Origin of the sequence: Lysinibacillus sp. NPDC093712 (assembly GCF_050280025.1) — a bacterium.
In the GTDB taxonomy this organism is placed as follows: domain Bacteria; phylum Bacillota; class Bacilli; order Bacillales_A; family Planococcaceae; genus Lysinibacillus.
Map to the genome: position 1 here is coordinate 278,537 of NZ_JBNNUU010000003.1, position 115,343 is coordinate 393,879.

Sequence of the window (115,343 nt, forward strand, 5' to 3'; positions counted from 1 at the left end):
ATCCAATTGTACGGGAATTACACGCAGAAATTATGGGTCGTCATAGTAACCTGCTATTAATTGATAAGGAACAAAATAAAATAATCGATAGTTTAAAACATTTATCACCATCGATGAATAGTTTCCGCACAATATTACCTGGACAGCCTTATATTGCACCACCCGCACAAAATAAATGGCAACCCCTATCAGTCACAGATGAGCAGTTATCAGCATTTTTCACTGAGCCGAAAACAGCAAAAGAAGTTGTTTCGCAATTTGTCGGCTTTTCTCCATTACATGCCGAGGAATTATTATTCCGCTTAACAACTGCGGCTAATAAAGTAGTATGTTTCAGAGACTTTATGGCAGCCTTTTGTGATGGCGGCACAGAACCAATGTATGTATTTTCAAATAAAAAAACCTATTTCTCTCCTATCGCTTTAACCCATTTACAAGGAGAAAAAACCGTTTATCCAAATGTACATGAACTCCTTGACCGCGTATTTTTTGCACGTGCTGAGCGAGATCGTGTGAAACAACAAGCCGGAGATTTAGAACGCTGGCTACAAAACGAAATCGATAAATTGTCATTAAAAATAAAAAAACTAACGAAAGACTATGAGCGTGCTTCCAAACTAGATCAATTCCAATTGTTTGGGGAACTACTTATGGCCAATATATACGCTTTCGAAAAAGGTGTGAAGGAAGTTACAGTAACTAACTATTATAGTGAGTCCGCTGAAGAAATTACGATTCCTGTAAGCGAACGTAAAACACCTATTGAAAATGCGCAAAGTTATTACACAAAATACACAAAGGCTAAAAATGCCCTTATTATGGTTCAAGCGCAACTTGAAAAAACAAAAGAAGAAATAACTTATTTTGAGATGCTAGCTCAACAGGTTCAACAAGCATCTCCAGGTGATATAGAAGAAATACGTGAAGAATTAGCGGAACAAGGCTATTTAAAACTACGTCACGCTAAGAAAAAGAAAAAACAACTAAAACCTGAACCAGAACATTATATATCATCTACAGGGACACCTATTTCTGTAGGCAAAAACAATAAACAAAATGATATGCTAACATTTAAAATTGCTAAACGTACAGATATATGGCTACATACAAAGGACATACCGGGTTCACATGTAGTCATTCACGCTACTGAGCCAGATGATACGACATTGCGAGAAGCAGCGACACTTGCCGCTTATTTCTCAAAAGCGCGCGACTCTTCCTCTGTTCCAGTAGATTATACAGAAATACGTCAAGTCAAAAAGCCAAATGGTGCTAAACCAGGATTTGTTATCTATTTCGAACAAAAAACATTGTTTATCGATCCAGATGAAACTGTCATTTTACAGTTAAAAAAACAGTCTTAAAGATCGGAAAGGCTGGGACAGTACTTTAAAATTTTAGAAATCGAGACAAAGGTGTTCGTAAATTTCCACTGTTTATGATGAAGAAGATTTGCCATAGATTAAATTCAACAGAGAGTACTAGTTGAAGGTAGCGGAGGCGGTGACTCCTGCTCAGAACGCACACAGCGTAAGGCACGAGCAATCCATACGTTAGCGAGGGTTGTGGCTTACGCATGTGCCCGCGGAAAGCATCCGCCGTAGCTCGTCAACAGCATAAAAAAGTGTTAGATTGATTGCAGTCAATCTAACACTTTTTCTCTTTTGTCCTAGTCTCTTTTCATTTCCAAAGTTCATTCTCCGCAATGTGTACTATATATAGATTTAAATCAATGACTTTTGTGATTTTCACAGGCTATGTTCCCTATTACGATATTTTAAGACCTTCACAATGAATATTCTGAACTGTTTCTACCTTCTGTTATTGACTTCTAGCCTCCACGATGTCTTAATTTAACTATAAAAATCTTTATCATTTCAGAAAGGGCGTATTCACTATGTCTGTTGGCAAAAAGTTAAGCTTCGGTTTTTTCTCGATCATCTTTACCCTATTCATTTCTTTACTTATTTTATTTATACAATTTTCTAAAATTGAAAGTAAAGTTGAAGATGCATTAGAAAATCGCGTCTCCTTAGTTGAACTATCGGATAATATTAAAATTGAATTAGCAATGCAAGGTCTTTTTATTCGCGCAATATTTATTGAAGATACTCCATATAATAAGGAGAGTTTTGGAAAATATTCATTAATGCTTGATGAGCATGTTGAGGAAATTACAGAAAAAGCAGATTCACCTGAAATGATTGAATACGCTAAAGAGCTTAATACATATAACAATGCTTTTAACAAAGCAGCTGATACTGTTTTAGCTTTACAGGATAAAGGTAATATAGAAGAAGCTTTACAAAAAGTAAATGGTGAAGCCCAACAAGCAAACAGAGAACTATCCGAAGTCTCTGATAAAATTATAGACTATCAAAAGAATCAACTAGAAATTATTACGAAGGAATCTAAACAGGCAGTAAAAAACGCTCAAATTATTTCTGTTATAGCGCTAATTATTGGTGTAACACTTGGCTTGTTCCTTATGTTCTATGTACAACGAAAAATTACTCGCCCTTTAAAATCTATTGTAGCTGCTGCTAACAATATTGCGAATGGTGAATTATATCATCAAGATATTGCAAATCAATCTAAAGATGAAATTGGCCAGCTAGCAGTATCCTTTAACACGATGAAAAGTAACGTCCGTAGTTTAATGACACATATACAAGATAACTCTGAACATTTAACAGGCTCAGCCGAGGAGTTAACTGCCTCTACCGAAGAAGTTTCTGCTACAACAGACGAGGTAACATTACGTATTAATGAAACTGCTGCGTCAGCCGTGGCAGCAACAGTTGCTGCCAAGGAAAGCGCTGCTGCTATGGATGAAACTGCAACAGGGGTACAACGTATTGCCGAAGCAACACAACAGCTTCACCATAGTGCTATTGCTACATCTGAAACAGCCAACAGTGGTAACAGCATTATAGAAGAAGCACAGCAACAAATGAACGTCATCAATGATTCAACTCAACTGATTAACACGCTCGTTCAAAAACTTAGTAAACAATCAGTAGAAATTAGCAATATTACAGAAGTTATAACAACAATTACAGATCAAACAAATTTACTTGCACTTAATGCCGCAATCGAAGCCGCACGTGCTGGTGAACACGGTAAAGGCTTCGCTGTAGTAGCAGATGAGGTACGCAAGCTAGCGGAAGAATCAAAACAATCTGCCAATCAAATTGTTGCTTTAACGCAAGACATACAACAAGATACAAAAAATGTAGAAAAGGCAGTATTTGATGGCCTTCATTCTGTAACAGATGGTGTTAAAATGATAGGAAATGCAGGCATTGCTTTTGAATCTATCGTTAAAGCAATTAATACAATGTCAGATCAAATTGAAGATATTTCTGCAACTTCTGAAGAAATATCTGCCAGTGCTGAGCAAGTAGCAGCATCTGTTGCTGAAATTGCTTATGGGGCTTCAGCAAGTGCTGACAATACGAAAATTATCGCCGAGGCAATGAAAGAACAAGCAGCAACAATCCAACAAGTAAACTTAGTTGCGACAGATTTAAGTGAAAAGTCTTTAGATTTACAAAATCAGATACATCAATTTAAGTTATAAACCTCAAAAAACACTCTAGGTAAACGACACATCGTGTTTGCCTAGAGTGTTGTTCTATGCAATACATTTATCAAAAATCGGATGAATTGACGAACTTCACATAAATTTTTAATAAGAAATCATTTTTATACAAAATACATATCACCATGTAGAAATATGCCGAAAAAGAGAAAACGAAACTTCGAATTTTTATCTAAAAGTTAATAAATATTGCTTTTTGATATATTAAACCGCTTTCCGAAGCGTCAATGTATTATTTCAAAAAAATATTAGACTACTATTTTCTGCTTAAATGGTGCTATTCTATCTATTAAACCGCATGCTGTTTCATACAAATTTCTCTCCTTTTCCCTTTTTTTCTCTCTTAATGCTAAATACTAGATAAATACAAAACAAAATTTTTATATATCATTTATAGATAGTATTATTCATATTTTTAGATTAGAACTTACAGGAAATTACCTTATTAAAAATCATATTCACTTAGTTTTACGATGATTTTCTACAAAACTATGTAAATTTCTTAAGGTATAACAACCGTGACTTTTGAATCATTTTTCATTGCGACATAATATTATCAAAAAAATATGAATTTTCGGTATAGTAAATCATTATTTCGATTTTGTTTTATTTTTGATATTTTTAGCTGTTTTAAATCAAATTTTCATTATTTAAATACTTTTATACACTAAAGTGATAGACCGAAGAAAATTATTATTCTTGTAAATGTCAGATAATACTATATAAATTTGAATCTTTTTTATTTTGTGCACAATGATTTTTTTGGTATATTAAATAGGAGCTTCACAAAAGGCTTAAAAATTGTATAAGGGGGATTCACATGAATAAGAACAAAAAGTTTTTATTACTAACAGTCCTTGCAGTATTTTCACTAGTACTTGCTGCATGTGGCTTCGGTGGAGATTCGTCTGATAAAGCAAAAGACGATAAAAAAGATTCTGGTTCATCAGAAACAGCTTCTTCTAAAGAGTTGAACGTAGTTGTAGCTTCTGAGCCGCCATCTTTACATCCACAACTTGCAACAGATACAACTTCTGGAGCAATTCTTCAAAACGTATTTGAAGGTTTAATGGTTTTAGACCTTGATGGAAAACCAGCTCCTGGTATGGCTGAAAGCTATACAGAGAGTGAAGATTTATTAACTTACACTTTCAAATTACGTGATGCAAAATGGTCAAACGGAGATCCAGTAGTTGCTGGCGACTTCGAATATGCTTGGAAATGGGCTTTAAATCCTGAAAACTTATCAGAGTACGCATCTTTACTTTACCCAATTAAAGGCGCTGAAGCTTATAACTTAGGCGAAGGTTCTGCTGACGATGTTGGTGTTAAAGCTGAAGATGACAAAACTTTAGTTGTAACTTTACAACAACCAACAGCTTACTTCTTAGAGTTAGTTGCATTTAAAACATATGCTCCTTTAAATCAAAAAGTAGTTGAAGGCAATGATAACTGGTACACTGATGCTGGTGAAAACTTCGTAACGAACGGACCATTCACATTAGATACTTGGAAACACAATGATTCAGTTGTATTAAAGAAAAACCCTGAGTATTGGGATGCTTCTAGTGTAGCTCTAGATACTGTAAACATCGGTATGGTTGAAAATGAAGCAACTGCTTCAACAATGTTCAAATCAGGTGAAATCGATTATTTAGGTTCTCCTTATCAAACAGTTTCACTTGATGAAATTGATGGCTTTAAAGCAGACGGTTCATTACAAATCGCTGACTACGCAGGTGTTTACTGGTACAAATTCAATACAACAGACAAAATTACTGGAAACGCTAACATTCGTAAAGCGTTAACTTTAGCAATCGATCGTCAAGGCTTAATTGACAACATTACTAAAGGTGAACAAAAACCTGCTTTAGGTATGGTTCCAGCTGCGATTAATGGTTTTGAAGAAGACCGCGGTTACTTCAAAGATAACGATATCGAAGGTGCTAAAGCAGCACTTAAAGCTGGTATGGAAGAACTAGGTATTAAAGATCCTAAAGATCTTAAAATTAACGTTTCATTCAACACAAGTGAAGGACATGCTTCTATTGCTCAATATATCCAAGAAGGATGGAGCAAAAACCTTGGTATTACTGTAGGTCTTGAAAACTCTGAATGGCAAGTGTATTTAGAAAAACTTAACGTTCTTGACTACCAAGTAGGACGTATGGGTTGGATCGCTGACTACAACGATGCTTATTCATTCCTTGAAATGTATGATACAGCAGCAAATGGTAACAACGATACAGGCTGGGAAAATCCTAAATACAAAGAATTGTTAAAACAATCTATTGCTGAAGGTGACTCTGCTAAACGTTTAGATCTATTAAAACAAGCGGAATCTATCGCTGTTTCAGAATTCCCTGTTGCGCCAATCTACTACTATACAAACCTTTCAGTAGTTGATAAAAAAGTTAAAAACATGGTTCCAGATATTTTAGGTAACATTAAACTTAAATATGTTGATGTGGAATAATTTTCACTACTGAATCTTTTATCTTTTAAGCTCTACAACGAAGAGCTGCCTCGTGGCCACTTCGGCGCGAGTCAGCTCTTTTTAAAATACGAAGGCATTTATTTGTCAGAAAATTGACAAATAGAAGGAGGAGTTTTATGTGATTAAATATATTTTGAAAAGGCTGATGTATATACTTCTCGCGCTTTTCGTCATCGTAACGGCTACGTTTTTCTTAATGCGTCTTGCTCCAGGTAGTCCTTTTGCAAGTGAGCGTAATTTCCCTCCTCAAATTGAGGAAAAGTTAAACGAAACGTATGGATTAAATAACCCTTGGTATATTCAATATAAAGATTATTTAATCGATACGGCCTCATTTAATTTCGGTGAGTCTATGAAGTATAAAGCGCGTTCTACAAATGATATGATTAATGAGAGCTTCCCAGTTTCGTTAACACTTGGGATTGAAGCTATGCTACTGGCGATTGGATTCGGTGTATTAATAGGCGTAGTTTCAGCGCTTTATCATAATAAATGGCCGGATTATTTGGCAACGACCTTTGCGGTGCTCGGTATTTCTGTACCATCATTTATTTTGGCAGGATTAATGCAGTATTTCTTAGCCTTTAAATTAGGATGGTTCCCTGTAAGTGGATGGAAAGGCTTCAGCTATAGTATCTTACCTGCCCTTGCTATCGCATTCTCGCACATGGGCTTTATCGCAAAATTAACACGTTCAAGTATGCTTGAACAAAATAGCAGTGATTATGTAAAAATGGCACGTGCTAAAGGAATTGGCAAATGGACAATCGTTTTCCGCCATACGTTACGTAACTCCTTACTGCCAGTTCTTACTTACCTTGGACCATTAACAGCTGGTGTTGTAACAGGTAGTTTCATCGTTGAAAATATATTTGCAATTCCTGGTCTAGGTAAACACTTTGTACAAAGTATTACAAACCGTGACTACACAGTTATCATGGGAACGACAGTGTTCTATTCAATCATCCTTTTATTTGCGGTATTAATTGTCGATATTCTATATAGCATTGTTGATCCGCGAATTAAGTTGAAGGGAGCGAAAAAGTAATGACTCAGCAACCGATTAACAAAGATATGTTTAAAATTGTCGGTGGAAATCATGAAGCAACAGATAAATTAGCTGATAAATCCGTTTCCTTCTGGAAGGAAGTATTTATTCGTTTTTCACATAATAAAATGGCAATATTCGGTTTAATCACATTGATAATAATTATTCTGATGGCAATTTTTGCACCAATGCTTTCACAATATAAATATAGCGATCAACTCGGTGTCTACAACAGTCCCCCATCTGCTGATTTTTGGTTTGGGACAGATGATTTAGGGCGTGATATTTTCGTTCGTATTTGGGCAGGTGCTCGTATTTCCCTATTTATCGGGATTACAGCGGCTATTATTGACTTAGTGATTGGTGTTCTTTGGGGAAGTATTTCAGGTTTAGCAGGTGGTCGTGTTGATAATATTATGATGCGTATTGCCGACGTATTAACAGCTGTGCCTTACCTTTTAGTTGTAATCGTTTTATTAGTAGTTTTACAACCAGGTTTATTCCCTATGATTATCGCCCTTTCGATTACAGGCTGGATTAGCATGGCTCGTATCGTTCGTGGTGAGGTATTATCCATTAAAAATCAAGAATATGTACTTGCTGCACGTACTTTAGGTGCTAGTACAATGCATTTAATCTTAAAACATTTAATTCCAAATGCACTTGGTGCGATTTTAGTAACAATGACTTTAACAATTCCGTCTGCTATTTTCACTGAGTCATTCTTAAGTTATTTAGGACTTGGTGTTCCTGCTCCGCACGCTTCATGGGGTACAATGGCATCTGAAGGGAATAAAGCAATTACAAATGCCCCTTGGCGTTTAATTTTCCCAGCAGTATTTATCTCACTAACAATCTTTGCGTTTAACGCAGTTGGTGACGGCTTACGTGATGCATTAGATCCAAAACTACGTAAATAAGGAGGTGGCCGAAATGAGTAAAACAATTTTAGAAGTAAAAGATTTAAAAATTAACTTTAAAACATATGCAGGACTTGTCCATGCTGTGCGTGGTGTAAACTTTGATTTAAAAGAAGGTGAAACACTAGCGATTGTTGGTGAATCTGGTTCTGGTAAGAGTGTTACGAGTAACGCCTTAATGAAATTAATTCCACAGCCACCTGGTATTTATGAGTCAGGACAAATTTTATTTAACGGCCGTGATTTAATTCCACTTACTGATAAAGAAATGTCAAAAGTACGCGGAAATGAAATTGCTATGATCTTCCAGGATCCAATGACAAGTTTGAATCCAACTATGAAGGTCGGACGTCAAATAACTGAAGTAATTTTACAACATAAGAAAGTTTCCAAGGCTGATGCTAAAAAACGCGCAATTGAACTTTTAACGCAAGTAGGTATCCCCTTCCCTGAAAAACGTTACAATCAATATCCACATGAATTTTCAGGCGGGATGCGTCAACGTGTTGTAATCGCTATTGCACTTGCTGCTGATCCTAAGCTGTTAATTGCCGATGAGCCGACAACAGCATTGGACGTAACGATCCAAGCGCAAATTTTAGAATTAATGAAAGAAATCCAAAAAAGTTCTAAAACTTCTATCATTTTCATTACGCATGATTTAGGCGTTGTAGCTAACGTGGCAGACCGCGTAGCGGTTATGTATGCTGGTCAAATCGTCGAGTATGGTACAGTAAGTGATATTTTCTATAATCCAAAACATCCTTATACATGGGGATTACTTGGTTCTATGCCTGATTTAGATAGTAATGAGGACGAGCTATTACGTACGATTCCTGGTTCACCTCCAGATCTTACTAACCCTCCAAAGGGAGATGCTTTTGCTGCTCGTAATGAATTTGCAATGGCGATTGACTATGAGCAAGAGCCGCCAATGTTCCAAGTAAGCGACACTCACTTTGCAAAAACTTGGTTGTTACATCCTGATGCGCCAAAAATCCCACTTCCAGATGCGGTTGCTAAACGTATTGAGGGCTTTTTAGCGAAGGAGGCAGAATTCAATGACTAAAACAGGTGCAAAAAAAATTCTTGAAATTAAAAACTTAAAGCAACACTTCGGTTCATCAAACAACCCTATTAAAGCTGTTGATGGTATTAGCTTTGATGTTTATGAAGGTGAAACACTTGGACTTGTTGGAGAATCAGGCTGTGGTAAATCGACGACTGGTCGCTCAATCATTCGCCTATATGATATTACAGATGGCGAAATTATTTTCGATGGTCAAAACGTACATGGGAAAAAATCAAAAAGCGATTTAAAGACTTTTAATCGTCAAATGCAAATGATTTTCCAAGATCCATATGCTTCGTTAAACCCTCGTATGACAGCTGGGGAAATCATTGCAGAAGCTTTCGATATTCATGGTTTGCATAAAGACAAAAAAGAGCGCCGCGAAAAAATCACGCAATTGCTTGAAGCTGTAGGTTTAAACAAAGAGCACGCAAATCGTTACGCACATGAATTCTCAGGTGGTCAACGTCAACGTATCGGTATCGCACGTGCCCTTAGCTTAGATCCTAAATTCATCATTGCCGATGAACCAATCTCGGCACTTGACGTATCGATTCAAGCGCAAGTTGTTAACTTATTAAAACAACTACAAAAAGAACGTGGCTTAACATACCTGTTCATTGCCCATGACCTTTCAATGGTAAAATACATCAGTGACCGTATCGCTGTTATGTATCGTGGAAAAATAATGGAAATTGGTAAAGCCGATGATATTTATAATCATCCTGTTCATCCTTATACAAAATCATTATTATCAGCAATCCCGCTTCCAGACCCAATGTCAGAAAAGCGTCGTCAACGTATTCCTTACAAACATACAGAAGTTGACGAAAGCGCAACATACCATGAAGTTGGCGAACAACATTATGTATATGGTACTGCTGACCTTGTAAAAACATGGGTTGCCACTAAATAATATATGATCCATCCATTGAACTTATGCAATGGATGGATCTTTTTTTATGATAATTCGATTATTCATCTATTCTATAAATTGTAAAAAATACTATATTTACCATTATACACTTATTTTATCGGTGCATCAGCTATAAGTTCAAGATCTTGAATCTCCGTACCTGTTTCACGATCGATATTATAGCTTTTTATACGTTTATTGACTGCTATTGTTGACGTGCGGAAATACATTGGAATTATCATTGCCTTGTCACTCATATATTCTTGCCATGAACGGAATGCCTGTGCTCGATATGTTGCATCCAATGCCTCTTCTGAGTCAATATCATTTAATAGCTTTGTTAAGTCATCAGAAACGTAGCGACTAAAGTTAAATGCAGCTCCTTTGCTGTACAACCCTGCTGGTGATGGGTTCGTGCCAGTACTCCAAGCAGCCATATACATATCAATTTCAGGATCATCTGCTTCTACTTTATCGTAGAAGTTATTGAATTCAATTAAACGCCCTGTCGTTAATTGCACATCTAAGCCTACCTCTTTCCAGTTTTGACGATAGTACTCGACGATCGCTTCATCCGTATCAGAACCTGACATCGCCGCTAAACGAATGGTAAACTTTTTGCCCTCTTTATCTTCACGAATACCGTCACCATCTATATCTTTATAGCCCGCTGCATCTAATAATTCTTTCGCTTTTTCAGTATTGTAATGATAGCCCTCAAGCGCTCCATCATAGTATGTTTTAAATGCTGGTGGAATTAATGAATTGGCACGCACACGTAACCCTTGATAAAATCTATCTGTTACAGTTTCGATATCCATTGCATAGGCAATCGCTTTACGTAAATCAATATCATTCATTTTTGCCTTTTCATCATAAATATTTTCACCTTTTTCTCTGTCATATTTCCCTAATTTAAAGCCTAAATAGGTGTATGATAATTCAGGACGCCCTAATATCGAAATATTCGATAAATTTTTTATAGTATCATATTGAGTAGCAGGGACTGAAGCGATATCAAATCGCCCTGCTTTCAATGCTTCACCAACAGTTGAAGTGGAAACGACTTGTACAATAAGCTTTTCAATTTTCGGTTTGCCTTTAAAATAGTGTTCATTTGCTACAAACTGCACGGACTCTCCATTCACAATTTGCTCAAACTTAAATGGTCCAAGTGTGATTGGATTTTTTCTTACAGCATCAGATGAAATTAAATCTTTTATAGCAATGGATTCTAGTTGATGCTTAGGTGCTGCATAGCCCCATAAACCATCACCACCAGAATAAATAGCAGGTGATATTTTCTTTAAAGAAATTTCAATCGTTTTATCATCAATCTTTTTAATACCAGAAATTGTTGTAGCTTTGCCATCATGGTATTCTTCTGCGCCTACAATATTTTTGAAGTTGTCATCATAACGTACGCCTTCATAATCGGGATGACCGATTATTTCATATGGATAGATTAAATCCTCTGCCGTTAATGGCTTTCCATCCGACCATTTTACATCACTTTGAATAGTGATTGTCGCTTTTTTATTGTCAGTATCAACTTCTAACTTGGCTATTCCTTCGTCCGTTATTAGAAAGTCTCCATCGACCTCAAATAGACCATTTGAAGCATAGCCTGTAATAGAACTATCTGTGGCGTCCACAGAAAGCTCAGCTAAGAAAATGCCTTTGAATGGTGAATCTGAAACAAGCCCTACATGTAATGTGCCTCCTTGAATGGCTTCACCCTCATTTATTACTTCAGTCGGTAGTAAACTTGTATCTATTTTGTTATCCTCTGTTTGTACTGGTTTATCATTACTGCCTTCAGACTCGTTTGCCTGCTCTTTATCGGTACGATTGCAGGCAGCTAATAGCAAAAGGAATGCTAACATTACGGATAGTATTGACCACTCTTTTCTCATCGGTAATTCCTCCCCATTTCTTCCAATGAAACTCACTCCTCTTTCATTAGTTACATCATAAACATTGCCCTATTTAATTGCTGTGTCTGCTATAAATTCAACATTTTGTAGCTCTGTAACATTTCCGTATTTAATAGTGTAGTTTTTTATGCGTTTATTGACAGGAATAATTTCAGTACGGAAATACATTGGTATAATCGTTGCCTTTTCATGCATATATTCTTGCCATGCACGGAAAGCCTGTGCACGATAATCTGCATCTAGCGCTTCCTCAGAATCAATATTATTTAATAATTTTGTCAACTCTTCCGAAACATAGCGACTGAAGTTAAATGCTGCGCCTTTACCATATAATCCTGCTGGCGATGGGTTTGTTCCAGTTCCCCAAGCACCCATATACATATCAATTTCAGGATCATCTGCTTCTACTTTATCGTAGAAGTTATTGAATTCAAGAAGACGCCCTGTCGTTAATTGCACATCTAAACCAACATCTTTCCAATTTTGACGATAGTACTCAACGATCGCTTCATCCGTATCAGATCCAGCTATCGCCGCTAAACGAATAGCAAATTTATTGCCGTTTTTATCTTCACGAATACCATCACCATCTGTATCTTTATAGCCTGCTGCATCTAGTATTTCTTTCGCTTTTTCAGGATTGTAGTGATATCCCTCTAGCGTTTCATCGTAGTATGATTTAAAAGCTGGCGGGATTAGAGAATTGGCACGCACACGTAACCCTTGATAAAACTTATCTGTTACACTTTCAATATCCATTGCATAGGCAATCGCTTTACGTAAATCAATATCATTCATTTTTACCTTTTCATCATAAATATTTTCGCCTTTTTCTTTGTCATATTTCCCTAACTTAAAGCCGAGATAGCTGTATGATAATTCAGGACGCCCTAATATCGAAATATTCGATAAATCTTTTATACTATCATATTGATTGGCTCTAAATTCTGATGTTATATCAAATTTTCCTGTTTTCAGCGCTTCCCCAACGGAAGTTGCTGGTACAACTTGCACAACCACTTTATCAATTTTTGGTTTGCCTTTATAGTAGTGTTCATTTGCTACAAACTGTACGGACTCACCATTGACTATATTGTCAAATTTAAATGGCCCTAGTGTAATCGGATTTTTGCGAACGACATCAGATGAAATTAAATCTTTTACGGCAATGGATGCAAGTTGATGTTTCGGTGCTGCATAGCCCCATAAACCATCTCCACCTGAATAAATCGCAGGTGATATTTTCTTAAATGTAATTTCAATCGTTTTATCATCTATTTTTTTAATACCAGAAATCGTTTCTGCTTTGCCATCATGGTATTCTTCTGCCCCTACAATATTTTTGAAGTCATCATCGTAGCGTACACCTTCATAATCGGGATGACCAATTATTTCATAAGGATAGATTAGATCCTCCGCAGTTAATGGCATTCCATCCGACCACTTCACATCTCCTTGAATCGTAATCATTACTTTTTTATTATTTGCATCGACTTCTAACTTAGCGATGCCTTTATCAGTTATTAAAAAGTCTTCATCTACGACAAATAAACTATTTGTTGCGTAGCCCATAATTTCTGCGTCATAAACATCTGCATAAAGCTCCCAGGAGAAAACTCCTTTGAAAGGCGAATCTGTCACAAGTCCTACATGTAATGTACCCCCTTCAATAGCTTCCCCTTCATTTGTTACTTCCATCGGTAGCAAACTAGTATCTACTTTGTTATCTTCTGTTTCGGCTGGTTTATCATTGCTATCTTCCGTTTTGCTTGCTTGCTCTTTATCTGAGCTTTTACAGGCAGCTAATAGCAATAAGATTGCCAACGAAACGATAGTCATCAACCACTTTTTCCTCATTGTTATAGCCTCCTCTGTTATCCCAATCTTTGTTTTGCATCAGCAGCACGACGAAGTGCTTGACCGATATAATTTATCCCAAGAATCAACAGTAAAATTAATAGAGATGCGGGTAACCAAACCCACCATTTGTCTGCTAGGACGAGTGGATTTCTAGCATAGCTTACTAAAGTTCCTAAACTTGGAGTCGAAGGGGGTAGCCCAAATCCTAAAAATGATAGCCCTGTTTCAATTCCAATATTGCCCGCAAGACTTAATGTAAACTCTACAATTAAAATTGAACTTAAATTCGGTAATACCCCTTTAAACATAATAGCGATATCACTTGTCCCCATAGTTTTGGATGCACTGACATAATCCCGTCGTCCTTCTGTTAATGCTTTACTTCGTATTAACCGTGCAATTCCTATCCATTGAAATGCACTAATAATCATTACGAGCTCAAAAACGCCGTATTCGGGAAGGATGGACACTAGCACTATAAAAATCATTAATGTCGGTAATGTAATAATAAAATCAATAATTCGCATCATGACATTATCTACAATACCGCTGTAATAGCCCATAATAATTCCCATAGCTATCCCTATAATATTGGCTATCACCGTCACCCAAATAGCAATTAAAAGAGAATTTTTTGCCCCAATAATTAGCTGACCTAGCACATCACGTCCTGCTTCATCTGCTCCAAGAATGTAACCATTAACACCAGGTTTGGTATAGCGCTCTAGCAAATTAATTTTCAATACTTCTTCTTGATTGAGCATCCATGCTGCAATAAAAATCGTTAACATAATAATCGTGACACCAAAAAAGGAAAACATCGCTATCTTATCGTTCTTAAACTCTCGTAAAACGACTTGTATACCTGTCGGTGGCAAACTTTCCATCATTACTGTTTCATTGTTTTGTTGTGTCATGTCAATTCACCTCTTCTTCAACATTATGTTTCGTCGTTAGTCTATACGGATACGCGGATCCACGATGGTCATAATGATGTCCGACAACAGACTACCTAATAATGCTAAGAAACCATAGAGCATGATGAGTGCAGTAATGACACTATAATCGCGACTCGTTATCGAACTAATAAACAATTCCCCCATACCTGGGTAGCCATAAATGGTTTCGATAAAAATAGAGCCACCTAATAATCCTGTTATTGAAAACCCTAAAAACGCTGCAATTGGAAGTACTGAATTGCGGAAAATATGTCGCGCATATATCCTACGTATTGGAATACCTTTACTTCTAGCTGTTTTTACATAATCTTGTGTTTTAGCATCAATAATTTCAGAGCGTAAATATTGGATAATCCCTGTAGTACCTAAAATAGCTGCCGTCATAGCAGGTAATAGCAAGTGATAAAATTTATTGCAAAAATAGGCCATCGTTCCTGATTCAAGTCCAACATCAACGGTTCCACTCGTTGGGAACCACATAAGGCGGTAACCAAAAAAGAATAAAAAAACGAGAGATAATACAAAAGTGGGAATTGCGAAGCTAATAAAACTGTATAGGATAATCGATTTGTCTAAAAATGTATCTTGCTTACGCCCTGCAAGCATTCCCAATGGGATAGCAAGCAAGTAGACAAGAATAACACTAAGTAATGAAAGCCAAAATGTATTGAGTGCACGCTCACCAATAAGAGTGGACACCGCAATTTTATATGTATAGCTTTGTCCATAATCTCCTTGAAAGGCATTTGTAATCCAGCGATAATATTGAACATACCAAGGATCATAGAAGCCTGCTTGTATTCGTAGCTCCTCAATCCTTGAAGGATCTGTCTCTGGTGTAATTAACCCTGTAAAAGGGTCACCTGGCATTTGCTTTGCCAATATAAAAATTATTAAACTCAATATAAACATTTGGGGAATCATTACAATAATGCGTCTAATAACAGTTTTCCACATTTTACAATCCCTCCTGCTCAATTTCAGACATCGCTACTTTATGGGTCTCTGAAATGGATTTTAAAGGGTATACTTTGCCATTCTCATCATAATAGTGATGATGATCTTTGCGATATTTCTCTTCGACTTTTTGCCGAGCTGCTTTACGCGCCATCCTCGTTTCAGGTTCAATATGTGGGATAGCTGACAATAGGCGATTTGTGTAAATATGCTGTGGATTTATGTAAATATCCTGACGGGTACCCGTTTCAACAAAGCGCCCCTTGTACATGATTGCAATGTAATCACACATATGTTTTACGACCCCGAGGTCATGAGATATAAATAAGTAACTTAGCCCATATTCTTGCTGAATATCTTTCATAAAATTGAGTACTTGTGCTTGAACCGATAAATCAAGTGAGGATACAGGCTCATCTGCAATAATCAATTTTGGATTACAAGCAACTGCCCGCGCGATACCAAGACGTTGCTTTTGTCCTCCTGAAAATTCATGGGGATACTTTAACAAGACGTCCTCTGACATACCAACAATGGCAAGTAGCGCTTTAATACGCTTGCGTTCCTCCTGATCACTGAGCTTCAAAAAATTGCGCATTGGCTCTGCTAGAATATCCAGTACACGCTTTCTTGGATTCATACTTGAGTGTGCGTCTTGGAAAATCATTTGAATATCTCTGTTATACGCAGAATTACGCTTACGTCGTTTATTAGTAACATCGTGCCCTTCATAAATGATTTGGCCAGACGTTACCTTTTCGAGGCCAATGATTGCTTTACCTGTTGTTGATTTACCAGAACCCGATTCACCGACTAAACCATATGTTTTTCCTTTTTCAAACGCCATCGTAACGCCATCAACCGCGTACACTTTATCAATTACGGTATTAAAAAAGCCACCTCGTATTGAATAATGGACGTTTAAATCTTTAATTAGCATAAATGTCATACTGTCCACCTCCTAGCTCCCCTTCAAAGCAAAAGTGTTTCCAGCAGGTGCAGCGAACAAAATGCCCAGGTGCAATTTCATGTAATTGTGGGTCACTTTCATGTGCTGATACATCAATCCACGGTATGCGTGCAGAGAAACGACAGCCTTCACGTGGCAAATTCATGAGCGAAGGCACCATACCACGTATTACCTCTAGCCGCTCGTTTTCCTCATGTGTTTGCGGAATTGAATTTAATAAGGAACGTGTATATGGATGTTTGGCATTATTAAACAGTTCTTGAACGGGTGCCTCTTCAATAACTTGTCCTGCATACATAACGGCTACACGGTCTGCAATTTCTGCAACAACACCTAAGTCATGGGTAATTAAAATAATGCCCGCTTGTGTCTCATCTTGAAGCGACTTTAAAAGGTCTAAAATCTGTGCTTGAATGGTTACATCTAATGCTGTAGTCGGTTCATCTGCAATAATGATGGCAGGTTTGCTTGATAGCGCAATGGCAATCATAACGCGTTGGCGCATACCACCTGATAATTGATGCGGGAATTGTCTTGCAACCCGTTTAGGATGAGCAATCCCTACTTGCTCAAGCAATTCTAAGACACGCTCTTCTCGTTGCTGTTTTGTGAGTGTCGTGTGGTAAATGAGCCCTTCGGCAATTTGTTCATGAATACGCATTAACGGATTTAATGCTGAGAGAGGATCTTGAAATATAAAGCCAATATCATTCCCTCTTAATTGATTGAATTGCTCTTCGCTTAACGTTGCTAAATTTTGATGATTGTAAAGTATTTCTCCAGTCACTTTTGTATTCCAATCATTATGTAAGCCAACAATTGTTGTGGCTAACGTACTCTTCCCACAGCCTGACTCTCCAACTATAGCTAAAATCTCATTTTTTCTTAGTGAAAGTGAGACATCTTCTATTGCTGCATGATATGTGTCTTTAATACGAAAACTCGTTGTTAAATTGTTAATTGTTAATAAGTCATTTGTACACAAACAATCTCCCTCCAACATTCAGTTTTCTGACAAATACATTTATCTTTATTTTAAAATTATAATTTCCCTAAATTAACGCCTCCCTATTTTATTATTTTCGCCAAAGACAAGCACTAATAGCTTGTTAATCACAAGTAAAGCAACCTGTCTTTATATAGATAGAATTATCTGATAATTAATTATAATGCTATTTTATCTAGTATTTATAAGCAAAATCAAGCGTTTTTTTCAAATTATTATCATAAAAAAGAGTATTACCACCTACTATTTATCTAGATGAAATTCATTTTCCATCTATCAATTTTTATTATTTGTTATATAAATAAAACAAATAAGCATACGCTCATGAAATATTTTAAAATAATAAAATAGAGTGGAGTTTAACTTCATAAATCAACTTTTTTCAATAATCAATAAAAAAATTTACTAATAAATAAATTTTATTTAAATGCTTTTATTCAAGTGCGTTATGTTTTTTAGCGCTTTGTTTTATGAATTCTTTATTACATTAAAAAAATTTTGTTTCTACCATAAATTTATAATTATTTTTTTATTTTCCACACAAAAATCGAATTTTAATTTAGCAACCTTTTACATAAAAATAGTTAGTTTCTACGCTTCATAGCCGGCTTCCATGTACAATTTTGATATTCCCTTCTACATATTGCTACTAGAGCGGGATTAGGTCCCTGCTTCGAGGGACTACTGCCTCGCTCCGCGGAATTACTCTCTAGCTTCGCGGAATTACTCCCTCGCTCCGCGGAATTACTCTCTCGCTCCGCGGAATTACTCTCTCGCTCTGCGGAATTACCTCCTCGCTCCGCGGAATTCTCTCCTCGCTTCGCGGAATTCTCTCCTCGCTTCGCGGAATCACCTCCTCACTATGCTAGCAGAATCACCCCTCGCTCCACACCAACAGCAAATGGCACCTATCAAAGTAAACTTTACTTTGATAGGTGCCATTTATTTACCAACATTATCTTCTTGATTTTGGATTCATCGCATCTTTTAGTCCTTCACCGATAAAATTAATCGATAAAATGACTAATGTGATTGCTGTTGCTGGTGGAATCCATATCCAAATTTTTTCTCTTAACACATCTGAGTTTCTAGCCTCTGCTAGCATATTTCCCCAACTTGGCGTATCTGCTGGCACACCGAAGTTTAAGAAGCTTAACGCCGACTCTATGACAATTGTTACCGCCATTAATAATGTAGCTTGTACAATGATTGTTGAAGCGACGTTCGGTAATAAATGTTTCATAATGATTTTCGATGATTTACAGCCGATTGACTGTGCAGCTAAAATGTACTCATTTTCTTTTTCTGCAAGAATTCGACTTCGCACAACGCGGGCAACACTACCCCAGCTTAATACGGAAATGACAATGATTAACGTCCATAAGCCCGAAACTTTACCAACTAAAATCGTATTTAGCACGATAACAAAAACTAATAATGGGAACATTAATACAAAGTCAGTGAAACGCATTAACATTTGATCGATTTTGCCACCAAAATAACCTGAAATAGACCCTATAGTTGTCCCAATTAAAACAATGAAAAACATACAACCTACACCAACCGTTAAAGAAGATTTACCCGCATAAAGCATTCGTGTAAATACATCACGGCCATTTGTATCGGTTCCAAGCCAATTCTCACTTGAAGGTGGTTGACTAATTTTCATAAAGTCTACACGCACTATATCTTTTGTCGTAATATATGGCGCTAAAAACGATAGAATAATAACGATTAGTAAAAAAATAAGGCTTATCATAGCTAATTTATTTTTAACGAACTTTCTTCTCGCTATCACCCATGGAGAGGGGCTTTTATTCAGTGTTTTTGATGCAGACGCTTCTTGTTTTGTTATAATCTCCACATTTTTCCCCTCCCTAATCTAGTCTAATTCGCGGATCTACTATACCATACAATAAATCGGCTACTAAATTCCCAAAAAGTGTTAAGAACGAAAGTAACATAGTTATCGACATCATGACCGCATAATCTCTTCTACCAACGGAATCTAAGAACAGTGCGCCTATTCCGGGATAAGTAAAGATGGTTTCTGTTATTACTGCACCACTAATTAATGTAGCGATGTCAAAACCAAGAAAAGTAATAATCGGAATAATCGAATTTCTTAAAATATGCTTGTTGTAAATTTTTGATTCCTTTGTTCCTTTTGCTCTCGCTGTACGGACGAAATCTTTTCTGCTGTTTTCAATAATATCGTTTCGTAAAAATTGCGTATAGGAAGCCGTTCCCATTAATCCTAATACAAGTGAAGGCAATAACACATGATGAACCCTACTTAGGTAATAAGCAAACGTTCCTTCTTGAAGTCCTACGCCAACTGAGCCATTGAATGGGAACCACCCTAGTTGGAAAGAGAAAACATAAATGGCTACAATACCAGCGACAAATGATGGAATCGCTAAAGCCAAATAATTGTACGAAGCTATTAAATTATCGCCTAATGTATATGGTTTTCTCCCAGCATACATACCCATGAAAAAAGCAAAAATGTACGTCAAAATTAAAGATGTTACTGCTAAAAATAATGTATTCGGAATTCGTTGTACAATTACTTCTACTGCAGGTTTTTTATAAACTGTTGATTTACCAAAATCCCCTTGTACAAAATTAGACATCCATCTTCCATATTGCACGATAATTGGATCATTATAGCCTAACTTCTCTCTCATTTCCTCGATGTATTGTGGGTTTGTATTTGATGGATCAATTTCTCCCGCAAATGGATCTCCTGGCATCATTTTTGCTAAGAAGAACACAACTAACGAAATAAGGAGTAACAATGGAATCATGCCGAGTAATCTTCGAAGTGTGTATTGAAGCATGTGACGTCCCCTTATCAATTATAATTTACTACTACCAGGCTCCTAAAAGAGCCCGATAGTAGTAGGTTTCTCAGCCTTTTTTAGGCATTAAACTTACTCGACAATATGCCATTTATAAACGTCTGTTTGGAAACCAACAGCGTTAATATGAACACCTTGTAGTCGGTTGTTAATACCATATAGATCTAGGTTTTCCCATAAAGGAAGTGCTGGTAATTCTTCGTTGAAGTATTTTTGCCAATCAACATACACTTTTTTACGGTAGTCTTTATCAAATGCAGCTTCACTTAACGCTTCTTTTAATAATTTGTCGTTTTGCTCATCTACATAACGACCGTAGTTCCATTCTGCATCATTTGCCCATAGGCCAGATGGATCTGGATCAGAGCCCATACTCCAAGAACCGAAGAATGCCTCTAATGCTGCGTCATCATTATCTTTCATTTCATTGTACAAGTTAAACTCTACTAAGCTACCTGTTGCTAATTCAGTTTTTACACCAATATCATTCCAAGATTGGATGATTGCTTGTGAACGACCTTCAAATGCCGCTGGTCCTGCATAATGTCCAAATGAAATTTTAAATGGTTGGCCTTGTGGATCTTCAACAAATCCATCGCCATCTTTATCAACATAGCCTGCTGTTTTTAACAGTTCTTTCGCTTTATCTACATTAAAGTCATATGCATTTAAATCTGAAGCATCTGCAGCAGTCCAGAAAGTAACTGGAATAACTGTATTCGCAACTTCAGCTTTTCCTTCTAAGAAAGCATCGATCATTGCTGGACGGTTAAGAGCATATAATAGTGCCTGACGTAATTCTTTTGAATTGAATTTATCAAAATCTGCTACATTTTTAAGTGTAGCTTTATCACGATGACCAAAACGAAGCCCGATATAAGAATAGCCTACACCAGTCGTTTCTTCGATACGTACATTGCTTAATGCTGAAAGCTCTTTCACAGATTGTGGTCTAATATCCATGATGTCGATTTCTCCGTTTTGGAACGCACCCGCAGCTAATGATGGGTCAATTACTTTTACAATAACGCCATCAAGCGTTGGTTTCCCTTTCCAGTAATCATCAAAACGCTCTAATTCAGAATATTCGCCGTCAACAACTTTTTTCACCTTAAACGGTCCATTGCCTACAGGCGTTTCACGCACTTGCTTCGATTCACTTAAATCTTTTACTGCAATGCCTTCATAATGTTTTTTCGGCATTGGGAATTGCCAAATACTTTCTAGATTATTAATTTTTACTTCTTTAAATGTAACTTTAATTGTGTAAGGGTCAACAACTTCAATTCCTGAAATTTTATCTGCTTTACCTGCTTTTTTATCTTCTGCCCCTTTTACACCTTCAACATAATTAAAACGAGGACCATCATAATCAGGATCTGCTAAAGTTTCTAAAGCAAACACCCAGTCTTCACCTGTTAATTCCTCACCATTATGCCATTTCACACCTTTTTCAAAGTTGAATGTATACGTTAATTTATCTTCACTAATATCCCATTTTGCAAGATTTGGTATATATTCTAACTCATCATTTACTTCATAAATACCATCCATCATGAAGCCTTGGATATAGCTATCTACAATACTTCCTGCAAAGGCAGGGTCAAATACGCCCTCTGGCGCTTGGTCTGTACCGAATGTTACAACGCCACCTGCTTTAGCATCCGTAGTTGTAGCTACTGGTTTTTCCTTATCCTTTTCTGCATCTTTGTCAGTTGTCGATGAATCATTATTACATGCTGCTAGGAACAATGCCATGACGAGCATTAGTAAAAGTGACCATAATGTTTTAGTCTTTTTCATTTTTTTCCCCCCGTTAATTTTTTATTTTGAAAAGCATTTTTTCCTTTTTTTTCTTGCCATTTTAATATAAGTGGCAAGCAACTTTATGATCTGGCTTCACCTCCTTTAATACTGGTTTAGTTAAGGAACATTCCATCATAGCCTTCGGGCATCTTGGATGGAATGGGCATCCCTGCGGAGGATTAGCTGGGCTCGGTACATCGCCTTGTAAAACAATGCGATTGCTTTTTTTTCGAGGATCCGGCACAGGTATTGCTGAAATGAGCGCTTGTGTATATGGATGCAATGGCTCATCATATATGCTTACCTTGTTTGCAATTTCAACAATATTGCCTAAATACATAACGCCAATACGGTCACTCATATGTTTAACAACGCTTAAGTCGTGCGCAATAAATAAAAAGGTTAAATCAAACTCATCCTGCAATTCTTTTAGTAGATTTAAAACTTGAGATTGCACGGAAACATCTAAGGCAGAAACTGGTTCATCGGCAATTATTAGCTTTGGTTTAAGGGCTAGCGCTCTTGCAATACCAATTCGTTGACGTTGACCACCTGAAAATTCATGCGCATATTTATAATATGCGTCCTTAGGTAACCCTACTTTTCTTAATAATTCAATGACTTCTTCTTTTAAAGAATTCAGTGTTTTGTTATGAAAATTCATAATAGGCTCAGCTACGATACTGCCTACCATCTGCATTGGATTTAATGATGCATAAGGATCTTGGAAAACCATCTGGATATCTTTTCTTATTTCTCTTAATGATTTGCCTTGTATTTTCGTAATATCCTGTCCATCAAACACGATTTGTCCTTCTGTAGAATCCAACAATCTAATAATCGTACGGCCGGTTGTTGATTTTCCGCATCCTGACTCACCAACTAAGCCCAATGTTTCACCATTTTTAATAGAAAATGAAATATTATCTACAGCTTTCACATGTCCGACTGTTTTTTTAAGAAATCCACCTTTAATAGGGTAATAGGTTTTTAAGTTGTTCACTTCGAGCAAAGTTTCTTTATGTTGTTTGATTGTCGTATCAGTCATGTTGTTACCTCACACCTTCTCTAGGATAGAACCTTCATATAGTAAGCACGAAACCTCATGGCCCTCGCCGATTTGGACAAGCTGAGGAGTTACCGTACTACACTCCGGTTTCACCGACGGGCATCTATCTACAAATCGACAGCCGACTGTCGGCATATTTTTTAAAGATGGCACAATGCCTTGAATTGTCGTTAGCTCACTAACTTCGATATCAATGCGTGGAATGGATGCCATTAATAGCTTTGTATAAGGATGCTTTGGATTATAGAATAGATTGTCCACACTTGTGCGCTCTACAATTTTCCCAGCATACATAATGATGACTTCATCACACATTTCTGCCACTACACCTAAATCATGCGTAATCAATATAATGGACATATCATTTTCCGCTTGAATTTTTCTTAGCAATTCAAGTATTTGTGCTTGTACAGTTACATCTAGTGCAGTAGTAGGTTCATCAGCAATTAATAGCTTTGGATGACAAGCGATGGCAATCGCAATCATGACCCTTTGTCGCATCCCCCCTGATAGTTGATGTGGATATTCGTCGACAATTTTATCTGGTCTTGGTATGCCTACACTTTTTAATAATTCAATTGACTGCTGTCTTGCGTCAGTTTTCGAGATTGGTAGATGGTTTAATAAAATCTCTTCAATCTGATTGCCTATTGTAAATACAGGGTTTAAAGATGTCATAGGCTCTTGAAAGATCATACTAATATCTTTTCCTCGTATTTTATTCATCTCATCACTTTTGTAGCCTTCAATATTTTTGCCTTGGAACTTTATTTCTCCGCCAGTAACTTTACCAATCCCTTGAGGAAGTAGTTGCATGATTGACAGTGACATAACACTTTTTCCACAACCAGATTCCCCTACAATACCTACAATTTGGCCGGGCTTAACGGAAAACGAAACGTTATCCACCGCGTGATATATATCTCCGTCTATATCAAAACCAGTTTTAAGGTTTTTCACTTCGAGCATTAAATTCATTGCAATCATCACACCTTTTTGTATTTTTTCTAAATAGAAATATGTAGTAAAAACTTACGATGACAATCTTTTCTGATTCAATATTCAGAAAAAAGGATTCAAAATTGATTAAACTTATTTCAATATCATTTCTACTCAAATATTTATTAGTTTTTATACAGTTCTATTTAACAACATATTAATAAAATTTTTACAGTAGAAACAAAAAAATCTTCTAACTATATACTTATGGAATTATCTGAAAATTATTCATATTGCTATTTTATATAGAAATAACGCATTTAATCAAGAGTTTTTTTACAACTCTCATAATGTTATATACATAATAAACCATACAACTATTACAAAAAATTATATAATTTTTCTAATCTTTTTAAACATATATTAGCTCACCTTCTTATTTTTCCTATTGTCCATCATTTTTTTATTATTTAAATATACTAATAATCTATACTGTATTTCATGTTGTTCTCTCTTAATTCATTCTTTTATTTGGTAAACTTGAAGATTATAGGAACAATTAAATATTTCTGTTTATTTTAAATATTCAATAATTATTTTTATATAATTTTTCGGTTTAAAGTATTAACAACAAAAAGCACTTTTTGCTACAGTAAAAAACTATTTTTTTATTAATTTTTCAAAACATACATCTTCATAAAAAAAAACGATCACTGGTTAATTTAACCGTGATCGTTTTTATGAGTTCTTCTTATTTATTAACCTTATAGTGCTCCAGCTTTAAGTTTTGCATGCCAGTCTTTTAAAAATGGAATATCTTCTTCTTTAATAGCACCTGATTCGTTTGCTGCTTCAATTAGAAAATCAAAGTTAGTTAAAGATACATATTGAATGCCTGCTTCTTCAAACGCTTGCTCAGCGCGTGGCAAATTATAAGTGTAGACACAAACAACACCTAGTACCTCACACCCCGCTGCACGCAAAGCCTCTACTGCTGTAATCGAAGAACCACCTGTTGACACAATATCTTCTACTACAACGACTTTTTGCCCTGCTGCGTATTTTCCTTCAATTTGATTTCCACGACCATGCTCTTTTGCTTTTGAACGTACGTACACCATTGGTAAGTCTAAAATATCGCTTACCCAAGCAGCATGTGGAATACCTGCTGTAGCAGTACCAGCTACAATTTCTGTACCTTCAAAATTTTCCTTAATAATTTTTGCTAAGCCGTTTGCCAATTGCTTACGGATCACTGGATCTGAAATAGTTAAGCGTGTATCACAGTATATCGGTGATTGAATGCCCGATGCCCATGTGAAAAGATCTGTTGGATTTAATTCGACTGCTCCAACCTTTAGCATAGCGTGTGCGATTTCGTTTTGTAATGTCATTTTGTTGCCTCCCATAATTCACTTACGATTTTATATGCTGCTACTGGATATTGGGCACCTGTTACGGCACGCCCTACTACGATTAATGAAGACCCATCGCGTTTTGCACCATCTGGCGTAGCGATGCGTTTTTGATCGTGTGTATCACCACCAGCTAAACGGATACCTGGTGTGACACGTAAGAAGTTCTCACCGCACACTTCGGCAATTGCCTGTGCTTCATGAACTGAGCAGACAACACCATTTAAGCCTGCTCGTTTTGTTAAGCTAGCATAATGTAACACTGATTCTTGTAATGTTAACGCAATTTTTTGCTCTGCTTGCATTTGTGCTTCAGTAGTAGATGTTAGTTGTGTCACAGCAATCAACGCTGCACGCTCTCGCCCCGCTGGTGTACCTGCTTCTAGGCCTTCAAGTGCAGCTTCCATCATAGGGCGCCCGCCTGCTGCATGTACATTGACTAAATCTACTCCTAATTTTGCTAAGCCCTTCATCGCTGAGCCAACAGTATTTGGAATATCATGTAGCTTTAAATCTAGGAAAATATCGTGACCTAAATCCTTCACTTTACGTACAATATCAGGACCTTCCTGCATATAAAGCTCCATACCAATTTTTACGAAAAGAGGCTCTTGAAAATGTGCTAAAAACTTGAAAACTTCCGCTTCACCAGAGAAATCAAGTGCTAGTATTGGTTTTGTATTCATTAACGATGGCTCCTTCCGATTATGTCCTTAATATGCTCTACGCCTAATGCATCAAGCTTTGCTGGTAACTCCTCAATGATGTTCGGACAAATGAAATGGTCTACAAAATTGGCTGTCCCAACTGCGACTGCTGATGCACCTGCTGACATAAAGTCTATGACATCCTGTACTTCACTTACGCCACCCATTCCAATAATCGGAATATTGACGGCTTTATATACCTCATATACCATACGAATGGCAACTGGTTTTACTGCAGGGCCAGATAACCCCCCTGTACCATTTGCAATTACCGGTTTACCTGTACGTTCATGCAAACGCATGCCAATTAATGTGTTAATCATCGTAATTCCGTCCGCTCCACCAGCTTCAACTGCTTGAGCGATTTCTACGATATTCGTTACATTTGGTGATAATTTCACGTAAACAGGGACTTCAGAAACAGCTTTTACTGCTGCAACGAGCTGTCGTGCTGTTGCTGGGTCTGTACCGAATTGAATGCCCCCACATTTGACGTTCGGACAAGAAATATTCAGTTCTAGCGCTTTTACATTTGGTGCTGCAGAGATGCGACGTGCCACTTCCACGTAATCTGCAGTTTCAGTACCAGCTACATTGGCGATAATTGGCACATCATAGCCTTCTAAAAACTTTAATTCTTCATTCATTACTTTTTCAATACCAGGATTTTGTAAGCCAATGGCATTTAGCATCCCTGCTGCTGTTTCCGCTACACGTGGTGTTGGATTGCCGGGTCTTGTTTCCACTGTTGTTGCTTTAATCATAATAGCGCCAAGCTTCGATAAATCGTACAGCTGAGCATATTCACGACCAAAGCCGAAGCAGCCTGAAGCTGGCATAATTGGATTTTTTAAATTTAAGCCAGGTATTTGGATATTTAAACGACTCATAATGCCACCGTACCTTTCGGGAATACTGGACCGTCAGAGCATACTTTGACATAGTCTTTTTCGATTTGATCGGTTGTCTTGCACACACATGCAAAGCAAGCTCCAATACCACAGCCCATGCGCTCTTCAAACGATAAATAACCTTCTTTTTCTGGGTAGAAGCCTTCTAACGCTTTTAGCATCGGTAAAGGGCCACAAGAATAGAACACATCAAACTCGGGCGCACGCGTTTCTAACACGTTTGTTACAAAGCCCTTCGTTCCTTTCGATCCATCTACAGTTACGTAATGTGTTTCACCAAGTGCATTAAACTCTTCCTCATAGAAGCAAACATCTTCTGTTTGGAAGCCTAATACATGGATTGTTTTCACCCCACGAGCATTAAGCTGTTTTGATAGTTCATGTAAAGGTGGTACACCGATGCCGCCACCAACTAACAATGCCGTCCCACCCGTCTTTACAGCATCGACTGGGAAGCCATTACCAATTGGGCCGAGGACATTGACTAACTGTCCTTCACGATTTGTCGCTAACACTTGCGTTCCTCGACCTTCCGCACGGTAAATCATTGTAAATTCACTATTGTCTTTATCTATGTTTGCAATACTAATAGGTCGACGTAAAAGCGGCTCCAATGAATCCGACACCTTTACATGGACAAACTGGCCAGGAGTCATATCCTGAACCAGTTCACCATGAAGTGTCAATTCGAAAATGTTTGTCGCAATTTGCTTTTGAGAGACGACCGTCATTTTCTCTTGACGAATCATATTAATGTACTACCTCCGCTTTCGGCATTTGTTCTGCTGTAAATGTCATTGATTCAATTACACGCAGCATTGCTTCTGCTGTATCTAATGATGTTAAGCAAGGTACGCCATTTTCTACAGACTCACGACGAATTCGGAATCCATCACGAGCTGGTTGCTTGCCTTTTGTTAACGTGTTAACTACTAACTGCGCTTCACCATTTTGAATTAGGTCTAGTAACGTTTGTCCTTTTGCACCGATTTTACCTACTACATCTGTACGAACGCCAGCTGCTTCAAACGCTTGGGCTGTACCTTCTGTCGCTACAATGCGGTAGCCAACTGTTGAAAAACGTTTTGCAAGAGCAATTGCCTCTTCTTTATCCTTATCAGATACAGTGAATAATACTGTGCCTTCTGTACGAATTTCCATGCCAGCAGCAACTAAGCCTTTGTAAAGGGCTTTTTCTAATGTTGCATCTTTACCCATTACTTCCCCTGTTGATTTCATTTCAGGTCCTAATGTGATGTCCACACGGCGTAATTTTGCGAATGAGAATACTGGTACTTTAACAAACACACCTTTTTGCTCTGCCGCTAAGCCAGTTGGATAGCCTTGCTCTACGATTGATTTACCAAGAATCGCTTTCGTTGCAATATTTGCCATTGGAATGTTTGTAATTTTACTTAAGAACGGTACTGTACGAGATGAGCGAGGGTTTACCTCAATGACATACACTTCACCTTGTGAAATTACATATTGGATGTTCATTAAGCCGATGATGCCAAGACCTTTTGCTAGACGAGTTGTGTAATCAACTAAAGTATCTTTTTGCGTTTGTGTTAATTTTTGTGGTGGATATACAGAAATCGAGTCACCAGAGTGCACCCCTGCACGTTCGATATGTTCCATAATCCCTGGGATTAATACATTTTCACCGTCACAAATCGCATCTACCTCAATTTCTTGACCCGTTAAGTAACGGTCTACTAAAACTGGGTGGTCAGGTGAAGCCTCAACAGCATTCTCCATATAATGTTGTAATTCTTCTTCGTTATAAACAATTTCCATTGCACGTCCACCTAGTACATATGAAGGGCGTACTAGCACTGGGAAGCCTAAGCGTTCACCAATCACAAGTGCTTCTTCTGTTGATACCGCCGTTTCACCTGGAGGCTGTGGAATGTCTAATGCATGTAACGCTTGTTCAAATTTATCGCGGTTTTCTGCACGATCGATGTCTTCTAGCGATGTACCTAAAATTTTCACACCATTTGCAGCTAATTTATCAGCTAAGTTAATAGCTGTTTGACCACCGAATTGCACAACTACGCCAATTGGTTGCTCTAAGTCGATAATGTGCATGACGTCTTCAATCGTTAATGGCTCGAAGTATAACTTATCTGAAACCGAGAAGTCTGTTGATACTGTTTCTGGGTTTGAGTTAATAATGATTGCTTCATAGCCTGCTTCTTGGATAGCCCAAACTGAGTGCACTGTAGCGTAATCAAACTCTACCCCTTGACCGATACGGATTGGACCTGAGCCTAATACGATAACAGATGGTTTTTCAGACTTGATTGATTCATTTTCTTCCTCATAAGTACCGTAGAAATAAGGTGTTTCTGATTCGAACTCCGCAGCACATGTGTCCACCATTTTATAGACAGGGATAATGCCGTTTTCTTTACGGTATGCATAGATTGCTTCTTGTGTTGTATCCCAAAGCTCAGCAACTTTTTTATCCGCAAAGCCTAGACGTTTAGCAGTACGTAACACTTCTTTATCGTTTTTATGGTCAGCAAGTGTTTGCTCCATATCTACAATGTTTTTGAATTTATTTAAGAAGAATAAGTCGATTGCAGACCATTCATGAATTTGTTCAATTGTTACACCACGGCGCAATGCTTCTCCGATGAAGAACAAACGCTCATCGCCCGCTTTACGGATACGTTTTTCAATCCAAGAGTCAGAGTTATTTTCAGCATGTTTCAGCTCTAAATGAACTTGACCTGTTTCAAGAGAACGGACAGCTTTTAGCATTGCTTCCTCGAACGTACGACCAAGCGCCATTACTTCCCCAGTTGCTTTCATTTGTGTGCCTAGGTTACGTTTTGCTGATTCGAATTTATCGAATGGCCAGCGTGGAATTTTTGCTACGATATAGTCTAGTGCTGGCTCGAAGCAAGCATACGTTGAACCTGTCACTGGATTTTTAATTTCATCTAAAGTTAAGCCTACTGCAATTTTTGCTGCCAGCTTGGCAATTGGGTAACCCGTTGCTTTTGATGCTAATGCAGATGAGCGTGATACACGTGGGTTTACTTCGATTACATAGTAGTTGAAGCTATATGGATCAAGGGCTAACTGTACGTTACAGCCACCTTCAATTTTTAGTGCGCGAATAATATCTAATGAGATATTTCGTAACATTTGGTTTTCACGGTCAGAAAGTGTTTGTGTTGGTGCTAACACGATTGAGTCACCTGTATGAATACCTACTGGATCAACATTTTCCATGTTACAAACAACGATCGCATTGTCAGCTGCATCACGCATTACTTCATATTCAATCTCTTTCAAGCCAGCGATTGATTTTTCAAGTAAGCATTGTGTAACTGGCGAATATTTTAAACCGGATGTTACGATTTCTTCTAGGTCTTGATCGTTATAGCAAATACCGCCACCTGTACCTCCAAGTGTAAATGCAGGTCGTACGATTACTGGATAACCTATTTTTGCGACAAAGTTTTTCGCTTCATCTAAGTTATGGATAATGTCTGATTCAGGTACTGGTGCACCTAGTTCGTACATTAAGTTACGGAATAAATCACGGTCTTCTGCTTTATGGATCGCATCTAGTTTCGTACCAAGAATTTCGATATTTAGTTCATTTAAAATACCTGAGTTGTCTAACTCAATTGCCATATTTAAACCTGTTTGACCACCTAGTGTTGGTAGGATTGCATCTGGACGTTCTTTACGTAAAATGCGTGATACAAATTCTAGTGTGATTGGCTCGATGTAAACTTTGTCTGCAATTTCAGTATCAGTCATAATTGTTGCAGGGTTTGAGTTTATTAAAATAACGCGGTAGCCTTCTTCTTTTAATGAAAGACAAGCTTGTGTCCCTGCATAGTCAAATTCTGCAGCTTGTCCGATGACGATTGGGCCAGACCCGATTACTAAAATAGTTTCTATATCTGTACGTTTAGGCATGTTGTTTCCCCTTCCCTGCTTCTACTTCCATCATTTCAATGAATTCATCAAATAAGTGGTTTGAATCTTCTGGTCCTGGTGATGCTTCTGGGTGATATTGTACTGTGAAAATCGGATATTTCTTATGACGTACACCTTCACAAGTACCATCATTTAATGCGACATGTGTTAATTCTAAATCTGTATCTTTTAAAGACTCAATATCGATGGCATAGCCATGGTTTTGAGATGTTATGTCTGTACGACCTGTGCGTAAATCTTTTACCGGGTGGTTACCTCCGCGGTGACCGAATGGTAATTTAAATGACTTCGCGCCACTCGCTAACGAGAAGATTTGGTGACCTAAGCAAATACCGAACATTGGCACTTTTCCGATTAAATTGCGTACCGTTTCGATACCTTCTGCAACGTCTTCAGGATTCCCTGGACCGTTTGACAGCATAATACCATCTGGATGCCATGCTAAAATTTCTGCTGCTGGTGTGTTGTAAGGTACAACTAATACATCACAATCACGTTTATTTAATTCACGAAGAATACCATGCTTCATACCGTAGTCAATTAATACTACTCGTTTGCCACGGCCTGGTGATGGATAAGCAGCCTTTGGCGTTACTTCGCGAACATGATGCGTAATCGCTGGTGTCGCTTGTAGTTTTGCGACGATTTCTTCTACATTCACTTCTTCGTCAGCCGCAGTTAAAATCGCTTTCACAGATCCTTTGCTACGAATAATGCGTGTTAATTTACGTGTATCAATGCCTTCAATCCCTGGGATATCCTTTGATGTTAAATATTCATCAACTGTTAAATCACATCTGAAGTTTGATGGTGTTTTTGCTAGTTCGCGGACTACAAATCCACGAATTGCTGGTGTGATTGATTCAAAATCATCACGGTTAATACCGTAGTTACCGATAAGTGGGTATGTTAACGTTACGATTTGTCCGTAGAATGAAGGATCTGAAATCGTTTCTTGATATCCTGTCATCCCTGTTGTGAATACGACCTCACCTTGTGAAGCTCGCTCGCTACCGAACGCTGTGCCTGTAAATACTGTGCCATCTTCTAAAATAAGTAAACGTTTTTTCATTACTCTGCCTCCTGGTATACGATATTACCTTCAAAAATTGTTATTACTGGCCAACCTTTTGCGACCCAACCATTGAAAGGTGTATTGCGACCTTTTGATACAAAACCTTCTGCATCAATAGTTTGTTCTTTCTTTACATCAATTAAAACCATGTCCGCTGATGCACCAACTTGTAACGTTCCATATGGTAAGTCGAAAATTTGTGCTGCTTTCACAGTCATCCAATCTATCAATTGCTTTAAAGTCCATTTCCCCGTCTCAACAAATTGTGTATACAACAGTGGGAATGCTGTTTCAAAGCCGACGATGCCGAACGGTGCGCCAACCATACCACAACATTTTTCTTCTATTGTATGTGGCGCATGATCTGTTGCGATGCAGTCGATTGTGCCATCAAGTAGTGCTGCGTGTAGAGAATCTTTATCGTCTGCAGCGCGTAATGGTGGGTTCATTTTCCAGTTAGCATCATCCGATGGAATATCCATCTCTTCAAGTAATAAGTGGTGTGGACAAACTTCTGATGTAACGCGAATACCTGCAGCTTTTGCGTCACGTACTGCACGCACAGATTCTTTTGTTGATACGTGGCACACATGATAGCGTGCGACCGCAGCTTCTGCAAGAAGAACATCGCGCGCAATTTGAACAGATTCACAAATGGATGGAATACCCGGTAGTCCTAGTTCTTTATTGCGCTTGCCTTCATGCATGACACCATCATAAATTAATGAATTATCTTCACAGTGTGCTACAACAACCACGTTATGCTTTGCCGCATCCTGCATTTGTTCATACATTGTTGATGCTAATTGGATTCCTACACCATCGTCTGAGAATGCTACAGCACCATGTGCTTTTAATTCCGCGATATCCGTACGAACTTCACCTGAAATGTCTTGCGTTAATGAGCCATATGGCAGTACGCGAATCACTGCGCTTTCTTGAATAAGACCGTTAATTAGTTGCATGTTTTCTACAGTGTCAGGCACTGGTTTCGTATTCGGCATTGCACAAATCGTTGTAAAACCACCTTTTGCTGCAGATGCAGAGCCTGTGGCAATTGTTTCTTTATGTTCAAAACCTGGCTCACGCAAATGTGTGTGCACATCTACAAAGCCTGGAGCAACAACTAAACCGTTTCCTTCGATAATTTCCGCACCAGCTACATTGACCTCTTGTCCAATGGCAGTAATTTTGCCATCTACCATGGCGATATTCACTGTATGCAGTTCACCTTGTTCATTTAACATTTGCACATTTTGAAGTACTTTTGTCATGTTATTCTCTCCCTTGTAAAATCGTTTCAATAATTGCCATGCGCGTATATACACCATTGCGAACTTGCTCAAAAATTCGAGAACGTTCGCTTTCGACTAGCTCTGAAGCAATTTCTACATCACGGTTAACTGGCGCTGGATGCATAATAATTGCCTTTGCCTTCATTTTCTTCTCACGTTCCACTGTCAATCCGTACTCTTCATGATAGCTTTCTTTTGAGAAGCTTTTATTTACTTTATGACGTTCATGTTGTACACGAAGTAACATAATGACATCGCTTATTTCGATTAAATCGTCCCAAGAATGATGTGCTTTAAAATCCCCTGCCCAATCTTCTGGGCAAAGAAAATGCACATTTGCTCCTAGTCGTTGTAACGCCGAAGCATTTGATTTCGCAACACGACTATGAGATATATCCCCAGCGATTGTGATATTTAACCCTTCAAAAGAACCAAACTCTTTTTTTATCGTGTACAAATCCAGCAATGATTGTGATGGATGTTGACCAGCGCCATCTCCTGCGTTGATAACTGCAACATGAATGCCTTCTAGTAGCTCGTTATAATATTCATCTTCTTGTGCTCGGATAACGACCGCATCTATGCCAATCATTTCTAATGTTTTGACTGTATCGTACATCGTTTCGCCCTTTGTCACACTTGAAAAGCTTGCGTCAAACGGGATTACTGTACAGCCAACTTTCCGCTCTGCCATCTCAAAACTTGTTTTCGTTCGAGTACTCGGTTCAAAAAATAAGTTTGCAACGTTGTAAGCACGAGATAACGATGATGTTTCGCCATTTTCAAAAGCCTGCGCACGATGTAAAATGCTGCTAATCTCTTCAGTTGTTAAATGTTCCATTGATAATAAGTTCTTCATCATGTACCTCCATTAGATTGTGTGTCATGAACGTCTATGTATGACGTTCTTCATTATTTTAAGTGTCTAAATAATGTAAAAGCCCCGCTGATGTCATCAGCGAGGCATAAGGAGGCGTGACAAATTATAGTAAGCTCTGTGCCTACTTATCGTTTGTCCACTACTTCCCTTTTTTTGCCTCTCTGGACAATTCATTAAAAGGTACTACTATGAATTATTATTTTGATTGTAAGGTACTGGTATATCGGCTTCTTTTTTACCTGGTAAAACCGCATTTAGCACAACTCCGATAATCGCTGCTAACGCCATACCTTCTAAACTTAGTGATTCTGTGACGATAAATTTCGCACCGCCGATACCTATTACTAGAATAACAGAGGCAATGACTAGATTGCGGCTGTTACCAAAGTCGACATGATTGTCTACTAGCATACGGAGACCACTTGAAGCGATAATACCGAACAGCAGAATGGAAACTCCGCCAAGAACAGCTGTTGGAATTGTTGCGATCACTGCCATTGCTTTCCCGAAGAATGACAGGAAAATCGCCACTACTGCCGCTCCTGCTATTACATACACACTGTAAACACGTGTGATAGCAAGAACACCGATGTTTTCACCGTACGTTGTTTTTGGTGGTCCACCAATAAATGCACTAACTAATGTCCCAAAGCCATCACCAAGTAATGAACGATGTAAGCCTGGTTCTTTAATATAATCTCGATTCACTACTTTACCTAGCACGAGCTGGTGACCGATATGCTCTGAAATTGTCACAATAACAATCGGTACCATCGCTAGTAAAATCGTTGATGTAATCGTAAAGTCATAATCTACACCAGGAATAATGAAATGTGGTAGAGCAAACATCTTGGCTTCTTTAATCGGTTCAAAGTTGACGATACCGATAAAAATGGAGTACACATAGCCAACGATTAGGCCGATTAATATCGGCATTGTACTTAAAATCCCCTTAAAGAAGATTGTAAAAATAATTGCCGTAAATAGTGTGACAAGTGCTGCTGAGAAATGCAGTAAGTTATATTCTCCATCAACATTCATCGCCATGCCTACTGCTGTTCCTGATAAGCCAAGGCCGATAACCATAATAACAGGGCCTACTACGATAGGCGGAAGGATTTTCATAATCCATTTATAGCCGCTCTTCCAAATGATGAGTGACACAATGCCGTAGGTTACACCGACGGCCATAGCCCCTATCATGGCGTTACCTGGGTTGACACTTAAACCATTGTCATCTAAACCGCCTGCGGCAAGTAAAATTGGTGCGATAAAGGCAAACGATGAGCCTAAATATGCTGGCACTTGAAACTTCGTAATTAATAGGAAGAACAATGTTGCAATCCCGCTTGTTAGAAGGGCGATTGCTGGGCTAAGGCCTACTAGCTGTGGTACTAAAATCGTTGACCCGAACATGGCAAACATATGTTGAAAACTTAATGTCACCAATTGGACTGGAGTCGGTTTATCATTTATATCTAACACTGCCTTTGACATAACGTTTCCTCACTTTATAGTTAGTCTTCTTTATAAATAATGACGCAATCTTCACCATCGACTTCAGTTAAATTGACAACGATGCGCTCTGTGCCAGATGTCGGAACATTTTTTCCAACATAGTCAGCTCGAATTGGTAGCTCTCGGTGTCCTCGATCAATCAACACTGCCAGTTGAATTTGTGCTGGTCGTCCTAAGTCCATTATGGCATCTAATGCAGCACGGACAGTTCGGCCTGTATATAGTACATCATCGACTAAAATAATTTTTTGGTTGGCAACGACATAATTGATATCCACTTGCTCGACATGAGCTTGCTCATTTTCATGCTTTGTCGATAAATCATCTCGGTAAAGCGTAATGTCTAACTCCCCTGTACGAATGGCTTTACCTTCTATTTTTTCGATACGCTCCGCTAAGCGTCTCGCTAGAAAGGCACCGCGTGTTTTTATACCAACTAAAATACATTCATCAATGCCTTTATTACGTTCAATAATTTCATGTGCAATACGTGTTAATGCTCTTGTCATTGATGGCCCATCTAATAGCTCATTTTTTGACATCTTTTGTCCTCCTCTCTTGAATCTATTTTCAGTGTTGTCCATTATGCGCAACTTTTATTAGAGTATTGCCTCTGAAAAGTTGTTTAGCACAATCGAATTGTTACGGGATGCTTCCTAAGTGGTAAAGCACCATTACAACGGCATAAAAAAACCTCTCGAGGCGAATAGCCTGAGAGGGTTGAGTACGTGTTTAAATAGCATGTCGAAAAAATTTGCAGCACAAATTTTTGCAACACGTTCACATGTACCTTCTCAGCCTCTCTGGACTGCCATTAAAGGTGAATATTAAGTTAAAGTCGTTCATTCACTTTCGTTAGTATAGACCTTCTTTAAATATTCGTCAATCCTTATTTCGTAATTCCTCTAATAATTGTACATAATCGACAGGAAGTGGTGTTTCAAACTCCATATATTCGCCAGTTGTAGGATGATCGAACCCTAAAACTCCTGCATGTAATACTTGTCCACCAAAATCAATCGTTTTTCTCGGTCCGTATTTTGGATCACCAACAAGAGGGAATCCAATATAATTCATATGCACACGAATTTGGTGTGTACGTCCTGTTTCAAGACGGCACTCTACTAGTGTGTACTCACCTAAGCGTTCAATAACTTGGAAGTGCGTTACTGCATGTTTCCCTTTATCGACAACTGCTTGTTTTTGACGATCCTTTTGGTCACGGCCAATTGGTGCGTCAATTGTTCCTTTATCATGTGCAATATGTCCATGGACAAGCGCTGTATATTTACGCGTTACCGTTTTTTTAACAAGTTGATCGACTAATGATTCATGCGCTACATCATTTTTCGCAACCATTAGTAAACCTGATGTATCTTTATCGATACGGTGTACAATACCAGGACGCAAAATACCATTAATGCCCGATAAATCATTGCAATGATACATTAACCCATTTACAAGTGTACCTGTCATATGACCAGGTGCAGGATGGACAACCATGCCCTTTGGTTTGTTGACAACGAGAACATCCGCGTCCTCATAAACAATTTCAATGTCTAAGTTTTCAGCAATTACATCTAAAGGTTCTGCTTCTGGCACGATGATTTCTACAACATCGCCTGCTTTTACTTTATATTTCGCTTTAACTGTCTCACTATTTACTTTGACAATTCCTTCTGTAATCCAATTGCTAATTTGTGTACGAGACCACTCTGTCTGTATACTTGAAATCGCTTTGTCAATGCGCTCTCCTTGCTGTTGTTCTTCGATTGTATATGATACTTGCGTCATTGTTTCACCTGTTTCTTTCCTTTTTTATCTTCGGCGATTAAACCAATCATTAATACGACAACGGCAATCGTTAATGCTGCATCCGCAATATTAAAAATCGGGAAATCGTAATTCATAATAGGGATTAATACGTCGACAAAATCTACTACTTCTCCTCTAAATAAACGGTCAATAAAGTTACCAATGGCGCCACCCAATAAAAGCATTAAGCCTACTTGAAAAAGAGGCTTGCCCTTTGCTTCTTTGTGATAAAAGTAAATAATGGCACAAATAACGCCTATTGTTACAATAGAAAATAACCACATTTGTCCTTCAAGCATTCCCCATGCTGCACCTCTATTACGATGAGATAAAATGCCAAACCATGGGTCCCATACGGAAATGCGCTCACCAAACTCCATATTTTTCACAATTAGCCATTTTGTCCATTGATCTAAAATAATCACAAAAGCGGCCAATCCATAATATTTATACACAGCTATTCCTCCGTTCACTCAACATCTAACCTATTCTACCATAAGAGCTTATATAGCAATAACTAATATAACATGAAAATATGACGGAAACACAAGGCTGCGGCCCAAAAGTAAAAATCATAGCGCTTCGCCTATTGTACTGTCAATAAAATCACATAAACGCCCTGCCTTGTCCGTTCAAAACCAAGATTTCCAAATCGATGCCTCCACGAAAAATAAGAAGCCGTTGATTTCCATTCCAGGCGCTCCCTTTCCGCAGGCACGGCTCCAACTAATTTTTGTGGCGGTGCCACAAAAATGGATTTTCCGCTCGTGCTGTTCCTGCCGGAGTGTCGCGCCCTCCACTCCAATCAACTAGTATCCACTACTAATAAATTATACCGCTTCTAAAGAACACATGTTGATGATATTCTTTTACGCTTTCTCACAAAAGTGCCCATGTGAGTTTGTCTCGTACTAAAGTGTCAACCACCACCTTAGTAGTTTACAAACCCATTTCTCTAAAAGAAAGACAATAGACCAGCCCAAATTTCTTTGAGTTGGTCTACCGCCTATGTTTTCAATACTCTGTAAGTTACAGCCTGAAAGTATCAGGGCCTATGCAGTTTCAGATTCTTTCGAGTGTACGCGCTTCATAAAATCATTTACATCAGCAGGTACTTTACGATCTAACAATGACACAATAATGACAGAAAGGAAACCTACTGGTACAGTTATAATACCTGGGATTTTAAATTGTAGGAAACTCGGCAGTGTTCCTGGTAAGAAAATCATCCACATGGACACAACAAGGCCAATCACCAATCCAGCAATAGCTCCTTTTTCTGTCATACCTCTCCACCAAATACCTAAGATAAAAATCGGTGTAAATGTACTTGCAGCAACCGTAAATGCTAAAGCAACTAAATGACCGATCGATGCATCCTTAACGAGTAAACCTAGTCCACCATAAAGAATACCTAAAATAACAATAGCTACTTTTCCGGCAACTACTCGTTGTTTTTGCGTAATATCTTTTTTCATAAAGCTAGCGTATAAATCATGTGCTAATGCGCCCGAGCTGGTAATGAATAGTCCTGATAAATTAGAGAAGATTGCAGCGAATGCCCCTGCAATAACAAGGCCAAGAAGCCAATCGCCTCCTAAGGCAAGCGCAGTTGTTGGAATAACCATGTTATTGCCACCAAGTACTAAATCTCTCATCACTTCTTCACTTGCACTACCTGAGATGAAAATAGCACGGCCCACAACGCCTAAAAAAACAGCTAACAAGAAGAACGTACTGGCAATTCCAATGGCCATTAAAGCAGATTTACGGGCAGCCTTAGCACTTGGATTCGTATAAAAACGCAATAAAATATGCGGTAATCCAATAGTACCTAGCGCTAAACCGATTGTCATACTTATCGTTTGCCAAAACGTTGGGAAATAAAAGCCTGTCCCAGTCCATGCCCCACCATCAAAGTTAATATCACTACCATCCAAGGCATACGGTGATGTACCTGTAATAGGGCCATTAAAGGAATTAATGGCTGCTAAAATTTTGTCGTAATGCAAGCCCCCATACATTGCTGCAATAAGCATGACAATGAACGCTCCTAGACGAATCCAAAGCTCTAATGCTTGGTTGATTGTCGTCCCCTTCATTCCACCTATTCCTACGTAGAAAATCATTACTATACATGTAAAGATAATACCGAATTCATAAGATGTACCAAAAAACATACTTAATATTTGTGCTGCTCCTAACAGCTGCGGCGCCGCGTAGAAGCCTGAAATCGCTAAAACAACAATTACTGCGGCTAAACGAGCTCGTCTACTATGAAAGCGATAAGCTAAAAAGTCTGCTACAGTAAATGCTCCAAAACGTCTTAATGGCCCAGCAACAAAAATAGCTAGTAGCGTCAAGCCAATTGAGAAGCAAAATGCATAATAGGCACCATCATAGCCTAGCTGAAATGTTAAACCCGCAATCCCTAAGAATGTAGCTGCACTTAAGTAGTCTCCCCCAATAGCTGATCCATTCGTAAACCATCCAAAGCTCCGTCCCCCAACGAAGAAATCAGATGCCGTTGTATTTTTTTTCGTTAAATACGTAATGTACACAATGGTTCCCATGAGTACAATTGTCAACAACATTTTTGGTTCTAAAATCGTCTCAATCATTCAACCTACCCCCTTTAGTGAACTACTTATTTGACATTTTCATATTTTTTCAAGCGCTTTTCATACAAAGCCGTATGGACATATGCAATAACAAAGGCCATCACCATCATGACAATTGTCGTGACAAACCACGTTACAGTCATGCCTCCCCATACTTTCTTAAATGCAATTTCAGGAGCAAACCAATTCATTACCGGGATACTAAAAATTAAAATAAAATAAAATACCGTTAAGCTAAAGCCTGTAGTAAACTCATCCTTCATAATTTTATGCGTCGTCGGATCTAACGGTGGCAAATCTCTGACATCCACAGTTCCAGCTTCCACATACTCATAATCATGACTCCCCGCCATATTACTAACCCCCTTTTGTCTAGGTGAATAATTATCTGAAATTTCAAATTATTATTCACTACAACTATTCTATTCTATTTTTCTAATAATATAGGTACAATATTTTGCTGTATTAGTACAAAATATTGCTATTTTAAGTTAAAATACTTTTATCAATCTTCTTTTTGTTTTTTGATTTTAGAAAGGGGCTGTTTAGCATTTTAAGCGTCGTATGGTACGTTGAGAATTCAATTGAAAAACAGCAAATGATAGGATGGCTAGAAGAATTTCTCCCGCATACATTTATTGAATGTACACGACCGAGCGCACAAGAGGTGGCAATTTTCGTCTATGAAATTAACCATTTATTTGATTGGGTAAAGGTCAAACGATTAAAGAAAAATTATCCTAATAGTATTATTGTCCCTATTGTTGCAGTACACTTAACCTATTCAACAGGTATTGCCATTGAATTAAATTTACTAGCACTTCTTATTAAACCTTTGCAAAAACAAAAATTTTTACGAATTGTAAAAAAACTTTATACATCCTATAAAGATCAACAAGCAAGTACCGTTACAATGCTTGAGCTATCACAACAAATCCCACACAATCATACGTCACCATTTCGCGAAGCTTTTTTGAGACGACTCATACGGGGTGAAATTAATAACGAACAGGAAATTGTTCAAGCTTCTTCGTTTTTATCAACTGACTGTATTCCAAATATCGTTTTTTTAATCCAAGGCTATGTAGATGCTCAGCAAAACCGACCGATACTGTACGATGCAAGTAGTGTTATTACCAATGTCTTTCGTCAGCATTTTTCGGACAAAGCACCCCTGTCCTTTTTAAATTTCGAGCGTTACTTATTATTGCTGATGCGGATTCCTCATACGTATACATCATTTAAACGTTGGACAGATGGTGTCACCACTTTACTGACCGTTATCGAGCTTTTGAAAAGAGATTATAATATCCACCTTTTTATAGGAATTGGTGGTGTGTTTTTGCAATCTATGCAAGTTAAAGAATCCTACAGTCAGGCTAGAAAAGCACGTAGAAAGCCACCTGTAGATAATATTCATATACGATTTTATGAGGACTTAACGGAGCATGAACAACTACAAAAGGCTATTCAATATATCGAGGAGCATTATGATGAGCAACTAATTATTAGTGATGTCGCCAAATCAATTAATTTTAGTCCTACTCACTTTAGCCGCTTATTTAAAAAAGAAACTGGTCGTAATTTTGTTGATTATGTAGCGTATACTCGCATAATTAAAACACTCCCGTATTTACGGAAATTTGACTACACCATTGAAAAAATTTCAACAAGTTCTGGCTTTAATACACCCAATTATTACAGTCTTACATTTAAAAAATATGTAGGAATTTCTCCAACTGACTACCGCAATACAATCGAAATATTGTTTAAGTAAATATACTGAATGCTCAGTTCTCAAAACAACTTCGTACAGACACCCTCGCTTACTTCCTATTCAACGTTACTTTCCACTATCGTACTTAACTTTAGATCGGTATGTTCACAGCTATCCATTCATATAAAAAATGAGCAGTCGATTTCATCATCGCCTGCTCATTTTTATTTCATAAAATTTTATACGTAATACTTTTCAACAACTTCTGCACAACGAGCACATACTGTTGGTTGCGCTTCATTTGTTCCAACTGTTTCAGAAATTGACCAACAACGCTCACATTTCTCACCTGTTGCTTTTTCAACAACAATTGATGCATGTTCTAAAGCTAGCGCTTCAGCAGGAGCTGATTCAATTGGTGCTACCTCAAACGCAGAAACGATTGATAGCTGAGCAAAATCAATGTTAGCATCATTCAATAATGCTAATACTTCTGGTTTTGCATAAACTGTTACTTTCGCTTCAAGAGACTTACCGATTGTTTTAGCATTTCGAGCTTCTTCTAATGCTTTTAAAATAGCATCACGTACATCGATAATTGTTTCCCATTTTTCACGTAACTCATCGAAGTTTGCTTGCTCAACTACTGATGGGAAATCCGTTAATTGAACTGATACCTCTTCTACAACACCTTGTGCGTGTAAATAAGACCAAACTTCATCTGTTGTATGTGGGATGATTGGTGTCATGATTTTTACTAATGTCATTAATGTATCGTAAATAACCGTTTGCATTGCACGTCGATCGTGATTGTCATGACCTTCAATATAAACAACGTCTTTTGCGATGTCTAAGTAGAATGAAGATAGTTCTACAGCAACAAAGTTATTAACCGCATGGTAAACAGCAGCAAAATCATAACGATCATAAGCGCTACGCACTGTTTTTAATACATCTTGTAGACGCATGTAAATGTATTGATCCATTTCACGTAAATCCGAATATGGTACACGGTCTTTCAATGGATTGAAATCAGCTACATTGCCGTGTAAGAAACGGAATGTATTACGGATTTTACGGTAAACTTCAGAAACTTGCTTTAACATATCCATTGAAATACGAACATCGGCAGTATAATCTACAGAAGCTACCCATAGGCGTAAAATATCAGCACCGTATTGATCCATTACCTTTTGTGGGATAATTACATTTCCTAGTGATTTACTCATTTTGCGACCATCGCCATCTAGAACGAAACCATGCGTTAAGAGACCTTTATATGGTGCATAGCCATTAATCGCCACAGACGTAATTAACGACGAGTTAAACCAACCACGGTGTTGGTCAGACCCTTCTAAGTAAAGATCAGCTGGATATTTCATACCACGTTCAACTAGCACACCTTGGTGAGATGATCCTGAGTCAAACCAAACGTCCATAATATCGTTTTCTTTCGTGAATTCACCATTTGGACTTCCTGGATGCGTAAAGCCTTCTGGCAATAATTCTTTAGCCGTCATTTGGAACCAAATATTTGAACCATGCTCACGGAATAGTGTAGAAATACGTGCAATTGTTTCTGGCGTAATAATCGGCTCACCGTTTTCAGCATAGAAAATTGGAATCGGTACACCCCATGCACGTTGACGAGAAATAACCCAGTCTCCACGGTCACGAATCATATTATAAAGACGTGTCTCGCCCCAAGCAGGTGTAAATGCTGTCGATTTAACCGCATCTAATAATTCATCACGGAAAGCATCGATTGACGCAAACCATTGTGGTGTAGCACGATAAATTACTGGTTTTTTCGTACGCCAGTCATGTGGATAAGAGTGCGTAAAGAAGTTTAGTTTTTCTAATGCGCCAACTTCTTCTAATTTAGCAGTAACCATTTTGTTTGCATCATTGTAGAAAACACCTTCAAAGCCTGGTGCTTCATCAGTATAACAACCACTGTTATCCACTGGACTTAAAATTGGTAAACCATATAACTTACCAATTTGATAGTCATCTTCACCGTGTCCTGTAGCAGTATGAACACAACCAGTACCTGCCTCAGCAGTAACGTGCTCACCAACCATTACAAGCGATTCACGGTCGTAGAACGGATGTTGTGCTACGATGCGATCTAAAGCTTCCCCTTTTACCTCTTGAATAACTTCATAAGATTCCCAATCAAGTTCTTTTGCAACTGTTTCAAGCAATTCTTTCGCAATAATGAACTTTTTATCCGCTACTGCCACAACAACATAGATGAATTCTGGATTTAGAGAAATCCCTAAATTCGCTGGTAATGTCCAAGGTGTAGTAGTCCAAATAATAAATTTCGCATCAGCTGGTACAACACCTTTTGCATCTTTAATCGCAAAGCTTACATAAATAGAAGCTGATTTTACATCTTTATATTCAATTTCAGCCTCTGCTAATGCAGATTCTGAAGATGGTGACCAATACACTGGTTTTAAGCCTTTATAAATATAGCCTTTTTCAGCCATTTTACCGAATACTTCAATTTGTCGAGCTTCAAATTCTGGTTTTAACGTAATATATGGGTTTTCCCAATCACCACGGATACCTAAACGTCGGAATTGCTCACGCTGATTATCGATTTGTTCATATGCATATTTTTCGCAAAGCTCGCGGAATTCAGCAATAGACATTTCTTTACGTTTTACACCTTTGTTCGTTAAAGCTTGCTCGATTGGTAAACCATGTGTATCCCATCCAGGAATATAGTTAACATGGAAACCTGTCATTGAACGATGACGTGTGATCATATCTTTCAGCACTTTATTTAAGGCGTGACCAATATGGATATCACCATTTGCATAGGGAGGGCCATCATGTAGAACATATTCAGGGCGACCTGCTGTACGCTCCATTTGTAGTTTATTGATGTCCATTTCATTCCATTTTTCTTGCATTTTTGGTTCATTCGCTGGTAAATTTCCGCGCATTGGAAAATCTGTTTTCGGCATTAGTAACGTTTCTTTATATTCAACCATTTGTTAATTCCTCCTTTATTTTTTGCAAACAGAGAACAATTGCTAAGCATTTAATTACATTCGACAGATTTTGTAAGTCCCAAGCAAAGGTAAAGAGGACACAACTTGTGCCAATCATTTAAATTACACCTTTTTGCTATACTTTCCTAGTGACACGCAAAACAATCCATTAACAACAAAAAAAGCCCCTCAATCCCTGTAAGGGACGAGAAGCTTGAACTCGCGGTACCACCCTAGTTGTAGTACATAATTGTACTACCGCTTGAAAGCACGTTAACGTTGTGCGCTCCGAAATAACTTACTAAACGTTCAGTTATTTAGCTCAGAAGTGATTTTCTTTGTTATTTGCTTGTCTGGGCTCACACTATCCCCAAATCGCTTTACTACACCTAACAAATACTGTCTTCGTCTCTGCCTATATGCATATCTGTTCTTATTTAATTACTATTACAATAGTATATGGAAATCCATGTATGGCGTCAAGTCATATTCATTACATGACTACGTCACTTTTTCAATGGACTATTTAGATTTCTTCTGATTCTTGGGCATCCCCAACAGAAGACTGAATTTCTGTTAAATCAATATCATATTGCAATAAATGATCCCAATCGTCTGCATTAAGTAAATCTAACTGTGCTTCAACAAGCATTTTAAATCGATTGCGGAAAACTTTTGACTGCTTTTTCAGCTCATCTATTTCTATTGTTACTTTACGTGCTTTCGTTAATGCCTCATTCACAATGCGATCTGCATTTTTTTCGGCTTCTTTCACAATAAGCTTTGCTTCTTTTTGTGAGTTTCTTCGTACCTCATCTGCTGCCTCTTGCGCGACAACAATTGATTTTTGTAATGTTTCCTCTAAAGAATTAAAATGTCTCGCTTGCTCTAAAGCCATTTCCAGTTGCTTATCGACATCTTTTTTTTCACGGAGTAGTTTTTCATAATCTTTAATAATTTGATCTAAAAATTCATTTACTTCATCTTCAGCATATCCCCTGAAAGATTTTGTAAACTCCTTATTATGTATATCAATAGGTGATAATGGCATACGATCCTTCTCTCCTTTACATGTACATTCGTAATTTCTATTATACAATTGTTCTAACAACTTAGCAGTAAAAATAAATAGAAATTACATGTTTTTTACCCTTTTTGGGTCAAACGACCGATTTGTAAACGAATTTTATCTTTCTTTGTTCGGCCTTCTGTCATTAATATTTTCATGCGACCACTACCTCGTACTGATAAAATATCACCTTCTTGACATTCAAAAGCAACACTATCTCGTTCAGTCCAGTTTACACGCACTTTTTTTCCAGTAATAAGTGCTTGTGCTTTTTGACGAGACACTTTTAATACCGTTGCAATAATGACATCCAAACGCATAGAAGTAACGGTATAAGATTCTTCCTGCCAGTCATCTTCATTTTCAATAAGCGCTTGTGACTCTTTAATTGATTCTACATGCACTTTAACCTTCCCAATTCCTGTTAAATGAAGGCGTACATAATCTGCTATCTCTTCAGCGACAACAAACTGCACTTGCTGCTCATTCACCCGAATATCTCCGAATTTAGCTCTGTCTAAGCCTAAAGATAATAGGGCACCGAGCACATCTGGATGGCGCAATTGGACAAATCTTGCAGGATAGTGAATTGTAAATACTGTAAGCTGATAATCTTCCTCTTGCGGTTCGAAATACGTTGGGAAAATAAGCATACGTTGACGTTCTGCTTCATGAAACAAGCCATCGCTTGTCGTTTGAAGCATATTATTTTGCGCAATGATAGACATTACGATAAAACGCTGCCTTGGATCTAAAAAATCTGTAAGTTTCGGAACATAGCGGTCTTCCACCTCACGTTGCCAACTTACTACCTGCTCAATAAAAGGTTGCTCGTCCTTCCTAAAATGTTGTATTAAATGCTCCATCTATCGTTCACCCCATCTACCTCATCCATTTGAAACTACTAGTATATGTAAGTCTAGTATTCCCTTTTTACACAAAAAATCCCCACTAATTGTGAGGATTTTGACTAAAACATAAAGAATATTTTTTGAATCACAATAAAAAGCCCATTTTTAATAAAATTCAACATGAATATTGCCACAATCGGAGAAATATCAATCATGCCAATAGGAGGAATGATTTTTCTAAAAAGCCCTAAGTATGGATCACACATTCTTTCAAGAAAACGGCCAATTGCTGAACTTTGAGCAGCTGGTACCCAAGACATTAAAACATATGCTACTAGCATAAATGAGTACACAGTAAACGCTAAATCCAAATAATGCAAAATTATATAAAAAGTCATATAAACTACAATCCTCGCTATTAATTATCGTCTAAAATAAAATTTGAAATTTCGCCAGACACTTCTACATTATCTGGTGTGCATAAGAATATATCTTTGCCTATACGTTGAATGTCCCCACCTAGCGCATAGACTGTACCGCTTAAAAAATCGATAATTCGTATACCTTGCTCTCGTTCAATACGTTGCAGATTAACAATTGTTGCTCTTTTGTTTTTTAAGTTTTCTGCGATATCCTGAGCCTCTGCATAAACTCTCGGTTCTACCAATACAACCTTTGCACCTTTTGTATTCATAGCTGCTTGTAAACTAACAATATTATTATTGGCATTTGTACTTTGCGGTACAATTTCATGAATTTGTGCCTTACGTTCTTTGATGACCTTTTTAGATGGTTTAGCTGCATGAATCGGTTGTTGTTGCACGGGTTGTTGCTGTTGAATAGGAGCTTGCGTGATTTCTTCTTCTAGGTCTTCTTCAAGATAAAAGAAGTTTTTAATTTTATTTTTCATGCTCATCCTGTTCCCCTCTTTCATTTCCAACAAGAGCCGTTCCGACTCGAACGAATGTAGCTCCTTCCTCTACCGCTATTTCAAAGTCATTAGACATGCCCATTGATAACTCGGTACAAGGTGCGTGTGCGAATCCTCGTTCGGCTATTTGCTGTTGACATTGTTTTAATTGCTTAAAAACAGAGCGAATAATTGTTTCGTCCTCTGTATTTGGTGCCATTGTCATTAAACCTACAACTTGAATTTTCGTGAAGTCTTGTAAAGATTCAATAAAAGTTACTGCGTCTTCTGCTGTTAAACCATGTTTTGATTCTTCACCTGACACATTAACTTGTACAAAACATTTTACCGTTTTTGTTGCTCTTTTTTCAATTTCTTCTGCTAAGCTTAAACGATCCAAGGAATGTAAGTAATCAATTTCGTTAATAACTTGTTTTACTTTTCGAGTTTGTAATGATCCAATATAATGCCAGTGTACATTTGCTTGAATGGCTTCAATTTTTTGTATTAAGCCTTCAGGACGATTTTCACCTAAATGTATAAGCCCTGCATCAATTGCTTCTTGTGTTCTCTCAACGGAAACCTCTTTCGTAACAGCAATAATTTGAACATTAGTTGCCTCACGATTTGAACGCTGTTGTGCTGCTTGTATTTGATTATTAATTTTGTCTAAATTTGTTAAGATTTTCGTCACTGTTTTTCCCAACTTTACAACTTAGTTTCCTTTATTGTAACAAGCAACTCTTCATTTATCAATGAATAGCCTGACCTATAAAAATGCTGATCCATTTACGCTGCTCACACGAAATGAGAGGCTACAGTCTTACTGTTCGAAAAATATGAGCGAGCAGCACAAATGCTAAGATTCTACGATAATGCCTTTACTAGAATGACATCCTTTCCGACTACAAGAACATCTTTCATATACACTTTTCTTATTGATTCTTCTCCTCTAAAAAACCCTAGATATTTTCGTGGCTCTGCAATCATAAATGCCGTTACATAGCCCGTTTCTTTTGATACTTCTGCATCTACAACAAAGCCTAAAAAACGTCCATTCCCTGCTTCTATTACTTCTTTTTGCTGTAACATCGAGAAACGCATCTGTATCCCTCCTACTAAATCAATTACCATTGTGTTTTATGTTGAGCTAAAACATTTACAATGCTTATTGATTAGTTGCTGTATTGCTAATAAAAATCTATGACCGCTATCTTCATGTTCGCACTAACGCAATGAAGATAAAATGCGCACCGAAGTTTCGGGTGCGCATTGTCTACTTACTTATAATCTTTCTGCATTGTTTCAATGGCATTTTTTTCTAGACGTGAAATTTGCGCTTGGGAAATCCCTAATTCTTTTGCAATTTCAGTTTGTGTCTCACCATAATAAAAACGCTTAGCTACAATCATCTGCTGACGTACATCTAACTTTTGTAAGCTTTCCTTCACTGACACGTAGGCAACCCATTGATCTTCTGATACATCATCATCACGTAATTGGTCCATCATATAAACAGCGTCTCCACCGTCTGCATAAATGGGCTCTTGTAATGAAACTGGGTCTTGAATGGCATCTAAAGCAAATAATACATCTTCCTTTTTCATGTCAATCATTTCTGCGATTTCTTCAATCGTTGGTTCTCGCAAATTATCGGTTATCCATTGCTCTTTTGCCTGCATCGCCTTATACGCAATATCTCTAAGAGAACGAGAAACACGTAGTGCATGATGATCACGCAGATGGCGACGAATTTCACCAATGATCATTGGTACAGCATATGTTGAAAATCGTACATTATGCTTCAAATCGAAATGATCAATGGCTTTCATGAGGCCAATACAGCCTACTTGAAATAAATCATCTGCCTGTTCACCCCTGTAGGCAAATCGTCCGACAATACTTAGCACTAACCTTAAATTACACATTACAAGCTCTTCCCGAATCTCTGTTTCCCCTGCTTGTAATCGAATGAAGAGTTCCTTCATTTCTTCGTGCTTTAAAATTGGCAAAGTCGATGTATCTAAGCCGCAAAGATCTACTTTTGTTCGCATATTCGATTCCTCCGGATGTTATTCTCTGACTAAACCGTTACATCAGTTTGTCCGACAGAATCGAGAATATGCAGAAAAAATGTGACCAATTTTAGGTAGGATAAATTTCCCTATCTAAGATATTGGCTGATTCAAATTTTCTCGTAAATCTTGTATAATTTTCTTTTCTAACCTTGAAATATATGATTGCGAAATTCCTAAATGATCTGCTACTTCTTTTTGCGTCATTTCAATTTTACCGTTTAATCCGAAACGACATTCCATAATATATCGTTCACGTGCTCCTAATAAATTAATGGCATGGAACATATGCTGACGTTCGATTTTCTTTTCAACATTATCTAAAATAATATGTTCCTCTGTCCCTAAAATATCAGACAATAGTAACTCATTTCCATCTGCATCAGAATTTAGTGGTTCATCTAGTGAAACTTCACCCTTCATGCGACTTGTTTTACGTAAATGCATCAAAATTTCATTTTCAATACAACGTGATGCATACGTTGCAAGTTTAATATTTTTATCGGTATTGAACGTTTCAATCGCCTTTATTAAGCCAATTGAACCAATACTAATTAAATCTTCAATCGGCGTACCCGTATTATCAAAACGTCTAGCAATATAAACAACAAGACGTAAATTACGTTCAATAAGTGTATCTCTAGCTCGTAAATCTCCGTTCATAAAGGATGCAATGACTGTGACTTCTTCTTCTCGACTTAGTGGCACTGGCAATGAATCATTTCCCCCTATATAGTACGTTTCACGACTCCGAAACTTACCCCATAATTTTTTCAAGCTAGCAAGTAGCCTAAGAAGCAATAGTTCTCCCCCTCTATGAGTTATTTGAAAGCGCTGAAAAATGTAAAATTGCTGCTGTGCTATGCGGAAAATTTTTAGCTTTTTTTGTTAAAACGATATATTCATTTGTTTTTACTTGTGATGACTCTCCTTTAATATGCAATTCATCAAAGCGAAAGCCTAAGACAACAGTTTGTTGTTGCACAGTATTGACATGAATAAATCGAATAAGACGCTGATAATCTACTGAAAACATTGATACATCGTAAGGATCTGTTTCTTGCCATTGCGATAGTGCATCTCGAATTGTTGCTGGTAAATAAGGTCGTAGTGCTGAATACGAAACGAAATGGACAGGTTTTCCCGACAGTGGCTCAATACATTGATTCCCTGTATCTACAAATGCCGAAAGTGGGATAACTTCATCAAAAACCTTTAAGGTCGTTTGAAATACAAACTGTCCACTGACACGCTCCAGCTTGACAAATCCCCATTGCTTATAAAATATAAGGAGATTACCAAATGCCAGCAATAAGCAAAGTACAATAAAGTGAATGACAGAAAGATTCTTTAAATACGGTTGTAATGCTGTTAACAGTCCGCCAATAACAATCGTTGCGGTCAGTACAATAGGACCTTGCTTTTGAAAGCTTCGAAGTTTAAAGCGAAAAGCTAGACCAATCAGTACAATAAAACTTAGCACAATCGTAAGCAGCATTTGACCACCGATTACAGCTATTAAACTACTAATAATTGAACTCATTAATAATCTCGTATTCTTTACATAAACGCCTGTAACTTTTGCTGTAAACGTCAATATTGCTAGATTATAAAGCGTATTAATGAGCACCAGCCATTCTCCATACATAACAGCCGCCTCCTACTTACAAAGTTAGCACGCCAGCGCCACAAATATTGTCAAACAATCGCATGATTTCCTTAAAATGTTTTGACAAAAAACTTCGTTTCCTTACACAAAAAGTGCCTGACACGCAAACAATTCAGAATTGTTTGCGTGTCAGGCACCTAAAAAAACTCGTATTTTACAGATGTAAAATACGAGTTTTTATTATCCGCGATTTTTACGGTTACGTAAAAATGCAGGTACTTCTAACATATCATCTTGTCCATAATTTTGCTGACTTTGACGCTGTGGTTGTTCTTGCTGAACATGTACCTCTTGGCGCTGCTCACGAATAGGTGCTTGTTGTTGAGGAGCAGCTTGTCGATTATTAATGCTGTTAATGCCTGGACGCGTATTTCCTCGGTGTTGTTGTAGCGTCTCTTCTGAGAAACCAGTTGCAATAACGGTTACAATGATTTCATCTTTTAAATTTTCGTTAATAACAGAACCGAAAATCATGTTAACTTCTTCATCCGAAGCCGATGCAACGATATCTGCAGCTTCTTGTACTTCAAATAAGCTTAGGTTTGAGCCACCTGTAATGTTCATCAAGACACCTTTAGCACCATCAATTGATGATTCCAGTAATGGGCTTGAAATTGCTTTTTTAGCGGCTTCTGCTGCACGATTTTCACCTGTCGCAATACCGATACCCATTAACGCAGAACCTTTGTTAGACATAATTGTTTTTACGTCAGCAAAGTCTAGGTTAATCAGACCTGGTGTTGCAATTAAATCTGAAATACCTTGTACACCTTGACGTAAAACGTTATCCGCTTCACGGAAAGCTTCTAGCATCGGAGTCGATTTGTCGACAATTTGTAATAGCTTGTCGTTCGGAATGACGATTAATGTATCGACAGCTTCTTTCATGCCACCAATACCACCAATTGCCTGTGTTTGTCGCTTTCGCCCTTCAAAAGTAAAAGGTCGTGTTACAACACCAACTGTTAGTGAGCCTAAATCACGTGCAATTTGGGCAATAACCGGTGCAGCACCAGTACCTGTGCCTCCACCCATTCCAGCTGTTACGAATACCATATCCGCACCGCGTAATACTTCTTCTAATTGTTCACGACTTTCTTCAGCCGCTTTTTTCCCTACTTCTGGATTAGCTCCTGCTCCTAAACCACGCGTAAGTTTTGTACCGATTTGTAGCTTAATTTCTGCTTTCGATAAATTCAAAGCCTGTGAATCTGTGTTTACTGCGATAAAATCAACACCTTGTACACCATGCTCTATCATTCGGTTAACAGCGTTGTTACCGCCACCACCCACACCAATGACTTTTATAACTGCAAGTTGATCAACACTTGTATCAAATTCTAACATTCTTTTTTCCTCCCACGGTAACTCGACTCTGTATCATTCATTACGCATTCAAGTTAATCAAAAAATTTATCAAATAATTTTTTTGCTCTACCGATTACGCTTCCTTTTGATTCTGAAGGTGTAGCATATTCTTGCTTTTTAGATGCTGGTGCTTGAGCACCGACAACCGCATACTCAATAGGCTGCGTATTCGTACCTTTTCCATAAAAATCATCTTCTAGATAGGCGTAACGAATCAGTCCAACTGCCGTCGTAAATGAAGGCTCTCTAACGCCAATATAATCTGGAGTATATATTCTAACACGCGTTTGCAGTATCTGGCGTGCTAATTGAGCTATACCATCTAGCTTTGCAACTCCACCTGTTAAAACAACACCACCTGGCAAATCTCGAACGCCTAGACGTGCTAACTCATCGATTACTAGTTCAAATAATTCTTCTAATCTAGCACCAATAATTTCTGAAATAAAGCGTTGGCTGTACTGATCCCTTGAATCTGTACCTACAACTGGCACTTCAAAAAGTTCCTCGTCTGAAGCATCATCGTAAAAGGCATGTCCAAATTGGTGTTTAATTTGCTCCGCTTGATCTGTCGGTGTTTTTAAAACAATTGAAATGTCTTTTGTAATATGATCCCCACCTACCGGAATGACACCAGTATGTGTAAGTAGCCCCTCTTCAAATACCGAGATAGTTGTTGAGCCGCCACCTAATTCAATAAAGGCTGTACCTTGGTTTTTTTCATCTTCTGTTAATGCAAAATAACCAGCCGCTAGTGGTTGTAAATAAATCTCTCTAATGCTTAATCCCGCTTTCTCTACGCAACGAAGTACATTGTGTAACAACGTTTTAGAGGTCGTAATCATTGTCGCATCCATTTCGAGACGAATACCAATCATACCTCGTGGGTCTTTAATTTCGTCTAAATTATCTACTATAAACTGTCTTGGAATGATGTTGACTAATTCACGTTCAGGAGGTATTGACATGACTTGTGCAGATTCTACCACTCTGTCTAAATCATCATCTGTAATTTCTCTATTTTCACTATTTACAGCGACAACACCTTTAACTAGTTGTAACATCGTCTGATTAGCTGGAACGCCTAAAACGACTTCATCGATTTGATAACCTGTCATTCGTTCTGCTTGTTCTACTGCTTTTCGAATAGATTGAACTGTTGCATCGATATCAACAATTGCACCTTTTCGAACCCCATTCGATTTTACATTACCGACCCCAATTACATGTAATTGTCCGTCGCTCATTTCACCTATTAATACTTTGATAGAGGAAGATCCTATATCGAGTGATATATATAATTCTTGATGATTCAAATTCGCTGCACCTCCTTGAAAATGCTCTTAATTTCATTCTATTGTAAATCTTGCCTAATGTCTAAGCAAATCGAGTATTTTGGTCAATTTTTCTCTCATTCTATGGAAGTTTTTTTCTTATTGTGACGTTTTTCATCTAACCGAGTTAGTAAAATACGCCTAATTATTGCTATATTTTGGAACAAACGCACTCCAAAGGCGAAAATGGCAGCTAAATACAAGTCCACCCCTAAATTCACACCTATGAACGCCAATCCCGCCGCAAGAACTATATTAAAAAAGAAACCTGATACAAATACTTTATCGTCGTATACTTGTTGTAATTGAGCTCGAATACCTCCAAATAACGTATCTAATGCAGCCAGCACTGCTATTGACAAATAATTTTCATAGATAGAGGGAATTTGGATATTTGTTAACAAGCCAAGCGCTAGTCCAAATACCAAACCTAAAAATGGTAGCCACATATATTAATCTCCTTTTTTGACCTCTGTTAAATAATCATTCGTCAATGGTTGATCGAATGCCGGTATGGTTAACTGTGCAGTAGGCTCCTCTATCACTAATTTAAAATTATCTAAATAAAATGAATCGATAAATGTTGAAGCTTGAATAGAATTATACATTTTTTGTGCTGCCTTATATGTGCTTGTCCCAACATAGATTTTGAAAGGTGGTGATGAAAGTGCTACACTATTCACCGTCGTTTTCCCATTTATGTCTCTGATGGCTGATGTATGAACAATACGATTGCCATCAATGGCAACACTAGCAGCATCATATTTAAATAATTCATTCAGTAATTGGGTAAGTAAATCCGGAGAAATCTCTTTCATTTCATACCCCATTGCAACTAATTCCGGCGCTGGCTCCACTCGGAGTACTACCCCTGGACCTGTAGTATCCGTTAAGCCTGCCTGTTGTTTTAATTGATTGACTGTGTCATTTAAAACAGCTTGTAAATTAGCTTTTTCAGATTGCTCATAGCGACCCATTACCTCATTAAGTGAGCGAATATCTGCTAATAATGTGGAATGCCTTTGCTTTTCTTCTGCTAATTCCTCTCGTATGGCCCAAATATCTCGTGTATCTCGCTCAGCTGGTTTTTGAATGGTATTGTATTGTACCGCTATCATCAAACCGATAATAAATAGCACGATCGTTATTCGGGTGTACATATTTTTTTTCAAAATAGCCCCTCCTAGACGTATCGCAAACAATTACTCCTTGATATCGTTAAATTTAGATGAATTGTAATATGAACAATTTTTATCTAGGACATCCGTGGGAGGCTTAACCTAATTTTTACCCCATGTTTATTCATGGAATAACAGTCGTTAACTTTCTACTTTTACATTTGGCATTGTTAACTTTTGATTTTCTTCTAATGACACTACAATATTGTCATTTAACAACTGATCTACTACGCCACCACTTAAGTTCAGTGAAGCACGGAGTGTTGCAGAATCCCCTATCGCCTCAATTACAAAGGGGGCAGGATGTTGCTTGCCGTCAATTGTAATAACAGGTCCATTACATCTTATATAGGAATTAGCCAAGACCCGTTGCCCATTAATGGCAATTGCCTGTGCTCCAGAAATTTTTAATTCATTCAATAATTTAAACACATGGCTTTCGTGGACGATATAATCATTAGGGTTTACAGATTTAGGATCGTAATCGCCATCTTGAAGCGTTATACGTATACCCTTTCCTTCTGAACTTAAATCACCTAATAGTAAACGTAAGTCTTCTGCTTCTTGAACTAATTGTTTAGAATCCTTTTCATTGGAAGCGAATTCTTTTTCGTAGTTCCGAATCTTTTCTTGTAACTTGTTCGCTTCTTCTGTGAGTTCTTTATTGCGCTCCTGCTGTTCAATCAACTCCTCACGATACGTATCTTCTTGTTCAAATAGCTCAGAATTATTGGAGCTTGTTTGTCGATTGTCCTTTGCTTGGTTGTAAGAATAGCCGATGATAAACCCAGTAGTTATACAAACGATGAGGAGCTCGAATTGTTTCCTCGTAAAGAAATTCCCTTTGCTATTCTGTTTCTTGTTGTTCATCTTCATTCACTTCCTGGTTGGCGGCATTTTCATCAGGGTTGTCCGCTTTTTCATCATGGTTGTCTGTCATATCAATGCTGACTTTATTGTACTCATCATTAAAAGGGCGGTAATATGAGCCAACCTCGATGTCGATAACACCCTTTTCTAAATTTGCTATTTGCGCAACAATTGAAGGATAATAATTTAGCTTATCAGCTAATGTTGGAATAACTGCACGTACTTCATAGCCATCATTCATATAAAGCTTGACCGCATTAGGATTAGCCTCATTACTGTTAGTATTGACTTGGGAGATTAAAGCTAATACTTCTGGTTTTAAACGTGCTAATTGCTCTACAAGCTTGTTAATTGTTTTTTCCCCTGTAATGCCAATAAAAACAGGTGCATCGATAGGGATATTGTCGCCCGCTTGTTCAAACTTCTTACCGTTCTCCAACAATGGGTAGTAAGTTCCGTCACCAGCTAAATACGCAACTTTTTTCCATTCCTTAATATCAATCGTTACGCCCCGCAGCCATTTGCGCTGGACATGTGCCTCTTGTACCCATTTGTCCTTTAGCAATGCCTGCTCTACATCTTTTACCGTAAAACCCCACATCGACTTTCCTGGTGCAAGCGTACTAGCCTCTAAATAATATTGTTCGTCAGCTAGTTTGGCACCATTAACCGTAATGCTTTTAATATCACTGTAAGGAGATTGAAAATAAAGGAGTACAGCTAGCACTAAAAAGAAAAGTAATATTAGGACAATGAATTTACGATTTGTACGCTTTTTTCGTCGCTGTTTAAGCGTAGGGATGCGATCTTCTATATCAATTACTTTCTCCATAAAAAGTACTCCTCCTTTATATTTATTTCGCTAATTGATAAATAATACCTATTATCAACCACATTGTTACTAAAGATGTTCCACCATAGCTAATAAATGGTAATGTGACACCGGTTACAGGAACCAAACCGATAACTACAGCTATATTTAAAAACGCCTGTACAGTTAACATTGTCACAAGTCCAATAATCGCATAATAGGATGTTCGTGTTTTAGCCTGTACTGCAAATTTATAACCAGCGTATATTGTCAGTATAAATAGTGCTAAAATAACGAGCCCACCCACCAAACCAATTTCTTCTAAAATAATCGCGTAAATAAAATCATTTTGCGGTTCAGGTAAATATAGAAATTTTTGTCTACTTTGACCAAAGCCATGTCCAAAGATCCCAGCTGGGCCAATTGCCATTAAAGATTGAACCGCTTGGAATCCACTTACCAATGGGTCTGCCCAAGGGTCGAGAAACGCTTCAATACGTTTAAGTCGATATGGTGCTGTGACAATTAAGCCTACTAATCCAGCAGCCCCCGCTACCATTATCATCACATAAAGCTTTAACGGATACCCTGCCACAAATAACAATAAAAAAACAGACACTACAAGTATAAACACAGATCCAAAATCAGGCTGAAGCATAATTAACACAACGGGTAACACCACGATAACAGCATGTCGCCAATTAACGATTGGCGTACCAGTTTTGTGCTGCGCTAATATATGACTGATATACACAAGCACAGTAATTTTCGTTATCTCAGCAGGTTGTATCGTTAATGGTCCTACACCAATCCAGCTTTGAGACCCATTTCGTTCAAGTCCAATACCAGGTATCAGTACAAGGACTAGTAAAACCAACGAAAATATATAAGCCATCTTCCAAAAGGATTGTTCTTTTAATATGTTTAATCGAATGGTAATTAAAAACACTACAATGCCTACCACAAAATACAAACTTTGTTTCATATAAAACGGCATTTTTCCACTATAATGAACGGCACTCCAATAGGTACCTGCAGAATAGACGAAAATAATGCCGATTATTGATAGCATCAAAGTTGTGACGAGCAATAAATAGCTTTCTTTCCCTCTCAGTAATGCCATCCTTCCACATCAAGTATATTCTAAAATAGTTACAGGCTCATTACAGCTTCATTACAGCATCAATAAAAACGTCACCACGAATTTCAAAGCTGTCATATTGATCCCAACTTGCACAAGCTGGTGATAGTAGTATAATATCTCCTTCTGCAGACATCGGTGCGGCATAATGAACAGCATCCTCTACATTTTGAGCAATAACTGTTTGCGATACACCACAAGACTTAGCAAATTCTACAAAACGTAAGCCCGTTTCACCGAACGCCACAACGCCTTTCACATGCCCCATACAAGGTCGTAATTCTTCAAAAGAATGCCCGCGGTCTAAACCACCCGCAAGCAAAATAACAGGTGCCTGGAATGCATCTAATGCACTTTTTGTTGCTAAGCAATTGGTTGCTTTAGAGTCATTATAAATTTTTCGGCCATTCCACTCACGGACAAATTGTGTACGGTGACGGACGCCTCCGAATTCAGCTAATACCTCTTCCATTTTAGCTTTGTCACAGCCAATCAATAGACAAGCTGCTACAGCGGCTAGAATATTTTCTAGATTGTGTCTACCAGGCAGAGCAATATTCGCTCTGTCCATAAACGGCTCACCTTGCCAATAGATTGTCGTATCATCAGCGCTAATTCCCTGTTCAGTACGTCCTTTAGAAGAAAAAGGTACTTTTTTTGCATTTGATTTTGCAGCATAGCCAACAACAATTGGCTGATCTGCGTTGTAAATGAAATAATCATTTTCATCCTGATTGCGTGTTACACCAAACTTTGCCTCAGCGTAGTTATCAAACGTACCATGATAATCAAGATGTGCATCATAAAGATTTGTTAAAATAGAAATTTTTGGTTTAAATGTTTTGATACCCATAAGCTGGAACGATGAAAGCTCCGTTACTATGACGTTATCCTCTTGTGCCTCTCTTGCTACACCGCATGCAACTGTGCCGATATTCCCTGCAATTAACGGTTTTTCCGCACCATTTTCCAACATCTCAAAAATTAATGTCGTCGTTGTCGTTTTACCATTAGAGCCTGTAATACCAATAAATGGCGCATCACTAATTAAATAAGCTAGCTCTATTTCTGTCCATACAGGTATATCACGACTAATTGCATCTGCTACAATTTTATTGCTATACGGGATACCAGGATTTTTTACAACTAGCTCAAATCCTTCATCAAGTAAATCCTCTGGATGACGACCACAAATAACTGTGATGCCTTTTTGCAGTAGACCTTGCGCATCTGGACTTTCATCAAACGGCTTTGAATCATTGACTGTTACAAAGGCGCCAAGCTCATGTAAAATCTCCGCTGCTGCCACACCACTTTTAGCTAGGCCTAAAACAAGGACTTTTTTATGTTGTAAATCTGTATATTCTCTCATAAGAACGCCTCCGATAAGACTGCAATCAATGCTACTGCTAAAGCAGTTGACCAAAATACAAGTACAACTTTCCATTCTGACCAACCTGATAATTCAAAATGATGGTGGATAGGACTCATTTTAAATATTCGTTTTTTACGAATTTTAAAGCTACCCACCTGTAAAATAACAGATAGTGTTTCAATAACAAACACTAATCCAACTAATAAAAGTAAAAACTCTTCTTTAACTAGTACCGATACCATAGCTAGTGCACCACCTAGTGCAAGTGAGCCTGTATCTCCCATAAATACCTTTGCAGGGTTTGCATTGAATAGTAAAAATCCTAATAATGCTCCTGTTACCGCAAATGTAAATAACGCGATATCTGCTTGGCTTTGGAATAGTGCAATAACACCAAATGCCGCAAATGCAATCGATGCAGTACCTGCAACAAGACCGTCAAGACCATCTGTTAGGTTGACAGCATTAGAAAACCCAACTAACCAGAAAATCATAAAGGCTACATAAAACACACCAAAATCAATTGTCCAGTCTGTAAATGGAATGGCTAATGATGTATCAAAAGAACTAACGTGCAATAGGAAGTATGCAAGAATCGCAATAACGATTTGCCCTATTAACTTTTGAATCGATGTTAACCCTAAATTACGTTTGAAAATGACCTTTAAGCCATCATCTAAAAAGCCAATTAATCCGAAACCTGCTAGTACAAGTAAAAGGACCACAGTTTGTGTTGTTAATAAATCTAAAAAGCTGCCAATTGCTACCGTTGTAATGATGATGGCCATTAAAAAGATAATGCCTCCCATTGTCGGTGTGCCTGCTTTTTTCATGTGTGATTTCGGTCCTTCTTCACGAATACTTTGCCCAAACTTCAATCGACGAAGAAGCGGAATACTAATTGGTGCCAAGATAACTGTTACTATAAAAGCAATAGCTAAAATGGTAAGCGTTGTTGCGAGTTTCATTGAAAAATCTCCTTTAAATCTTGTTTCACTTTCTTCTTCACGAAAAAAGCACAAACTCTCATATATTTATTACTACCCTTCATAATAATAGTGGTTCTTTCCCTTTTTTTAAAGGTAAAGTTACGTTAGTTCACTAAATATAAATGAATGGTGCCATCTTGTTTGATAACACTATCCACTTCAGGTAATTGACTACCAATTTTAGTACCTTCTCCATGCCATTCAATGCGGAATGGATAATGTTGCTTGGCAATATCATCCTTCGTTTGCCCTATGAAACTTGGTACTTTCACAGTAAGTGGGTCACCCCAACGATAATCTTTTTCAAGCTGTTCCTTCGATTTTTCAATGCCAACAAATGGAGCTGCATCTTCAATAATTTGGCCAACAATCGGAGCTGCTACAACACCACCAAATTGTGTTGTTTTCTTTGGATTATCCACCGCTACATAGACAACGATTTGTGGATTATCAGCAGGTGCAAATCCTATAAAAGATACGATATATTCGCCATCTTTATACCGTCCATTTTCAACTTTTTGTGCTGTACCTGTTTTGCCTCCAATACGTAGGCCATCTCGATATGCTTGTCGACCTGAACCTTTCGCAACAACCGACTCTAATGCCTCACGTACTTTTGCAGACGTTTCCTCACGAATTACTTGCCTTTTAATAACTGGTTCTGTTTCATTAATGGTTTCGCCAGTATCTGGATTAAAAATCTTTTTCACAACATATGGCGTATAGAGCTTGCCCCCATTGACGGCAGCAGCTACTGCTTGCACTTGTTGAATTGGTGTAACTGCAACACCTTGACCAAATGAGGTTGTCGCTTGCTCTACAGGACCAAATGCTTCTTTAGAAAATAATATCCCCGAAGCTTCACCAGCAATATTGGAGCCTGTTTTTTCTCCAAAACCAAAGTCTTTAATATACTGTAATAACTTTTCACCGCCCAAGCGTTGACCTAATTCAATAAAGCCTGGGTTACAAGAATTTTGTACTACTTCTAAAAACGTTTCATGTCCATGACCTTCACGCTTCCAACAGCGCAATCTAGCACCTGCAACCATCGTAAAACCTTGATCGTAAAAAGTATCATTTTCTAAATCTACTAAGTTCTCTTCTAAAGCGGCACTGAGGGTAATAATTTTGAAAGTTGAACCTGGCTCATATGTCATCCAAACCGGTAAATTTCGATTATAAATAACTGGCTCGACTAATTGATATTCGGCTGGATGAAAGGTTGGATATGAGGCTAAAGCTAGTATTTCTCCGGTATTTGGATTCATAGCAATCGCCATTGCTTGGTCAGCTTCATAGCGTTCCATTGCCTGCGATAGCTCTCGCTCAACGACTTGCTGTACATCTACATCAATTGTTAGCTCTATCGTTGCGCCATCTTCTCCAGCTTTCCATGCACTAGCGACATTCGGTAAGTTATTACCTTTCGCATCTGTAAAAAGCCTTATGGCAGAAGAATTAGCTTGTAATAGCTTGTCGTATTCATATTCTATCCCCGCTAGCCCTTGCGCATCATATCCTGTAAAACCTAAAAAGCGAGATAGTAGCGTACCATAAGGATATTCCCTTGAGTAATCTACACCACTATATAGTCCTTCAATTTGCATTCCTTGTAACTCAACAGCCTTCTCATAGGAAATATTTTTCGCTTCAGGTGCAAGCTTTACTAAGTACGCTTTTTTCTGCATCTTTTCTAACAGTTTTTGTTCATCTACTTCAAGCACCTGTGCAATTTTCGCTGCTGCTCCTGGAATATCTTTGCTTTGTGACGGCATGAAATATAATGTAGGAGCTAGCTTGTTCGTCACAATACTGTTACCATCTCGGTCCGTAATATGCCCGCGTTCATTTGCAAATGGAATTTCACGATCCCAGTTCTCTTCTGCTTTTTGCGTCAATTCTTTCTGGTCAAACACTTGCAAAACAAATAACCGAATGACAATTGCAACTGCTACACACATAAACAAAACATATAAAATACGTAAACGCTTTTTGGAATGGATAGAAATCCACTTCATTCGACATCACACCTTGTTTTTTACAACGTATGAAATAAAGTGGACTTCTATTCAGTGACTATTCATCATCTACTTGTTCAACTTCTCCTTCAGATGGTGCTTCCACGTCTTGCACAAAGCTTTCAGCAGGCGTTTTCAATTTCACTACAATTGGTGCATTATCTGAAATCACTGTACCTGCAGATACACTTTGGCTCACTGCAAAGCCCTCTCCAACAACTTCAATTTGAAGACCTGACATTGATTTGAAAACTAATAGATTACGCAACGACCAATCAGTAAAGTTTGGCAGTGCGATATCACCTGCTGTTTTTAAAAATACAAAATTGCCTTTTACAAGCGTTTGTCCACCTTTTGGATATTGCTCTATAATTTTCCCGCCAGCCCCAACAATAATAGGATTCAACCCATCATTTGCTAGCTCTACCTGTATAGCTTCTGCATTTTGACCAGTATAATCATTTAAATCTACATGATCTACATGCTGAACATCGTCTGGACTAATATTTAAATGTTTTAAACTATTGAGCATGACAGGCTTAAATATTTTTGACACGGGTACCGAGCCCAGTTCACCTTTAAGCTTTGGCTTTTCAACTGAAACATACATAATTAGTTGTGGATCATCGTATGGAGCCATTCCTAGGAATGAATACAGGAACTCATTAGCCCCCCATGAATAGGTACCGTTTGCCTTTGGAATTTGGGCAGTACCCGTTTTACCTGCTACTTGGTATTCATCAAGTACAAAGTCCTTCGCTGTCCCGTATTCTGATGTTAATGTAGAAGCAAGTATTTCTCGTACTTGTTTCGCTGTATCCGCTGAAATTGGCTGACCCTTTTCAACAGGCTCATGCTGTTGAATCGTTTTTTCAGTTACTGAATCTACAATCTTATCAATCACATATGGCTGCATCATCTTACCGTCGTTGGCAATCGCAGTCATCGCTTGTATAAGCTGGACCGGTGTCACTGTTGAACCTTGACCATACGTCGTTGTTACTCGTTGAATTGGATACTTCGATAAAATCGTACCCGTTGCTTCATTCGGCAAATCAATGCCCGTTTTCTTGCCAAAACCAAATCTATCTAGGTAATCAACAAATACATCATCACCAATACTTTTCAATAAATTGGCCATCGCTGTATTTGATGAACGTTGGAAACCTTCTAAATACGAAATTTTCCCCCAACCTACTTGGTTATGATCTCGAATTGTTCGATCCAGTATCGTGTATTGCCCTGACATATACTTATCAGACGGCGCCCATTTATCAGTATCGATAGCAGAAGCAAGTGTGAACGTCTTCATCGTTGACCCTGGTTCCATCGTTTCTTCTGTTACGGCATTGAGCCATTTCATATTCGTACTATCCCGCGTATCGGGGTTGAAAGTCGGACGCTGTGACATTGCTAATATTTTCCCAGTTTTCGGTTCAGCTACTACTACTATCATAGATTCAGGATTATACTCCTTCTCTACTTGCGTCATCGCATCCTCTACGAAACTTTGAATTGTTTTATCAATCGTTAAATAGATATTATCGCCGTCTTTAGCAGGTGTAACCATTTTTTCACTGTTCGGTAATAAATAACTAAAAGCGTCCGTTTGATATTTAACTTTGCCGTTAACACCCGTTAGTTCTTTGTCATACGTAAGCTCTAATCCCATTTTCCCTTTCGTTGTGACAGTTCCATCCTCATTGTCCTCTTTCAAAGCAAAACCAATTAAATGAGAAGCAAATATACCATTTGGATAATAGCGTTTTAAATCGCTGACAAACAAAATTCCAGGCAATTTTAAGTCCTTAATTTTGCTCATTACTTCATGGTTAATGCCCCTGCCTGCAACGCCAAACTCCACCTGGTACGGCAGTGTCCCATCACTACGCAGCTTCGTTAGCCGCTTATAAATATCATCTTTTTCCATTGGTATATATTCTGCTAAAACTTCCGCAGTTTTTTCAGGGTCTACAACGTGATGTGGATTCTTTTCATCTGTAGTAGCCTTGTCACTAACTACCGCAATTAATCGATAACTTAGTGTATCTTCTGCAATGACTTGTCCATTTCTATCTAATATTTTTCCTCGGTTTGCTGTTATTGCACTTTCCTTGTTATATTTAGCTGCTGCCTTTGCAGCAAGCGCTTGTCCTTCTGCTTCACCTGTCGCCTGCAACGTAATCATTCTCGTGAATAATAGAAAAAAGAGCCCTCCATAAAAAACTAGTAATAGAAAGGCTCCCCATTGGAATCGAAATCTCTTTTTTTTCATTCTCCCGGCACTACCTTTACATTTTTCTCATTTTGAGTTAAACCGAGTTCTTTTGCTTTTTTCCATATATTTTCGTATGTAGAAAGTTCACTTACACGAACTGTCAAGTCAACATTCTGTTTTGCAATCTCATCTGCTTCTGCTTGGATTTTTTGAATGTCCATGCTTGTCGTTTGAATTGCTGCTTGGTTGTTCAACACTAATACTGACAATACAGCAATAATGCTTACTAGAGCTAGTAGCATCATCTTTTCAAACTTCTGGTTCGTTTTTTTACGACGTATGATAGTGGGTTGTGGACTAGGTGGTGTTAACGGTTGTTGCACATGTTGCTGTTGGTGCTGCCTTACACGAACTGCTGCCATTTACTCACGCCCTTTGTCGTTAATTTTCTCCACCACTCTAAGCTTTGCTGAACGAGCTCGATTGTTAACTGCTAATTCTTCCTCAGAAGGTAGAATCGGCTTTCTAGATACAAGCTTTAAAGTCGGCTTCATGTCATCTGGAATTACCGGTAAATTTGGTGGTAATTCAGGTAAAGATGACGCTTCCTTAAAAATTGTCTTGCATAGGCGGTCTTCCAAAGAATGGAATGTAATAACACTAATGCGTCCACCTACGTTAATCATATCAATCGCATCGACTAATGAATCCTCTGCCGCGCCTAGCTCATCATTGACAGCAATACGAATTGCTTGGAAGATGCGCTTTGCAGGATGTCCACCTTTACGGCGAGCCGCTGCTGGTATACCCTCTTTAATTAGTTCCACAAGTTGTCCCGTTGTTTCAATCGGTGCCGTTTTACGAGCCTCTTCGATTTTTCGAGCAACTTGCTTAGAAAATTTTTCTTCTCCATAACGGAAGAAAATACGGACTAAATCTCCGTATGCCCAGTCATTAACGACATGATACGCCGTAAGCGCTGCCGTCTGGTCCATACGCATATCAAGTGGAGCATCATGATGATAGCTAAAACCACGTTCTGGTGTATCTAATTGTGGCGAAGAAACGCCTAAATCATATAAAATGCCATCTACCTCTTGGATACCAATAGCTAGTAGTTCTTCTTTTAAATAGCGGAAATTCGAATGCACAAATGTTACTCGCTCTATATAAGGAGCTAATCGAACTTTCGCATTTTCAATAGCCGTTGTGTCTTGATCAAAACAAATTAGACGGCCTTTATCTGATAATTGTTGTACTAAATATTCACTGTGTCCTGCTCCACCTAGCGTACAGTCCACATATACACCATCAGGATCGATGTTCAATCCGTCAACAGTTTCTTTTAATAACACGGTTGTATGATCGAACATACCAATCGCTCCCCTCAGGCCTTTACTTTTTCAACTGACGTTTTTACGTCTACTACAAAGTTAAAAATCAAAGCCAATCATATTTTCTGCAATTTCATTAAAAGATTGTTCAGACTCTGTGAAATAAGTTTCCCAAGCATCTTTTGCCCATATCTCAATTCGATTCGAGACACCTAGTACAACACATTCTTTTACTAAATGTGCGTGTTGCACTAAAGTCGAAGGAATATTAATACGACCTTGCTTGTCTATTTCTACTTCTGTCGCACCTGAAAAGAAGAACCTTGCAAAAGCACGTGTATCTTTCTTTGTCATCGGTAAACCTTTTAATTTTTCTTCGAGTTTTCGCCATTCATCCATAGGATAGCCAAATAAACAATTATCAAGTCCGCGTGTCACAACAAAGGTTTCACCTAAGGCTTCACGAAATTTTGCGGGCACGATTAATCGTCCTTTCGCGTCAACAGAGTGTTGATATTCTCCCATGAACATGCTAGTCACCCCACTTTATTAAATAATGTACCACATCCCCCCACTTTCCTCCACTTTTTTTAAAAAAAACTTGACATTTTAACCTTTTATGTGTGTTTAGACCTTTAAGCCAAATTTTATTTTGTGCTAAAGGGCATAAAAAAAGAACTACCCTTAGTAGGATAGCTCTCTATTTTCCTGTTAAACCGACAAATTTCTTCAAATCTATATTTACATCATACCTTTAATAGTTCCAAAGATACATTTTAATTTTTTTATAAATAAAGTAAATAGTGGTGATTTCCAACGCTATATTTTTTCTTGAGCATTTCATCGATTAACGCAGGTCCAAACTCATTGATATATTGATATGGATTATAAGAACGTTCTTGGAACCCATCATTTGGATATAGCTCATTTTGCAGCGTCATAAATTTACGGATAGTAGTCTCATGCTTACTTAGCACCGTTTGTTCTACCTTTTGTTGCAAATACTCAAACTGCCTCACATGATTTTCTTTATTTTTTTCAAGTATTTTATCTAGCGACATATGTTGTTGTGCAAAATATTGCTCAAGAGTAGCGTATTTATCTAAAACGAGTTGTTGCATCTCAAGAATTTGACGCTTTGCCTCATCATCTTGAACTTCGGCAATAAATTGCTCCTTCAATGCCATCGCTTTGCCCTCCAATACATCCGTCACTGTTAAATGATATTCACGCAGTAGTTGTTCTACATGTCGTGTAATAATCGTAATATTGAGACGTGGTGCAAAAATCGGCATTTGTAAACCTAACACTGAAAAGGCATCCTTTAATGTTGCCCAATAAGCAAGCTCACCAGGTCCACCAACAAACGCTAATACCGGCATCGTCATTTCCTGCATTAACGGACGTGTTACAACATTATTACTTAAATCTTCAGGATTTTTTTCTGCAATTGTTAATAGCTCTTCACGTGAAAGTTTGATATTTGCTGCTAAATTGACAAATTGATTGTGTCGTCTTTCTAGTAAAAAGCGTTCTCCCTCTTTTACATAGAACAGGTTAGCTGCATCGTCGGTTGCTAAAATCGGCTTCCCGTATCCAGCACTTTCCAACGCCGCTTCCTTTTCCGTTACTAATTTTGCAATTTCCTCACTATGGTTTATAAGCCGTGCAAAATTGTTACGTTCGTATTGACGGAAGTTCATATCTGCCGCATCAATCATGAGCAGCCCTTCTTCTTTAAACAACTCGTTCATTAGTCGCGCAAAGAAATCTGTAAATGTTTCACTATTGTTCAACGCATCTAAAAGTTGGTTGAACAACTTTTCAGTGTGGGCTGTTTCTCCAAAATCCTTAATGATAGTGTTAACTAATTGAACCATCGCTTCTTTATTTAAGCTTGTTGTCGATGCCATTGTTTTTCTCCGCGAACGTTCACCATACGCACGTTTTTTTATATCCATATCATGCATTGTAAATGTATGGTTAATTTCCTCTAAGTCATGATCTTCTCCAGCTATCCAAAAAATAGGTACAACCGGTCGTTGAAGCTTTTCACTTTGTTCTTTCGCTAATGATATTACCGAAATGGCTTTATGAACCGAGTAAAGAGGGCCAGTTAATACACCCGCTTGTTGCCCACCGACAACCGCAACAGCTCCTTGCTCTAGTTGTTGCAAATGCTCATTCGCTTTTTCAGATAAGCCAAGCGGCTCCATAAACTGACGAATTATTGCTGTTAATTCTTTTTGGTCACACGCTCGTTGCTCCAAATATTTTGCTCGCTTTTCAAACGATTCATCACTATATTCATATTCAAAAAACTCATGAATGGCAGTATTTGGCGACCAATAATCTGCTAGCACACGATTTTTCACGGGTACTTGGATTGACTCCAGTTTCATTTAACACAAACTCCTCTACTCACTAAATCATCGTATTCCTTGTAAACATTTTAATGCTATTATTTTAACGCTTCTGTCTCCAACATGAAAAGAAAATGCTTATACAGCGTGTAAATATTCTACAACAGATTGAATCATGCCGACTATACAAATTAAAATATACGCTGCACTAAGTACTAAAAATAAAAAACGCCAAATTTTCCGTAATAGCGGCTTTACTTCAATTTCTCTTTTTGTACGCCAGTCTACATATGTAAAAATGATTGCCAGTATTATTGCTAGCATTACTAAAAATGCCCCTACATTTACTCCCCACAGCACACCAATTGCCAACGGTACCGAGAAAAACAAGCAGAACGTCGTCACATCAGACGCGGCTCCAAATGCATGCGTACCACGAATATTAACCTTTCGACTAATAGCATAGACAATGACGAATAAAAGAATTGGACAAAAAATAATGACGCTGATGACTATATGTAAAAAATCTTTCAAGATTGCCCACCGCTCTCTTCAATCGCTAAAACTTGGTGATATAAAGTTCGCAAAGTAGGTAATGGATAACCGTTCGCTGAAGCCTTTTGTAAAACTACCCCAACAATCGTTTCAACCTCACTTTTTCTACCTTGCATGCGATCAGCTAGCATAGATGATGTATTCGCCGCTGTTTTTTTACACAAAGCTATTACAGCAGAAAACGGAATGATACTTTCAATATCTTTAAAAGCCTCTGTTAACTCCTGATATATGGTATGCATTAACAAGTATGCTTGCTTATTTGTTAATAAATCACCATTTTTAATTTGCAAAATTGCCGTTAATGGATTTATCATGCAATTGAATATAGCTTTTTCAAAAAGCATTTGTTCGGCGTTTTCAACCAACTCTATTGGGAATAAAGGATTTTCTAAGTGTAACAACTTTTCAAATACAATACTGTCTCCACGCGCTATTCCTATTTTGCATAGACCAACACCTCTATGTTGAACAGTTGTAAAATCAATTGTTTGAGCACCGAACGAAACTGAGCAAAAAGCAATCGTATTTTGTGGTAAACGTAAAGCCTCATCAAAATGTGCTAAACCATTTTGCACAAACAACAATGGTATTTCCTTAGGTAAAGCTAATAATTGTTTATAAATATTTTGCAAATGACCATATTTCACAGCAACTACAATCAAATCCGGCCGGGGCAACGTCTCTAACTCAACGCTAGAAGCAATTTGATGCAATGTTTTTGTACCATCTATATGGACCCTCGTTAAATGCTTCAAATTAAGTTCATCGGCTTGTTCTTGTCTTCTTACAACTAAAGTAACATCCATACAAGCCTCCGCTAAGAAACTAGCCATTAGCTGACCGACTGCACCAGCTCCAATAACTACTACATTCACAACGTTCGCCACCTCCGCTTAATGTAAAGAGGCTATCTAAACAGTAAAAAACAAACCTTTTAAACAGCCTAAACTGAAGTTATAAACGCTTCTCCAGCATTTACTTTTCTCGCACTACAGTAACATAAACACCAATCCTTACGCCATAGAAGGAGGTGCCTCAGAAATTCATCTGAGACACCTCCTTTGCAGGTGTTTCTATTATACAAGATTAGCTGGTGTTTACGATACAATAATGGTTGTTTTCATCCAGTATAGGTAAAATGTTTAGTCGACGTTAGCGTTTACATATCCTATGGTTTCTTTTGCATCATTTTCTTAAAAGACCTTACTCTTTTTTGAAAAAGAACGTAACTATCTACTTACAATCATTTTCCCTTTGCCACGTTAATCTTTCATTAAAGAATAGCCTTGCTGTAACCATTTCACTAGCTTTTCATGTTCATTTTGCAATTCACGGTGTTTAATCTCAAGACTTTGATAGGCTTCTGTCAATTCATCAAAACTCGTTAACGCTAATTTCAAATGACTTCGCATAGATTGTTGAGGTTGATTGCGAACAGCTAAAAGCGATTGACTATATTGCCCACGTAACGTTTTATTCCAACGAAAGCCACACGCTTGTTTTGTACGCCCAAGTTCATCAGCAGCCATTTCAAATGCCTCTAACTGCGTTTTACCATTTTGCACATTATGCAAGACAATTTCTGCTAATCTTTCATCGTCTTCCTTCGTCCATTGATCTTTTCTTTTTTTCAGTTCCATAATCTATCACCCTCACATTTTTTACTACTATATGCGTTATCAAGCAAAATAGAATCACGGGACGAAAAAAGACAGTGATTATGTTTTCATGTAATCACTGCCACTATACGCTACTTATTATTCTTTTTAGTTAGAAAATTATTAACTGCCTCGTGATGCGCTTCACTTTCCCACAGTTTTGCACAAGTACGAACTTCCTCCATTACACGCTCATACATATTACGCTCACGCCATTTTCGAAGTTCAATTTCTTTATAAGCCTTGTGCACGGAAGGGTGTATTTTACGCATATGTTCAATAAAATCATTTAAAGCAAGTTGCTTCGATCCCTCAAATACGCGCATAGCCCAGCCAATGTCATATAGTAATTGTGCTGGATATGGCTTTGCATCCACTAGCATCTTCATTGCACGATCATGACGTAAACCTCGTTCAAACAAGTATGTACCGCCACCCCAGCCACTTGTAATTGCTAATGTCCCTTGAATAAAGCCACATTTAGCATGACTCGCCACTAAGCGAAAATCACAAGCAGTCGCTATCTCACATCCACCACCGACAGCCGTTCCATTTATTAACGCAATCGTCGGTACTGGTAATGTAGCAAGATCATATAAAATCTCACCCATCTTACTTAACATACCAAATGCTTCATCTTCCGTTTCAAGAGAATGAAACTCCGATAAATCGCCACCTGAACAAAAAGATTTTTCTCCCGCTCCTGTGACTACTAAAAAACGCACATCGTCATGATGTTGGATATATGTAATTACTTCTCGAAGACCATTCATTACCTCATCATTCACAGCGTTACGCTTTTCCTCACGATTTATCGTAAAAGTCATGATTCCATCTTGATTGTCAATTATATAAGCCACTACAGTTCCCCCTTTATCCCCATCATCAATTGTACCTCAGCTCAAGCGGAGCCCGCTTGAAAAGCTCCACTAAAAGTTACAAACCTCCACCTTCAACTAAGCTTTAAACCCCCACTGACAGCAAGTTAAATAAATTGTATCACACAATTATTATAGTACTATATAACTTTATAATATTTATTAAAAATTCTGTCACTTCATACAAACAAAAAGGCTAGTAAAGAGCCATGGTCTCTTTACTAGCCTTTTAAGTGAGCAAACACTGTATTATTTGCTTACTACTTCTTTACCTTTGTATTGTCCGCAAGCTTTGCAAACACGGTGTGATAATTTTGCTTCACCACAGTTTGGGCAAGCTACCATACCAGGTACAGATAGTTTGAAATGCGTACGACGCTTTCTTTTTGCAGTTTTAGAAGTTCTTCTAAATGGTACAGCCATTGATGGCACCTCCTTACAGATCGTCTATTCGTCTGTTTGATCAAAATACTTAGCTAAATCAGCTAGTCTTGGATCCACTTTTGGTTCGTCAGTTTTTTTGTGAAGCTCCACGTCTTCATCAGTTGCGTAAGACCAGTTTTTACCACCATGCACTTGTCCTTCGGTATTCTCTTTGAATACTTGCATTGGTACTTCAAGAAGCACTAGCTCCTCAATAACTGGCTTCATGTCGATTACATCACCATCAATATAGTGAATATTACCGTCATCTTCCCCTCTTTTATCTTCGTCAATCCAGCTAAATAATTCAACTGTCTCAACTTTGATGGGAAACTCAACATCTTCCCAAGTGCGAGCACACGGGAGTGTTAACGTTGCTGTCACAGTAAGCTGACAAGTCATTTGCGATGCACCGAATGTACATAGCCCTTTTACATGAACGGGCGAAATTGCTCGAATATCCTGGTTTCGCTCCATCACCTCATCCAATCGGACATAGGTATCGATCGGCATTCCGTCTTGACGGTATTTAGCTAATTGATGAATTGACCATTTCATTCGTTTAATCACCTCGAGACAACACTGTTGATTATATAATGTGTAAAAATAGATGTCAAGATAATTTCTTGTCACCACTCGAAAACCCACCTATAATTAAGTACATCAAAATCATTCCACTTAGCCACAATACACAACCTATACTAAAATTTCAATAGTAATGAGCAAAGAATAGGCTAGAGGCATCCTGATTGGTCAAAAATAAGAAGCACAAAAGATAAATAAAGGGGGTTTTACGTAATGAAAGCAGTCGGTATTGTTGTTGAATACAATCCATTTCATAATGGACATGCTTATCACTTAGAACAGGCAAAAAAAGTAGCGCAAGTAGATATAGCAATTGCTGTTATGAGCGGTACATTTTTGCAGCGCGGTGAACCTGCCATGGTAGATAAATGGACACGCACAAAAATGGCGCTCGCTAGCGGAGTTGATATTGTAATTGAGCTACCGTATGTCTATAGTACCGCACCCGCAACGGATTTCGCAAAGGGGGCGATTTCATTATTATCGGCAATTCGCTGTGATGCTTTTGCTTTCGGTAGCGAAGATGGCTCCATACAACCCTTTATGAATACGTACCAGTTAATTTCAAAGCACCGCACCGAATATGACGCACTTATTAAAGAAAGCGTTAAAACGGGTGTTAGCTACCCTAAAAGCCTGCATTATGCCTATGAACAGCTTTCTCAAAAATTCCCTGCTACATACATTGATTTAGCACAACCAAACAATATACTAGGATTCCATTATATCGAAGCGGCAATGACGCTAGGAAGTGCAATTAAGCCTTTAACTATTCCACGTATAGCTGCTGGATATCACGATGCTATGCAGGAGGGGGCATCGATTGCAAGTGCCACTGGCATTCGTAAAGCACTCGCTACGAAAGGAACATTACAAAGCGTGCAGGATGTACTCCCCCAAGCTTCCTTTCATTATTTACAGGATTGGTATGCTCAATATAAAAATTTTGCTAGCTGGGAGGCTTTTTGGCCGTTTTTACAGTTTACCCTTATTCGGCATACAGCAAGCGAGTTAACGCGCTATGCGGAAGTAACAGAGGGTATAGAGCACGCACTACTAAAAGCAGCGAAAACGAGTAGCTCCTTTAGTAGCTTTATGGAGAAAATAAAATCTAAACGCTATACTTGGACACGTCTACAACGCATGCTGACACATATTTATACAGGTTTTACAAAGGAGCAACTTAAGAGCTTCCAATCCCCTTCTACAATCCGCTTACTCGGAATGAGTGCGCAAGGGCAAGCATACTTAGGCATGCATAAAAAGGACTTTACATTACCATTAATAAGCCGCGTTGCCTCTACAAATGATGCTATGCTCGCTGTAGATATACATGCTGCTGAAGTATATAACTTTAGTATAGAACAAGGGGCGCAGCAGTTCACATTGCCAAAAGATTATCAAACGCCGCCGATTCGATTTTAATAGATGAAAACAGCAGTTGATTGCCGTTGCGAGCGGCCGCTTTAAGCTACAGTCTTAAAAGGCAGGCTGGGACAAGCTTTAAAATTACGTCAGAAGCAACGCGTTAGCGGCCTACTGCACAGAGCGAAAAGCAACTGCCGTTGCAGACATCCAGCACAGCAAAAAGTGTTAGATTGATGGTCGACATCAATCTAACACTTTTTCTCTTTTATCGACCACAAATAGCCAATTTTATTTAGGTTCTAATTGTTTTAAATAAGCAATTGCATCATCGACCGTTTTCACAGGTACAATTTTCATTTTTGTACCGATTTCTTTAGCCGTTTTGACTGCCGTCGCATAATTCGATTCTAATTCAGGATACTTTGCCTTCATTTCAGTTGAGATTTCATCATCAGGTGCAAAAAAGATTTCCATGCCATCTCGATCGGCTGCAATGATTTTGTAATCAATACCACCAATTCGCCCTACTGATCCATCTATGAGCATTTCACCAGTTCCAGCTACTGCATAGCCTTTTGTTAAATCCTCTTCCAATAATTGATTTAAAATTTCTAGTGTAAACATAAGCCCCGCTGAAGGACCACCAATATCTTCTGTGTGCATTGTGACACTTGGATTAGTTTCAATCGATTTACTTTCTGCATAGGTAATTCCTAACCCAGCTCGCTTTTCCTCAGATTGAGGAATTTCCTTCAGCGTAATCGTTTCTTCTTGTTCCTTTTGATTACGTAATAATTGAATGGTCACTTTATCCCCAATTTGTTTTGTTGACAGCAGATCAACAAGCATTTGTTGGTTCGTAATTTCTGTACCATCCACTTTCGTAATTTCATCACCCGCTTTTAAGAAACCATCTGAGGCGCCACCATCTAAGACATTTAATACAAATACACCATTAAAGTGTATTTTCGTCTCTAACCCCGCTCTTTGAAAGGCCACATATTTTGCATTGAATTGAGAGTCTGACATTAACTTTAACTGTCGGATATTATATTCCTCGTCATCCTCTAATGGATTTCTCACTTGCTGAATATCCATTATTTTTTCATATTTTTGTGTTTTCGCCCATAAATACGAAAACGGTGTGGCCTGTTGCATAGCAACTGTCATTAAACTCATCGATCCCGCTTCATCCGTATGATTATTAGCGACACTAACAAATTTACTAACATCGTATGCACTGCCAGGCTTCATAATATACGCGTCTAGTCGGTATAGCATTAAAAAACAAAGCGCGACTAAAAACATTGCATATAAACTAATTTTTTTCTTCATGAATGGACACCTCCTAAGACGCATGCAAAAACCAGTAGTTCATGTTTTTGCCTTTTTCACATATATTAATTTTAGCATTTGCCTATGTGAATGACAAAAAGTTGAAACGAGATGATAACATGTTTGCGACAATTCAAATAGCGCTCTGCATACTTCTTATCCTATTACTCTTGTTATTCCCACAAACTGCTCATACTGGTACCGATTTAGGATTGAATCTATTTATGGAGGCGCTATTTCCGTATTTACTACCTTATCTTATTTTAACGCAATGGTTACTTCGTTTAACCTCTCCTATGCGCGCAAAAACAAAAAGAGTTTCTTTATACGTACAAGCCTACTTGATAAGCGCACTCGGTGGATATCCAACTGGAGCTACAACAATTGTGTATCTAAAAAACAGTGGACAATTACATCCTAAGGAGGCAAATTTTTTACTAGCAGTTTGTCATGCACCAAGCCCTCTTTTTGTATTAGGTTTTGTTAGCCTTGATTTATTACACAGTAATACGTTTGGTTGGCTGTTTTTATGTTTACTACATAGTTTTAATATTTGTTGCTTAGTAGTTGGTTATTTTTTATTTCGTAAAACCGACTCACCTACTATTTCTATACACAATACAACCCTATATTCATCCCCATTTTCAGAGAGCATAAAAGAAACAGCACCAACCATTTTGTTAGTTGGAACGACCATTATTTTTTTCACAACTATTCAAACAATATTACAACAAAGTTTAGATAAAATGTTACCTAATCTTCCACAACCAGTCGAGCATGCTATCGCCGCTGTATTAGAAGTAACAAATGGATTAAAAATGACTGTCACAGAATTCGGCAATTACCCATACTTATCATTACTAGTAGTCATTATGCTGACGATGCAAAGCATTAGTATCCATTTGCAAATTTTTGTCATTGCAAAATCCGCCAAGCTTTCAGTCAGACCTTATATTAAATTTCGCCTTCTTAGCATAATCATTGTGCCTACTATTTATGCTCTTTTTTTCTTAAAATAAGTGCCAGGCACTCACACAATTTTGAATTTTCATGGCACTACCAGTAAAGTTAACATAGTAAAAATCCACAGTGACTCCTGCGGAAACGCACGCAATGTAAGACCCAACAAGCCTCGCGACAGCGAAGGTTGCGGCTTACAACGTGCCCGCAGAAAGTGCCAGGCACTCACACAATTTTTCAACAGGCAAATTATTTATTTGAAATAAAAAAGACTATAGACAGCACTCGAAATTTTTCAAGTTTGTTTATAGTCTTCTAAGAGGATGTCTTAATTAATACATCCTCTATTTTTTATTTAGCAAAACCGTATTTTTCTTTTAAAGCTTGTTCCACGCAAGCCGGAACAAGTTCATGAACATTGCCTCCATACTTCGCTACTTCTTTCACAATGCTAGAGCTTAAGAACGAATATTGATTTTTTGTCATGATGAAAAATGTTTCAATCGTTTCATCAAGAAAGCGGTTCATTGAAGTAATTTGCATTTCGTATTCGAAATCCGAAACTGCTCGTAGGCCACGAACAATCGCCTTTGCGTTCTTTTCTTTAGCATAATCAATAAGGAGACCTGAAGAGCTTTCAATTCGTACATTCGGCAATTCCTTTGTAACTTCTGCCATCAATGCCATACGTTCTTCTACAGAAAATAATGGGTGCTTTGATGAATTGTTTAAAACCGCAACATAAACAATATCAAAAACATCAGCTGCACGCTTAATTATATCTAGGTGACCAAATGTAACAGGATCAAAACTCCCAGGAACAACAGCAATTTTCTCCAACTTACTCTCCCTCTTCCCCAGCACAACGATAGACCGAAATAATCGTTCCGCCATATGTTTCTTGTCTCTGTAATAAAAAAGCACCAAAACTAGGTGGTAATTCTACTTCTTTTGCATGTTCACATAAAATAATACCATTGTGTTGTACTTTATCATGGTCCACAAGCACCTGTACTAAATCATAGTATTCTTTATGGTGATAGGGCGGATCTAAAAATACAAGATTAAACGTAATATCACGCTTTAATAGCGCTTTCACAGCACGCTTTGCATCAATACGAAAAAGCTCTGAACAATTTTCATATCGACACTTCTTGATATTTTCCTGTAATACCTGATAGGCTTTAGCGTCTTTTTCAATAAAGATAGCATGTTCTGCACCTCTACTGAGCGACTCAATTCCTAATCCACCGCTACCTGCAAACAAATCTAGTGCAGTTCCCCCATCAAAAAATGGACCTATCATATTAAATATGGATTCTTTTACTTTGTCTGTTGTAGGTCTTGTTGTACTCCCTGTAACTGCCTTTAGTGGCATTCCTTTACGTTCTCCTGCTACTACTCTCATAGATGTATTTCACCGTACTTTCTGTTACAAATAGAAAGCATTTTTGCAGCGAAAGAACTCCTCCGCTGCAAAAAATTATTCTTGTTCTTGTGTTAAAACTTGAATTCGACCATCACTTTTTTGTAGTTCTACTAAAAATAGTCGTTGTAGCCAAGCTTCTTCTACATAATAATGATCAACAATTTTAATAATTGGATCAGAAATTGTGGAATATCTACGTTGATTGAACACGTAGAATCCAGATTCTTTCGGGAAGCGGAATGTTCGATTGTCACTATTTACATAATAACCATTCTTCCCTTCTCCCGCTGTATATCCTAGGTAAGGTAGTAATGTATCGGCACTGTATAATACTTGACTTTCATATAAAATAACATGAACATCTTTTTTATGAATGCCATCTACATAAATACTTCGCTCGTCCTCCATTAATAACGGATACGTACCATTTTCTAGTGTTGCATTTAATTGGAAATAAGAAGTTTTCCCATTCAACACTGTTGAAAGTAGCTTATCCATTGTCACCGGAGAGATTGGTTCTAGTCCAAGGTTATCCATAGCTTCCTGCCATGCTAACTGTTGGCTCGCTGTCATGTAGTCTTTTAATGTCTGCACAATTTCTTTTGTCTTCTCTGAGCCTATCGTATCCTTCACTAAATAGGATGCCACAACTTCAGCCAACCATGCCGGCGAATTTTCAAAAGTATATTGTGAATGAATTTGCGAAAGAATCACTTCCTGCTCAACTGCTTGTGCTGTTAGCGTTGGTAAAAATAATAATCGTTCGTCATGTTGAGCAACAGGATTTTTCTCCTGAACAATCGCTATATGCTCATCATTTAAGAACTTTAAATTTTCGAGTGATTTTAAGAAATCTTTTGAAATTGCCTGCTGTGCATAAATTGTTAAGACAGGAGTTTGCTCTTGCGCCTTTAAATCACCAGCTTGCCAATATAAATCACTCGCCGTGCCATTGCCGCTAAACATCGTATAGTTAACAAGTGATAATTGTTGCTGACCTACTAAAGGTAGACCTGTTATCCATTGTCCGACAGTTTTACTATCTGTTGAAATATGTATGACAGAATACGACACCTCTCCATTCGTTAACGTGGCAAAGACATTTTGAAGCAGCATTTTATCTTTTAAGCCACCCTCGATTGGGATTATGTATGAAACGGATTGTGATTTAGTTTCACCTTTTTCAAAATAGGAAACTTCCTCTGATAAACGATTACAACTATTTTCATTATCGATAAAACATGTTGGGTTTGTTGCATCCTCTGGCCATTTTATTTTCACCTTTTGATTTGGCAAGTTTTTAAAATGGTGACGAATATCTAGACTATTTTCACGATAGACAATCTCGATTTCCTGTGAATAATGGAATGCGCCATTTCCTGTCTCTAAATCAGAAGAATAGGCCTGATATTGGAAAAACAACACACCAGATACGACTAATACTAAAATTGAAAAAAAACTGACTGCAAATTTCATGTGCTTGACCTCCCGCAGCATGATACTATGTGTATTGGAAAGGATGTGCAATATTAAATGCCACAACAATTTATAGAATTAGGAGAAGGCTATGGCGATGTTTATGAACTACTTGAAATTATTAAAACGAATCAAGGTCGCTTTCACCAAGCCTTTATACTAACATCTACAAAAGAAGATAAAAAGGTAGCTTCTTTAGCTATCGCTTTAAAACCAGTCGGAGAAAGTAAATTCATGCCGATTTATATTTGTCGCGAAGGCATTCCATTCAATGAAGAAAAGCCTTCCAAGCGTCAAATTATGTTCGAAGAAAGTATTGAACAACTAGGTCGAAAAGCGGTTGTTGTAGAAATAAAGCACTCTTCTATATTTTCGGAGCCAAAACTATTTTATCAATACTTAATTGGAATAATGAGACTTCATCACTATATTCCAGCATTAAACTAATGTTATAGCCCCGCTTTATAGTCGTATTCCTTCGCTTTATCTGGCTTTGCATTTTCGAACTCAGTTTTAACGAAGGGACGATAAGATTCTACAACGTCTTTCACAAATGGAAGGCGTTGTAATTTTATTGACATCATTTCAATGTCCTCTCGATTGCAATATAATACTACGTACTTTTGCTTACGAGAAATGTAATGAACATGACCATATTTTCGAAGTGATTTCGCATGTTTTAATTGATGGACGTAAACGATTAGCCCTTGTCGTTCGTTCATATAGTTTCCCCTCATTTCTTACATAAAAGCATACCATAGACCGGAAAATGATAGCAACAGAGTTTAGCTGACAGAACGCTCATTTTTCCGTTATAATGGTAAAGCATAGCGCGTTTATCGACAGATTTACTTTCTCTCATGCTAGATAAAAGTGCTTTAGCTTGAACATTGCAAGTGAATTCGCCAGCACCTTTTATATTAATTTGATTGTTAAGGAGGACGAATATGGGTAAGAAAACGAAGATAGCTATTGCAATAGCAGCAGCCAGTGCAGCTGCTTGGGCAGGTAGTAAAGCTATTTCCAAACCTCAACAGCGTGTAGGGAAACAAGCATTACAATTTGATCACCCGATCATTCTCGCACATCGTGGCGGAGCACATTTAGAACCTGAGCATACAATGCTTGCTTTTGAAAAATCTGCACAGTTAGGTGTAGATGGCTTTGAAATAGACATTCGCTTAACAAAAGACGAAGAAATTATCGTTTACCATGATGCTACCGTAGAACGAACAACTGATGGTTATGGGTCAGTATCAGAAATGACATTAGCAGAAATAAACGCATTGAATCATGGCTATCAATTTGAAGATTTAGCAGGTGAATTTCCTTATCGGGATAAAAAAGTTGACGTTGTTACACTACGTGAATTACTAGAATGCTATCCAAATATGTTAATCAATATTGATATTAAAGATGCACCAGATACGTATGAAGGTAGTTTAATGCCTTCTAAACTATGGCGATTAATAGAAGAACTTAATGCAGAGGATCATGTCGTTGTCACTAGCTTTTATGGTGAACAAATTGACCGTTTTAATTTATATGCACAAAATCAAGTTGCACTTGGTGCAGGTGAATCAGATGTACGCAAAGCATTTGCTTCTTTCTCAAGCCAATTCGGACATTTATATCATCCAAAAGTGGACGTATTTCAAATTCCCCCAAAATCAGGTGTCGTATCGCTCGATTCACCGAAATTTATTCAGTTTTTAAGTAACTTGAATATCCCTGTCCATTATTGGACAATCAACGATGCTGTTACGATGAATAAATTAATTAATAACGGCGCAAAAGGTATTATTACCGATCGACCTGATATTGCAGTTGAATTACTACAACAACATGATTGAAGACATAAAGGTAAGAGCAACTATTGTAAATGCTCTTACCTTTATCTTTTATAAAATGCCATTAAGATAATTGAGCTAAAATTGCATCAGTTACCTCCCGTAATGTTGCAGTTCCCCCTAAATCTCCGGTTTTTATACCTTGCGCCAATGTAGCCTCCATTGCATTTAGCACCTTTGAACCTAGCTCTTGATAGCCTAAAAAATCAAGCATCATTTTGCCTGTCCATATTTGCCCGAGCGGATTAGCAATTCCTTTTCCAGCAATATCTGGCGCGGAGCCATGAACTGGTTCAAACATAGAAGGATATTCGCGTTCAATATTTAAGTTAGCTGCTGGAGCAATACCGATACTTCCCATAATAGCTCCACCTAAGTCTGTTAAAATATCTCCAAATAAATTGGAAGCAACGATTACATCAAAGTTTTCTGGCTTCATCACTAGGAAAGCTGCTAACGCATCAATATGATTGGTCGCTTGTCCAATTGCTTCATAGTCTTTACCAACTTCTTCAAATACCTCATCCCAAAAAGGCATGCTGTAAGTTAAACCATTCGATTTTGTTGCACTTGTAACATGCTGACGACGAGTTTTAGCCATATCAAAGGCATATCGCATCGCACGTTCGGTCCCTTTTCTAGTAAAGATCGCATTTTGAATGGCAATCTCATCCTGTCCGCTATGAATACGACCACCACTCTCTGAATACTCCCCTTCTGAGTTTTCACGTACAACAACAAAGTCAAAGCCATTCGGATTACGTAATGGTGATGCTAAGCCTTGTAGTAGCTTCGCTGGACGTACATTAATAGACTGCTTCATTTCACGACGAATTTTAATTAATAACCCCCACAAGGAAATGTGATCGGGTACTAAATCAGGCATTCCTACTGCCCCTAAAAAGATTTGATCATAGCCCTTTAATAGTTCGATGCCGTTATCAGGCATCATTTTACCTGTTTCTAAATAATAATCACAGCCCCATGGAAATGTTGTCCATTCAAATGTAAAGCTTCCATCTAATTGTGCTACCTTGTCTAAAACTTCTATCGCTGCTGGTACTACTTCTTTACCAATACCATCTCCTGGAATAACAGCAATTCGATATGTATTCATTTCATTGCCCCCTTTTCCCAACTTTACTTACATATTTACTATATAATTTTTATTGCAAAAAAAATAGAAGCAGTGTCCTTTTGATATGCTTCTACCTATTACATAGAAATATGACACGTTGATTTCGGTTCCTGGCGCTCCCTTTCCGCAGGCACGGTTTCAACTAATTTTTGTGGCAATGCCGCAAAAATGGATTTTCAGCTCGTGCTGTTCCTGCTGGAGTGTCGCACCTTTCACTCCAATCAACTAGTAGCATCTACATATAAAATATGCTCCTTCCCTACTTAAAATAAGGTTATGAATTTTCACAAAAAAAGACACAACACCTCGAGAGGTATTGTGTCTTTACATGTAGCAGTGTCATTTTGACACTATTTCTATTATGCAGAACAGGAGCAAGAGCCACCTGAGCCACAACCGCTTCCACATGAAGAATTGGATGCGAAAAATGGATTACTTACTGGTACTTTTACTGCTTCAGATACAGTTTTCCCAATAAGCAAGCTTATTTCATCTAGTAAATCTTGAAAATCATTTTCAGCTAACTTTAATGCTGAAATTTTTTCATTTAAATCGAGTGAGCGCTTTTGCTGACGAATCGATTTCATAATTGTATGATAATCCGGATGATATTTTCCGAAACGTTGTACATCTTCGTATTGCTCCTTCATGCGACCAAATGCATATATAGCTTCAACTAACTCACTATCGCTATAAACAGCATTATACGCTAACCTTAGCGCATTCGCAGGCTCGGAGGAAAGAATCATTTCGCAAAGCGCATCGGCCTCATCTAAAATGATTGCCCATTCAGAGGTTATCATCATTTTAATTCCCCCAATCTAATATCCATCATAACAGATTTTGTGGTAATTTTACATTAATGATATTTCTAAAAGAAGGAGTTTTAAAATTGGTAACATCAACTAAAGGACAAATTGAAGAATTACTCGCTACTATTTTACAACATAGTACAGCGGAGGATGAGGAAGTATTACTACACTTGCTAAATGGTATTCACGGTAAACAACAAGGCATACATCGCCGTTATATCAATGCCGCTTTACATATGGTGGGCAACTTCGAGCCAGACAGTAGTGAGGTACGGATACCTATTACGCCCGTTATTCACAATACCATTAAAGTGCCGCATGGAGGAATTATTGCAACAATTGCAGATGCCGCAATGGGCGGACTCGCATCGCGTTCGGTTCCAGCAGGCTTTAATGTTGTAACAACAAATATTAACGTCTCCTATATAGCAACAACGACCAATAAAGAATTAATTGCACGAGGACGTTTTGTTCATAAGGGACGTCAAACGCTTGTAATGGAATGTGACATTGAGGATGAAACTGGTCGTAAACTGGCAATTGCCACCGCTTCGTTCTTTGTTATTCAGCGCCGTCAGTCATAACAGAGGAAAAATAATCTTTAATACATTGTTGATCGGAAAAAGGGAATTTTTGATTTTTTATTTGCTGTGTTTGTTCATGCCCTTTTCCGGCAACAAGCACAATATCTCCTTTTTGCGCTTTTGCCAATGCCTGATGAATCGCAATTTTACGGTCTAAAAAAATTTCATAATATTGCTGCTCTGAGAAACCAGCAATAATACTTTCATTAATTAATATAGGATCTTCATCACGAGGGTTATCAGTCGTTAAGAAAATAACATCTGCATACTTGCTTGCCACAGCACCCATTTCAAAACGTTTCGCCTTATCTCTATTGCCACCGCAGCTAAACACTAGGTAGATGGTCTTCTTACTATCAAAAGTTTGTAACACTGCCTGCAATGCCTCTGCCGTATGTGCATAATCTACGTACACATCAATACTAAGTGGGTTTTCTATTCGCTCCAGTCTACCTTCAGGTAATTTAAGTCCCCACATATGCTCAGCTAGTTCATCAATAGAGAAGCCTAAACGCCACACAGCCATTAATGCAGCTACTGCATTTTGCACATGATACTTACCAACAAAAGGAATAGCAATAATGTGCTCACTCGTTGTCGTTTGCAAACATAGTACTGTTTTTCCAATAGTTTCACTCACAATCTGGATATGTAAGTCATTGTGATTGTCAAAACCGAATGAGCATGATTTTTTCTTGTCGTAAATACCAACAGAGCGGCAAAAATTATCGTCTCCATTTAACACAATTTTTTTTGATAAATCTGCTAGCCTCTTTTTAGCACGTTTATACGCTTCCAGTCCCCCATGGTCTTCCAAATGATCCTCTGATAAATTTAAAAATACCCCACAATCAATATCGCAATGATCAAGTCTATGCTGTTGCAATCCCATTGAGGAAGCTTCTAAAACAACATGTGTAACACCTTGACGAACACATTGTTTTAAAATAGGATGCAGCTCTTTTGCTTGTAATGTTGTTAATTCCTCATATTCTGTTTGTTGTTTTTGCCCATTAACGAAGAAGCCTACTGTTCCAATAACTGCTACATTTTTATGTAAAGCTTTTAGTAAATGGCTTACAAAATGACTTACCGTTGTTTTTCCATTCGTTCCCGTTATGGCAATAACCGATAATGCTTCAGCCGGAAAAGCAGCTAGTTTTGCACTTGCATAAGATAAAAACAAAGCGGTATTCGGTACCCAAACGAAAGGAATATTCTGATCGCTGAATGGTATTGCAATACTTTCCTCGGATACTACAGCGGCAGCTCCTCTTGCCAGTGCTTCTTTTACAAAGCGACTGCCAGATGTCTTTTTGCCTTTTCGGACAATGAAAATATCTCCAGGTTTCACGGATTGTGCATAATCCTCTACACCAGTAATTATTGTACGAATGGATCCACCAGTTACACTACATGGCCAATCTTTCAATAGCTCAGCTAATTGCAATGTCTCATTCCTCCTTTCAGTTCTCTATCATATGACGGCTTTTGTAACGGTGTGACGAAAAATGCAGGAGCCATCAAATGCCATTTAAGTAGGGTATTGTAAACGTGGAATGTTACAAACCATTAGCCAATACGAAAAATATTAGCCAATCAATTTTGCCGGTTTTAGGCACAAAAAAAGATTGGCTTGAATGAATCAAGACAATCTTTTGAGACTGATTAAATTATATAGAGATACCTAAAATTCGTAAAAATCCACTTCGCTTTCCGTGGGCGTCTGCGTGGATTTTACTCGGTTATTAAAATATCCTACCGGCAAAGTTCAGAATTGTTTGGGTGCCTGGCACTGCTTCTTCTGTATCCTCAACTGATTCCTCACTATCATCCTTTTGCTTCGATGGCTCCAGGAAGATTTGTGTATAGTAATTTAAAAAGACACCTGACCCTACAGCAGAAAATTTATCGTTTAAAATTACTTTGCGATGTTCAGGTGAATTTAGCCAGCCGTGCATTGCCTCAATCGCATCAAAGTAAGCTGTCGCGAGGTTTTCATTCGCATCACTATAAGCAATTTCATGTGTGTCTAATCGTTTCTTTAAATCGCCATTTGTTGGTGATTCATGACCAGAAAAATTTTGCACCTTCATATCTTCACTGTGCAGTTTTGCTACTTCTTCTAGTTTTTCATCAAGTTCCAATGGAGCTAAATCATGATGAACGCGCGTGACATTAATTAAATCGTCAAGCTGTGCAGTACTTGCTTCATTAATATCCTGTTGTAAAAACGAGGACGGTGGTGTCGGACTAACTAGCTCACCTTGATAAATCATTTCATAAGGCTGATGTAGTACGAGCGTCTCACTATCAGTGAAGCGAACACCTTGTAGCGCACTCGTTTCTCTATCAATATAAAGCTGTGCAAATAGTCCATCAAATTTTATTAGTAGCCTAGTCTGCATATCTTCCTCACTCATAGAGAAAATGAAAATATTTTCTCCCACATTGGCAGCTACTTCATAATCTATAATCGTCATTCGGTAAATATCGTCCCGCTTCTGACCTATTTTAAAAGGTGTAGCATCTAGCTTATCACCCGCTATGTATACTTGTGTCACTACATCATTTTGCACGCCTAGCATAAAAAATGTTGATACACTTGTTTTATAAATCCACCATTCGTAACCAAATGATGAAGGCTCTTTCCTTGCTGGTTCACCATATTGTTCTAAGACAACTTGTATGCCTTGACCAATTAATGTCGACATCCCACTTTGCGGACGTGTCATCGCTCCAACTTCTGGTTGCTCCAACTCTGTTTTCGGTATAATATTTGAATTGGCATTTGGTCCTTCAAGTGGCTCATTTTCCTTAGGCGTATTAAAGAACATAAAGCCGATAAACGCAATCGTTGCACAAGCAATTAAAATGCGAAATAAAGCTTTCATACACGACCCCTTTCTTCCCCATTATTGTAAGTTATTATATCAATTGTAAACGTGTTGACACAATGTTGTCATTGCAACAATGTCGAATATGCTCTATTATAAAAATGAGCGTATACTTTGTACGAAAAGCTAAAGGAGGATTATTAGATGTATTTTGAGAATACTAACCTTGAGAATTTAACAGCTGACCAAGAACTGATTGAAAACATTATGAAAAATAATGGTTTAGAATGTGATGGTGCTTGGGATTACGAACGCATGACTTTCGACCGTCGTTTCGATACTCGTGAAGGCCGTTACTACCTACGCGTATTCGCATATGCGCAATCTGGTGATGTAGGTGCACATGATGCTGTCTTAACATTAATGAAACCAGCTCTTGGTAAATACTACTATCCACATGGTGTTGAGTATGGTGACGATGAAGTTTTCCCAGCTCATCTTGTAAAAAAATGTGATGAAATCTTAAAAAAAGTAAGATTAGACTTAGAAGCATTCGTAGTTGAGTCTCCTTCTAACAAAAAAGCGTTGGAAACTGTTAACGCATAATTAGCGCTTTAGCAACAACGTAAAGCCAATGTCTTTGCATATTAATGACCAAAAACGATGGTATTAATGCAACAACAAGTTCATGTTTACTTGTTGTTCTAAAATGCAAGCATGTCATAAGAATTTATATGTATGATTATCAAGAAAAGACTGGTGGTCCAGTCTTTTTTATTTTGAGTAAAAAAATGATTTCTCCTCATACTAACTATATCTTTCAAATGATGTAGGTGAGATACTTGATACAATTTTTTAAAAGACCCTTTTTCCGTCATCCTATAATTGTCATCGCCATAGGATTAATTATACTATGGTTTTTATCCTTATCTTTTCCTATACTTCTTGCCTATGTAACCGCACTATTATTAGAGCCTCTTATTATTCGAATGAGCAAACGTTTTCGAAAAAAGCGTAAAATCATTGTCTCCATTTTTTTAGCCTTCTTTTTTTGCATAACATTACTACTATGTATTCTCTTAGGCTATATAAGCTGGAAACAGTTTTCGTCATTTATTATTCATATTCCAGATTATCTCAACCAATTATCAGCCCTATGGATTCAAATTCAATCCAAGCTAGCTAATTATACGTATCATTTGCCATTAGATCTTGTGACACAAATTCAATTAATGATTGAACGAGGGTTATCTTCCATTGAAAAAGTTGCACTTTCTTTAACAAATATTAATGATTGGTCGTCGTTACTTTCCCATTTACCATCACTTTTATTTGATATTTTCGTTTATTGGATTGTGTTATATATGCTTCTTTTAGATTTACCATCGATTAACCAGAGACTATTGGCACCTATCCCTTTTCATTACCATCAAAAAATACTTTTTATCGGAGAGCGTGTTAAAGTTGCATTATTCGGCTTTATTAAAGCTCAATTACTTGTTGGAATTTGTATATTTGCCGTAGCCTTAATATCGTTTTTTTTATTAAAAACGCCTTTTCCGTTTATATTAGCACTTTTAATTGTATTATTAGATGTTATTCCGTTTTTAGACTCATTTATTTTACTGTTACCGTGGGCAATTTACAAAGCATTTACTGGTGATTATGTCTTTGCTATTGCCTTAGTTGTGCTGACAATCGTACTTTTCTTAATACGTCGTATGATTGAGCCTAAAATTATTGGTGATAAAATTGGTCTTTCTTCGCTCTCCACTTTTATCGCGATGTTTATCGGCTTTAAAGTATTTGGTTTTCTAGGCATTTTAATCGGTCCATTACTCGTTGTCGTTGCTCTTTCTTTATTTAATCAGTCTTCTATAAAAAATCTCCCACCTTCTCAAGAGTAAGGAGGGAGATTTTTTTGTTAAAATCCTAAAATCGCTTTAATAACAGATGTTGTTTCACCTGGCTCAAATAGTATATACAATAACATGTACACCATAACACCTGTTACTGCTACAAAGAACCAGATAATACTAGTTATTGGTCCAATTCGCTTATGAAGCTTAATGTTCGTTTTTAAACCTGAAATAATACTAACTAGTCCAAATACGGCTCCAGCTGTTGCTAATGTAATGTGGAATATTAAAAAGAATGTATAGTAAGGTTTTAAATCCTCACCGCCACCAAAAGCTGTATTACCAATAAAGACCGTACGTGAAGCGTAGATGATAAAGAAGCAAAGTGCAGCAACACCAGCAGCTAACATAACCTTTTTATGTGCTTCTACTTTTCCCTTTATAATTAAGCCCCAACCAATTGCTACAAGTACAGCACTTATTACAATAAATGATGTACTAATAGTAGGCAAAATTTGCAATTCCATTCACAAAACTCCTTATACAAAATAAATTTCAATTATTACAGCTGATGTTGATGTTCTCTTTCCCATTTCTGTTGGTGTTCTTTTAATGCATCGGCAGTAATTTTATCAGGGTCCTTTTGCTCAGAACGATACCATTTTGTAAAAATAGCGCCGATTAAAACACCAAAAATAATCTCTTGTAATATTTTCATAAGAACACCACCAAGTTGCTGATCCGCAACAGGCTTCATATCTGTAAATAACTCTGGTCCAGATAAAGACAAGCCCGATAAAGTTGAGGCTGGTACACATAGCTCCATTGCTTTGAGCCAAGCTTCACCACTCGTATATGTTTCATACATAGCATTAGGCGCAAAAATGATTAAAGCACATGCAGGAGTAATTAAAACCGCATTGGCAATAATATACGCTAATTTATGCAAAGGTTTCATTTCAGCACTATCTGGTATTTTTTGAATTAGAGGCCAGTACATTAAAACAGCAGAAACAAATAATACAAATGTATAAGTACCATGTAATGTTTCGTTTAATTTAATGTAGTCTAATACTGATGGTAAATGGTAGATAGAAAATAAACCTATAAAAACAAATATCGCAACCACTGGTAATGTTAACACTTTAAATAAAGGTTTGACAACAGGCGCTTCAATTGCAACCTTCCACACCCACCATGGAATACCTTTAATTAAGAAAATTGGCACAAGCAATAAAAGAATAGCCATTTGCACCATATGCATCGTAAACATAATATGGGCCATTAAATCAATCGGAGACCCTTTAATAATATAAATCGTAATCATTGCCAATACAAAATAAATTGCCTCACTTTTTTTCAATGGCTCACTTACTTTAAAATCTTTACGCCATTTCGTTGTCACTAAAAAGTAAATCGCGGTTATAAAAACGAGAACTCCTATTAAATACGGGCTCCATAAAGCTTGGAAACCAAATATACTAAGTGGCATACAATACGCGCTCCTTTAACTTTTTCCAGCATACATTCCTAACGCCTTAAGCGAGTGATGCACACCAAAATGTTTTACTTATCTTGGAAACAAACTTTTGCAAAATAAAGTCACGCCTCTAACGAATATCGTGTTTTTTTAAAACGCTAGCACTTTAAAAAATGGACACGACTATACAGAGACAATAAAACTCAGTACCCCTATTATAAAACGCTTACAGCTATACTGCAATGAACGAACGGTGAACAATTTACCAGTACTACATTCTATTAGCAAAACAAAAAAAAGCACGTCTCTGCGAAGAGCAGAGAACATGCTTTTTGGTGATTACCACCAAATAATTGTTAAAAATGCTAAGAAGAATGTAAATGCGATTAATACGCCCATCCACATAAAGAATGCAATCACACCACCGAAGTGTGTTTTTTTATCTTCTAAGTGCATGAAAGCATAAAGTTGAAGAACAACTTGAACGCCAGCAAGCAATAAAACAAATGGTGCTATTAAGTATTTAGAAAAACCAGCTGCAACTACTGCGAACGCGATAAACGTAAAGAAAATCATGATCGCAAAGTTGATTACTTGTTTACGCATATGAACGGCATTATGATGACGATCATATTCGAATTGCGCCTGAGACTTAGCAACTAGAGGTGTATCATGTGATGACATATTATCCGATCACTCCCATCAAGTATACTACTGTAAAGATAAATACCCAAACAACGTCGATAAAGTGCCAGTATAATGCAGCCACAAAGAATTTAGGCGCATTGTACAAGTTAAGTCCACGTTTAGCGTTACGGATAAGTAATGTTGTAATCCATACTAAACCTAAAGTTACGTGGAAACCGTGTGTACCTACTAGCGTATAGAACGAAGTTGCGAATGCAGATTGGTTAAAAGTGAAACCAAGGTGCACATAGTGTTGGAACTCATAAATTTCTAGGGCAAGGAAACCAAGACCTAAAAGTAACGTGATTGCTAACCAAGTTTGCATACCTTTGTAATTAAAGTTACGCATATGGTAAATCGCATACACAGAAGTCAATGAAGATGTTAATAGTAACATCGTCATTGCAAATGCTAACGGTAATTCAAATAAACCTTGTGTTGTGAACTCCATGCCAGCTGGCCCTTTGTTCTTAAGTGCTAAGTAAGTTGCAAATAAACTTGCGAAAAGTACAACTTCACAGGCAAGGAAAATCCAGAAACCAACGACTTTATTTTTACCTTCCATCGTTGCTTGTTCAGGATGATCTGGCCAAGTATGAGGAGTAAATTTAGTATTGATATCCATTATTTATTTCCTCCTTTACCGTAAAGTTGTTCTTCAATTTCAATAATGTCTTCTTTGTGTAAGTGGAAGCCGTGATCGTCCTTAACAGAACGGAAAATCATAGCACCAAATGTAATAGCAAGACCAATAATTAATACATAAATTGACCATGGTTTATCTGCATCTGGATTATAAAGAGCACCGAATGCTGCGATAAACATACCTAAAGAAATAACGAATGGAATTGCAGAGTTGTTTGGCATATGAATATCACCTATTGGCTCAGCAAATGTAACATCATTATTACCTTCTTGCTTTTCAATCCACCATGGATCTAGACCACGAACAAGTGGTGTTTGACGGAAATTATAGAATGGAATTGGTTGTGGAATTGACCATTCTAAAGTACGACCATCGCCCCATGGATCACGACCTGCCGGTTTACCTTTGATAGACATTAAGCAGTTAATTACCATTAAGATAACCCCTACACCCATCATCAATGCACCGATTGTAGAAATATAGTTGAACTGATCCCAACCTTGACCTTCCATGTAAGTGAATACGCGACGTGGCATACCCATTAAACCTAAGAAGTGTTGTACGAAGAATGTTAAATGGAATCCGATAAAGAATACCCAGAAAGTCAATTTACCAAGCGCTTCGTTTAACATACGGTTGAAGAAAATTGGCCAGTAGAAGTGCGCTGAACCGAATAAAGCAAGTACGATACCACCTACGATTACGTAGTGGAAGTGAGCAACGATAAAGTAAGAATCGTGTAATTGGTAGTCAAGTGGAGCAGCTGCTTGCATTACCCCAGTAACACCACCCGCAACGAATGACGGGATAAAACCAAGTGCATAAAGCATTGGTGTAGTAACTTTAATCGATCCGCCCCAAATAGTTAAGATCCAGTTGAATACTTTCATACCTGTTGGAACGGCAATTGCCATTGTCGCAACAGCGAAAATTGCGTTCGCAGTTGGCCCAAGACCAGTTGTGAACATGTGGTGAGCCCAAACCATGAAGCCTAGGAAACCAATTAAAATTGTTGCGAATACCATTGAAGAGTATCCGAATAGACGCTTACGAGAGAATGCTGGGATAATCTCCGAGAATAAACCGAAAGCAGGTAATACTAAAATGTAAACTTCTGGGTGTCCGAAGATCCAGAATAAGTGTTCCCAAATTACTGTGTTACCACCCATTGTATGGTCAAAGAAGTTACCACCGAACATACGGTCAAATAACATCATTAATAAACCAATAGTTAATGGAGGGAATGCGAATAAGATTAACGCACTTGATACTAGAGCAGTCCAAGTGAATAATGGCATACGCATAAATGTCATACCAGGAGCACGCATTGTAATAATCGTTACGATAAAGTTAAGACCTGAAATTAACGTACCCGCCCCTGAAATTTGTAAACCAAGTACATAGAAGTCGATACCATGTCCTGGAGAATATAAAGATAATGATGCATAAGATGTCCAGCCCGCATCAGGTGCGCCACCCATAAAGAATGATAGGTGAAGGAATACAGCACCTAGGAAGAACAACCAGAACCCTAAAGAGTTAAGGAACGGGAATGCAACGTCACGTGCACCAATTTGTAATGGTACAAGCATGTTCATAAATGCGAATAGTAATGGAGTCGCGGCAAGGAATAACATTGTCGTTCCGTGCATCGTTAATAATTCATTGAAAAAACCAGCTGAAACGAAATCGTTATTTGGTTTCATTAACTGAATACGCATTAATAACGCTTCAAAACCAGCGATAGCGAAGAACAATGTACCGGCTAATAAATACATTACAGCTAACTTTTTATGGTCAACAGTTGTAATGTAATCCCAGACAGCTGCTCCAAAGCCCTTTTTCTGTGTATATGAGCTCACAACTTTTACCTCCCTCAAAGTTTGTTACATAAAACGAAAAATTATTTCTCTACTGATAAGCCCATGATGTAAGTTGCAAGAGCTTGAATTTCTTCTTCAGATAAATCGCCATAGATTGGTGCAGTACCATCTGGATTCATCATTAAGTTACCTGGTTTAAAATCACCTGGGTTTTTAATCCATGCTTGTACGTTTTCTTCAGTATGTTCTAAGAAACCTGCAACACGGTTACGGTCACCGAATGTAGTTAAGTTAGGACCTACTCCACCAGTACCACCTACGCCAGATACAGCGTGACAAGCTAAACAGCTGTTAGCAAATGTAGCTTCACCAAGATCAGTTGAATCTTTTGAAGCAGTTTGTCCTTCAGTTGCTTTCATGCTAGCTACCCAAGCATCGAATGCATCTGGGCTAACTGTTTTTACCTTAAAGTCCATTAGTGCGTGTGAAGGGCCACATAGCTCAGCACATTTACCATAGAATACGCCATCTTTAAGATCTGCTGATTCTTTATCGAATACTAAATAGAATTTGTTTAAGTTCTCTACGTTAGTATCCATTTTACCGCCAATCGCGGGAATCCAGAATGAGTGCTTAACATCAGCAGCTTTTAAGTTAAAGTAAACTTTTTGACCTGTTGGTACAACTAATTCTTGTGCTGTTACAATCCCTTGGTTTGGATATTCAAACTCCCACCAGTATAGTTTTGCAGTTACATTTACTGTTAGGGCAGTTTTATTACCTTCAGCATCTACTTCGTCCATTGCAGCAACATCTGCAAATTTATAAGTAGCAGTAACAACCGGTACAGCTAAGATTAATAATAAAATAATTGGAATAACTGTCCAAATTACTTCAAGTGTGTGACTACCTTCCACTTGCTTAGGAATAACGTTTTCGCCTACTTTTGATCGGCGGAATTTTAAGAATGCAAGTAAATAGATTACAGATACTATTACTACAACTAACGTCATAATTCCAGTAGCCAACATTAATAGGTTGAATTGTTCTTTACCTACTTGACCAGACGGTTTCAGTGCAGAAATATACTCTTCACCACAACCAGAAAGGAAAACCATCATCACTGCTAGAAGTGAAAAAAGACGCCACTTTTTAAGCCCTTTCATCATAGCTTAATTAAACCCCTCTTTCTTTGTTGTATTTTCATGTGTACCTAGGACATTGGTTCTATCTATATGAATTCTTGTGAAAGAAAGAATTCCAAATTAGCTGAATACCGCAAATATTATGATAGCCACAAATAATATGGTCATATGATTCAATGAATAAATAAACATTTTATTTGCCCACTTCATATCGTCTTTTGTGGTAAAGCCCTTTAAAGCTAATAATAACCAGCCTACGTTCAAAGTAGTCGCAAGCACTAAGAATCCAACTCCAAGCTCAGGTAAAAGGAACGGTAACGGTAATAATAAAAGAATCCAGAATAACATTGAGTACTTTGTTCGTTTAAAACCTTTTACAACTGGTAGCATTGGAATATTAGCTGCACGATATTCTTCAGTACGTTTCATGGCAAGCGCATAAAAATGTGGTGGCTGCCAAACAAACATGATAAGAAATAGGGCAAGTGCTCCTGGGCCAAGTGCAGGTTCAACTGCTGCAAAACCAATTACTGGTGGAATCGCCCCTGAAATACTTCCAACAATCGTGTTACTAACATGCTTCCTCTTTGACCACATTGAATATAGAACAACATAAGCGAATATTCCAACTAGTCCCCACATGCCGGCCGCAAATGATGCCGTAAATAACAAAATTTCACCTACAATTAAAAATGAGAGGGCAATGGTCAATACAAAATTCAGCTTAAATCTACCTGTCACTGTCGGTCTTGACTTTGTGCGTTTCATTATAGGGTCAATATCTCGATCAATGAAATTATTCATTGCACCAGAACCGCCAATAATTAATGCAGCACCAAGCATGATACAAACTATAACATCAAGCTCTTGCAAGAAATGTCTACCAGTAAATTGAAATGCTAGCCACATCCCTGTAAACGTTGTGACAAGATTCGAGTTAACGATTCCAATTTTTATCAGTGCTAAGAAATCTTTTACAACGGATGAAGTTCCTGGATCAGTATTTCTAGTAGCTGAAAACGTACGACCGTTTGACATGTTACCTCTCCTTTCATTTTTGTAAGCATATTCCGCTAACAATAACTATAGCGAAATTTGCGATTGATTTCTAGACGTTTAGTGAAATTTAGATGAAGTTGTAAAAATTAGCTTTGTCTAGAAATATAATTAAAAACAACATATCTATAGTAAATCATTTTCTAAAATGAATTGTGAAGGTTAAAGCACGAAATTATGAACAATTTGTGAAATGGAATCAACATCTAAAACTACCTACTCCTTACAAGTTGTTTTTTAAACGTATTTTAGATATCATCTAGTAGCAGAAACATTACTTTCATGTAATATTGATAGATAAAGTAGGTGACTCATTTTATGCAACACAACAGGTATATGAAGTGGTTTGCTGTTGCCGCTACAGTGGGAATGCTCCTTATTTTACTAGGCGGGGCACTCGTTACGAAAACAGATAGTGGCTTAGGCTGCGGTAGAAACTGGCCGGATTGTAATGGATCTCTTATCCCAAAAGAAATTACAACAGAAGTATTAATCGAATTCTCGCATCGCCTTGTAACAGGAGTCGTATCCATTTCAATTCTTGTCTTAACAATTTGGACATGGCGGAAACTTGGGCATATTCGGGAAGTAAAATTTTTAGGTTTTTTATCAATGTTCTTCTTAATCGCACAGGCACTAATTGGAGCAGCTCAAGTATTATGGGGACAAGGAGACTTCATTCTAGCACTTCACTTTGGAATCTCACTTATTTCTTTTGCTGCCGTTCTTATTCTTTCTATGATTGTATTTGAAGTTGATCGAAAGTTTGATGCAGATAACGTATTTATTGGGAAAAAACTACGTTGGCATACAATTGCTGTCACAATTTATTCTTATTTGGTCGTTTATACAGGGGCACTCGTTCGACATACAGATTCTAGTTTAGTATGCCCAGACTGGCCATTTTGCTACAACGAAACACCGTTTGCCTCACCAAACAATATGTACGAATGGGTACAAATGGGACATCGACTTGCAGCTATCATTATTTTCATTTGGATTACATACATAACTTGGCACGCTATAAAAGAATACAAACAACAACGTGTTATTTATTATGGCTGGATTATCGCTTTCATCATAGTTATATTACAAGTTTTAGCTGGTATGTCAGTAGTCCTTACTAGATTGAATTTAACAGTAGCTTTATTGCATTCATTGTTCATTTCACTTTTATTTGGTCTCCTTTGTTACATGATCATGCTTGTAGCACGTAGCAATTATAATGAAAAAAATAAATAACTTTAGAAAAGGATTCGGCTCTGTCGAGTCTTTTTTTCATTTACCACACTTACGCCTCATCGAAAAGTACAAAATCCACATGCAGGAACTTTGCTAAGAAACAGCTAATTTATATTACTTTTTTGATACAAAGTAAAAGACTAATTGTTTACTTCGATTATAAAATCTTCGACAAGAAATTGGACATAATACAACAACAGCATCAGCAAACAATAAACTGCTTATACCTTAAGTCAAAAAAAGTGGATTTCTACTATATAATAGTGAAATGTTTTTTACTATTAAAACTATATTTATAGGGTTTTGTACTATATTATTTCTTGAGCACTTCCTACTATTCTTTTTTATAAGAAAAAAGGTTATTAGTATGCAATAGCAGCAAACTAATAACCTTCTTCTATAATTAATTATTCAATTTCAATTAATAAGTCACCTGTTGAAATGGCATCGCCCGCAATTGCATATACCTCTTTCACTATACCGTCTTTTGGTGCTTGTACAGTGGTTTCCATTTTCATGGCTTCGGTAATTAACAAGTGGTCACCACGTTTTACAGGACTGCCCTTTGATACTACGACCTTCAGAACAGTACCTGGCATTGTCGCCCCAATTTGATTTGGATTGCTTGGGTCAGCCTTCAGTGCTATGCTGCCATCCACTTCTACTGTCATATCTTGAATGACAAGCTCTCGTGATTGACCATTTAACTCGAAGTACATAACACGTGTACCATCATGCTGTGGCTCACCAATCGATACAAGTTTAATAATTAACGTTTTACCTTTTTCAATTTCTACTTCAATTTCTTGGCCTAGCTTTAATCCATATAAGAACGTAGGTGTGTCTAAAACTGAAATATTACCAAATGACTCTACAGTTTTAGCATACTCTTCAAATACTTTAGGGTACAGTGCATAGGCAAGTATGTCCTTCTTCGTAACAGGACGATTTAATTTGTCCGCCAATACTTCCTCGAGCTGTTCAAAGTTTACTGGCTGTAACAGCTCACCTGGACGAACAGTAATTGGCTCCCGCTCTTTCAATACTACTTTTTGAAGCTCCTCAGGGAAGCCGCCGTGTGGTTGCCCTATATATCCTTGGAATAATTCAATAACTGAATCTGGGAAATCAATTGTTTGCCCTCTTGAAATAACCGTTTCTTCATTCAAATCATTTTGCACCATGAATAAAGCCATATCACCAACCACCTTCGAGGATGGCGTTACTTTCACGATGTCTCCAAATAATAAGTTTACACGTGAGTACATTCGTTTTACTTCATCCCAACGATCGCCAAGTCCAACAGCCTTAGCTTGCTGCTGCAAGTTACTGTACTGTCCACCTGGCATTTCATGGACATAAATTTCAGAATGCGGGCTGATCATACCGCTCTCGAAATCTTTATAGTATTTACGAACATCCTCCCAGTAATATGAAAGTTTTTCAAGCGATTCAATATCGGCACGAATTTCACGTTGGCTACCCTTCATGGCATAGTACAGTGAGTTTGCACTTGGCTGTGACGTTAAGCCTGCCATTGCGCCGAGTGCTGTATCTAAAATATCTACCCCTGCTTCAATCGCTTTTGCATATAAATAAATACCATTGCCACTTGTATCATGCGTGTGCAAATGAATAGGTAGGCTTGTCGCTTCTTTTAACTCCGAAATTAAGCGATATGCAGCTTCCGGCTTTAATAGCCCAGCCATATCCTTAATCGCTAAAATATGGGCTCCTGACGCCTCTAAAGACTTCGCCATATCTTTGTAATACTGCACAGAGTATTTCGCACGTCCATCATCTAAAATATCTCCTGTGTAGCAAATCGCAGCTTCAGCAATTTTTCCTGCATCTCTTGCCGCATCAATAGCTACTTCCATACCTTTAATCCAGTTTAAGCTATCGAAAATACGGAATACGTCAATGCCAGATGCAGCTGACTCAGCGATAAACTCACGAATTAAATTATCTGGATAGTTCGTATAACCTACAGCGTTTGCCCCACGTAGCAACATTTGGAATAGTACATTAGGTATTTGCGCACGTAGCTTCGCTAAACGCTCCCATGGATCTTCTTTTAAGAAGCGATAAGCTACGTCAAACGTTGCGCCTCCCCACATTTCTAGTGAGAAGAAATTATGCATCATACGTGCTGTTTCATCTGCAATTTGGTACATATCTTGAGAACGTACACGTGTTGCCAGTAAGGATTGATGTGCATCACGGAACGTTGTATCCGTTAATAACACATCTTGCTGTTCTAAAATCCATTTTGTCAGCCCATCTGCACCTTGTTCATCTAAAATTTGTTTTGTACCAGACAGTGGCTGTCCATTCAAATCTACTAGTGGCTTAATAGGCTGAGCAAAAATTGGCTTCGCTTTATTTTCCACCCCTGGGAAGCCATTTAACGTTACATTACCGATATAGCTTAGCAGTTTTGTTCCACGGTCTTGGCGTACAGGGAAGTTAAATAATTCAGGCGTTGTATCGATAAAACTTGTATCAAACGTACCTTCTATAAAATTTTTATGGGTTACTACATTATTTAAAAACGGAATATTTGTTTTTACCCCACGAATACGGAATTCTTTTAAGTTTCGGTCCATTTTCGCAGCGGCTTCTTTAAACGTCATACCGGAAGTTGAAATTTTCACGAGCAATGAATCATAGTACGGTGTTACAACAGCACCTTGGAAACCATTACCGGCATCTAAACGAACACCAAAACCACCACTTGAGCGATATACCATTAACTTTCCTGTATCCGGCATAAAGTCATTAGCTGGGTCTTCTGTTGTAACACGTGATTGGATTGCATAACCAATCATCGGAATATCCGCTTGTTGTGGAATATGAATTTCCTCGCTATGCAAGCTGTAGCCTGCCGCTACTTTAATTTGTGCATGTACAATATCGATACCTGTAATCATTTCCGTAATTGTATGTTCTACTTGAATACGAGGGTTAACCTCGATGAAATAGAAATCATCGCCTGCAACTAAAAATTCCACTGTCCCTGCATTTATGTACGAGACATTTTCCATTAAATGAACCGCGGCATCACAAATTTTATTTCTTAAATTTTCTGAAATCGAATTTGATGGCGCGATTTCTACAACCTTTTGATGACGGCGTTGGATTGAGCAATCACGCTCATACAAATGCACAATATTGCCCATTTTATCGCCTATAATTTGTACTTCAATATGCTTTGGTTGGAGAATGCACTTTTCTACATATACTTCATCCGAACCAAAAGCTGCTTTTGCCTCTGATTTAGCACGTTCAAAAGCAGACGCAACGTCATCCTTTGTTTGTACCACACGCATTCCGCGCCCGCCGCCACCTAAGGAAGCCTTAATCATGAGCGGATATCCATGTTCTTCACCAAAAGCTTGTACTTCTTCTACAGAAGCAACTGGACCATCTGTACCTGGAATGACAGGAATATTTGCGTTAATAGCTTGTTCACGTGCTTTTACCTTATCACCAAACATATCTAAATGCTGTGAAGTTGGGCCAATGAATAAAATTCCCTCTTCCTCACAACGACGTGCAAAATCCACGTTTTCTGATAAAAAACCATACCCTGGATGAATCGCATCAACGCCTGCATCCTTAGCGATTGCAATGATGCCCTCAATATCTAAATACGCATCGATGGGCTTCTTGCCTGCCCCTACTAAATAAGCCTCATCTGCTTTAAAGCGATGGAATGCCCCACTGTCTTCACGTGAATATATAGCGACAGTGTTAATGTTGAGCTCCGTACACGCACGGAAAATTCGAATTGCAATTTCTCCCCGATTGGCTACAAGGATTTTGTTGATTGATTCCATAGGTATCCCCCTTATGTTTGTGATTTCTTTCTTTCTACCCTTTCGAACATGGAAACATTAATCAATATTCCCATAGCTAAAGATAGCAAAATTATAGATGTCCCGCCATAACTAATGAAAGGCAGCGTGACACCGGTTAACGGGATTAACCCGGTTACACCCCCAAGATTAATAAACGATTGCCAAGCTATCCAGCTAGCAATCCCAGCCGCTATCATACGTGCTAGCGGGTCTTTAGTTCGTAATGCGATAGAAAAACCTTTATATACTATAAATCCTAACCCACCTAAGACGATTAGCACGCCCCATACACCAAGTTCCTCCATAACTATTGCCATAATAAAATCGGTTTGTGGTTCAGGTAAATATCCTAATTTTTGAATAGATTGACCGAGCCCTCGACCTTCTAAACCACCACCGCCAATTGCATAATAACTATTGACAACTTGGTGACCTACCCCGTTTTCATAATCAAACGGATTAAAATAAGACTCGATACGTCCTTTACGGTTCCCTTTTAATAGTTCGCCCTTAAAGAGCCAAAGCATACCAAGAATGGCTGCACCGAATGCACCTAATAAGCCAAAAAACTTCCAAAACGTTTTAAAAGGAATACCACTTGCCGCTACAACGGATACTGCAATGCCACATAAAATAATGACAGCACCCAAATCTGTTTCAAAGGCCACACCAGTAACAACAAGTATCCATAGGAAAATCGGATAAAAAATTTCTGTTGGTTGTAGCTTTTCAAATGTATATTTTTGAGATTTTCGATAAAATGCTGCTGCAAAATATAAAATTATAAATAGTTTCGCATATTCAGAAGGCTGAAAATTCCCGAATCCCGGTACATGAATCCAACTTTGAGACCCTACTTCCTCTGCCCCATTACCCGCTACTTTTACCCATGTAAAGAGAACGATTAATACAATCGTAAGTAACAACATAATATTCTTATTTGCATAATGCTTATAAGGGAAAAATGCTGCAACCAAAAAACCTAAAGACGCAACAGCTAAATTAATTAGTTGTTTTTGATAAAAATAGTCAGGTGCTTGTTCCTTTTGTACAATTGCAACCATCATACTCGAACTATAAATCATCACTAACCCAAATAAACTTAACAACAAGACAGTAAAAAATAATGGATAATCAAAATTTTGAGCATATCGTTTTAAGTATTGTTTCATTGGAAAACCTCGTTCTAGTAAAAAAACTCAAATCGCAAGCAGCGTTTGAGTTTTTTCTTTTTATTTGTCTGTATACGCGTCATGTAGTACAGAAAGTTCTTTCTCGAGTGAATCGAGAATTGCTTTGCCTTTATCGCGTTCAATTAGTCCAAGCTTCACAGCAAAGTCAATTTCACGTGAAAGGCCGAACATTTGTGTATCTAATACTTCTTCATATAAAGGGCATTGTGGCATCGTTAAATGATCCATTTGTACTCGAATGAGGCGAGCAATTTTATCTGCATCAGCTACTAAAAGCTCCAAAGCCTTCTCTTGAAAGGAAGTTTGTGATTTCGTATCCATGAGGACGCCCCCATTATCTGATATTTCTTCGATTCTATCTTAATAAAGTTTATCTTTTAGTCGATAAAAATGCAAGTGTCTTCGTAGGAAAATAAAGAATCCAAATTATATTTCTTTATTATCTCCTTGCATTAGCGTTATACTAATTCATGGATATACAAGATTTGAGGAGGATTTCTATTATGGAAACAATTATTCCTATCAAGGGTGCAGTTTCGTATCAGCTTACATTAGATCCAACTGTTTGGATTTTTGACGATCGTAAACTAGACTTAAATACGTACTTCCAAGCAAGAGAAGCAGAGGAAGATGCGGATACAAAATATATGCGTGAAGTCGGTGCTCACTGGTCACGCGAAATTATGGAAGGTGCTACTTTCCCACCAACTTTAAAATCAGAACGAAAATTCGATCGTAAAGGGATGGAAACAGGTACTTTCGGTATCGAATTAAGTCATTTCTTGAAAAATGCTGAACTTAAACCAGAGGCGACAACAATCGTCATTGAATGCAAAGACAGCGAGGAACATGCATTTACAATTGCAGAAGCACAGACATTAATTTTTAAATACAGCCAGGATGGCAAACCTTTAGCTGAAGATGGCCCTGTCCATATTTTATTTGGAGACGGTTCAAATGTAGACAACCCTATCAAAAATGTATTAGCCGTTCGTGCGGAATAGGGAGGGAATGCGATGCGCGTAAAATGTGTCATTTGCGATACTATTAACCAATTAGATGATGATTTACCGTTAGCAAAAAAACTACGTAATCGCCCAATTCATACGTATATGTGCGACACATGCCACGATCGAATTAAAGAAAATACGGTGACGAGAATTGAAACGGGTAACTTCCGTTTTTATCGTACCTCACCACAAATGGATAAAGAATTTTAAGTACCACTTGAAGTGCCAGGCACACACACTATTCTGAATTTTTCTAAGTAAAAATCCACCTAGACTCCTGCGGGAACGCACAATACGTAAGACGCAACAATCCGCGCGCTAGCGACGGTTGCGACTTACCTTGTGCCCGCGGAAAGCGCACGCCTGGAGTGGAAATCAACGCTTTAAAACGCAAAACCTTATTAACTGGTTTTGCGTTTTTAGTGTCAGCAAAGGGCATAAAATTTCCATCTTCGACACATTTTCCTTTTGAAGGTCGTAAAATAAAATTTTGCTGTCTGTATGCTCAGTTGATTGGAGCGGAAGGCGGGCGACTCTTGCGGGAAAGCACAATACGTAAGACGCAACAATCCGCGCGCTAGCGAGGGTTGCGGCTTACCTTGTGCACGCGGAAAGCGCACGCTTGGAGTGGAAATCAACGCTTTAAAACGCAAAACCTTAAAAACCAGGTTTTGCGTTTTTTAATTAGCCATTATTTTTAATAATCACTTTTTCAATCAATTCGACAACTTGATACATTATTGTCGCAAAGAAAGCGATAATGAGCAGTGACATAAGGACAAGATTAAAGTTAAATACTTGGAAGCCATAAATGATTAAATAGCCAAGTCCCTTTGAAGCGACTAAAAACTCACCGACAATAACCCCTACCCACGATAATCCAACATTCACTTTTAAAGTCGAAATAATTGTTGGAAAAGACGCGGGCAAAATAACCTCTTTGAAAGTTTGCCAACGAGTCGCTCCAAAAGTTTGCAATACTTTACTATAATTTGGGTCAACACCTTTAAAGGCGGTGTAAACTACAATTGTTGTAATAATGATTGAAATTAGTGCACCCATTGCTATAATCGAAAAATATCCTGGGCCAAGTGCTACAATTAAAATCGGGCCTAACGCTACTTTCGGCATTGCGTTTAAAATAACTAAATATGGATCAAGTATTTTTGATAACATCGGAGACCACCATAGAACGGTTGCAATCAAGGTCCCTAATAATGTACCTGCAATAAAGCCGATAATTGTTTCCATTAACGTCACACCAACATGTAATGTTAGCGAGCCGTCACTTACTTTTTCAATAAACGTATGCCATACATTTGTGGGCGAGCTAAAGATTAAACGATCAATCCATTCAAGTCTTGATAGTAACTCCCACCCTCCAAAAAAGACGATTAAAATAATAATTTGATATAACCGAACAAAGCGTTTTTCCTTTTTTAGCAATTGTTGATACTGTTTAAACAATGTGTTATCCAAGGCTCTCCAGCTCCTTCCAAATCGTTTGGAATACTTCTGAATATGCTGGATGCTGCCTTACATCGAACGGGGATAGCTGTTGTAACGCAGAAGGTATTTCAAACACTTTGTGTAACGTACCTGGATTGGCTGAGAAGAGAAAAACTCGTTCACTCATCGCAATTGCCTCACCAATATCATGTGTGACAAGAATCGCGGTTTTTTGATAGGCCTTTAATGTTTCGACAACTAAGTCCTCAAGCTTTAATTTCGATTGATAATCAAGTGCTGAGAACGGCTCATCTAGCAGTAAAATTTTCGGATTAACTGCCAATGTCCTTGCTAGTGCAACGCGTTGACGCATGCCTCCTGACAATTCTCTCGGATAATAACTTCCGACATGAGGTAAACCAACTTCTTGTAAGAGCGCATTTGCAGTTACTTTATGCGTCTTATTATCCCGCTGCATTATTTTTAAACCAATTGTGACATTATCCTCAATCGTTTTCCACGGAAATAAATAATCCTGTTGAAGCATATAGCCAATAAGCGATTGATTGTGTGGTGCGATGATTTCCCCATCAATCAATACCTTGCCCTCTGTTGCAGGAAACAACCCAGCAATAATAGACAATAAAGTCGTTTTCCCACAGCCACTTGGCCCTATAAAGGAAACAAATTCACCTTCACGAATATCTAGGTTAATGTCACGTAAAACTTCCTTCGCCTGCGTACTGGAGTAATAACTATGGTGAATATGTTCTAGTTTTAAAAAATCCATTTACTCCGCAGCCTTTTTTGCAAACTTCGTATTCACAAGGTCTTCATATTTTACTCGTTGAGGAAGTTCACCTGCTTCCTCCATTATTGTTTGTAAATTATCCCACTCTTCTTCATCCAAAATCGGATCTGTTGCGTAAGAGCCTTGTGATTTATAACGCTCTACTACTGTTTCAATTAAAGAAACGTCTACATTTTCAAAGTAAGGTTGAATTATTTTCGCCACTTCTGCTGAACTTTTTTCCTGTACAAAATCTTGTGCTTTTTTCAGTGCATTTGTAAAACCTTGCACTGTTTTAGCATCATCCTTTAAATAACTACTTTTTGCCATGAAGGATGTATATGGTAAATGACCTGATTCTGTACCAAATGATGCAACAATATAGCCCTTACCTTCTTTTTCAAATACACTTGCTGTCGGTTCAAACAGTTGTACATAATCCCCAGTCCCAGAAGCAAAAGCTGTAGCAATATTGGCAAAATCAATATTTTGAATAAGTGTCAAATCTTTTGCAGGATCAATACTATGTTTTTTCAGAACAAATTCGCCAGCCATTTGTGGCATTCCACCTTTACGTTGCCCTAAAAATGTAGATCCTTTTAAATCATCCCATGAAAAATTGTCCATCTTTTCACGTGCTACTAAAAATGTGCCATCTGTCTGTGTTAATTGCGCAAAATTTTGAATCGGATCATTGGCACCTTGAGCAGTGACATAAATAGATGTCTCAGATCCAACCAAAGCAATATCAATACCATCAGATAGTAACGCTGTCATCGTTTTATCGCCACCAGCAATAGTTTGTAGCTCTACGGAAAGGCCTTCTTCTTCAAAGTACCCTTTTTCAAGCGCTACATATTGCGGCGCATAGAAAATCGAGCGCGTCACTTCTCCGACTTTTACTTTTTCTAGCTCAGCTTTATTACACGCTGCCAACGAAAGGAGCAACAAAGCAATACCACTAAATAACAAACCTTTTTTAAGCCAACGCATTCCATTTCCTCCTTGATTTGATAAATAGCCTATCGAGACTAACTTATTCACATACAAAGATTTCGGTGCCTACCATATTTAATAAAAATATAATGGAAAATAAACCCTTTTTAAATGAAATAGAATGAAGAATCTATTCAAACATGCATATTTGTCCAAGTCGTTTTCCATCCTTTATTTGAAACTAGCAAACAACAATCGAACTATTTTATTAAAGATAGAAAAAGAAAACAGCCTTAGCAAATAAATGCTAAGACTGTTTACGGTAAAGGAGCCAAGCTACTCTCATTGATTGGCAGCTTGTTGCTCTTCTCTTTTTTCTCGCCACATACGTGTTTTGTATACAATTAAAATTAGCGCCGCTACGATGAGGCCTTCAATCATAGGTAGGAATAAAGCGAAAAATGTCAACATAATACATCCCAGAAATAGGAACACATAAATGACAATATTTTGAGATAGCTTTAACTTTTTTGCAAAGCCTAATTTATAGACAATTGCAGAAAGTGCAAACACTAGAAGGAATACAACATAGCCTGCAACTTCATAGCTCGGTAAATTTTCATATAAAAATCTTGTTATACCAGCCATTCTCTCATAAACCTTTGTTGTTTCCTCTGCATTTACAGGTGTAGCAACTTGAATAACATTTAGTTCACCCAATAAAGCGGACTTTATATCCAAGACTCCTCTTCCTTTCATTTCAGCGGAAAATTATTATTCAGCGTTTTTTAATTTTTTCGCTGCTTTCTCACGTTCGTTTTTATCTAGAATTTTTTTACGAAGGCGAATAGATTCTGGTGTGATTTCTAAGTACTCATCATCACCTAAGTATTCAAGAGCTTCTTCTAGAGATAGAATACGTGGTTTTTTAATAACATTCGTTTGGTCTTTATTTGCTGAACGGATGTTTGTTTTTTGTTTCATTTTTGTAATATTTACAGTGATATCAGCGTCACGAGTGTTTTCCCCAACAATCATACCTTCGTAAATATCTGTACCTGGCTCTAAGAACAGTGTACCACGGTCTTCAACTTGCATCATACCATAAGTTGTTGATTTACCAGTTTCCATTGAAACGAGTACCCCTTGGTGACGACCACCAATTTTACCTGGTAATAATGGTTGGTAGCAATCAAACGTATGGTTGATAATACCGAAACCTTTTGTCATCGACATGAATTCAGTTGTATAACCGATTAATCCACGAGCTGGTACTAAGAACGTTAAACGAACTTGACCACTGCCGTTGTTTACCATATCAAGCATTTCACCTTTACGTGTACCAATAGATTCAATAATAGAACCAACATTTTCTTCAGGTACATCGATTTGAACGCGTTCGAATGGTTCGCATTTTACGCCATCAATTTCGCGCACGATTACTTGTGGTTTTGATACTTGTAATTCGAAACCTTCACGACGCATGTTTTCAATTAGGATAGATAAGTGAAGCTCACCTCGACCTGAAACTGTCCAAGCATCAGGAGAACCTGTATCTTCAACACGTAAAGATACGTCCGTTTGTAATTGAGCACGTAAACGCTCTTCTACTTTACGAGAAGTAACCCATTTCCCTTCACGACCTGCGAATGGAGAATTGTTTACTAAGAAAGTCATTTGTAAAGTTGGTTCATCGATACGTAAAGGTGTAAGCGCTTCTTGGTGTTCAACAGGACAAACTGTTTCACCTACGTTGATATCTTCCATACCAGAAACGGCGATTAAGTCACCAGCTTTTGCTGTCTCAACTTCTTCACGTTTTAAGCCGAAGAAACCAAAGATTTTTGTTACACGGAAGTTTTTCACTGTACCGTCTAATTTCATCAGAGCAACTTGTTGACCTACAGAAATTGTTCCGCGGAATACACGGCCAATACCGATACGTCCAACGAAGTCATTATAGTCAAGTAAAGCTACTTGGAATTGTAATGGGTCTTCTGAGTTATCAACTGGTGCTGGAATAGCCTCAATAACTTTTTCAAATAGACATTTCATATTTTCTTCTTGTTTAGATGGATCAGCGTCTAACGAAGCGGTACCATTTACACCTGAAGCATACACAACTGGGAAGTCTAATTGATCGTCATCTGCACCTAGCTCGATGAATAATTCAAGTACTTCATCTACTACTTCTAGTGGGCGAGCTGAATCTTTGTCCACTTTGTTAACTACAACGATTGGTGTTAAACGTTGTTCTAATGCTTTTTTTAGTACGAAACGCGTTTGCGGCATACAACCCTCATACGCATCGACAACTAGTAAAACGCCGTCTACCATTTTTAAAATACGTTCTACCTCACCACCGAAGTCAGCGTGTCCAGGCGTATCAAGGATGTTGATACGAGTTCCTTCATAGTTTACTGCTGTATTTTTAGCTAAAATCGTAATACCGCGTTCACGTTCAATATCATTAGAGTCCATTGCACGTTCTTCAACACGTTCGTTTGAACGGAATGTACCTGATTGTTTTAATAATTGGTCGACTAAAGTAGTTTTACCATGGTCAACGTGGGCGATAATTGCGATATTGCGAAGATCTTGACGTAAGTTTGTCATTATTCCACTCCATATTCTTTTTTCGAATGTTTAACTGTGATATTATAGCACAAGAAGGATGTAAATGTCCTTATTAGAATTTCTATCATTCTAAAAAAATATTTTCAATCACAAATTTATTATAAATTAGGGGGCGCTCGATTATGAATCGTGGAAAAATCGTAATGGCCATTTATGCACTAGCAGCTGTACTAGCAATGTGTTCCATCGGGTATTCAGTAGCAGCAAGTAATATATTCGGTGTATTAGCAGGCATTGTCGCTACTTGTGTCATTTTCATGACAGCTTTTAAAATGAAGCGTAAACTGCGAGAACAAGGCTTACTTTAATGTTAGTATTCGCTTTCTAACAACATTTATGTGTCCAAAATGACACAATATCACAGTAGGAGCTATCCATTATTGGACAGCTCCTACCAAACTGTAGAAAACAAGAGTCATTGTCCATCGAAGACAATGACTCTTGTTTGTTTATAATTCCTATTGCTCAAAAATATTTTGCTACTATCTCCTCAGCATTCGATCCAACAAGCTATACTTTTCTTTAATGGTCTTTTGCCAGGTAATCTAAAGTTGCTTGGCCTAAAACATTTGCTGCAATGCGCAATGAGCGTTCATCAATATCGAATTTTGGATGATGGTGGGGATATACTTCCTCCCATTCTGGATTTTTTGCTCCCGTAAAGAAAAATGCCCCTGGAATTTCCTCTAAATAGTATGCAAAATCCTCACCACCCATAGTTGGTTCTACAAATTCAACCGCTGCCACATCTGTTACCTTTCTTGCAGATGCCATTACATGTTCTGTTTCTGTAGCATGATTAATAACTGGTGGGTAACCACGACGATACTCATATTCATAGTCCGCCTTGGTTAAATAACATGTTGCCTTTAATAGCTCCTCAATTTCACGTTCTAGTAAATCGCGCTCCTCATCATGGAAAGTACGTACAGTTCCTTTCATGTAGACTTGGTCTGCAATTACATTAAAAGGATTTAATGCTTCAATATGACCAACCGATACTACCGCCGGACGCAATGGATTTATACGACGAGACACAAGCTGCTGTAAGTTTGTAATAAATTGCGCGGCAAGCAAAATTGAATCCTTCGTATCGCTCGGGTTTGAGCCATGACCACCCTTTCCTTTAATCTTAATGTAGATACCATCAGCCGCAGCCATAAATGGTCCGATTGCTGTCTGCACCCTTCCAAGTTCTGTTGGTGCCCATAAATGTGTACCGAAAATAACATCCACACCTTCTAAACAGCCATCAGCAATCATTGATTTCGCTCCACCTGGAGCAAGCTCCTCTGCATGTTGATGAATAAACACGATTGTTCCAGCTAAGTTGTCTTTCATTTGATTAAATGCCTTCGCTAAAATTAATAATGAAGCTGTATGTCCATCATGTCCACAAGCATGCATACGCCCTTTAATTTTTGATTGGAAAGGCAAACCTGTTTCTTCTGTAATAGCTAAAGCGTCGAAGTCTGCACGTAATGCTACCGTTTTTCCCGGCTTACCGCCTACTAACTTCGCCACAACACCATTGCCACCAACACCTTCGCGCACCTCATGTCCTAATGCGTGATGAAATGCCGCAATAGTTTTCGGTGTTTCAACTTCCTCAAACGAAAGTTCAGGATTTTCATGGAAATGACGACGAAGCTGAATCATTTCCTCTTCATATTGTTTTAATAAATCAATTAACTGCTCTTGTTGTAAAACTGTCATAGTTTAACACTCCTTATTTTAAGTATATATAATCTCCAGGTCCAAGCGGTAAACCAAGCAAGAACCAAATGGCAAACAGTAGAATCCAACCGACTGCAAAGAACACAGAAAACGGTAGTAAAGCTGAAATGAGCGTGCCGATACCGATATTTTTATCGTAGCGCTTGGCAAACGATAGTAAAATAGCGAAATACGGAAGCATCGGTGTAATCGGATTTGTAATTGAGTCCCCTACACGATATGCCATTTGCGTTACAGCCGGGGAATAGCCTAAATATAGGAACATCGGTACGAAAATTGGCGCAAGTAATGCCCATTTCGCAGATGCACTGGCAATTAATAAGTTAACGAACGCACAAATTAATACAAATCCGATCATCATCGGTAAACCTGTAAAATTTAATGCTTGTAAAAGTTCTGCACCTTTAATAGCTAAAATGGCACCGATATTACTCCAGTTGAAAAAGGCAATCATTTGTGAAGCAGCAAATGCTAAGACAATAAATGGAGCCAGATCAGAAATTGATTTAAAGATTTTCTCAGCAACTTCCTTATCATTTTTCACTTCTTTTGCCGCAATACCATAGGCAAGACCAGGTAAAAGGAAGAAAAATAACATAATCGGTACTATACCTGACATAAACGGTGAATTTAAAAAGCCACCTGTTTCAGGATCACGTAAAAGACCGTTCGACGGAATGACCGTAAATGCAATTACTACAATATAAACGACTGTAACAATACCTGCCCATAATAAACCACGTTTTTCTAAAGCTGTTAGTGGCTCTAACTTTTCAACCTTGCCTTTAAATATGCCAAAGCGAGGCTCTGTAAACTTTTTCGCAACCCATGTACCAATGACGATTAATAAAAACGTTGAAGCAATTAAGAAGTAATAGTTCATTGTTGCTCGTCCAGTATATTCTGGGTCTGCAATATGCGCTGCGGATTCAGTAATTCCTAGTAATAATACATCTAGTGAACTAATTAAAATATTGGCACTAAAGCCCCCAGCTACGGCTGCATATGTAATAATTAAACCTGCAAGTGGATTTCGGCCAATGCTCATAAAAATCATTGCTGCAATTGGCGGTAAAATGATGAAAGCTGCATCAGCAGCTAGATTACCAACTAAACCTGTGAAAATAATAAATGGCACAATTAATTTTGTAGGAGCTGACATTACAAGCTTTTTCATAACAGCTGAAATAAGTCCTGTTTGCTCTGCTAAACCAATACCTATCATTGTCACGATTACTAATCCCAAAGGAGCAAAACCTGTAAATGTCGATACCATTTGCGTTAATATTAATATAAGTCCTTCTTGACTCAACAGATTTTTTACTTGTATGACATTTTCAGTGCCTGGTTGTACCGCTGAAACACCAAACATTGATAATATCCATGATAGAACAAGTACAATACCTGCTAAAATGATAAATAATGTGATTGGATCAGGCAATTTATTACCTGCCCTTTCAATGTTATCTAGCAGTTTATCAATCCAAGATTTCTTTAGTGTGTCTGATTTTTTTTGCATAAATCCCTCTCCTTCTATTTTTATAATTCGACTTATGCTATTTAATCTAACACCATTTTAAGACATTGATAGCATGTGTCCTTAATACAAAGAAACCATATTTTTAGAATATTTTCAATATTTAATTTAAAATTAAGGAGATATCACTATGTATAAAATTAATGTTTTCACTGCTAAACCGTCCCTCTCATGGGTACAGCAACTCGAAAAAATTAAGCCATCTTTTTGCGAATTTCATTACCATTCCTACACAGATTTTGAGCATTTATATACACTGTTAGAACAACATTTAATAGCTGGAGACGGGGCACTTTTCAGCGGACAAATTCCATATTTTTTTACACAAGCAAATTATCCAAACATGGCTATACCTATGCTCTATTTTGATATTTCAGAACGTGATTTTTACCGTGCTTTAACAGAGTTATTTTATGAGAATAAAATTGCTATGAATCGAATTGCCATTGATTTTTGTTATGAGGAAAACGACTACCTTGGCATTCATGAATGGTCAATAGGAAGGCAGCCTTATCTTTTTAGTCAAACTATGAATGAGTACGCAAGCAACGATATTATTGATAAAGTTGCGAACTGGCATATTCAGTTACATCGCGACGATAAAGTAGATTTAAGTTTTACTCGTATTGCAGAGATGCGGGAGAGATTGGCACACCAAAATATACCGTTTATCGCTTTTCATCCATCACTCCATGCCATGCAATTAACATTGGATCAGTTGGTGAATCAGCTACACCTTCGCCAACTTGAGCTAAATAAAGTAGTCGTTGTACATATTTTAATTCCGATAGATAAATCCAATATAGATGAATTGGAGTATCGGCAAATTGCTTTATACAAAGCCATTTTAGATTTTAAGCAACTGTATGCCAGCACCTTTATAGTGCATCGGGAAGCTTCCTATATCGCCATTATCACAACATATAAGCAATTTTTAATGACAACCAATGATTATACACATTGTCAACTCGTAGATTTTTTAGATGATAAATTACTATTTCCTGTAAAAATAGGATGGGGCATTGGTAACTCTCTAACCGAAAGTCAGAAATTCGCAAAAAAGGCTGCAACACTCTGTTCTTCAAAGGAAACACAGGGATATATTATTGAAAATGCAAAAGAAATTGGTCCGCTACTATACGGAGCCTTATTGCAGTTTGATAACGAAAAACAGCAGTGCTTAAAAAAATTAAGCACTGCCCATGATATCCCTTTATTGCAATTGCAAAAAATTGAGGCTGTTATGGAAAGATTAGCAACAACTATCGTCAATGGGGAACTGTTAAGCACACATTTAGGCATTACTGTGCGCTCTGCAAATCGCATTTTAAAACAGCTCCATGAAAAGAATTTAGCGGTCGAATTGCCAAGTCTTACTTCAACTACACGTGGACGTCCAAAAAAATACTATCAACTCAATTTATATTAGCGGCAACAAAAAAACTGTTTAGGAAAATATTCCTAAACAGTTTTTTATGTAAAAGCTATACATCATAAGGCACTATATATTTCCCTAATAATTCTTGATGAATGGCAGGGTTAGCAATAATAAATGTATCCTGATGCAGGAAATCAAAGCCTTCCCCATGTAAATTTGTTGCGATGGCTCCAACTTCCTGAGCAATGATTATTCCTCCAGCGATGTCCCAAGGAGATAGTCGCATCGACACATAAGCATCTAGTTTCCCACTGACAACAAAGGCAATTTCCATTGCAGCAGAGCCATAAGAACGCGTACCTCGCACTTTTCGAACTAATTCTATTACTTTTTCATGATGTATATGTCGATTTGGTGCAACCCAATGTGCATTAATGCCAATAACAGATTCTTCAATTTTCACAGGCTGTAACTTGCGCAGTGGTGACGCATTATACCAGGCACCTTCTCCAGCAACTGCATTGAATAAGTCTTCACGCATTACGTCATATATGTAACCAAGTTTCCCTACACCATCAATAAATATTCCAATAGAAATCATAAAGTGCCGATGTTGCTTTACAAAATTCATTGTTCCATCAATCGGATCAATAATCCATACAACACCATCTAATGATTCGACTTTTTCTCCCATTCCCTCTTCGCCTAAAATTTTATGGGTAGGGTCAAAAGATTTAATTTTTTCAATGAAAAATAATTCTGTTTCTCGGTCTATATTTGTAACAAGGTCATTCGCATTCGATTTTGTCTCGATCACTAAATTATATGAAAATGCATTACGAATACGTTTAGCTGCTTCAACAATGATACTTTTCGCGTATTGATCGATTTGCTTTAAATCCATAAAAACCCACCCCTCGAATATAGAAAACATTCACGCTCTTGCACACACGCATTTTGCTAGTCCTTAACATTCGAGCGACATAGCTACTGAACGCTACACAATACATACATTACCCGTTTCTAGTCATCAAAATAGTATACCCATTAACAGAAAGCGTGAGTTATGTCTTATATTACACCTTTCAGACCATTTAATGTGCAATGTCACGCACTAAAAAATGAAAACATTATGATATATTGTCTATTTTAACCTTTATAACAACAAAAATCACCTGCTGTCAGAATATTCAGCAAGTGATTTTATATGGGGGTTAATTTTTTTTTACGCATAGGCGTGCAAACTTTCCATCTCCATCTGTATTTCGACTAGTCGCTTTTTACTTTTTGCTATTTCACCCTCATCTTTGTCATTCATCGCTGAAAATAGTGAGGCTAATTCATAATCAATTTCTAATTGTAGGATGCGTTCATATTGCTTTTCAATGTCAACTTTACGTATAATTTTTACGACTTGTTTCATAAAAGTCACTTCCCTTTTTTATTTTTTTACAAAACCTTATACTATTCGATAAAGTTCTTGTTATAAGATTTTTTCCCATTTTTTTAATAAAATAAACCTTATAATCGAAAGGAGTTACTAAAAATGTCTACCTTAAAATGGACGAATAAAGACTTTAATGTTTTTCAAATAAACGGTTTAGAACAACGGATGGATGCTTTAGATTCCTGTGTACGACCAAAATTTAATAAACTAGGAGAAAACTTCTCCGCCTTCTTTTCCAGCCACCTTGGGGAAGAATTTTATCCCCATGTAGCAAAACACGCCCGCAGAACGGTTAATCCACCAAATGACAGCTGGGTTGCATTCGCTCCTTATAAAAGAGGTTATAAAGCGTTGCCTCACTTTCAGATTGGTCTTTGGAGCACACATTTATTCATCGTCTTGGCTATTATTTATGAAGCACCGCAAAAAAATTTAATGGCAGAGCGTTTACTTGCCAACAAAACCTTGCTACAACAGCTTCCGGATGATTTTATTGTTTCTGGGGATCATATGTCGCCTGCTGCGATTTCCTTACAGGACGCTAAAGAAGAACAACTAGAAGAATTACTTATACGTCTACGTGATGTTAAAAAAGGGGAATTTTTA

At 37.8% G+C, this 115,343-nt stretch carries 105 protein-coding genes and 1 other annotated feature (2 of these 106 running past the window's edge); of the genes, 21 read left to right on the plus strand and 84 right to left on the minus strand.

Annotation, left to right across the window (positions count from 1 at the left end):
- The 7 genes from ACQKNX_RS14025 to ACQKNX_RS14055 all read left to right on the plus strand — a co-directional run.
- On the plus strand, nucleotides 1-1,364 hold the 3' portion of the coding sequence (locus ACQKNX_RS14025; protein WP_427429393.1) for an Rqc2 family fibronectin-binding protein. It extends 331 nt beyond the left edge of the window; only the last 1,364 of its 1,695 coding nucleotides appear in the window; its start codon lies off the left edge, out of view; it ends in the stop codon at nucleotides 1,362-1,364.
- 533 nt (nucleotides 1,365-1,897) lie between these two features.
- A complete protein-coding gene (locus ACQKNX_RS14030) occupies nucleotides 1,898-3,583 on the plus strand; it encodes a methyl-accepting chemotaxis protein (RefSeq protein ID WP_427429394.1) in 1,686 nt (561 codons plus the stop codon).
- Between the two features lie 841 nt (nucleotides 3,584-4,424).
- Entirely contained in the window at nucleotides 4,425-6,080 is a 1,656-nt protein-coding gene (locus tag ACQKNX_RS14035) for a peptide ABC transporter substrate-binding protein (RefSeq protein WP_427429395.1), read from the plus strand.
- A gap of 139 nt (nucleotides 6,081-6,219) precedes the next feature.
- Nucleotides 6,220-7,149: an ABC transporter permease gene (locus ACQKNX_RS14040; RefSeq protein WP_173477817.1), complete on the plus strand. Its 930-nt coding sequence runs from the start codon at nucleotides 6,220-6,222 to the stop codon at nucleotides 7,147-7,149.
- Entirely contained in the window at nucleotides 7,149-8,069 is a 921-nt protein-coding gene (locus tag ACQKNX_RS14045; RefSeq protein ID WP_427429397.1) for an ABC transporter permease, read from the plus strand. Before ACQKNX_RS14040 ends, ACQKNX_RS14045 begins: the two co-directional genes overlap by 1 nt.
- 13 nt (nucleotides 8,070-8,082) lie before the next feature.
- Complete coding sequence (locus ACQKNX_RS14050) at nucleotides 8,083-9,138, plus strand: ABC transporter ATP-binding protein (protein ID WP_427429398.1); 1,056 nt, start codon at nucleotides 8,083-8,085, stop codon at nucleotides 9,136-9,138.
- The gene (locus tag ACQKNX_RS14055; protein ID WP_427429400.1) at nucleotides 9,131-10,057 is read left to right on the plus strand and encodes an ABC transporter ATP-binding protein; all 927 of its coding nucleotides are present in this window, start codon (nucleotides 9,131-9,133) and stop codon (nucleotides 10,055-10,057) included. The genes ACQKNX_RS14050 and ACQKNX_RS14055 overlap by 8 nt, the downstream gene beginning before the upstream one ends.
- A gap of 110 nt (nucleotides 10,058-10,167) precedes the next feature.
- On the opposite strand, the gene ACQKNX_RS14060 is transcribed toward ACQKNX_RS14055, so the two are convergent.
- From ACQKNX_RS14060 to ACQKNX_RS14180, 25 genes are all read right to left on the minus strand, one after another.
- Nucleotides 10,168-11,973 (minus strand): oligopeptide ABC transporter substrate-binding protein, encoded by a 1,806-nt coding sequence (locus tag ACQKNX_RS14060; RefSeq protein WP_427429402.1) that lies wholly within the window; start codon nucleotides 11,971-11,973, stop codon nucleotides 10,168-10,170.
- A 69-nt stretch (nucleotides 11,974-12,042) separates the two neighbouring features.
- Complete coding sequence (gene opp4A / locus ACQKNX_RS14065; protein WP_427429403.1) at nucleotides 12,043-13,851, minus strand: oligopeptide ABC transporter substrate-binding protein; 1,809 nt, start codon at nucleotides 13,849-13,851, stop codon at nucleotides 12,043-12,045.
- A 17-nt stretch (nucleotides 13,852-13,868) separates the two neighbouring features.
- Nucleotides 13,869-14,771, minus strand: a complete 903-nt coding sequence (locus tag ACQKNX_RS14070) for an ABC transporter permease (RefSeq protein WP_427429404.1) — start codon at nucleotides 14,769-14,771, stop codon at nucleotides 13,869-13,871.
- A 36-nt stretch (nucleotides 14,772-14,807) separates the two neighbouring features.
- Nucleotides 14,808-15,770 carry an oligopeptide ABC transporter permease gene (gene opp4B, locus ACQKNX_RS14075; protein WP_427429405.1) on the minus strand — a complete coding sequence of 321 codons (963 nt, stop codon included), beginning with the start codon at nucleotides 15,768-15,770 and terminating at the stop codon, nucleotides 14,808-14,810.
- Between the two features lies 1 nt (nucleotide 15,771).
- Nucleotides 15,772-16,719 (minus strand): ATP-binding cassette domain-containing protein, encoded by a 948-nt coding sequence (locus ACQKNX_RS14080; protein WP_427429406.1) that lies wholly within the window; start codon nucleotides 16,717-16,719, stop codon nucleotides 15,772-15,774.
- Nucleotides 16,700-17,725, minus strand: a complete 1,026-nt coding sequence (locus tag ACQKNX_RS14085) for an ABC transporter ATP-binding protein (protein WP_427429407.1) — start codon at nucleotides 17,723-17,725, stop codon at nucleotides 16,700-16,702. The genes ACQKNX_RS14080 and ACQKNX_RS14085 overlap by 20 nt, the downstream gene beginning before the upstream one ends.
- Nucleotides 17,726-18,701: 976 nt before the next feature.
- A complete protein-coding gene (opp4C, locus tag ACQKNX_RS14090) occupies nucleotides 18,702-19,610 on the minus strand; it encodes an oligopeptide ABC transporter permease (RefSeq protein ID WP_427429408.1) in 909 nt (302 codons plus the stop codon).
- Nucleotides 19,611-19,623: 13 nt separating this feature from the next.
- The gene (gene opp4B, locus ACQKNX_RS14095) at nucleotides 19,624-20,589 is read right to left on the minus strand and encodes an oligopeptide ABC transporter permease (RefSeq protein WP_340825946.1); all 966 of its coding nucleotides are present in this window, start codon (nucleotides 20,587-20,589) and stop codon (nucleotides 19,624-19,626) included.
- Nucleotides 20,590-20,682: 93 nt separating this feature from the next.
- The gene (opp4A, locus tag ACQKNX_RS14100; RefSeq protein ID WP_427429409.1) at nucleotides 20,683-22,413 is read right to left on the minus strand and encodes an oligopeptide ABC transporter substrate-binding protein; all 1,731 of its coding nucleotides are present in this window, start codon (nucleotides 22,411-22,413) and stop codon (nucleotides 20,683-20,685) included.
- Between the two features lie 61 nt (nucleotides 22,414-22,474).
- Nucleotides 22,475-23,464 carry an ABC transporter ATP-binding protein gene (locus tag ACQKNX_RS14105; RefSeq protein ID WP_427429410.1) on the minus strand — a complete coding sequence of 330 codons (990 nt, stop codon included), beginning with the start codon at nucleotides 23,462-23,464 and terminating at the stop codon, nucleotides 22,475-22,477.
- Nucleotides 23,465-23,473: 9 nt separating this feature from the next.
- Entirely contained in the window at nucleotides 23,474-24,472 is a 999-nt protein-coding gene (locus ACQKNX_RS14110) for an ABC transporter ATP-binding protein (RefSeq protein WP_427429412.1), read from the minus strand.
- Nucleotides 24,473-25,188: 716 nt separating this feature from the next.
- Nucleotides 25,189-25,818 carry an orotate phosphoribosyltransferase gene (gene pyrE, locus ACQKNX_RS14115; protein WP_427429414.1) on the minus strand — a complete coding sequence of 210 codons (630 nt, stop codon included), beginning with the start codon at nucleotides 25,816-25,818 and terminating at the stop codon, nucleotides 25,189-25,191.
- Nucleotides 25,815-26,525 (minus strand): orotidine-5'-phosphate decarboxylase, encoded by a 711-nt coding sequence (pyrF, locus tag ACQKNX_RS14120; RefSeq protein ID WP_427429416.1) that lies wholly within the window; start codon nucleotides 26,523-26,525, stop codon nucleotides 25,815-25,817. The genes pyrE and pyrF overlap by 4 nt, the downstream gene beginning before the upstream one ends.
- Nucleotides 26,525-27,436 (minus strand): dihydroorotate dehydrogenase, encoded by a 912-nt coding sequence (locus ACQKNX_RS14125; RefSeq protein ID WP_427429417.1) that lies wholly within the window; start codon nucleotides 27,434-27,436, stop codon nucleotides 26,525-26,527. Before ACQKNX_RS14125 ends, pyrF begins: the two co-directional genes overlap by 1 nt.
- The gene (locus ACQKNX_RS14130; RefSeq protein WP_340825958.1) at nucleotides 27,433-28,206 is read right to left on the minus strand and encodes a dihydroorotate dehydrogenase electron transfer subunit; all 774 of its coding nucleotides are present in this window, start codon (nucleotides 28,204-28,206) and stop codon (nucleotides 27,433-27,435) included. Before ACQKNX_RS14130 ends, ACQKNX_RS14125 begins: the two co-directional genes overlap by 4 nt.
- 1 nt (nucleotide 28,207) lies before the next feature.
- Nucleotides 28,208-31,405, minus strand: a complete 3,198-nt coding sequence (gene carB, locus ACQKNX_RS14135; RefSeq protein ID WP_427429419.1) for a carbamoyl-phosphate synthase large subunit — start codon at nucleotides 31,403-31,405, stop codon at nucleotides 28,208-28,210.
- A complete protein-coding gene (gene carA / locus ACQKNX_RS14140) occupies nucleotides 31,398-32,498 on the minus strand; it encodes a glutamine-hydrolyzing carbamoyl-phosphate synthase small subunit (RefSeq protein WP_340825961.1) in 1,101 nt (366 codons plus the stop codon). The genes carB and carA overlap by 8 nt, the downstream gene beginning before the upstream one ends.
- Nucleotides 32,498-33,775: a dihydroorotase gene (locus ACQKNX_RS14145; RefSeq protein WP_427429421.1), complete on the minus strand. Its 1,278-nt coding sequence runs from the start codon at nucleotides 33,773-33,775 to the stop codon at nucleotides 32,498-32,500. Before ACQKNX_RS14145 ends, carA begins: the two co-directional genes overlap by 1 nt.
- A 1-nt stretch (nucleotide 33,776) precedes the next feature.
- Nucleotides 33,777-34,655 carry an aspartate carbamoyltransferase catalytic subunit gene (locus ACQKNX_RS14150; RefSeq protein WP_427429423.1) on the minus strand — a complete coding sequence of 293 codons (879 nt, stop codon included), beginning with the start codon at nucleotides 34,653-34,655 and terminating at the stop codon, nucleotides 33,777-33,779.
- A gap of 207 nt (nucleotides 34,656-34,862) precedes the next feature.
- A complete protein-coding gene (locus ACQKNX_RS14155) occupies nucleotides 34,863-36,173 on the minus strand; it encodes a solute carrier family 23 protein (protein ID WP_427429424.1) in 1,311 nt (436 codons plus the stop codon).
- Between the two features lie 20 nt (nucleotides 36,174-36,193).
- Nucleotides 36,194-36,736: a bifunctional pyr operon transcriptional regulator/uracil phosphoribosyltransferase PyrR gene (pyrR, locus tag ACQKNX_RS14160; protein WP_340825966.1), complete on the minus strand. Its 543-nt coding sequence runs from the start codon at nucleotides 36,734-36,736 to the stop codon at nucleotides 36,194-36,196.
- Nucleotides 36,737-37,076: 340 nt separating this feature from the next.
- Entirely contained in the window at nucleotides 37,077-37,988 is a 912-nt protein-coding gene (locus tag ACQKNX_RS14165; RefSeq protein ID WP_427429425.1) for an RluA family pseudouridine synthase, read from the minus strand.
- Nucleotides 37,985-38,464 carry a signal peptidase II gene (lspA, locus tag ACQKNX_RS14170; RefSeq protein ID WP_427429426.1) on the minus strand — a complete coding sequence of 160 codons (480 nt, stop codon included), beginning with the start codon at nucleotides 38,462-38,464 and terminating at the stop codon, nucleotides 37,985-37,987. The genes ACQKNX_RS14165 and lspA overlap by 4 nt, the downstream gene beginning before the upstream one ends.
- Nucleotides 38,465-39,061: 597 nt before the next feature.
- Nucleotides 39,062-40,630 carry a cation acetate symporter gene (locus tag ACQKNX_RS14175; protein WP_427429428.1) on the minus strand — a complete coding sequence of 523 codons (1,569 nt, stop codon included), beginning with the start codon at nucleotides 40,628-40,630 and terminating at the stop codon, nucleotides 39,062-39,064.
- Nucleotides 40,631-40,656: 26 nt separating this feature from the next.
- Entirely contained in the window at nucleotides 40,657-40,983 is a 327-nt protein-coding gene (locus ACQKNX_RS14180; protein ID WP_427429430.1) for a hypothetical protein, read from the minus strand.
- A 245-nt stretch (nucleotides 40,984-41,228) separates the two neighbouring features.
- Between ACQKNX_RS14180 and ACQKNX_RS14185 the strand changes: the two genes are divergently transcribed.
- Nucleotides 41,229-42,407 (plus strand): helix-turn-helix domain-containing protein, encoded by a 1,179-nt coding sequence (locus ACQKNX_RS14185; RefSeq protein ID WP_427429431.1) that lies wholly within the window; start codon nucleotides 41,229-41,231, stop codon nucleotides 42,405-42,407.
- A 179-nt stretch (nucleotides 42,408-42,586) separates the two neighbouring features.
- Here ACQKNX_RS14185 and ileS read toward each other — a convergent pair whose 3' ends face one another.
- From ileS to ACQKNX_RS14340, 31 genes are all read right to left on the minus strand, one after another.
- The gene (gene ileS / locus ACQKNX_RS14190) at nucleotides 42,587-45,355 is read right to left on the minus strand and encodes an isoleucine--tRNA ligase (protein WP_427429432.1); all 2,769 of its coding nucleotides are present in this window, start codon (nucleotides 45,353-45,355) and stop codon (nucleotides 42,587-42,589) included.
- A 198-nt stretch (nucleotides 45,356-45,553) separates the two neighbouring features.
- Nucleotides 45,554-45,776: a binding site (T-box leader), on the minus strand.
- 105 nt (nucleotides 45,777-45,881) lie between these two features.
- On the minus strand, nucleotides 45,882-46,406 hold the full coding sequence (locus ACQKNX_RS14195) for a DivIVA domain-containing protein (protein WP_427429433.1): 525 nt from the start codon (nucleotides 46,404-46,406) through the stop codon (nucleotides 45,882-45,884).
- 95 nt (nucleotides 46,407-46,501) lie between these two features.
- Nucleotides 46,502-47,290, minus strand: a complete 789-nt coding sequence (locus ACQKNX_RS14200) for an RNA-binding protein (protein ID WP_427429434.1) — start codon at nucleotides 47,288-47,290, stop codon at nucleotides 46,502-46,504.
- Nucleotides 47,291-47,394: 104 nt separating this feature from the next.
- A complete protein-coding gene (locus tag ACQKNX_RS14205) occupies nucleotides 47,395-47,673 on the minus strand; it encodes a YggT family protein (protein ID WP_340825977.1) in 279 nt (92 codons plus the stop codon).
- Nucleotides 47,674-47,693: 20 nt separating this feature from the next.
- Entirely contained in the window at nucleotides 47,694-48,191 is a 498-nt protein-coding gene (locus ACQKNX_RS14210; RefSeq protein WP_427429435.1) for a cell division protein SepF, read from the minus strand.
- Nucleotides 48,175-48,879 (minus strand): YggS family pyridoxal phosphate-dependent enzyme, encoded by a 705-nt coding sequence (locus ACQKNX_RS14215; RefSeq protein ID WP_427429436.1) that lies wholly within the window; start codon nucleotides 48,877-48,879, stop codon nucleotides 48,175-48,177. The genes ACQKNX_RS14210 and ACQKNX_RS14215 overlap by 17 nt, the downstream gene beginning before the upstream one ends.
- Nucleotides 48,880-49,052: 173 nt before the next feature.
- A complete protein-coding gene (locus ACQKNX_RS14220) occupies nucleotides 49,053-49,289 on the minus strand; it encodes a YlmC/YmxH family sporulation protein (RefSeq protein ID WP_173477847.1) in 237 nt (78 codons plus the stop codon).
- Between the two features lie 176 nt (nucleotides 49,290-49,465).
- A complete protein-coding gene (gene sigG / locus ACQKNX_RS14225; protein ID WP_024362132.1) occupies nucleotides 49,466-50,239 on the minus strand; it encodes an RNA polymerase sporulation sigma factor SigG in 774 nt (257 codons plus the stop codon).
- 114 nt (nucleotides 50,240-50,353) lie between these two features.
- Nucleotides 50,354-51,061: an RNA polymerase sporulation sigma factor SigE gene (gene sigE / locus ACQKNX_RS14230; protein ID WP_024362133.1), complete on the minus strand. Its 708-nt coding sequence runs from the start codon at nucleotides 51,059-51,061 to the stop codon at nucleotides 50,354-50,356.
- A gap of 13 nt (nucleotides 51,062-51,074) precedes the next feature.
- Nucleotides 51,075-51,908, minus strand: coding sequence for a sigma-E processing peptidase SpoIIGA (locus ACQKNX_RS14235; protein ID WP_402759337.1), 834 nt, complete (start codon nucleotides 51,906-51,908; stop codon nucleotides 51,075-51,077).
- Nucleotides 51,909-52,109: 201 nt separating this feature from the next.
- Nucleotides 52,110-53,276: a cell division protein FtsZ gene (ftsZ, locus tag ACQKNX_RS14240; protein ID WP_427429438.1), complete on the minus strand. Its 1,167-nt coding sequence runs from the start codon at nucleotides 53,274-53,276 to the stop codon at nucleotides 52,110-52,112.
- Nucleotides 53,277-53,329: 53 nt separating this feature from the next.
- Nucleotides 53,330-54,613: a cell division protein FtsA gene (gene ftsA / locus ACQKNX_RS14245; protein WP_427429440.1), complete on the minus strand. Its 1,284-nt coding sequence runs from the start codon at nucleotides 54,611-54,613 to the stop codon at nucleotides 53,330-53,332.
- Between the two features lie 95 nt (nucleotides 54,614-54,708).
- The gene (locus ACQKNX_RS14250; RefSeq protein WP_173477852.1) at nucleotides 54,709-55,080 is read right to left on the minus strand and encodes a small basic family protein; all 372 of its coding nucleotides are present in this window, start codon (nucleotides 55,078-55,080) and stop codon (nucleotides 54,709-54,711) included.
- Nucleotides 55,081-55,083: 3 nt separating this feature from the next.
- Nucleotides 55,084-55,803 (minus strand): DUF881 domain-containing protein, encoded by a 720-nt coding sequence (locus ACQKNX_RS14255; protein WP_427429441.1) that lies wholly within the window; start codon nucleotides 55,801-55,803, stop codon nucleotides 55,084-55,086.
- Between the two features lie 147 nt (nucleotides 55,804-55,950).
- Nucleotides 55,951-56,679, minus strand: coding sequence for a DUF881 domain-containing protein (locus ACQKNX_RS14260; RefSeq protein WP_427429443.1), 729 nt, complete (start codon nucleotides 56,677-56,679; stop codon nucleotides 55,951-55,953).
- Nucleotides 56,657-57,511, minus strand: a complete 855-nt coding sequence (locus ACQKNX_RS14265) for a cell division protein FtsQ/DivIB (protein WP_427429444.1) — start codon at nucleotides 57,509-57,511, stop codon at nucleotides 56,657-56,659. Before ACQKNX_RS14265 ends, ACQKNX_RS14260 begins: the two co-directional genes overlap by 23 nt.
- 22 nt (nucleotides 57,512-57,533) lie before the next feature.
- On the minus strand, nucleotides 57,534-58,613 hold the full coding sequence (ftsW, locus tag ACQKNX_RS14270) for a putative lipid II flippase FtsW (RefSeq protein ID WP_427429445.1): 1,080 nt from the start codon (nucleotides 58,611-58,613) through the stop codon (nucleotides 57,534-57,536).
- A gap of 40 nt (nucleotides 58,614-58,653) precedes the next feature.
- Entirely contained in the window at nucleotides 58,654-60,003 is a 1,350-nt protein-coding gene (gene murD, locus ACQKNX_RS14275) for a UDP-N-acetylmuramoyl-L-alanine--D-glutamate ligase (protein WP_427429446.1), read from the minus strand.
- Nucleotides 60,000-60,974 carry a phospho-N-acetylmuramoyl-pentapeptide-transferase gene (gene mraY / locus ACQKNX_RS14280; protein ID WP_340825991.1) on the minus strand — a complete coding sequence of 325 codons (975 nt, stop codon included), beginning with the start codon at nucleotides 60,972-60,974 and terminating at the stop codon, nucleotides 60,000-60,002. The genes murD and mraY overlap by 4 nt, the downstream gene beginning before the upstream one ends.
- 125 nt (nucleotides 60,975-61,099) lie before the next feature.
- Nucleotides 61,100-63,016: a stage V sporulation protein D gene (locus ACQKNX_RS14285; RefSeq protein ID WP_340825992.1), complete on the minus strand. Its 1,917-nt coding sequence runs from the start codon at nucleotides 63,014-63,016 to the stop codon at nucleotides 61,100-61,102.
- Between the two features lie 58 nt (nucleotides 63,017-63,074).
- On the minus strand, nucleotides 63,075-65,291 hold the full coding sequence (locus ACQKNX_RS14290) for a penicillin-binding protein (RefSeq protein ID WP_427429448.1): 2,217 nt from the start codon (nucleotides 65,289-65,291) through the stop codon (nucleotides 63,075-63,077).
- On the minus strand, nucleotides 65,288-65,656 hold the full coding sequence (gene ftsL / locus ACQKNX_RS14295; protein WP_427429450.1) for a cell division protein FtsL: 369 nt from the start codon (nucleotides 65,654-65,656) through the stop codon (nucleotides 65,288-65,290). The genes ACQKNX_RS14290 and ftsL overlap by 4 nt, the downstream gene beginning before the upstream one ends.
- Nucleotides 65,657-66,607: a 16S rRNA (cytosine(1402)-N(4))-methyltransferase RsmH gene (gene rsmH / locus ACQKNX_RS14300; RefSeq protein ID WP_402759328.1), complete on the minus strand. Its 951-nt coding sequence runs from the start codon at nucleotides 66,605-66,607 to the stop codon at nucleotides 65,657-65,659.
- A gap of 60 nt (nucleotides 66,608-66,667) precedes the next feature.
- Complete coding sequence (gene mraZ, locus ACQKNX_RS14305) at nucleotides 66,668-67,099, minus strand: division/cell wall cluster transcriptional repressor MraZ (RefSeq protein ID WP_139860193.1); 432 nt, start codon at nucleotides 67,097-67,099, stop codon at nucleotides 66,668-66,670.
- A gap of 254 nt (nucleotides 67,100-67,353) precedes the next feature.
- On the minus strand, nucleotides 67,354-68,970 hold the full coding sequence (gene bshC / locus ACQKNX_RS14310) for a bacillithiol biosynthesis cysteine-adding enzyme BshC (RefSeq protein WP_427429451.1): 1,617 nt from the start codon (nucleotides 68,968-68,970) through the stop codon (nucleotides 67,354-67,356).
- Between the two features lie 99 nt (nucleotides 68,971-69,069).
- Entirely contained in the window at nucleotides 69,070-69,465 is a 396-nt protein-coding gene (locus ACQKNX_RS14315; protein ID WP_427429453.1) for a DUF3397 domain-containing protein, read from the minus strand.
- A complete protein-coding gene (locus ACQKNX_RS14320; protein WP_427429455.1) occupies nucleotides 69,462-70,364 on the minus strand; it encodes a ketopantoate reductase family protein in 903 nt (300 codons plus the stop codon). The genes ACQKNX_RS14315 and ACQKNX_RS14320 overlap by 4 nt, the downstream gene beginning before the upstream one ends.
- Before the next feature lie 387 nt (nucleotides 70,365-70,751).
- A complete protein-coding gene (locus tag ACQKNX_RS14325; protein WP_173477864.1) occupies nucleotides 70,752-71,129 on the minus strand; it encodes a transcriptional regulator in 378 nt (125 codons plus the stop codon).
- Between the two features lie 110 nt (nucleotides 71,130-71,239).
- Nucleotides 71,240-72,007 (minus strand): enoyl-CoA hydratase/isomerase family protein, encoded by a 768-nt coding sequence (locus tag ACQKNX_RS14330; protein ID WP_427429457.1) that lies wholly within the window; start codon nucleotides 72,005-72,007, stop codon nucleotides 71,240-71,242.
- Nucleotides 72,008-72,274: 267 nt separating this feature from the next.
- Complete coding sequence (rpmF, locus tag ACQKNX_RS14335) at nucleotides 72,275-72,448, minus strand: 50S ribosomal protein L32 (RefSeq protein WP_010858320.1); 174 nt, start codon at nucleotides 72,446-72,448, stop codon at nucleotides 72,275-72,277.
- Between the two features lie 24 nt (nucleotides 72,449-72,472).
- Complete coding sequence (locus ACQKNX_RS14340; RefSeq protein ID WP_427429458.1) at nucleotides 72,473-73,006, minus strand: YceD family protein; 534 nt, start codon at nucleotides 73,004-73,006, stop codon at nucleotides 72,473-72,475.
- Between the two features lie 240 nt (nucleotides 73,007-73,246).
- Between ACQKNX_RS14340 and ACQKNX_RS14345 the strand changes: the two genes are divergently transcribed.
- Nucleotides 73,247-74,458, plus strand: a complete 1,212-nt coding sequence (locus tag ACQKNX_RS14345; protein ID WP_427429459.1) for a nucleotidyltransferase — start codon at nucleotides 73,247-73,249, stop codon at nucleotides 74,456-74,458.
- Between the two features lie 231 nt (nucleotides 74,459-74,689).
- On the opposite strand, the gene ACQKNX_RS14350 is transcribed toward ACQKNX_RS14345, so the two are convergent.
- Nucleotides 74,690-75,736, minus strand: coding sequence for a SepM family pheromone-processing serine protease (locus tag ACQKNX_RS14350; protein ID WP_427429460.1), 1,047 nt, complete (start codon nucleotides 75,734-75,736; stop codon nucleotides 74,690-74,692).
- A gap of 41 nt (nucleotides 75,737-75,777) precedes the next feature.
- Here ACQKNX_RS14350 and ACQKNX_RS14355 point away from each other — a divergent pair, with 41 nt between their 5' ends.
- A complete protein-coding gene (locus ACQKNX_RS14355; protein ID WP_427429461.1) occupies nucleotides 75,778-76,755 on the plus strand; it encodes a hypothetical protein in 978 nt (325 codons plus the stop codon).
- Between the two features lie 292 nt (nucleotides 76,756-77,047).
- Here the strand turns inward: ACQKNX_RS14355 and coaD are convergent, their stop codons facing one another.
- The 3 genes from coaD to ACQKNX_RS14370 all read right to left on the minus strand — a co-directional run bounded on the left by coaD (nucleotide 77,048) and on the right by ACQKNX_RS14370 (nucleotide 79,601).
- Nucleotides 77,048-77,536, minus strand: coding sequence for a pantetheine-phosphate adenylyltransferase (gene coaD / locus ACQKNX_RS14360; RefSeq protein ID WP_427429462.1), 489 nt, complete (start codon nucleotides 77,534-77,536; stop codon nucleotides 77,048-77,050).
- A gap of 1 nt (nucleotide 77,537) precedes the next feature.
- Nucleotides 77,538-78,104, minus strand: a complete 567-nt coding sequence (gene rsmD, locus ACQKNX_RS14365; RefSeq protein ID WP_427429463.1) for a 16S rRNA (guanine(966)-N(2))-methyltransferase RsmD — start codon at nucleotides 78,102-78,104, stop codon at nucleotides 77,538-77,540.
- Nucleotides 78,105-78,179: 75 nt separating this feature from the next.
- On the minus strand, nucleotides 78,180-79,601 hold the full coding sequence (locus ACQKNX_RS14370; protein ID WP_427429464.1) for an RNA polymerase II: 1,422 nt from the start codon (nucleotides 79,599-79,601) through the stop codon (nucleotides 78,180-78,182).
- A 57-nt stretch (nucleotides 79,602-79,658) separates the two neighbouring features.
- Here ACQKNX_RS14370 and ACQKNX_RS14375 point away from each other — a divergent pair, with 57 nt between their 5' ends.
- A complete protein-coding gene (locus ACQKNX_RS14375; protein WP_427429465.1) occupies nucleotides 79,659-80,048 on the plus strand; it encodes a DUF7147 family protein in 390 nt (129 codons plus the stop codon).
- Nucleotides 80,049-80,050: 2 nt separating this feature from the next.
- On the opposite strand, the gene ACQKNX_RS14380 is transcribed toward ACQKNX_RS14375, so the two are convergent.
- The gene (locus ACQKNX_RS14380) at nucleotides 80,051-80,323 is read right to left on the minus strand and encodes a YlbG family protein (RefSeq protein ID WP_340826014.1); all 273 of its coding nucleotides are present in this window, start codon (nucleotides 80,321-80,323) and stop codon (nucleotides 80,051-80,053) included.
- Nucleotides 80,324-80,548: 225 nt separating this feature from the next.
- Between ACQKNX_RS14380 and ACQKNX_RS14385 the strand changes: the two genes are divergently transcribed.
- Nucleotides 80,549-81,454, plus strand: a complete 906-nt coding sequence (locus tag ACQKNX_RS14385; protein WP_427429466.1) for a glycerophosphodiester phosphodiesterase — start codon at nucleotides 80,549-80,551, stop codon at nucleotides 81,452-81,454.
- A 61-nt stretch (nucleotides 81,455-81,515) separates the two neighbouring features.
- Here the strand turns inward: ACQKNX_RS14385 and ACQKNX_RS14390 are convergent, their stop codons facing one another.
- Both ACQKNX_RS14390 and ACQKNX_RS14395 read right to left on the minus strand, forming a co-directional pair.
- Nucleotides 81,516-82,568 carry a tartrate dehydrogenase gene (locus ACQKNX_RS14390; RefSeq protein ID WP_427429467.1) on the minus strand — a complete coding sequence of 351 codons (1,053 nt, stop codon included), beginning with the start codon at nucleotides 82,566-82,568 and terminating at the stop codon, nucleotides 81,516-81,518.
- A gap of 380 nt (nucleotides 82,569-82,948) precedes the next feature.
- A complete protein-coding gene (locus ACQKNX_RS14395) occupies nucleotides 82,949-83,395 on the minus strand; it encodes a YlbF family regulator (protein WP_402759314.1) in 447 nt (148 codons plus the stop codon).
- Nucleotides 83,396-83,481: 86 nt separating this feature from the next.
- On the opposite strand from ACQKNX_RS14395, the gene ACQKNX_RS14400 reads away from it, so the two are divergent.
- Nucleotides 83,482-83,985, plus strand: a complete 504-nt coding sequence (locus ACQKNX_RS14400; protein ID WP_427429468.1) for a PaaI family thioesterase — start codon at nucleotides 83,482-83,484, stop codon at nucleotides 83,983-83,985.
- On the opposite strand, the gene ACQKNX_RS14405 is transcribed toward ACQKNX_RS14400, so the two are convergent.
- Nucleotides 83,963-85,435, minus strand: a complete 1,473-nt coding sequence (locus ACQKNX_RS14405) for a UDP-N-acetylmuramoyl-L-alanyl-D-glutamate--2,6-diaminopimelate ligase (protein ID WP_427429469.1) — start codon at nucleotides 85,433-85,435, stop codon at nucleotides 83,963-83,965. The two genes, ACQKNX_RS14400 and ACQKNX_RS14405, sit on opposite strands and share 23 nt — an antisense overlap.
- A gap of 298 nt (nucleotides 85,436-85,733) precedes the next feature.
- Nucleotides 85,734-86,879 (minus strand): CAP domain-containing protein, encoded by a 1,146-nt coding sequence (locus tag ACQKNX_RS14410; protein ID WP_427429470.1) that lies wholly within the window; start codon nucleotides 86,877-86,879, stop codon nucleotides 85,734-85,736.
- 147 nt (nucleotides 86,880-87,026) lie between these two features.
- Between ACQKNX_RS14410 and ACQKNX_RS14415 the strand changes: the two genes are divergently transcribed.
- Both ACQKNX_RS14415 and ytvI read left to right on the plus strand, forming a co-directional pair.
- Nucleotides 87,027-87,428, plus strand: coding sequence for a YugN family protein (locus ACQKNX_RS14415; protein ID WP_173477879.1), 402 nt, complete (start codon nucleotides 87,027-87,029; stop codon nucleotides 87,426-87,428).
- A 227-nt stretch (nucleotides 87,429-87,655) separates the two neighbouring features.
- Nucleotides 87,656-88,729 carry a sporulation integral membrane protein YtvI gene (ytvI, locus tag ACQKNX_RS14420; protein ID WP_427429471.1) on the plus strand — a complete coding sequence of 358 codons (1,074 nt, stop codon included), beginning with the start codon at nucleotides 87,656-87,658 and terminating at the stop codon, nucleotides 88,727-88,729.
- A gap of 17 nt (nucleotides 88,730-88,746) precedes the next feature.
- On the opposite strand, the gene ACQKNX_RS14425 is transcribed toward ytvI, so the two are convergent.
- From ACQKNX_RS14425 to cyoE, 7 genes are all read right to left on the minus strand, one after another.
- Entirely contained in the window at nucleotides 88,747-89,208 is a 462-nt protein-coding gene (locus ACQKNX_RS14425) for a DUF420 domain-containing protein (protein ID WP_340826024.1), read from the minus strand.
- A gap of 35 nt (nucleotides 89,209-89,243) precedes the next feature.
- Nucleotides 89,244-90,173 carry a cytochrome c oxidase assembly factor CtaG gene (ctaG, locus tag ACQKNX_RS14430; protein ID WP_427429472.1) on the minus strand — a complete coding sequence of 310 codons (930 nt, stop codon included), beginning with the start codon at nucleotides 90,171-90,173 and terminating at the stop codon, nucleotides 89,244-89,246.
- 327 nt (nucleotides 90,174-90,500) lie between these two features.
- The gene (locus tag ACQKNX_RS14435; RefSeq protein ID WP_427429473.1) at nucleotides 90,501-90,845 is read right to left on the minus strand and encodes a cytochrome C oxidase subunit IV family protein; all 345 of its coding nucleotides are present in this window, start codon (nucleotides 90,843-90,845) and stop codon (nucleotides 90,501-90,503) included.
- A 1-nt stretch (nucleotide 90,846) separates the two neighbouring features.
- Nucleotides 90,847-91,473, minus strand: coding sequence for a cytochrome c oxidase subunit 3 (locus ACQKNX_RS14440; RefSeq protein WP_340826027.1), 627 nt, complete (start codon nucleotides 91,471-91,473; stop codon nucleotides 90,847-90,849).
- On the minus strand, nucleotides 91,473-93,356 hold the full coding sequence (gene ctaD / locus ACQKNX_RS14445) for a cytochrome c oxidase subunit I (protein ID WP_427429474.1): 1,884 nt from the start codon (nucleotides 93,354-93,356) through the stop codon (nucleotides 91,473-91,475). Before ctaD ends, ACQKNX_RS14440 begins: the two co-directional genes overlap by 1 nt.
- A gap of 41 nt (nucleotides 93,357-93,397) precedes the next feature.
- Complete coding sequence (coxB, locus tag ACQKNX_RS14450; protein WP_340826030.1) at nucleotides 93,398-94,486, minus strand: cytochrome c oxidase subunit II; 1,089 nt, start codon at nucleotides 94,484-94,486, stop codon at nucleotides 93,398-93,400.
- Nucleotides 94,487-94,582: 96 nt separating this feature from the next.
- Nucleotides 94,583-95,500 carry a heme o synthase gene (cyoE, locus tag ACQKNX_RS14455; RefSeq protein ID WP_427429475.1) on the minus strand — a complete coding sequence of 306 codons (918 nt, stop codon included), beginning with the start codon at nucleotides 95,498-95,500 and terminating at the stop codon, nucleotides 94,583-94,585.
- Between the two features lie 336 nt (nucleotides 95,501-95,836).
- Here cyoE and ACQKNX_RS14460 point away from each other — a divergent pair, with 336 nt between their 5' ends.
- Nucleotides 95,837-96,760: a COX15/CtaA family protein gene (locus ACQKNX_RS14460; protein ID WP_401009587.1), complete on the plus strand. Its 924-nt coding sequence runs from the start codon at nucleotides 95,837-95,839 to the stop codon at nucleotides 96,758-96,760.
- A gap of 407 nt (nucleotides 96,761-97,167) precedes the next feature.
- On the opposite strand, the gene pyc is transcribed toward ACQKNX_RS14460, so the two are convergent.
- Genes pyc through ACQKNX_RS14475 form a run of 3 tightly spaced genes read right to left on the minus strand, consistent with a single transcriptional unit; the run spans nucleotide 97,168 to nucleotide 102,137 of the window.
- Nucleotides 97,168-100,602: a pyruvate carboxylase gene (gene pyc, locus ACQKNX_RS14465; protein WP_427429476.1), complete on the minus strand. Its 3,435-nt coding sequence runs from the start codon at nucleotides 100,600-100,602 to the stop codon at nucleotides 97,168-97,170.
- Between the two features lie 11 nt (nucleotides 100,603-100,613).
- A complete protein-coding gene (locus ACQKNX_RS14470; RefSeq protein ID WP_427429477.1) occupies nucleotides 100,614-101,795 on the minus strand; it encodes an FtsW/RodA/SpoVE family cell cycle protein in 1,182 nt (393 codons plus the stop codon).
- A 60-nt stretch (nucleotides 101,796-101,855) separates the two neighbouring features.
- Entirely contained in the window at nucleotides 101,856-102,137 is a 282-nt protein-coding gene (locus ACQKNX_RS14475) for a YlaN family protein (protein ID WP_173477891.1), read from the minus strand.
- Between the two features lie 182 nt (nucleotides 102,138-102,319).
- On the opposite strand from ACQKNX_RS14475, the gene ACQKNX_RS14480 reads away from it, so the two are divergent.
- Nucleotides 102,320-102,820: a peptidyl-prolyl cis-trans isomerase gene (locus ACQKNX_RS14480; protein WP_427429478.1), complete on the plus strand. Its 501-nt coding sequence runs from the start codon at nucleotides 102,320-102,322 to the stop codon at nucleotides 102,818-102,820.
- Between the two features lie 12 nt (nucleotides 102,821-102,832).
- The gene (locus tag ACQKNX_RS14485) at nucleotides 102,833-103,036 is read left to right on the plus strand and encodes a YlaI family protein (RefSeq protein WP_173477893.1); all 204 of its coding nucleotides are present in this window, start codon (nucleotides 102,833-102,835) and stop codon (nucleotides 103,034-103,036) included.
- 474 nt (nucleotides 103,037-103,510) lie between these two features.
- Here ACQKNX_RS14485 and ACQKNX_RS14490 read toward each other — a convergent pair whose 3' ends face one another.
- The 5 genes from ACQKNX_RS14490 to typA form a co-directional block, all read right to left on the minus strand.
- Nucleotides 103,511-104,305, minus strand: coding sequence for an ABC transporter permease (locus ACQKNX_RS14490; RefSeq protein WP_401009591.1), 795 nt, complete (start codon nucleotides 104,303-104,305; stop codon nucleotides 103,511-103,513).
- The gene (locus ACQKNX_RS14495; RefSeq protein WP_427429479.1) at nucleotides 104,298-105,065 is read right to left on the minus strand and encodes an ABC transporter ATP-binding protein; all 768 of its coding nucleotides are present in this window, start codon (nucleotides 105,063-105,065) and stop codon (nucleotides 104,298-104,300) included. The genes ACQKNX_RS14490 and ACQKNX_RS14495 overlap by 8 nt, the downstream gene beginning before the upstream one ends.
- Nucleotides 105,066-106,058 carry an ABC transporter substrate-binding protein gene (locus ACQKNX_RS14500; protein ID WP_427429480.1) on the minus strand — a complete coding sequence of 331 codons (993 nt, stop codon included), beginning with the start codon at nucleotides 106,056-106,058 and terminating at the stop codon, nucleotides 105,066-105,068.
- Between the two features lie 285 nt (nucleotides 106,059-106,343).
- A complete protein-coding gene (locus ACQKNX_RS14505; RefSeq protein ID WP_340826042.1) occupies nucleotides 106,344-106,742 on the minus strand; it encodes a YlaH-like family protein in 399 nt (132 codons plus the stop codon).
- A gap of 33 nt (nucleotides 106,743-106,775) precedes the next feature.
- Nucleotides 106,776-108,617, minus strand: a complete 1,842-nt coding sequence (typA, locus tag ACQKNX_RS14510) for a translational GTPase TypA (RefSeq protein ID WP_427429481.1) — start codon at nucleotides 108,615-108,617, stop codon at nucleotides 106,776-106,778.
- A 143-nt stretch (nucleotides 108,618-108,760) separates the two neighbouring features.
- On the opposite strand from typA, the gene ACQKNX_RS14515 reads away from it, so the two are divergent.
- A complete protein-coding gene (locus ACQKNX_RS14515; protein ID WP_401009595.1) occupies nucleotides 108,761-108,946 on the plus strand; it encodes a DUF5325 family protein in 186 nt (61 codons plus the stop codon).
- Nucleotides 108,947-109,160: 214 nt separating this feature from the next.
- On the opposite strand, the gene ACQKNX_RS14520 is transcribed toward ACQKNX_RS14515, so the two are convergent.
- Complete coding sequence (locus ACQKNX_RS14520; RefSeq protein ID WP_427429482.1) at nucleotides 109,161-110,354, minus strand: M20 metallopeptidase family protein; 1,194 nt, start codon at nucleotides 110,352-110,354, stop codon at nucleotides 109,161-109,163.
- A gap of 13 nt (nucleotides 110,355-110,367) precedes the next feature.
- On the minus strand, nucleotides 110,368-111,894 hold the full coding sequence (locus ACQKNX_RS14525; protein ID WP_427429483.1) for an AbgT family transporter: 1,527 nt from the start codon (nucleotides 111,892-111,894) through the stop codon (nucleotides 110,368-110,370).
- A gap of 148 nt (nucleotides 111,895-112,042) precedes the next feature.
- Between ACQKNX_RS14525 and ACQKNX_RS14530 the strand changes: the two genes are divergently transcribed.
- Nucleotides 112,043-113,341 (plus strand): hypothetical protein, encoded by a 1,299-nt coding sequence (locus ACQKNX_RS14530; protein WP_427429484.1) that lies wholly within the window; start codon nucleotides 112,043-112,045, stop codon nucleotides 113,339-113,341.
- A gap of 55 nt (nucleotides 113,342-113,396) precedes the next feature.
- Here the strand turns inward: ACQKNX_RS14530 and ACQKNX_RS14535 are convergent, their stop codons facing one another.
- Nucleotides 113,397-114,194: an inositol monophosphatase family protein gene (locus ACQKNX_RS14535; protein ID WP_427429485.1), complete on the minus strand. Its 798-nt coding sequence runs from the start codon at nucleotides 114,192-114,194 to the stop codon at nucleotides 113,397-113,399.
- Between the two features lie 321 nt (nucleotides 114,195-114,515).
- Entirely contained in the window at nucleotides 114,516-114,713 is a 198-nt protein-coding gene (locus tag ACQKNX_RS14540; RefSeq protein ID WP_427429486.1) for a hypothetical protein, read from the minus strand.
- Nucleotides 114,714-114,836: 123 nt separating this feature from the next.
- On the opposite strand from ACQKNX_RS14540, the gene ACQKNX_RS14545 reads away from it, so the two are divergent.
- A protein-coding gene (locus ACQKNX_RS14545; RefSeq protein WP_427429487.1) for a YktB family protein crosses the window boundary here: on the plus strand, nucleotides 114,837-115,343 show its 5' portion. Its footprint extends 120 nt past the window's final position; only the first 507 of its 627 coding nucleotides appear in the window; the start codon lies at nucleotides 114,837-114,839; its stop codon lies off the right edge, out of view.

Bases quoted from the DNA above. Each gene is read 5' to 3' on its own strand.
- ACQKNX_RS14370 (WP_427429464.1), bottom strand. From the start codon at position 79,601: ATGAAATTTGCAGTCAGTTTTTTTTCAATTTTAGTATTAGTCGTATCT.
- ACQKNX_RS14260 (WP_427429443.1), bottom strand. From the start codon at position 56,679: ATGAACAACAAGAAACAGAATAGCAAAGGGAATTTCTTTACGAGGAAA.
- opp4A (WP_427429409.1), bottom strand. From the start codon at position 22,413: ATGAAAAAGACTAAAACATTATGGTCACTTTTACTAATGCTCGTCATG.
- ACQKNX_RS14195 (WP_427429433.1), bottom strand. From the start codon at position 46,406: ATGCCATTATCACCTATTGATATACATAATAAGGAGTTTACAAAATCT.
- pyrR (WP_340825966.1), bottom strand. From the start codon at position 36,736: ATGTCAAAAAATGAGCTATTAGATGGGCCATCAATGACAAGAGCATTA.
- ACQKNX_RS14070 (WP_427429404.1), bottom strand. From the start codon at position 14,771: ATGACACAACAAAACAATGAAACAGTAATGATGGAAAGTTTGCCACCG.
- ACQKNX_RS14340 (WP_427429458.1), bottom strand. From the start codon at position 73,006: ATGAAATGGTCAATTCATCAATTAGCTAAATACCGTCAAGACGGAATG.
- ACQKNX_RS14185 (WP_427429431.1), top strand. From the start codon at position 41,229: ATGATAGGATGGCTAGAAGAATTTCTCCCGCATACATTTATTGAATGT.
- ACQKNX_RS14460 (WP_401009587.1), top strand. From the start codon at position 95,837: ATGCAACACAACAGGTATATGAAGTGGTTTGCTGTTGCCGCTACAGTG.
- ACQKNX_RS14180 (WP_427429430.1), bottom strand. From the start codon at position 40,983: ATGGCGGGGAGTCATGATTATGAGTATGTGGAAGCTGGAACTGTGGAT.
- ACQKNX_RS14130 (WP_340825958.1), bottom strand. From the start codon at position 28,206: ATGATTCGTCAAGAGAAAATGACGGTCGTCTCTCAAAAGCAAATTGCG.
- ACQKNX_RS14105 (WP_427429410.1), bottom strand. From the start codon at position 23,464: ATGACTGATACGACAATCAAACAACATAAAGAAACTTTGCTCGAAGTG.
- ACQKNX_RS14355 (WP_427429461.1), top strand. From the start codon at position 75,778: ATGTTTTTGCCTTTTTCACATATATTAATTTTAGCATTTGCCTATGTG.
- ACQKNX_RS14045 (WP_427429397.1), top strand. From the start codon at position 7,149: ATGACTCAGCAACCGATTAACAAAGATATGTTTAAAATTGTCGGTGGA.
- ileS (WP_427429432.1), bottom strand. From the start codon at position 45,355: ATGGTTGAATATAAAGAAACGTTACTAATGCCGAAAACAGATTTTCCA.
- ACQKNX_RS14290 (WP_427429448.1), bottom strand. From the start codon at position 65,291: ATGAAAAAAAAGAGATTTCGATTCCAATGGGGAGCCTTTCTATTACTA.
- ACQKNX_RS14125 (WP_427429417.1), bottom strand. From the start codon at position 27,436: ATGAGTCGTTTAAATATCCAAATACCTGGCTTAAATTTAAAAAATCCA.
- ACQKNX_RS14110 (WP_427429412.1), bottom strand. From the start codon at position 24,472: ATGATTGCAATGAATTTAATGCTCGAAGTGAAAAACCTTAAAACTGGT.
- ACQKNX_RS14480 (WP_427429478.1), top strand. From the start codon at position 102,320: ATGGAAACAATTATTCCTATCAAGGGTGCAGTTTCGTATCAGCTTACA.
- ACQKNX_RS14165 (WP_427429425.1), bottom strand. From the start codon at position 37,988: ATGACGCAAGTATCATATACAATCGAAGAACAACAGCAAGGAGAGCGC.
- ACQKNX_RS14265 (WP_427429444.1), bottom strand. From the start codon at position 57,511: ATGGAGAAAGTAATTGATATAGAAGATCGCATCCCTACGCTTAAACAG.
- ACQKNX_RS14530 (WP_427429484.1), top strand. From the start codon at position 112,043: ATGTATAAAATTAATGTTTTCACTGCTAAACCGTCCCTCTCATGGGTA.
- ACQKNX_RS14035 (WP_427429395.1), top strand. From the start codon at position 4,425: ATGAATAAGAACAAAAAGTTTTTATTACTAACAGTCCTTGCAGTATTT.
- ACQKNX_RS14060 (WP_427429402.1), bottom strand. From the start codon at position 11,973: ATGAGAAAAGAGTGGTCAATACTATCCGTAATGTTAGCATTCCTTTTG.
- ACQKNX_RS14375 (WP_427429465.1), top strand. From the start codon at position 79,659: ATGCCACAACAATTTATAGAATTAGGAGAAGGCTATGGCGATGTTTAT.
- rsmD (WP_427429463.1), bottom strand. From the start codon at position 78,104: ATGAGAGTAGTAGCAGGAGAACGTAAAGGAATGCCACTAAAGGCAGTT.
- mraZ (WP_139860193.1), bottom strand. From the start codon at position 67,099: ATGTTCATGGGAGAATATCAACACTCTGTTGACGCGAAAGGACGATTA.
- ACQKNX_RS14030 (WP_427429394.1), top strand. From the start codon at position 1,898: ATGTCTGTTGGCAAAAAGTTAAGCTTCGGTTTTTTCTCGATCATCTTT.
- opp4B (WP_340825946.1), bottom strand. From the start codon at position 20,589: ATGCTTCAATACACACTTCGAAGATTACTCGGCATGATTCCATTGTTA.
- ACQKNX_RS14395 (WP_402759314.1), bottom strand. From the start codon at position 83,395: ATGATGATAACCTCTGAATGGGCAATCATTTTAGATGAGGCCGATGCG.
- ACQKNX_RS14540 (WP_427429486.1), bottom strand. From the start codon at position 114,713: ATGAAACAAGTCGTAAAAATTATACGTAAAGTTGACATTGAAAAGCAA.
- ACQKNX_RS14440 (WP_340826027.1), bottom strand. From the start codon at position 91,473: ATGGATATCAATACTAAATTTACTCCTCATACTTGGCCAGATCATCCT.
- ACQKNX_RS14175 (WP_427429428.1), bottom strand. From the start codon at position 40,630: ATGATTGAGACGATTTTAGAACCAAAAATGTTGTTGACAATTGTACTC.
- ACQKNX_RS14500 (WP_427429480.1), bottom strand. From the start codon at position 106,058: ATGCGTTGGCTTAAAAAAGGTTTGTTATTTAGTGGTATTGCTTTGTTG.
- coxB (WP_340826030.1), bottom strand. From the start codon at position 94,486: ATGATGAAAGGGCTTAAAAAGTGGCGTCTTTTTTCACTTCTAGCAGTG.
- ACQKNX_RS14345 (WP_427429459.1), top strand. From the start codon at position 73,247: ATGAAAGCAGTCGGTATTGTTGTTGAATACAATCCATTTCATAATGGA.
- mraY (WP_340825991.1), bottom strand. From the start codon at position 60,974: ATGAAACTCGCAACAACGCTTACCATTTTAGCTATTGCTTTTATAGTA.
- ACQKNX_RS14325 (WP_173477864.1), bottom strand. From the start codon at position 71,129: ATGGAACTGAAAAAAAGAAAAGATCAATGGACGAAGGAAGACGATGAA.
- ACQKNX_RS14410 (WP_427429470.1), bottom strand. From the start codon at position 86,879: ATGAAAGCTTTATTTCGCATTTTAATTGCTTGTGCAACGATTGCGTTT.
- ftsL (WP_427429450.1), bottom strand. From the start codon at position 65,656: ATGGCAGCAGTTCGTGTAAGGCAGCACCAACAGCAACATGTGCAACAA.
- ACQKNX_RS14235 (WP_402759337.1), bottom strand. From the start codon at position 51,908: ATGTATGGAGAATGGCTGGTGCTCATTAATACGCTTTATAATCTAGCA.
- ACQKNX_RS14390 (WP_427429467.1), bottom strand. From the start codon at position 82,568: ATGAATACATATCGAATTGCTGTTATTCCAGGAGATGGTATTGGTAAA.
- ACQKNX_RS14535 (WP_427429485.1), bottom strand. From the start codon at position 114,194: ATGGATTTAAAGCAAATCGATCAATACGCGAAAAGTATCATTGTTGAA.
- opp4A (WP_427429403.1), bottom strand. From the start codon at position 13,851: ATGAGGAAAAAGTGGTTGATGACTATCGTTTCGTTGGCAATCTTATTG.
- ACQKNX_RS14145 (WP_427429421.1), bottom strand. From the start codon at position 33,775: ATGACAAAAGTACTTCAAAATGTGCAAATGTTAAATGAACAAGGTGAA.
- ACQKNX_RS14415 (WP_173477879.1), top strand. From the start codon at position 87,027: ATGTATTTTGAGAATACTAACCTTGAGAATTTAACAGCTGACCAAGAA.
- ACQKNX_RS14435 (WP_427429473.1), bottom strand. From the start codon at position 90,845: ATGTCATCACATGATACACCTCTAGTTGCTAAGTCTCAGGCGCAATTC.
- ACQKNX_RS14380 (WP_340826014.1), bottom strand. From the start codon at position 80,323: ATGAACGAACGACAAGGGCTAATCGTTTACGTCCATCAATTAAAACAT.
- ACQKNX_RS14470 (WP_427429477.1), bottom strand. From the start codon at position 101,795: ATGAAACAATACTTAAAACGATATGCTCAAAATTTTGATTATCCATTA.
- bshC (WP_427429451.1), bottom strand. From the start codon at position 68,970: ATGAAACTGGAGTCAATCCAAGTACCCGTGAAAAATCGTGTGCTAGCA.
- opp4B (WP_427429405.1), bottom strand. From the start codon at position 15,770: ATGTGGAAAACTGTTATTAGACGCATTATTGTAATGATTCCCCAAATG.
- pyc (WP_427429476.1), bottom strand. From the start codon at position 100,602: ATGGAATCAATCAACAAAATCCTTGTAGCCAATCGGGGAGAAATTGCA.
- typA (WP_427429481.1), bottom strand. From the start codon at position 108,617: ATGACAAACTTACGTCAAGATCTTCGCAATATCGCAATTATCGCCCAC.
- ACQKNX_RS14080 (WP_427429406.1), bottom strand. From the start codon at position 16,719: ATGACATTTATGCTAATTAAAGATTTAAACGTCCATTATTCAATACGA.
- ACQKNX_RS14285 (WP_340825992.1), bottom strand. From the start codon at position 63,016: ATGAAGTGGATTTCTATCCATTCCAAAAAGCGTTTACGTATTTTATAT.
- ACQKNX_RS14050 (WP_427429398.1), top strand. From the start codon at position 8,083: ATGAGTAAAACAATTTTAGAAGTAAAAGATTTAAAAATTAACTTTAAA.
- ctaG (WP_427429472.1), bottom strand. From the start codon at position 90,173: ATGCCACTTAGTATATTTGGTTTCCAAGCTTTATGGAGCCCGTATTTA.
- ACQKNX_RS14525 (WP_427429483.1), bottom strand. From the start codon at position 111,894: ATGCAAAAAAAATCAGACACACTAAAGAAATCTTGGATTGATAAACTG.
- ACQKNX_RS14350 (WP_427429460.1), bottom strand. From the start codon at position 75,736: ATGAAGAAAAAAATTAGTTTATATGCAATGTTTTTAGTCGCGCTTTGT.
- ACQKNX_RS14425 (WP_340826024.1), bottom strand. From the start codon at position 89,208: ATGGAATTGCAAATTTTGCCTACTATTAGTACATCATTTATTGTAATA.
- sigG (WP_024362132.1), bottom strand. From the start codon at position 50,239: ATGCGAACAAAAGTAGATCTTTGCGGCTTAGATACATCGACTTTGCCA.
- ACQKNX_RS14385 (WP_427429466.1), top strand. From the start codon at position 80,549: ATGGGTAAGAAAACGAAGATAGCTATTGCAATAGCAGCAGCCAGTGCA.
- ACQKNX_RS14155 (WP_427429424.1), bottom strand. From the start codon at position 36,173: ATGTCAAAGGCAGTGTTAGATATAAATGATAAACCGACTCCAGTCCAA.
- ACQKNX_RS14205 (WP_340825977.1), bottom strand. From the start codon at position 47,673: ATGACTTTTTATATAATTTTGCATTATTTGGATTTAGCGTTTACTGTG.
- ftsW (WP_427429445.1), bottom strand. From the start codon at position 58,613: ATGGCATTACTGAGAGGGAAAGAAAGCTATTTATTGCTCGTCACAACT.
- ACQKNX_RS14055 (WP_427429400.1), top strand. From the start codon at position 9,131: ATGACTAAAACAGGTGCAAAAAAAATTCTTGAAATTAAAAACTTAAAG.
- ftsZ (WP_427429438.1), bottom strand. From the start codon at position 53,276: ATGTTAGAATTTGATACAAGTGTTGATCAACTTGCAGTTATAAAAGTC.
- murD (WP_427429446.1), bottom strand. From the start codon at position 60,003: ATGAGAGAATATACAGATTTACAACATAAAAAAGTCCTTGTTTTAGGC.
- ACQKNX_RS14520 (WP_427429482.1), bottom strand. From the start codon at position 110,354: ATGACAGTTTTACAACAAGAGCAGTTAATTGATTTATTAAAACAATAT.
- ACQKNX_RS14515 (WP_401009595.1), top strand. From the start codon at position 108,761: ATGAATCGTGGAAAAATCGTAATGGCCATTTATGCACTAGCAGCTGTA.
- ACQKNX_RS14220 (WP_173477847.1), bottom strand. From the start codon at position 49,289: ATGCGTTTCTCGATGTTACAGCAAAAAGAAGTAATAGAAGCAGGGAAT.
- carB (WP_427429419.1), bottom strand. From the start codon at position 31,405: ATGCCTAAACGTACAGATATAGAAACTATTTTAGTAATCGGGTCTGGC.
- cyoE (WP_427429475.1), bottom strand. From the start codon at position 95,500: ATGTCAAACGGTCGTACGTTTTCAGCTACTAGAAATACTGATCCAGGA.
- rpmF (WP_010858320.1), bottom strand. From the start codon at position 72,448: ATGGCTGTACCATTTAGAAGAACTTCTAAAACTGCAAAAAGAAAGCGT.
- carA (WP_340825961.1), bottom strand. From the start codon at position 32,498: ATGAAAAAACGTTTACTTATTTTAGAAGATGGCACAGTATTTACAGGC.
- ACQKNX_RS14210 (WP_427429435.1), bottom strand. From the start codon at position 48,191: ATGAGCATGAAAAATAAAATTAAAAACTTCTTTTATCTTGAAGAAGAC.
- ACQKNX_RS14495 (WP_427429479.1), bottom strand. From the start codon at position 105,065: ATGGATTTTTTAAAACTAGAACATATTCACCATAGTTATTACTCCAGT.
- pyrE (WP_427429414.1), bottom strand. From the start codon at position 25,818: ATGACATTACAAAACGAAATCGCACACGCTATGCTAAAGGTTGGAGCA.
- ACQKNX_RS14200 (WP_427429434.1), bottom strand. From the start codon at position 47,290: ATGGAGCATTTAATACAACATTTTAGGAAGGACGAGCAACCTTTTATT.
- rsmH (WP_402759328.1), bottom strand. From the start codon at position 66,607: ATGTTCGATCATACAACCGTGTTATTAAAAGAAACTGTTGACGGATTG.
- pyrF (WP_427429416.1), bottom strand. From the start codon at position 26,525: ATGAATACAAAACCAATACTAGCACTTGATTTCTCTGGTGAAGCGGAA.
- ACQKNX_RS14150 (WP_427429423.1), bottom strand. From the start codon at position 34,655: ATGAAGAACTTATTATCAATGGAACATTTAACAACTGAAGAGATTAGC.
- ACQKNX_RS14250 (WP_173477852.1), bottom strand. From the start codon at position 55,080: ATGTGGCTACCATTTTTAGGTTTGGTATTTGGACTAGCGCTTGGCTTG.
- ACQKNX_RS14475 (WP_173477891.1), bottom strand. From the start codon at position 102,137: ATGGATACGAAATCACAAACTTCCTTTCAAGAGAAGGCTTTGGAGCTT.
- ACQKNX_RS14485 (WP_173477893.1), top strand. From the start codon at position 102,833: ATGCGCGTAAAATGTGTCATTTGCGATACTATTAACCAATTAGATGAT.